89 protein-coding genes, 5 tRNA genes, 4 pseudogenes and 1 riboswitch (1 of these 99 cut by a window edge) are annotated in these 97,056 nt (G+C 41.5%); of the genes and pseudogenes, 4 read left to right on the top strand and 94 right to left on the bottom strand.

Annotation, left to right across the window (positions count from 1 at the left end; translation table 11 throughout):
* Positions 1 to 238: 238 nt before the first annotated feature.
* The 3 genes and pseudogenes from EO126_RS10925 to EO126_RS04885 all read right to left on the bottom strand — a co-directional run.
* Positions 239 to 391, bottom strand: a pseudogene (locus EO126_RS10925) (IS30 family transposase); the annotation flags it as partial.
* Positions 381 to 1,103 carry a zinc ribbon domain-containing protein gene (locus tag EO126_RS04890; RefSeq protein ID WP_225723653.1) on the bottom strand — a complete coding sequence of 241 codons (723 nt, stop codon included), beginning with the start codon at positions 1,101 to 1,103 and terminating at the stop codon, positions 381 to 383. The pseudogene EO126_RS10925 and the gene EO126_RS04890, both read right to left, overlap by 11 nt.
* 755 nt (positions 1,104 to 1,858) lie before the next feature.
* Positions 1,859 to 4,678: an FAD-binding and (Fe-S)-binding domain-containing protein gene (locus EO126_RS04885; RefSeq protein ID WP_127007786.1), complete on the bottom strand. Its 2,820-nt coding sequence runs from the start codon at positions 4,676 to 4,678 to the stop codon at positions 1,859 to 1,861.
* 543 nt (positions 4,679 to 5,221) lie between these two features.
* On the opposite strand from EO126_RS04885, the gene EO126_RS04880 reads away from it, so the two are divergent.
* Positions 5,222 to 5,737: an S-adenosylmethionine decarboxylase family protein gene (locus EO126_RS04880; RefSeq protein WP_127007784.1), complete on the top strand. Its 516-nt coding sequence runs from the start codon at positions 5,222 to 5,224 to the stop codon at positions 5,735 to 5,737.
* Between the two features lie 140 nt (positions 5,738 to 5,877).
* On the opposite strand, the gene EO126_RS04875 is transcribed toward EO126_RS04880, so the two are convergent.
* A complete protein-coding gene (locus tag EO126_RS04875) occupies positions 5,878 to 6,555 on the bottom strand; it encodes an HAD hydrolase-like protein (protein WP_127007782.1) in 678 nt (225 codons plus the stop codon).
* Between the two features lie 154 nt (positions 6,556 to 6,709).
* Between EO126_RS04875 and EO126_RS04870 the strand changes: the two genes are divergently transcribed.
* A complete protein-coding gene (locus EO126_RS04870; protein WP_006556772.1) occupies positions 6,710 to 6,961 on the top strand; it encodes a (2Fe-2S)-binding protein in 252 nt (83 codons plus the stop codon).
* Positions 6,962 to 7,138: 177 nt separating this feature from the next.
* On the opposite strand, the gene sufU is transcribed toward EO126_RS04870, so the two are convergent.
* From sufU to EO126_RS04675, 39 genes and pseudogenes are all read right to left on the bottom strand, one after another.
* Positions 7,139 to 7,573, bottom strand: a complete 435-nt coding sequence (sufU, locus tag EO126_RS04865) for a Fe-S cluster assembly sulfur transfer protein SufU (protein ID WP_127007780.1) — start codon at positions 7,571 to 7,573, stop codon at positions 7,139 to 7,141.
* Between the two features lie 37 nt (positions 7,574 to 7,610).
* Complete coding sequence (locus tag EO126_RS04860) at positions 7,611 to 8,840, bottom strand: SufS family cysteine desulfurase (RefSeq protein ID WP_127007778.1); 1,230 nt, start codon at positions 8,838 to 8,840, stop codon at positions 7,611 to 7,613.
* Positions 8,841 to 8,862: 22 nt separating this feature from the next.
* Entirely contained in the window at positions 8,863 to 9,912 is a 1,050-nt protein-coding gene (locus tag EO126_RS04855) for a SufD family Fe-S cluster assembly protein (RefSeq protein ID WP_127007776.1), read from the bottom strand.
* Between the two features lie 9 nt (positions 9,913 to 9,921).
* Positions 9,922 to 11,331 carry a Fe-S cluster assembly protein SufB gene (sufB, locus tag EO126_RS04850; RefSeq protein WP_127007774.1) on the bottom strand — a complete coding sequence of 470 codons (1,410 nt, stop codon included), beginning with the start codon at positions 11,329 to 11,331 and terminating at the stop codon, positions 9,922 to 9,924.
* A gap of 9 nt (positions 11,332 to 11,340) precedes the next feature.
* Entirely contained in the window at positions 11,341 to 12,084 is a 744-nt protein-coding gene (gene sufC / locus EO126_RS04845) for a Fe-S cluster assembly ATPase SufC (protein ID WP_127007772.1), read from the bottom strand.
* A 369-nt stretch (positions 12,085 to 12,453) separates the two neighbouring features.
* A complete protein-coding gene (locus EO126_RS04840) occupies positions 12,454 to 13,707 on the bottom strand; it encodes a diaminopimelate decarboxylase family protein (RefSeq protein WP_127007770.1) in 1,254 nt (417 codons plus the stop codon).
* 643 nt (positions 13,708 to 14,350) lie between these two features.
* A complete protein-coding gene (locus EO126_RS04835) occupies positions 14,351 to 15,211 on the bottom strand; it encodes a coiled-coil domain-containing protein (protein ID WP_127007768.1) in 861 nt (286 codons plus the stop codon).
* A gap of 354 nt (positions 15,212 to 15,565) precedes the next feature.
* Complete coding sequence (locus EO126_RS04830) at positions 15,566 to 16,159, bottom strand: single stranded DNA-binding domain-containing protein (RefSeq protein WP_127007766.1); 594 nt, start codon at positions 16,157 to 16,159, stop codon at positions 15,566 to 15,568.
* Between the two features lie 272 nt (positions 16,160 to 16,431).
* Positions 16,432 to 18,060 (bottom strand): chaperonin GroEL, encoded by a 1,629-nt coding sequence (groL, locus tag EO126_RS04825; RefSeq protein ID WP_006556783.1) that lies wholly within the window; start codon positions 18,058 to 18,060, stop codon positions 16,432 to 16,434.
* Between the two features lie 82 nt (positions 18,061 to 18,142).
* Positions 18,143 to 18,424, bottom strand: coding sequence for a co-chaperone GroES (groES, locus tag EO126_RS04820; protein ID WP_006556784.1), 282 nt, complete (start codon positions 18,422 to 18,424; stop codon positions 18,143 to 18,145).
* Positions 18,425 to 18,632: 208 nt separating this feature from the next.
* Positions 18,633 to 19,208 (bottom strand): ANTAR domain-containing response regulator, encoded by a 576-nt coding sequence (locus tag EO126_RS04815; protein ID WP_127007764.1) that lies wholly within the window; start codon positions 19,206 to 19,208, stop codon positions 18,633 to 18,635.
* A gap of 98 nt (positions 19,209 to 19,306) precedes the next feature.
* Entirely contained in the window at positions 19,307 to 20,755 is a 1,449-nt protein-coding gene (locus tag EO126_RS04810) for a sensor histidine kinase (protein WP_164726702.1), read from the bottom strand.
* Between the two features lie 125 nt (positions 20,756 to 20,880).
* A complete protein-coding gene (tsaD, locus tag EO126_RS04805; RefSeq protein ID WP_006556787.1) occupies positions 20,881 to 21,915 on the bottom strand; it encodes a tRNA (adenosine(37)-N6)-threonylcarbamoyltransferase complex transferase subunit TsaD in 1,035 nt (344 codons plus the stop codon).
* Positions 21,912 to 22,370 (bottom strand): ribosomal protein S18-alanine N-acetyltransferase, encoded by a 459-nt coding sequence (gene rimI, locus EO126_RS04800; RefSeq protein ID WP_006556788.1) that lies wholly within the window; start codon positions 22,368 to 22,370, stop codon positions 21,912 to 21,914. Before rimI ends, tsaD begins: the two co-directional genes overlap by 4 nt.
* A complete protein-coding gene (tsaB, locus tag EO126_RS04795; protein ID WP_006556789.1) occupies positions 22,363 to 23,148 on the bottom strand; it encodes a tRNA (adenosine(37)-N6)-threonylcarbamoyltransferase complex dimerization subunit type 1 TsaB in 786 nt (261 codons plus the stop codon). Before tsaB ends, rimI begins: the two co-directional genes overlap by 8 nt.
* Positions 23,132 to 23,653, bottom strand: coding sequence for a tRNA (adenosine(37)-N6)-threonylcarbamoyltransferase complex ATPase subunit type 1 TsaE (gene tsaE / locus EO126_RS04790; RefSeq protein ID WP_127007760.1), 522 nt, complete (start codon positions 23,651 to 23,653; stop codon positions 23,132 to 23,134). Before tsaE ends, tsaB begins: the two co-directional genes overlap by 17 nt.
* Before the next feature lie 16 nt (positions 23,654 to 23,669).
* A complete protein-coding gene (thiL, locus tag EO126_RS04785) occupies positions 23,670 to 24,653 on the bottom strand; it encodes a thiamine-phosphate kinase (protein ID WP_006556791.1) in 984 nt (327 codons plus the stop codon).
* 131 nt (positions 24,654 to 24,784) lie between these two features.
* Positions 24,785 to 25,351: a GerMN domain-containing protein gene (locus tag EO126_RS04780; RefSeq protein ID WP_006556792.1), complete on the bottom strand. Its 567-nt coding sequence runs from the start codon at positions 25,349 to 25,351 to the stop codon at positions 24,785 to 24,787.
* 5 nt (positions 25,352 to 25,356) lie between these two features.
* On the bottom strand, positions 25,357 to 26,607 hold the full coding sequence (locus tag EO126_RS04775; protein ID WP_436977302.1) for an N-acetylmuramoyl-L-alanine amidase family protein: 1,251 nt from the start codon (positions 26,605 to 26,607) through the stop codon (positions 25,357 to 25,359).
* A gap of 370 nt (positions 26,608 to 26,977) precedes the next feature.
* Complete coding sequence (locus tag EO126_RS04770) at positions 26,978 to 27,931, bottom strand: ComEC/Rec2 family competence protein (protein ID WP_127007758.1); 954 nt, start codon at positions 27,929 to 27,931, stop codon at positions 26,978 to 26,980.
* Positions 27,932 to 27,985: 54 nt separating this feature from the next.
* Positions 27,986 to 29,533, bottom strand: a complete 1,548-nt coding sequence (locus EO126_RS04765; protein ID WP_127007756.1) for an NAD(P)H-hydrate dehydratase — start codon at positions 29,531 to 29,533, stop codon at positions 27,986 to 27,988.
* A 121-nt stretch (positions 29,534 to 29,654) separates the two neighbouring features.
* Positions 29,655 to 30,017 (bottom strand): holo-ACP synthase, encoded by a 363-nt coding sequence (acpS, locus tag EO126_RS04760; RefSeq protein ID WP_006556796.1) that lies wholly within the window; start codon positions 30,015 to 30,017, stop codon positions 29,655 to 29,657.
* A 112-nt stretch (positions 30,018 to 30,129) separates the two neighbouring features.
* Positions 30,130 to 30,777 (bottom strand): ribulose-phosphate 3-epimerase, encoded by a 648-nt coding sequence (rpe, locus tag EO126_RS04755; protein WP_127007754.1) that lies wholly within the window; start codon positions 30,775 to 30,777, stop codon positions 30,130 to 30,132.
* 4 nt (positions 30,778 to 30,781) lie between these two features.
* Positions 30,782 to 31,642, bottom strand: coding sequence for a ribosome small subunit-dependent GTPase A (gene rsgA / locus EO126_RS04750; RefSeq protein ID WP_127007752.1), 861 nt, complete (start codon positions 31,640 to 31,642; stop codon positions 30,782 to 30,784).
* Between the two features lie 7 nt (positions 31,643 to 31,649).
* Positions 31,650 to 33,584 carry a Stk1 family PASTA domain-containing Ser/Thr kinase gene (pknB, locus tag EO126_RS04745; RefSeq protein ID WP_127007750.1) on the bottom strand — a complete coding sequence of 645 codons (1,935 nt, stop codon included), beginning with the start codon at positions 33,582 to 33,584 and terminating at the stop codon, positions 31,650 to 31,652.
* A 15-nt stretch (positions 33,585 to 33,599) separates the two neighbouring features.
* Entirely contained in the window at positions 33,600 to 34,301 is a 702-nt protein-coding gene (locus EO126_RS04740) for a Stp1/IreP family PP2C-type Ser/Thr phosphatase (RefSeq protein WP_006556800.1), read from the bottom strand.
* A 26-nt stretch (positions 34,302 to 34,327) separates the two neighbouring features.
* Positions 34,328 to 35,368, bottom strand: coding sequence for a dual-specificity RNA methyltransferase RlmN (gene rlmN / locus EO126_RS04735; protein ID WP_006556801.1), 1,041 nt, complete (start codon positions 35,366 to 35,368; stop codon positions 34,328 to 34,330).
* 165 nt (positions 35,369 to 35,533) lie between these two features.
* Positions 35,534 to 36,883, bottom strand: a complete 1,350-nt coding sequence (rsmB, locus tag EO126_RS04730) for a 16S rRNA (cytosine(967)-C(5))-methyltransferase RsmB (RefSeq protein ID WP_006556802.1) — start codon at positions 36,881 to 36,883, stop codon at positions 35,534 to 35,536.
* Complete coding sequence (locus EO126_RS04725; protein ID WP_006556803.1) at positions 36,876 to 37,658, bottom strand: DUF116 domain-containing protein; 783 nt, start codon at positions 37,656 to 37,658, stop codon at positions 36,876 to 36,878. The genes rsmB and EO126_RS04725 overlap by 8 nt, the downstream gene beginning before the upstream one ends.
* Positions 37,651 to 38,616 carry a methionyl-tRNA formyltransferase gene (gene fmt, locus EO126_RS04720; protein WP_127007748.1) on the bottom strand — a complete coding sequence of 322 codons (966 nt, stop codon included), beginning with the start codon at positions 38,614 to 38,616 and terminating at the stop codon, positions 37,651 to 37,653. The genes EO126_RS04725 and fmt overlap by 8 nt, the downstream gene beginning before the upstream one ends.
* Before the next feature lie 9 nt (positions 38,617 to 38,625).
* The gene (gene def, locus EO126_RS04715; protein ID WP_006556805.1) at positions 38,626 to 39,153 is read right to left on the bottom strand and encodes a peptide deformylase; all 528 of its coding nucleotides are present in this window, start codon (positions 39,151 to 39,153) and stop codon (positions 38,626 to 38,628) included.
* 12 nt (positions 39,154 to 39,165) lie between these two features.
* Positions 39,166 to 41,346 carry a replication restart helicase PriA gene (gene priA / locus EO126_RS04710; protein ID WP_006556806.1) on the bottom strand — a complete coding sequence of 727 codons (2,181 nt, stop codon included), beginning with the start codon at positions 41,344 to 41,346 and terminating at the stop codon, positions 39,166 to 39,168.
* A 193-nt stretch (positions 41,347 to 41,539) separates the two neighbouring features.
* Positions 41,540 to 43,021: pseudogene (gene maeA, locus EO126_RS04705) on the bottom strand (oxaloacetate-decarboxylating malate dehydrogenase).
* Between the two features lie 574 nt (positions 43,022 to 43,595).
* The gene (metK, locus tag EO126_RS04700) at positions 43,596 to 44,786 is read right to left on the bottom strand and encodes a methionine adenosyltransferase (protein ID WP_127007746.1); all 1,191 of its coding nucleotides are present in this window, start codon (positions 44,784 to 44,786) and stop codon (positions 43,596 to 43,598) included.
* Positions 44,787 to 44,840: 54 nt separating this feature from the next.
* Positions 44,841 to 44,939: riboswitch (SAM riboswitch) on the bottom strand.
* A 59-nt stretch (positions 44,940 to 44,998) separates the two neighbouring features.
* On the bottom strand, positions 44,999 to 46,180 hold the full coding sequence (gene coaBC / locus EO126_RS04695) for a bifunctional phosphopantothenoylcysteine decarboxylase/phosphopantothenate--cysteine ligase CoaBC (RefSeq protein ID WP_006556810.1): 1,182 nt from the start codon (positions 46,178 to 46,180) through the stop codon (positions 44,999 to 45,001).
* A 26-nt stretch (positions 46,181 to 46,206) separates the two neighbouring features.
* Positions 46,207 to 46,419: a DNA-directed RNA polymerase subunit omega gene (gene rpoZ, locus EO126_RS04690; protein ID WP_006556811.1), complete on the bottom strand. Its 213-nt coding sequence runs from the start codon at positions 46,417 to 46,419 to the stop codon at positions 46,207 to 46,209.
* Between the two features lie 6 nt (positions 46,420 to 46,425).
* Positions 46,426 to 47,052: a guanylate kinase gene (gene gmk / locus EO126_RS04685; protein WP_006556812.1), complete on the bottom strand. Its 627-nt coding sequence runs from the start codon at positions 47,050 to 47,052 to the stop codon at positions 46,426 to 46,428.
* Between the two features lie 8 nt (positions 47,053 to 47,060).
* Positions 47,061 to 47,327, bottom strand: coding sequence for an extracellular matrix/biofilm regulator RemA (gene remA / locus EO126_RS04680; RefSeq protein WP_006556813.1), 267 nt, complete (start codon positions 47,325 to 47,327; stop codon positions 47,061 to 47,063).
* 25 nt (positions 47,328 to 47,352) lie between these two features.
* Positions 47,353 to 48,234 (bottom strand): YicC/YloC family endoribonuclease, encoded by an 882-nt coding sequence (locus EO126_RS04675; RefSeq protein WP_006556814.1) that lies wholly within the window; start codon positions 48,232 to 48,234, stop codon positions 47,353 to 47,355.
* 163 nt (positions 48,235 to 48,397) lie between these two features.
* Here EO126_RS04675 and EO126_RS04670 point away from each other — a divergent pair, with 163 nt between their 5' ends.
* Positions 48,398 to 50,146 carry an Rqc2 family fibronectin-binding protein gene (locus tag EO126_RS04670; protein WP_006556815.1) on the top strand — a complete coding sequence of 583 codons (1,749 nt, stop codon included), beginning with the start codon at positions 48,398 to 48,400 and terminating at the stop codon, positions 50,144 to 50,146.
* Between the two features lie 160 nt (positions 50,147 to 50,306).
* On the opposite strand, the gene EO126_RS04665 is transcribed toward EO126_RS04670, so the two are convergent.
* From EO126_RS04665 to EO126_RS04605, 13 genes and pseudogenes are all read right to left on the bottom strand, one after another.
* Positions 50,307 to 50,759 carry a hypothetical protein gene (locus tag EO126_RS04665; protein ID WP_006556816.1) on the bottom strand — a complete coding sequence of 151 codons (453 nt, stop codon included), beginning with the start codon at positions 50,757 to 50,759 and terminating at the stop codon, positions 50,307 to 50,309.
* A gap of 20 nt (positions 50,760 to 50,779) precedes the next feature.
* The gene (gene coaD / locus EO126_RS04660) at positions 50,780 to 51,271 is read right to left on the bottom strand and encodes a pantetheine-phosphate adenylyltransferase (protein WP_006556817.1); all 492 of its coding nucleotides are present in this window, start codon (positions 51,269 to 51,271) and stop codon (positions 50,780 to 50,782) included.
* Positions 51,272 to 51,277: 6 nt separating this feature from the next.
* Positions 51,278 to 51,832 carry a 16S rRNA (guanine(966)-N(2))-methyltransferase RsmD gene (gene rsmD / locus EO126_RS04655; RefSeq protein WP_006556818.1) on the bottom strand — a complete coding sequence of 185 codons (555 nt, stop codon included), beginning with the start codon at positions 51,830 to 51,832 and terminating at the stop codon, positions 51,278 to 51,280.
* Between the two features lie 81 nt (positions 51,833 to 51,913).
* Positions 51,914 to 52,915, bottom strand: coding sequence for an NAD(P)H-dependent glycerol-3-phosphate dehydrogenase (locus EO126_RS04650; protein WP_006556819.1), 1,002 nt, complete (start codon positions 52,913 to 52,915; stop codon positions 51,914 to 51,916).
* The gene (gene plsY / locus EO126_RS04645; RefSeq protein WP_006556820.1) at positions 52,915 to 53,517 is read right to left on the bottom strand and encodes a glycerol-3-phosphate 1-O-acyltransferase PlsY; all 603 of its coding nucleotides are present in this window, start codon (positions 53,515 to 53,517) and stop codon (positions 52,915 to 52,917) included. The genes EO126_RS04650 and plsY overlap by 1 nt, the downstream gene beginning before the upstream one ends.
* Positions 53,517 to 54,851, bottom strand: coding sequence for a ribosome biogenesis GTPase Der (gene der, locus EO126_RS04640; RefSeq protein ID WP_006556821.1), 1,335 nt, complete (start codon positions 54,849 to 54,851; stop codon positions 53,517 to 53,519). Before der ends, plsY begins: the two co-directional genes overlap by 1 nt.
* Positions 54,852 to 54,999: 148 nt before the next feature.
* Positions 55,000 to 56,895, bottom strand: a complete 1,896-nt coding sequence (locus EO126_RS04635) for a bifunctional 4-hydroxy-3-methylbut-2-enyl diphosphate reductase/30S ribosomal protein S1 (RefSeq protein ID WP_006556822.1) — start codon at positions 56,893 to 56,895, stop codon at positions 55,000 to 55,002.
* A 10-nt stretch (positions 56,896 to 56,905) separates the two neighbouring features.
* Entirely contained in the window at positions 56,906 to 57,523 is a 618-nt protein-coding gene (locus EO126_RS04630) for a lysophospholipid acyltransferase family protein (RefSeq protein ID WP_006556823.1), read from the bottom strand.
* A 14-nt stretch (positions 57,524 to 57,537) separates the two neighbouring features.
* Positions 57,538 to 58,212 (bottom strand): (d)CMP kinase, encoded by a 675-nt coding sequence (gene cmk / locus EO126_RS04625; protein ID WP_006556824.1) that lies wholly within the window; start codon positions 58,210 to 58,212, stop codon positions 57,538 to 57,540.
* Positions 58,213 to 58,231: 19 nt separating this feature from the next.
* Positions 58,232 to 59,488: a BaiN/RdsA family NAD(P)/FAD-dependent oxidoreductase gene (locus EO126_RS04620; RefSeq protein WP_006556825.1), complete on the bottom strand. Its 1,257-nt coding sequence runs from the start codon at positions 59,486 to 59,488 to the stop codon at positions 58,232 to 58,234.
* Between the two features lie 134 nt (positions 59,489 to 59,622).
* Positions 59,623 to 60,339 (bottom strand): annotated as a pseudogene (locus tag EO126_RS04615) (pseudouridine synthase); the annotation flags it as partial.
* Between the two features lie 16 nt (positions 60,340 to 60,355).
* The gene (gene scpB, locus EO126_RS04610) at positions 60,356 to 60,970 is read right to left on the bottom strand and encodes an SMC-Scp complex subunit ScpB (RefSeq protein WP_127007744.1); all 615 of its coding nucleotides are present in this window, start codon (positions 60,968 to 60,970) and stop codon (positions 60,356 to 60,358) included.
* A 123-nt stretch (positions 60,971 to 61,093) separates the two neighbouring features.
* Positions 61,094 to 61,834 (bottom strand): segregation and condensation protein A, encoded by a 741-nt coding sequence (locus EO126_RS04605; protein ID WP_127007742.1) that lies wholly within the window; start codon positions 61,832 to 61,834, stop codon positions 61,094 to 61,096.
* Positions 61,835 to 62,044: 210 nt separating this feature from the next.
* Here EO126_RS04605 and EO126_RS04600 point away from each other — a divergent pair, with 210 nt between their 5' ends.
* Complete coding sequence (locus EO126_RS04600; protein WP_127007740.1) at positions 62,045 to 63,871, top strand: phosphoethanolamine transferase family protein; 1,827 nt, start codon at positions 62,045 to 62,047, stop codon at positions 63,869 to 63,871.
* 92 nt (positions 63,872 to 63,963) lie between these two features.
* Here the strand turns inward: EO126_RS04600 and EO126_RS04595 are convergent, their stop codons facing one another.
* The 38 genes and pseudogenes from EO126_RS04595 to EO126_RS04415 form a co-directional block, all read right to left on the bottom strand.
* Positions 63,964 to 64,416, bottom strand: coding sequence for a GNAT family N-acetyltransferase (locus tag EO126_RS04595; protein ID WP_006556830.1), 453 nt, complete (start codon positions 64,414 to 64,416; stop codon positions 63,964 to 63,966).
* Positions 64,417 to 64,560: 144 nt separating this feature from the next.
* Positions 64,561 to 64,649: transfer RNA gene (locus EO126_RS04590), tRNA-Leu, on the bottom strand.
* 15 nt (positions 64,650 to 64,664) lie between these two features.
* Positions 64,665 to 64,739, bottom strand: a tRNA-Cys gene (locus EO126_RS04585).
* A gap of 7 nt (positions 64,740 to 64,746) precedes the next feature.
* Positions 64,747 to 64,821 (bottom strand) — tRNA-Gly (locus EO126_RS04580).
* 5 nt (positions 64,822 to 64,826) lie between these two features.
* A tRNA-Phe gene (locus tag EO126_RS04575) sits at positions 64,827 to 64,902 on the bottom strand.
* A 5-nt stretch (positions 64,903 to 64,907) separates the two neighbouring features.
* Positions 64,908 to 64,983: transfer RNA gene (locus EO126_RS04570), tRNA-Asp, on the bottom strand.
* A gap of 182 nt (positions 64,984 to 65,165) precedes the next feature.
* Positions 65,166 to 65,768, bottom strand: coding sequence for an MBL fold metallo-hydrolase (locus EO126_RS04565; protein ID WP_006556831.1), 603 nt, complete (start codon positions 65,766 to 65,768; stop codon positions 65,166 to 65,168).
* 109 nt (positions 65,769 to 65,877) lie between these two features.
* Positions 65,878 to 67,386, bottom strand: a complete 1,509-nt coding sequence (locus EO126_RS04560; RefSeq protein WP_006556832.1) for a TrkH family potassium uptake protein — start codon at positions 67,384 to 67,386, stop codon at positions 65,878 to 65,880.
* A gap of 12 nt (positions 67,387 to 67,398) precedes the next feature.
* Positions 67,399 to 68,748 (bottom strand): Trk system potassium transporter TrkA, encoded by a 1,350-nt coding sequence (gene trkA / locus EO126_RS04555; protein WP_006556833.1) that lies wholly within the window; start codon positions 68,746 to 68,748, stop codon positions 67,399 to 67,401.
* Between the two features lie 79 nt (positions 68,749 to 68,827).
* Positions 68,828 to 69,808 (bottom strand): CvfB family protein, encoded by a 981-nt coding sequence (locus tag EO126_RS04550; RefSeq protein WP_006556834.1) that lies wholly within the window; start codon positions 69,806 to 69,808, stop codon positions 68,828 to 68,830.
* Position 69,809: 1 nt separating this feature from the next.
* The gene (gene rsfS / locus EO126_RS04545; RefSeq protein WP_006556835.1) at positions 69,810 to 70,172 is read right to left on the bottom strand and encodes a ribosome silencing factor; all 363 of its coding nucleotides are present in this window, start codon (positions 70,170 to 70,172) and stop codon (positions 69,810 to 69,812) included.
* Positions 70,173 to 70,296: 124 nt separating this feature from the next.
* Entirely contained in the window at positions 70,297 to 71,367 is a 1,071-nt protein-coding gene (locus EO126_RS04540; protein WP_006556836.1) for an LCP family protein, read from the bottom strand.
* A 12-nt stretch (positions 71,368 to 71,379) separates the two neighbouring features.
* Entirely contained in the window at positions 71,380 to 71,949 is a 570-nt protein-coding gene (gene yqeK, locus EO126_RS04535; protein ID WP_006556837.1) for a bis(5'-nucleosyl)-tetraphosphatase (symmetrical) YqeK, read from the bottom strand.
* 13 nt (positions 71,950 to 71,962) lie between these two features.
* Complete coding sequence (gene nadD / locus EO126_RS04530) at positions 71,963 to 72,574, bottom strand: nicotinate-nucleotide adenylyltransferase (RefSeq protein WP_006556838.1); 612 nt, start codon at positions 72,572 to 72,574, stop codon at positions 71,963 to 71,965.
* Between the two features lie 139 nt (positions 72,575 to 72,713).
* On the bottom strand, positions 72,714 to 73,973 hold the full coding sequence (locus EO126_RS04525) for a glutamate-5-semialdehyde dehydrogenase (RefSeq protein WP_006556840.1): 1,260 nt from the start codon (positions 73,971 to 73,973) through the stop codon (positions 72,714 to 72,716).
* Positions 73,974 to 73,983: 10 nt separating this feature from the next.
* Positions 73,984 to 75,150, bottom strand: coding sequence for a glutamate 5-kinase (proB, locus tag EO126_RS04520; RefSeq protein ID WP_006556841.1), 1,167 nt, complete (start codon positions 75,148 to 75,150; stop codon positions 73,984 to 73,986).
* Between the two features lie 85 nt (positions 75,151 to 75,235).
* Positions 75,236 to 75,523: a ribosome assembly RNA-binding protein YhbY gene (gene yhbY / locus EO126_RS04515; protein WP_006556842.1), complete on the bottom strand. Its 288-nt coding sequence runs from the start codon at positions 75,521 to 75,523 to the stop codon at positions 75,236 to 75,238.
* An 18-nt stretch (positions 75,524 to 75,541) separates the two neighbouring features.
* Entirely contained in the window at positions 75,542 to 76,816 is a 1,275-nt protein-coding gene (gene obgE, locus EO126_RS04510; RefSeq protein WP_006556843.1) for a GTPase ObgE, read from the bottom strand.
* Positions 76,817 to 76,877: 61 nt separating this feature from the next.
* Complete coding sequence (locus EO126_RS04505; protein ID WP_006556844.1) at positions 76,878 to 78,044, bottom strand: S41 family peptidase; 1,167 nt, start codon at positions 78,042 to 78,044, stop codon at positions 76,878 to 76,880.
* A gap of 1 nt (position 78,045) precedes the next feature.
* Complete coding sequence (locus EO126_RS04500; RefSeq protein ID WP_006556845.1) at positions 78,046 to 79,242, bottom strand: murein hydrolase activator EnvC family protein; 1,197 nt, start codon at positions 79,240 to 79,242, stop codon at positions 78,046 to 78,048.
* A 13-nt stretch (positions 79,243 to 79,255) separates the two neighbouring features.
* A complete protein-coding gene (ftsX, locus tag EO126_RS04495) occupies positions 79,256 to 80,143 on the bottom strand; it encodes a permease-like cell division protein FtsX (RefSeq protein WP_040771339.1) in 888 nt (295 codons plus the stop codon).
* Entirely contained in the window at positions 80,133 to 80,819 is a 687-nt protein-coding gene (gene ftsE, locus EO126_RS04490; RefSeq protein WP_006556847.1) for a cell division ATP-binding protein FtsE, read from the bottom strand. Before ftsE ends, ftsX begins: the two co-directional genes overlap by 11 nt.
* Before the next feature lie 16 nt (positions 80,820 to 80,835).
* The gene (locus tag EO126_RS04485) at positions 80,836 to 81,768 is read right to left on the bottom strand and encodes a transketolase family protein (protein WP_006556848.1); all 933 of its coding nucleotides are present in this window, start codon (positions 81,766 to 81,768) and stop codon (positions 80,836 to 80,838) included.
* Between the two features lies 1 nt (position 81,769).
* On the bottom strand, positions 81,770 to 82,603 hold the full coding sequence (locus EO126_RS04480; protein ID WP_006556849.1) for a transketolase: 834 nt from the start codon (positions 82,601 to 82,603) through the stop codon (positions 81,770 to 81,772).
* A gap of 155 nt (positions 82,604 to 82,758) precedes the next feature.
* Positions 82,759 to 83,853, bottom strand: a complete 1,095-nt coding sequence (csaB, locus tag EO126_RS04475; protein WP_006556850.1) for a polysaccharide pyruvyl transferase CsaB — start codon at positions 83,851 to 83,853, stop codon at positions 82,759 to 82,761.
* A complete protein-coding gene (locus EO126_RS04470; protein WP_006556851.1) occupies positions 83,846 to 85,888 on the bottom strand; it encodes a DUF5693 family protein in 2,043 nt (680 codons plus the stop codon). Before EO126_RS04470 ends, csaB begins: the two co-directional genes overlap by 8 nt.
* 13 nt (positions 85,889 to 85,901) lie before the next feature.
* A complete protein-coding gene (locus EO126_RS04465) occupies positions 85,902 to 86,591 on the bottom strand; it encodes an LmeA family phospholipid-binding protein (protein WP_006556852.1) in 690 nt (229 codons plus the stop codon).
* A gap of 15 nt (positions 86,592 to 86,606) precedes the next feature.
* A protein-coding gene (gene prfB, locus EO126_RS04460) for a peptide chain release factor 2 (protein ID WP_225723651.1) occupies positions 86,607 to 87,714 on the bottom strand; the annotation gives its coding sequence in 2 pieces (ribosomal slippage) (positions 86,607 to 87,656 and positions 87,658 to 87,714; 1,107 coding nt in all).
* An 87-nt stretch (positions 87,715 to 87,801) separates the two neighbouring features.
* Positions 87,802 to 90,246 (bottom strand): preprotein translocase subunit SecA, encoded by a 2,445-nt coding sequence (gene secA / locus EO126_RS04455; protein ID WP_006556854.1) that lies wholly within the window; start codon positions 90,244 to 90,246, stop codon positions 87,802 to 87,804.
* Between the two features lie 285 nt (positions 90,247 to 90,531).
* Complete coding sequence (locus EO126_RS04450) at positions 90,532 to 91,362, bottom strand: MetQ/NlpA family ABC transporter substrate-binding protein (RefSeq protein ID WP_006556855.1); 831 nt, start codon at positions 91,360 to 91,362, stop codon at positions 90,532 to 90,534.
* Positions 91,363 to 91,382: 20 nt separating this feature from the next.
* Positions 91,383 to 92,045: a methionine ABC transporter permease gene (locus EO126_RS04445; RefSeq protein WP_225723650.1), complete on the bottom strand. Its 663-nt coding sequence runs from the start codon at positions 92,043 to 92,045 to the stop codon at positions 91,383 to 91,385.
* Positions 92,042 to 92,242, bottom strand: a complete 201-nt coding sequence (locus EO126_RS10920) for an NIL domain-containing protein (protein WP_231160819.1) — start codon at positions 92,240 to 92,242, stop codon at positions 92,042 to 92,044. Before EO126_RS10920 ends, EO126_RS04445 begins: the two co-directional genes overlap by 4 nt.
* A 225-nt stretch (positions 92,243 to 92,467) precedes the next feature.
* Positions 92,468 to 93,064, bottom strand: a pseudogene (locus tag EO126_RS10915) (methionine ABC transporter ATP-binding protein); the annotation flags it as partial.
* A gap of 566 nt (positions 93,065 to 93,630) precedes the next feature.
* Positions 93,631 to 94,161 (bottom strand): ribosome hibernation-promoting factor, HPF/YfiA family, encoded by a 531-nt coding sequence (gene hpf, locus EO126_RS04435; RefSeq protein ID WP_006556859.1) that lies wholly within the window; start codon positions 94,159 to 94,161, stop codon positions 93,631 to 93,633.
* 282 nt (positions 94,162 to 94,443) lie between these two features.
* Positions 94,444 to 94,641, bottom strand: coding sequence for a cold-shock protein (locus EO126_RS04430; RefSeq protein ID WP_006556860.1), 198 nt, complete (start codon positions 94,639 to 94,641; stop codon positions 94,444 to 94,446).
* Positions 94,642 to 95,019: 378 nt separating this feature from the next.
* Positions 95,020 to 95,739: an amino acid ABC transporter ATP-binding protein gene (locus EO126_RS04425; RefSeq protein WP_006556861.1), complete on the bottom strand. Its 720-nt coding sequence runs from the start codon at positions 95,737 to 95,739 to the stop codon at positions 95,020 to 95,022.
* On the bottom strand, positions 95,736 to 96,392 hold the full coding sequence (locus EO126_RS04420) for an amino acid ABC transporter permease (RefSeq protein WP_006556862.1): 657 nt from the start codon (positions 96,390 to 96,392) through the stop codon (positions 95,736 to 95,738). The genes EO126_RS04425 and EO126_RS04420 overlap by 4 nt, the downstream gene beginning before the upstream one ends.
* A 132-nt stretch (positions 96,393 to 96,524) precedes the next feature.
* Positions 96,525 to 97,056, bottom strand: partial view of an aminotransferase-like domain-containing protein gene (locus EO126_RS04415; RefSeq protein WP_006556863.1) — the final stretch only. 659 nt of this gene lie beyond the right edge of the window; only the last 532 of its 1,191 coding nucleotides appear in the window; its start codon lies off the right edge, out of view; the stop codon is at positions 96,525 to 96,527.

Here is a 97,056-nt window from a genome sequence, read left to right as displayed (position 1 = left end):
TGGTGTAATGCACTGCCACGCAAAATTCTAAATTACCGGACACCACAAGAAGTATTCATTGAAGAAGTTAATAAGTTACTGGGTTTTTAAAAGTGTTCAATTTCATATTGCAATTTACTAAAAAAATATGATGTAAGTGAAAATAATATAAAAAAGGAAAAAAAGACAGAAAGAATACAGTTATTAATATCAAAGACGCTAGATAATAAATTAAAAGAAGCAGCAGCAAATTCTAAATAGTATTTAATTCTTCATCACGTAAATCAATGGATTTACCCAATTCCCTCTTATGTTTTCTAGAAGAGTACTTTCTTGTTGATCTGCGTAAAACTAACGGTAAATCCATAATTTTAAAGGCTAAGATATTTTGGTGAAGGTAGTTATAAAGCGTGCCATGACGTACCGTTAGTATAATGAATTTCAGCTAATTCGATGTGAAATTTTGTCCCATTTTCCAACCCATGAAGGGTCCAGTGATAAGTCCCATCCGATAGGCCTTGTGGCTCGATGGTATCCTGATTTATAAGCACGGTGAAAGGGTCACCATAGCCGAATTCAGTAACCTCTTGGCCAAAGTTATCTTTAGCCGATAAATGGACCTTAAAGCCATCGATAGTCTTATCACTGTCGTTTTGTATCTGAATATAAGCAACTGGTTCGCCTATCACATTTTTATCTACTTCAAAATTGGCAATAGAAGCTGGGGCCGGTAACTTGACTGGTTTTTGTTCTTTTACCGGAGCCGGTGCTTGTTTTTCCTCCTGTTTTGCCGGATCTGACAGCGCTTGTTCTTCTTTGCTGACATCGGAGCCGTCGTCATGAACAGAGTATAGAAATGCCCCCATCATACAAACCAAGACGGCGACAACAAAACGATTCCACATCCGTACCCGTTGTTTTCTATCCTTCGGCCACAGATTCCGTACCCGTGAGGGGAGGTTGTGCACCTGTTGCCGAGGTTCTTCGGTCGATCCTACGGGGACTTCAGGTTCTGCGGGTTCGACAGTTTCTTTTGGAGCTTCAGCATGGTGAATCGTCGCACCGCAATAGGGACAAAACTTAGCATCATCCTGAATCTTTTTACCACATTGAGTGCAAAACATCATATCGCTTCCTTTTTCTAAAAAGCCGTGAAAAATTTCATTCCCTTGGCAAATACAGCAGCGTATATAAATACCATCCTTCGATTTGTTATAAAGGCAGATGAAACAGTATTTGCCTATTTTGAGATGAGAGAAATACTGTTTATAATTTAACATACTATTCATGAAACATCAACAAATATTGGATAATAATGATACATGTAAAGAAATTAATGAAGAAAAAGCCGGCAAAGGGAAGCCGATATCGTGGACGATTAGGCCATGCACATCGTGCCGTCCGGATAGAGAAAAGAGAACCGCAGCAGCGCAGAGACTACCGAATCTCTATTTCCGTAAGCGATGATTTTATATTCTCAATATTATTATCAATAAAAGAAGAGAAAGAACGATACGATGATAATTAGCAGTTCAATACATGTTTTTTCAAGCTTGCCGATTTTTGCCGATATTTTGCCGAAAAAGAAATAAAAAACGAGGGAATTTGGCAGTTATTGAGAAAACGCGAGAGATACATTAATTCGCGGATAAATGGCTTAAATAAGCGGCTTATAAAGCGTTCTAAGATGTCCCTAGATTCTCAAATTACATTACTTACGATAATATATCGTTATCGGAAGTAATTATATCATATCACTCTATTTAGTTCAATAGCCGTCCGTCTAAGACGCTTTTAACAAGTTAATGATACATCTGTATGAGTTACTATATTCACCCATACACAAGCATCATTATTTACGTATAGTATTTACAGTAAATTATTTTCTTGTAGAACAACGGTCTAACAAGTATGCAATGCTTACAAACGGAATACCGCCGTTTTCACCAAGACCGGTTTCACAAGTTGAACTGGAACTTACACCTAATGTACAACCTAAGTTTTTAATTTCTTCGGCTAAGTATTTAGTTGAAGATTTATTGAGTTCCGGTGTGAAGAAACCTTTTTGACCGGCAAAACCGCAACATGCAAAGGATTTGATATTAAATACTTTATCGGTACATGCACGAGCCAAGTTTTCAATATAATCGCCTTTATTCAAAGTCTTAATCTTACACTGTTTATGAACGATTACCGATTCATCGCATTTCGTTACATGCAAATCAGGTAAAATTGTATACAAGAACTCGGAAATATCAAGAATCTTCAAGCCTTTAATATGTTTAAATGCATGATTGAAGCATGCGGAATGGTCGATAACAATCGGATAAACGCCGCCTTCACTGGCCTTAGTCAATGCTTCGGTTAAATCAGCCAAAGCTTGTTTGTCGATTTCTTCATAATTTTCAAAACTTAAGCCGCAACATAAGTTTTCAATATGAGGCGGATAAATCACATTGTACCCTGCTTTATCGCACAAACTTTCGAATACTTGTTGTAAACTGCGAGTATCGGCATAACCTTGATTCTGACGGAATGCACGGTTAGCACAAGTACTGAAGTATACTACATTTTTCTGATATGCCGGATTACGTTTATTCGTCAATTTATATGTATTGGCTTTCGGCATAGTTGTCGGTACATATGGTGTCAAACCGGTTAATTCATGAGCATCTTCGGAAATTTTAGCCAATAAGGTCTTCGTAGCTACTTTACCGGCTACACCACCCAAGGTGGCCCCTACCTTAGCTGCTTTCAAAGTAGTACTGAAGTTGTTATAAATAGCATGTGCCAAACCGCGACCCTTCGGATTAATTTTGCGCATAGAAATCGCAATTTGAGCTGTGTCAATACCTAAAGGACAAAGCATGGAACACATGGAGCAAGCGGCACAAGTGTCAACACCGTAATATTCGTAGCCTTTTTTGAGTTCTTCAGCCATTACTGTATTGCCTTCTTTGAGTAAACACTGTTCTTCACGAAGCAAGGAAATACGTTGGCGTGGAGTCAATGTTAAGTTACGGCTCGGACAGTTACGTTCACAGAAACCGCATTCCATACACATATTGTATAATGGATCGATATCGCTCATAGCTTTTAAATTCTTTTTGTAAATATCCGGATCATCCGTGATCATAACATCAGGATTTAATAAGCGTTGAGGGTCAAAGATTTCTTTAATACGACGGTTAACGGCATAAGCTTTTTTGCCCCATTCTAATTCAACAAACGGAGCAACCATACGACCTGTACCATGTTCTGCTTTAATGGAACCTTCTACCCCGGCTACACGTTCAGCCATTTCTTTAACGAGACCGGAGAAGTTATCCATTTCACGTTGTTCGTTAAAGTTAGGTGTAATAATAAAGTGAACGTTGCCGCTCAAAGCATGACCGAAAATAATACCGCTGTCTTCGAAATCATATTTTTTAAACAATTCCGTAATCATTTCGATACCGTCGGTGAAATCTTCAATTTTAAAGCAAACATCTTCGGTAATAACAGTAGTACCCGGACGACGTAAGCCGGCAGCAATCGGTAACAAACCTTTACGAATTATCCACCATGCATCATATTCTTTTGCGTCTTTAGAGTACAAGCTTGGAATAACCGTCGGAATATCTTTTAATTGATCCTTAATATATTCCAAATTAGCGTCTAAAGTAGCTTCGTCATTGCTTTCGGATTGGAATAAAATACAGCTGGTCCCTTCCGGTACACCATGTACAAAGGATGGAACTTCCGGTAATTGTTGTACACTCTTAAGACTTAAATAGTCCATCATTTCAGCAGCCACGACTTTATCGCGGGACATATTGGCCAAAGCAACTACGGCACGGGATGCATCGTTTAATTTAGCGAAGAATAAAAGACCGCAACCTTTGTATTTAGCGTCATCAACGCAGTTGTACACAACTTCACTTACGAAGCCGAGGGTCCCTTCACTGCCGATAAAGATATGGTTTAAAATATCTACGATATCTTCGAAATCAACCAAAGAGTTAATACCGTAACCGGTAGTATTTTTAATTTTATATTTACGACGAATTAAATCTACTAATTCGCTGTCGGTCATGATTTCACTGCGCAAATTTAGTACATCATCTACCAATTTGCTGTGACTGGCCATAAATTCTTTAACGCTTTGAGGATTGCCTGTATCAAGAATTGTACCGTCAGCCAATACTACACGCATGGAACGAACTGTTTTGTAAGAGTTTTCAACCGTACCGCAACACATACCGCTGGAGTTATTGTTAAAAATACCGCCTACCAAAGCAGTTGTAATGGTAGCAGGATCAGGACCGATTTTTTTACCGTAAGGTTTTAAAGCTTCATTCGCATCGGCACCGATTACACCGCAAGCCAAACGAATGGCATTGCCGTTTTCAAGCACCTGCACAAATTTAAACCCATCATTGGCAACAATCAATACATCTTCGGAAGATGCCTGACCGGATAAAGAACTGCCGGCAGCACGGAATGTTACCGGTGTACCGCAACGGTTAGCCAATAATACTAATTGAACTACTTCCGCTTCCGTATTTGCTTTTACTACTACTTTAGGCAAATAACTGTAGCAGGATGCGTCAATACCGTACGCATAGCAAAGTAAAAAATCTGTAAACACTCGATCCGGTGAAATCTTCTTTGCTTCTAATACAAACGTGTCATAATCTCTCTTCAACTGTAAGCTCATTTTAGGACCTCCCACATCGTATTGTGCCACTCGGCACTACTGTACGACTTCATATAGATTTAGAATAGCATACCGCTCATATCATGTAAATCAACCATATAGGTATAACCAATACTCATATTAAATTAAGTCTTTTAAAATCCTATGTACAACAGAAAAGTTAAAATGTTCAATGTAGAAACTATTCCACGAAATGAATAAATTTTATATTTTACGTGTCTATAATTCATTAAACTCATCATAAATATAAATAATAGTTTTTCTCAATATCACAAAGAATTTCCTCCCTGCTTACCTTGATTTTACTTTTATCATTTTACAAGCTACCCTGTTTCAAGGTATAATTAAAGGATATTAGAATACTTAAAACTCATAAAACAATTGAACTTATGGTCATAGTAAGAAATTATCTTCACTGCAGATGGTCTTTCCTCTTACAGTGACCCACTAAATCAGAAATTCCAGACCCTAATAGATTAATTAAAAAAATATATTATATGATACAATATATATAACGATAATCGTAGTAAGGAAGGTGTAAGTATGTCCAACGCAATAGGAACTCATTTATTAATAGATTTATATACTTGTTTGGAAGATGTCGTAAACTCCCCACTCATTATTCAGGAGAGTGTCACAAATGCACTCGAAGCAGCTCAACAACCGATTGACGAAATCAGTTGTCAAGTCTTGGATGATGAAGTGGTATTATTTGCCGTTTCGCCACATTGTCATATCGCAGTACATGCCTATCCTGATATGGGTTATGTAGCCGTAGATATTTATACTTTTGACTTACCGTTACAGGCTACACTGATCATGCGAGTGTTAAAACAATCTTTCGGTGCCGAACGTGTTAAAGCAACCAGCATCAATCGTGGCGACTTTGGTTCTATCCGTGATATGAAACCTCGTAAAAAATCATCCTTATCGGCTATGGGACGTGTGACACGTACTCGTATGAGTTTAAAGAAAACCGGTTCTAAATTATTAAAAAGTACCGGTAAAAAAGTATTCAATGTCATTGCCAAAAAGCGAGATCCTCAACCTCGTGAATAAGAAATTCTTAAATTCGCATATTTCAACTAAAAAGGCTATCCCCTATATTAGGTGTTTATTTAACACGTAATACGCGGGATAGCCTCTATTATTATATTCGATTAATTGAATACTATGGCCATAGTATTATAGTAGTATTATTATAACAATGTATCTACAGCGATATTTAAGATAACATCGGCTGGTGTATCACAAAGGTAATCGGCGCCGGAATTTTCCAATTCCTCACGAGAACCATATCCGTAAGTAACGGCTACAGCACGACAACCGAACTTCTTAGCCGCTTCCATATCATACTTGCGGTCGCCTACCATGTACCAACCGGTGATGTCTTTTTTAGTGCGATTAGAGGAAATCTCAGCCATAGCAGCCAATGCTTCTTTTAAGACATCGTCTTTATGGGTAATGCCACGAGAGGAGTCGGACCCTTTAATAACTTCAAAGTACTTGGTAAGACCAAAATGGGCTATAACTTCGTCAGCTAAATGTTGAGGTTTAGCCGTTGCAACAGCCACATAGGTATTCGTTTGACGTAAAGTAACCAACATGCGTTCTACATCTTCGTACACACGGTTTTCAAATTTACCGATGGTTTCATAACGTTCCTTGAAATAACCGTATGTTTCTTCAGCTTCTGCATCAGTCATACCGCAGTGTTCACGCAAAGAGTCAACAATCGGTGGTCCGATAAAGAGTGTTAAAATCTCATCCCCCGGTACGGGTACGCCTTTCTTTTCCAATGCATACACAACAGACTTTTTAATGCCTTCTGCAGAATCGGTAAGTGTGCCGTCTAAGTCGAATAAAACACAAATCATAGGATCTTCCTTTCTTTATTAACTCTTTCTTAACATAGAAACCATAATCTATGTTACAATAGAATTATAGATAGATTAAACTAATAAGTATTAAAGTTTTTTATGTAAAAGTTTATGTACAAAGCTATACTAAGCAGTATAGGAGGTAAGGCATATGGATTTCGAAGAACAAAAAGTTCCCGACAGTATTTTAGACAAGTATACCAAAGTTTGTACCTGTCGCAGCATTTCCCGTAAAACTATTAAAGAAGCCATCAATGACGGCTGTGATACAATCCCTAAAATCAGAGAACGCACCGGTGCGGGCACAGGCTCTTGCGGCGGTAAAAACTGTGGTGTGCGCATTGTCAAACTCTTACAGGACATGGGAAAACTACCAAAACCGGGTGCAAAAAAAGAAGATTAACAATCAACTACATAATCTGACAGGAATCGTTTAGCATTTTCCTGTTAAAAAGGAGTTAACACATAGCAACAAAGTTGTTATAGGTTAACTCCTTTTATTGTATATAATCAATTATAACATATCATACCGGAGAACCTGAAAATAGCAGATCTTAATCCCCTGTACTCTTATAAATGATTATTTAGCTTCTTTTTTTAATGCTTCTTTAAGCGTATGCCATGCCAATACGGCACATTTAACACGAGCCGGCATATTGGAAATATTTTGAAGTGCAATGGCATCTTCAAGTTCTTCCAATTCAGCTTCATCGGTTACTTCTTTTTTGATCATACCAAGGAAAATATCGACTAAGCGGAATGCTTCGTCAACGCTTTTACCTTTAATGATATCAATCATCATTGAAGCCGATGCTTGGCTGATGGCACAACCAGAACCGGTATAAGCAGCGTCTTTCACAATACCGTCTTCTACATTAACTTGTAACGTTAAATCATCGCCGCAGCTTGGATTATGACCATGCTCAGATACGGTAAACGTATCCAACAAGCGCTTATTACGTTTATCCTGATTATGCTCTAAAATTAACTCAGTATATAACTGATCCATTTCCATACTAAGGAACTCCTTCTAGTCTACTGTAATCTATGTCTTAATCTTCAAAACCCATGGTAGGTCTTACTTTTTTCACGGCGTCCAAGAAAATATCGATATCCTCTTTACGCGTGTAGATATACATACTCATGCGGTTGGATGCCGGTACTTTGTAGTAAGCTCCAAGCGGCTGGGCACAATGATGGCCGGAACGAATGCAAACGCCGTAGCTATCTAAAATCGTGGCCACATCATGCGGATGTACATCATCAATAGTAAACGCAATTACACCATGTTTTTCTTTAGGATCCTCGGAACCCAATACATGGACATGCGGAATGGCCAATAACTTAGGCAATGCATAAGCTACCAATTCTTTTTCATACGCATTGATTTCGTCCATACCGAATTGTTCCAAGTATTCAATGGCTGCCTTCAAAGTTACAGCACCATGCGCATTCGGAGTACCGGCTTCAAATTTATACGGTACTTCGTTATACGTAGTGGATTGTTCCTGTACATATTCAATCATGTCACCACCCAATAAGAATGGCGGCATTTCTTCCAATAAATGGCGTTTCCCGTACATAACACCGATGCCCTGGGACGCACACATTTTATGACCGGAAAACACGAAGAAATCGCAATCCAGAGCCTGAACATCAATTTTCTTGTGCGGAGCTGATTGAGCGCCGTCAAGAACAACTACAGCCCCTACATCATGGGCACGTTTAATCAATTCAGCTACCGGAAACTCCATGCCAAGCACATTACTTACATGAGCAAACGCTACAATCTTGGTATGGCTGTCGATTTTATCCATTTCGCCGTCTTTAAGATGACCGGTTTCATCGAGATACATATATTCCAAGGTAGCGCCGGTAGTTTGCGCTACTCGTTGCCAAGTTACCAAATTTGCATGATGTTCGGCAATGGTAATAACGATTTTATCGCCTTTTTTTAGATTATGCATACCATAGCTGAAGGCTATTAAATTGAGACTTTCCGTAGTATTACGCGTCAATACGATTTCTTCACGGGATTTGGCATTAATGAAACGCTGCACTGTGTCACGTGCCGTTTCATATGCTTCAGACGCTTCTACCGCCAAGATATGAGCGCCACGATGCGGATTCCCGTTATGATTCTTTAAATGATTTTCCAAAGCATTAATTACATTTTCCGGAACCTGAGTTGTAGCACCGCTGTCTAAATACACCAAACTATGACCCTTATGTTCTCTTTGCAATATAGGAAAATCTTTATAAGCTTCTGCAATCGACTTCATAATACACCCTCTTATTCTTCAATTAAATTTTTGCACGTACGGCTTGCAATACAATCTCTTCTAATTCTTCATCATTAAGTCGATCAATAACAGGTCGCAACATAGATTCTACGATAATATGTTTAGCTTCGTCTTCGCTGAAACCGCGACTCATCAAGTAGAACAATTTAGTCTTATCGAGCTGACCGGCACTGGCCGCATGGTTACCTACTACATTATCTTCTTTACAGAGCAATAACGGTAAGGATACGGATTTAACAGTCGGATCAAGCAATACACAAGTATCTTCTTCAGCACCTTCAGAGGCAATACTGCCGCGAATGAAGTCCAAAGTACCGCGGAACGATTTCTTCGCATTATCACCTAAAGCACCAAGCACATGGATATCGCTGACAGATTTAGGTGCTACATGGGACATAAGCATGGAAATATCAAATTTCTGATTATTATCTCCTAAGTACGCTAAATCATGAACGATATGAGCTTCTTCGCCAACGAGGTCCTGAGTGTAATGCAAGAAGCTTTCGCCACTGCCCAATTCCACGTTTAAATATTCTACTTTGCTGTTAGCTGCCAATTGACTGTAACGATGTTCAATCTGCTGTACCCCTTCACTGAGAAGCTGTACTTTTTTGAAAATAACGTTCGCGTTTTCAGCTGCTTTAACTTCTGTTAAAAGGTTCAAACCGCCTGTTTGGGCATCGCCCTTAACTACATATAAGACTTCCAAAAATGCGTCTTTAGCTACATCAATAGCCACGCGGGTTCTGTCACCTACGCTTTTACCTTCGGCATCAACGGTAATAATTACTTTTTCGTTACCGCCGGCAGGCACAGTAATAGCCAAACCTTTGGTATATTCATTGGTTACTGCTGCTAAAGAAGTCGCTTCTGCTCCTTCAAAATCAGCTTTTAATAAAGCCTTAGCGAAAAGTTCGGTAACAACACCTTCATTGGCGCTAACCGTAACTGCTGCGGCTGTATCACCACCGGCAACCGTACCTTCAGTATGATTTACTTGTAACCACCGGAAAGTAGGTCTTGGGAGTTCATTAAATAATACGTTACTCATCTGTACCTCCTAACCGATAGAGCCTTCAAGCTCTAAGGAAATCAAATTGTTCATTTCTACGGCATATTCCAACGGCAATTCTTTGGAAATCGGTTCTACGAAACCGCGAACCAACATGGCACGCGCTTCTTCCTCGCTGATACCGCGTGTCATCAAGTAGAAAATAGCTTCATCGGAGATACGACCGATTTTAGCTTCATGACCCAAGTCCACATTATCATTTTCAATAGAAATGGATGGAATTGTATCGGATTGAGAAATTTCATCCAACATCAAAGATTCACAAGAAACGGTTGCTTTCGCATGTTCCGCATTTTTACCGATGTTCAATACACCACGGTAAATAGCGGCACCGCCGCTCTTAGAAATGGATTTGGAATTAATATTAGAGGTAGTATGAGGTGCTACGTGAACTACTTTAGCACCGGTATCCAAGTACTGACCTTCACCGGCAAATGTTACACCGGTAAATTCACAATGAGCGCCTTCACCGGCCAAAATACTCATTGGATATAAGCAGGATACTTTAGAACCGAAGGAACCGCTGACCCATTCAATGGTACCGTTCTTACCGACTGTACAACGTTTAGTATTAAGGTTGTACATGTTTTTGGACCAGTTTTCAATCGTGGAGTAACGAAGGGTTGCATTGTCTTTAACGAACAATTCAACACAACCGGCATGCAAGTTGGCCACATTGTATTTAGGTGCAGAACAACCTTCGATGAAGTGAGCTTTAGCACCTTCTTCAATGATAATCAAAGTATGTTCGAACTGACCGGCCCCCGGAGCGTTCAAACGGAAGTAGGATTGAAGCGGAATATCCACTTGAACTCCCTTTGGAACGTATACGAAGGAACCACCGGACCAAACAGCACCGTGCAAAGCGGCAAATTTATGATCGGTTGGCGGAACCAAGGTCATGAAATATTTTTTAACAATGTCTTCGTATTCGTGAAGAGCTGTTTCAATATCAGTATATACAACGCCTTGTTTTACAAGGTCTTCCTGAATACTGTGGTATACAACTTCAGAGTCATACTGAGCGCCTACACCGGCCAAGGATGTTTTTTCCGCTTCCGGAATACCCAAGCGGTCGAATGTGCTCTTAATATCTTCAGGAACTTCGTTCCAGTCACCTTTCATGTCAACTTTCGGTTTAACATAGGTAACGATATTGCCCATATCAAGGCCGCTGATGTCAGGAATCCAGTTTGGTACATCCAATTCATTATAGATGCGCAAAGATTTCAAACGGAAATCAAGCATCCATTCCGGTTCATTTTTATTTTCCCAAATTTCGCGGATAATATCTTCCGTTAAGCCCGCATCCGATTTAAAGGAGTATTCAAACTCATTCTTTATATCGTAGACGCCACGGTCCATATCCTCCACATACGTTTTCTTTCCAGTTTCCATGAGTGCCTCCTAAACTAACGCTTTGTAAGCATCATAGCCTTTGCTTTCGATTTCAGCCACTAAGGATGCGTCGCCTGTTTTAACAATACGGCCATCGATTAATACGTGTACGAAATCAGGTTTTAATTTCTGTAAGATGGAGTTATGGTGCGTAATGATAAGTACAGCATTGTCTTTCGTATGGAAACGATCTACGCCGTCAGATACGATACGAACGGCATCAACGTCAAGGCCGGAGTCTGTTTCGTCGAGCATAGCCAATTTAGGGTTTAATACGGACATTTGCAAAATTTCGTTCTTTTTGCGTTCGCCGCCACTGAAACCTTCGTTTACATAACGCTGTGCATAGGAAGCGTCAAAGGACAATTCATCCATTTTAGTTTTCAATTCTTTTTTGAAAGCCAAGGCACGTACGTTTTCACCGGTTACAGTTGCTTTTGCGGTACGAATGAAGTTTTCTACCGTAATCCCCGGAATGGCGATCGGGTTCTGGAAGGACATAAAAATACCGGCTTTAGCACGATCGTTTACGGCTTCGTCGGTAATATCTTCACCGTCAAAAGTAATAGTCCCTTCGGTTACTTTATATACAGGGTTACCCATGATAGCATTGGCCAACGTGGATTTACCGGCACCGTTGGTCCCCATTACTACATGAATTTCACCTTTATTAATTGTTAAGTCAATCCCCTTAAGGATTTCTTTGCCCTCTACGGACACGTGTAGATTTTCTACGCGAAGTAATTCTGACACTGTACAGTCACTCCTTTTATAATTAATTATGTTGTTAAGTCATAAATAGCTTAAATGCTAAATGTTATAAAAAAAGCGGTATCCCACCAAAGTGAAACACCGCTTTATCAGCAAAATTATTCTACCACTTCGGTAAACAGCAATTCTTACAACATCTATTCCTAATAAACATTATACAGTCTAACTGTTTACTGTGCAAGTTAATTTCTACTAAAATACTATGAATTCGTTTATATTTATTGAAAAAAATGAATATTATGAAAAAAATATGACTCTTATTAGATTTTTTTGCCTTTGAAAAATCTGCCGCATACTCTTTCAATATTAATTAATTATATCACAAATTATAGTAAAAAGATAGAAATTTTACTATAAATCGCTGAAATCCAATGTTGCAAATAAGTCATCCAATGTTTCGGCACGGCGGATTTGGATTACACTGCCATCTTCATTAAGCAGCAGTTCAGCAGAACGCAATTTGCCGTTGTAATTAAAGCCCATGGAATGACCGTGTGCCCCGGCATCATGAATGACAATACGATCACCGATATCAATTTTCGGTAATTTACGGTCGATAGCAAATTTATCATTGTTTTCACAAAGCGAACCGGTTACGTCATATACATAATCAAGCGGTGCCTTCTCCTTACCCACTACCGTAATATGATGATACGAACCATATAAAGCAGGACGCATTAAATTAGCCATACAAGCATCAAGACCGATATAGTGCTTATAAATATCTTTACGATGAATGGCGGTAGCTACCAAATAACCGTAAGGCCCGGTTACCATACGACCACATTCAAAGGCTAAGGAAATCGGACTGTGCCCATTGTCGATAATCATGCGTTCATAGGCTGCTTTAATGCCCGTACTTAAGGCTTCATAATCAACCGGCGTTTCTTCCGGACGATAAGCTACACCGATACCGCCGCCAAAATCGATGAAATCAACTTCGATACCTGTTTCCTCTTTCACTCGTAAGGCCAAATCAAACATCAATTCAGCCGTACCGATAAGGCCGTTAATATCAAGTTCATTGGATACAACCATAGTATGTAAACCGAAACGATTAATGCCGCGTGTTTTGCAATAATTAATAGCTTCAATAATCTGATCGCCGGTCATGCCGTATTTAGCCTCTTCCGGTAAACCGATAATCGTGTTGCCGCCATGTTTTAACGGGCCCGGATTATAACGGAATGCCAAACGGCTCGGTAACTCACCGTGTTTTTTCAAATAAGCTACATGAGTAATGTCATCAAGATTGATAATGGCACCCATTTCCATAGCTTTGGCGTATTCTTCATACGGAGTATCATTTGATGAAAAAATGATATCGTCCCCCGTGATACCTACTTTTTCACACAGAATAAGTTCTGCTAACGAAGAGCAGTCCGCACCTACCCCTTCCTTCTGCAATAAACGCATAATATATGGATTCGGTGTCGCTTTTACGGCAAAGTATTCTTTAAAATCTTTAGCCCAGCTGAAAGCTTTAATAAAACGACGAATATTATCCACAATTCCTTTTGCATCGTATATATGAAACGGCGTCGGATACTCCGCTATAATCTCTTCTAAACGCGCTGCCGAAACAGGCAATGTTTTTTCATTCATCAGTCTTTCTCCTCAATTATTACTTCCTATCAGATAACTCTAAATTAGATTATACTTAATTTCATGGCCTGTAGTCAATTCTATAGAAAAAAGGATGTAAAGTAACAATAGACATCTTGTTATTTACATCCTTTTTTACTGTTAAAAATGTATTTTCTTTTTACACCATATTAATAATCATCAGAATTTAAAGAATAACTCTTTATATTTCTTAATTTTCTCAGAATTATATATTTTCTCCACTAATTCCTCCCGATTATCAATTTCATCTTCTTTTACTTCCCTATCGCTATAATTAAAAGAAAGCAAATTCATATTACCAAGCAGATACCATTCATTATCCACTATAAATAATTTTGCATGAGTATCACATTTTTTATACTTAAACAATTCTATTCGATTTGCATTTCTAAAAAAATATGTAATCTTATTAACACCATTTTGTGATTTAGAAAGACTTTTTTATTTTTCCTTTCATGCTTTTTATTTTTCCTTTCATGCTTTTTATTTTTCCTTTCACGCTTTTTATTTTTACTATTAAAACCTATTCCAAAAATTAATTTTACTTTTACCCTTTTTTCTGCCAATAATTTAAATTCATTTGCATATTCATCTATAGTATCACTTGAAACCCACGGTACTATTATACAAACTTCATGTTTAGCACTTGTAACCCCTGTCTAAATGCATCTGATATTTCTTTACTTCTAAGGATTTGTGAATCTTCAACCTTTTGAGCTTCTATACGTTGCACTTCAGCTTCAAAAGATTGTTTCATGATTTCCATTTCCTTCCGAAGTCCATGAATAATTTCATCTTTTTCAGCTAACTGTTTTGACATGGCAGCCTTCTCACGCATTGCTTCTTCATTTTTAGACGTTAAGTCTTGTGTTTTTTGTTTTAATATTTCATTTTCATCTATTAATTTATTTTGTTCAGATAAGGTTTCTTGATATTTTTTATCCAGTAAACCGTATCTATTTTCAGCTGCAGATAATTTATTTTCTAACTCACTAATCAATGCTTTATCACCGGAAGCATTGGCAATCTGAGAATTTAATTGCTCTATTTCAGCTTTCGATTGACTAAGATTAGATTTTTGTTGTGCTAACAGCTGATTTATTTCAGCAATAGCTCTATTATTATCACTGATTTGCGACTGTAAATCTTTAATTTCTTGATTACGCTCTTCTATAATTAATTCTAGGTTTTTAATTTTTTCTTGTAGTTCAAAATTATTGGCTCTTAATTTTGAATTGTCCGCTTCTAATCGTGCTATATGCCGGCATAATATCCTAACAGTATCTTCAGCGGTTTCTTCTTTTTCTTCGTTTAATGCATCCAAACCATCCTTATATCTTTTCTTATCATTCCCTTTACTTTGATTATATTTATTCTGAACTTCAGTTAATGCTGGTTCATAATTATTCTCGATATTTACCAACATTTCTTCTTTTACACTACTAAAATTTGTATTACTGTTTAATCTACTAACCTTATTCAAGCTTGCTTGTATTATATTATCATTTTTTAGAGCTCTTTTTTTTGCGTTTTGACTCTATATCATAAACGTAATATGCATTGGTTAATAGCCAAATAATAAATACAGCAGCTGGTATTACTCCTACCCCTGTGTACAGCCAAAAACCTATACTGAATAAGAGTAACACACACAACTCTTTATCAAATTTTTCTAGTATATATTTACGGTTAAATGTATAGATAAATGCAAATATCGAACCTAATACAATCAATAATAATCCCGGAATTTTTTCTTGGTTAAATACTTCAATGTGTATAAAACCAAATAAAAAAAACAGTAATGCTATCGTATGCTTATTGAAGAGTATGCTCATATTCAGTTACCCACATTTTTAACTATAATTTCTAATTCACCTTTATAAACATCAATTTTCCCACTAATTATAATAGGATTTCCGTTTTTGTAAGCTGAATCAAGTGCTGATGCCGGATTTGAATTTTTACCGGTATCAAATAAAACAGCTTTCATCGTTACAGACCGTTTATTAGGATCTGCAATCGTCATGAATTTATTAGTTTTACCGTTCTTATTACTGTCATATTTCTTAATAACAACAGCAGATATAGTAACATTATTCCCTTTCCACGACTGATCTATTAAACTAATCGATTTAGCGTTGCTATTTGATGTCGAAGTCCCGGATGGCGCACTATTACTAGTGGCAGAAGAAGAATTGTTACTATCAGTTCCCGTATTACTATTTGATGATTCTTGAGATGCCGTACCAGAACTTGAATTAGTAGCAACAGATTTATTGGAATCATTAGATTTTACATCACCGGTAGTACTAGTAGTTGTTGTAATATTGGATGTATTATCTGATTTAGGAGAATAAAAATAGCCTGCCAATACTACGATAATGATAATAGCTGCCGCTATTAAAGATTTTGTTAAAGATTCACGCTCCACAGTTTATTTCCTCCCTAAATAGACCTTACCGTAAAATCCCAAGACTAATATTTTAGTTCATCTTTACCCCAAACAATCGCCAGACTCAATAGCGCATTTCTTGAATCTAAACATTAGTCATCATATTATATTATTTTAATTATACCATTGATTTTTTATGAATAATAGATTTTTGTCCATTAATAATAGACGATTAATAACATAAAAAAGGCAACTAAGTTAAACTTAGTTGCCTTTTATACTAGCTTATATCAGCTTCTGATTGGTTGATATTACATCATACCGCCCATGCCGCCCATTGGAGGCATAGCAGGTGCTGCAGGAGCGTTTTCTTCTACTTTGTCAGCTACGATGCTTTCAGTAGTCAATACTAAGGAAGCAATGGAAGCTGCATTCTGAAGAGCAGAACGAGTTACTTTAGCAGGGTCTACGATACCGGCTTTAACCATATCTACATATTCTTCAGTCAAAGCGTTGAAACCAACACCGGCATCGGTGTTTTTAACGCGTTCAACAACTACGGAACCTTCTAAACCTGCATTGTAAGCGATTTGACGGAGAGGTTCTTCAACAGCACGTTTTACAAGATTGATACCGGTCTGAACATCGCCTTCTTCTTTCAATGTTTCAAGAGCAGGTAAGATGTCGATAAGAGTTGTACCACCACCGGCTACGATACCTTCTTCAACAGCTGCACGAGTAGCGTTCAAAGCATCTTCGATGCGAAGTTTTTTGTCTTTCAATTCAACTTCAGTAGCGGCACCAACTTCGATAACTGCTACACCGCCTGACAATTTAGCCAAACGTTCCTGAAGTTTTTCTTTATCGAATTCGGAAGTAGTTTCTTCCACTTGGTTTTTAATCTGAGCAACACGCTGTTTAATAGCGTCATTGTCGCCGGCACCATCGATAATAACAGTTTCGTCTTTGCTTACACGAACCTGACGAGCAGTACCAAGGTCTTCCAATTCAACGCTGTCCAATTTACGGCCCATATCCTCAGTGATAACAGTACCACCGGTTAAGATAGCGATATCTTCGAGCATTGCTTTACGACGGTCACCGAAACCAGGTGCTTTAACAGCAACGGCTTTGAAAGTACCACGTAATTTGTTAACTACCAATGTAGCCAATGCTTCACCGTCAAGATCTTCAGCGATGATGAGCAATTCTTTACCTTGTTTTACAACTTTTTCAAGAGTTGGTAACATATCGGCAATAGCGCTGATTTTGCGGTCAGTGATTAAAATGTAAGGGTCGTTCATAACGGCTTCCATTTTATCAGGGTCAGTTACCATGTAAGGAGAAATGTAACCGCGGTCGAACTGCATACCTTCTACAACGGAAAGGTCAGTCTGTAAACCTTTGGATTCTTCTACAGTGATAACGCCGTCGTTGCCTACTTTTTCCATAGCTTCAGCAATGAGACCGCCGATTTCAGCGTCGCCGGCAGAGACGGAAGCTACTTGAGCAATATCTGCTTTACCGTTTACTTTGATGGATTTCTTTTTGATTTCTTCAACCAAAGTTTTAACAGCTAATTCAATACCTTTTTTCAAAATCATTGGGTTGGCACCGGCTGCTACGTTACGCATACCTTCTTGAATCATAGCCTGAGCCAATACAGTAGCGGTTGTAGTACCGTCACCGGCTACATCATTAGTTTTAGTAGCTACTTCTTTAACGAGCTGTGCGCCCATGTTTTCAAATGGATCAGCTAATTCGATGTCACGTGCAATAGTTACACCATCGTTAGTGATGGTAGGCGCACCGAATTTTTTATCCAATACTACGTTGCGGCCTTTAGGTCCCAACGTTACTTTTACTGCATTTGCCAGTGCGTCAACACCACGGCCTAAAGCGCGGCGTGCATCTTCATTAAAAAGAATTTCTTTTGCCATATCTATTACCTCCCGATACTGCCTTACGACAGATCTGATTGAATATATAAATTAGAGAATCGTGTATATATCACGCTATGGATTATAAAATAGCTAAGATGTCGCGTTCGCTAATTACGAGATGGTCGATACCATCAATTTTAACTTCTGTACCCGCATATTTGGAGAACATTACTTTATCACCAACTGCTACTTCAGGAGCAACACGCTGACCGTTGTCATATACTTTACCGGCGCCTACAGCAATTACTTCACCTTCGGAAGGTTTTTCTTTAGCTGTGTCAGGTAAAAAGATACCACTTTTTGTTTTTTCTTCTTTTTCAAGGACACGAATTATAACACGGTCGCCTAAAGGTTTCATCATTGTTAATCTCTCCTTTGAACTAATGGATGTTAATTAGTAGTTTAATTATCTATTTGTTAGCACTCACTAACATCGAGTGCTAACTACAAGTATTATTATAGCTGAATTGAAAATAATTGCAAGCATTATTTTTGATTTTTTGACTTTTTACCAAAATTTTATATTTCAGAACATATTTATTTTTACTTTTTTACAAAAAAAGGCCGTGTTATACACGACGTTTCTTCGCAGCTGCAACCACCTTTTCACAAGTGGCACCGATTGTCAGTTGTTTAGCCATACTATATGAGCGCAATCGCCCATAAGCAGCCTCTTCCGATATTTTATATAAATCCTGTAATATACCGGTGGCCCGAGCAATTAACTTGCGTTCCGCTAAGGTTTGCTCCAGCCCTTCGATATCAGATTTTAGTTTTAAATCTTCTTGATAGCGATGAAAAGCCATTTCCAAAGCCGGCCCCAACTGATCTTCCCGGACAGGTTTAATTAAATAGCCGTAAACTCCGGATTCCCCTGCCTTTTTAACTAAATCCTGCTGACTGTAAGCCGTTAATAAAACCACAGGCCCCCAATTATTATGTCTGATTTGTCGCGCCGCTTGAATACCGTCGAGTTCCGGCATTTTTACATCCATTAAAATTACATCAGGCTGTAACGATTTGGCTTTGGCTAACGCCTCAACGCCATTCTTGCCCGCACCGACCACTTCATAGCCGGCAGCTTCCAGTTGATCCTGTAAATCCATTCGAATTAAAGATTCATCGTCGACTATTAAAACCTTCATAGACTGAACCTCTCTTTTACTCAAAATCGTAATTTATATTTTAAAAATACAATATTACTTTTAAACCCATGATATTGCCTGTCAGATTATCCGGATTACTATTCGTTAAATGTTATCTTTACGACTGTACCTTTATCAGGCTCGCCTGTAATCTCAAGCGTGCCGGCTAATTCATTGGTCACCAAATTACGAATAATCTGTAAACCCAAGCGCTTCGACGCATTTAAGTCAAAATCATCGGGTAAACCACTACCATTATCAGAAACAGTTAATGTAATCGAACTTCCCTTTAAGTTGCCTTCGATTATGATATGTCCCTCTTTTACCGGTTCTTGATTGGTCATACAGCTAAAACCGTGTTCAAAACTATTTGAAATCAATTCATTGAGAATTAAAGAGACATAACCGGCCCTTTGTGAAGATAAAAGTATACTGTCACCTACATATTCACATTGCACCATGTCATCACTGCGTAGTAAAGCTCGCTTCAAAAGACGAATTAATTCTTCGGCGATGGTACGTAATTCGATATAATCTTCTTCGTAGTGCGATATGACTTCATGAACGAGTGCCATGCTTTCGATACGGCTCACCCCTTCTTGAAGTGCCTTTTTTACCTGCTCCGAATCGGAACGCCGCGCCTCCATGCGAAGTAAACCGGCCACTGTCTGCAAGTTATTTTTTACTCGATGGTGAATCTCCTTAATAACGGAGTTTTTAACCATTAACTCTTGTTCCTTACGCCGAAAAGCTGTTTTATCTTTTAAAAACAGAAAACTGCGCTTGGCTCGAGTCCCTGCATTAATTGGCAATATCGTTTGTTCCACGATAATATCGCCGTATATTTCTTCAGACACAGCCCCTCGATGATCACGAATAGCCTGTTTAACCCAGCTCATTTTCAATGAGCCGCCATAAATTGAAGTGCCTACCAAACGGCGATCAAATCCCAATAAATCAACCAAATGTGAAGCCGCTTCATTCGCATAGAGAATAATACCCGCTTCGTCAAAAATAATAATACCGTCTTGATAGGATAGTGGTGTGTATAAATCTGCTTGATTTTGTTGCGGTACAATCATCGCCATGTAGGTCGTTTCTGCCAATACATCCGATGCCGTTAACAATGGAGCCTCGGTATGCGGCTCCAAACCATTATGAAGCATGGCAATACCACCGATACATTTGCCCCCGTTATCTACGATGGGAAAGGCCAACAAACGAGCCAATTGACCATGTTTGTGCTCCATAAACCCCTTCACGGCATGACCGCTTTGCAATAGATCTTGCCACAAGCCGACTTCATAAGATTTCAACAAACAAATATCCGGCTTAATGACCGCTGCCGGCCAATCTTTAATATGACCGAAAACGAGAATTTCATCATCCCTTGCCCCCGTAAAGACACATACATCTTGTTGCGGTAAGGAGGCAGCAAATGGCAACAAACGAACTACACTGCGCATTAATCGCTGCTGCGGTTCAGATAAATCCGTATGAAGTTTTAAGGCATTACGTACTTCACTGTTCTGCAATTTCGTAGCCATAATGACCGCTCCTCCATAATACATTTCCGCAGAGCCTAAATGTATTTACATTATTAAACGTATTTACACTGTTTTCATAATATTTATATAACTTTCAAGGATATTTTCTTGATTATTAAAAGCATTCAGATAGTTTTCAAAGGCGGAGTTTGTCCAAGTGGAATGGAAGGTTTTGCATTCAAGTGCAAGTCTGCAAATTTACCGGCCAATGACATATAATACGCCCGACAACCTATCATGGCCGCATTGTCGGTCGCCAAAATAGAACTTGGACGATAGAAGGTTAATCCTTCTTTTTCACAGGCAACCGCCAATGCATCTTGTAAATGACGGTTGGCGGAAACACCGCCGGCTAACGTTACTTTTGTTTGACTTGTGGTATGAGCCGCTTCGATAGTCTTTTCAACTAATACATCGATAATAGCCTGCTGAAATGAGGCGGCTACATCCGCTTCATTAACAGCCTCACCTTTTTGTTTGGCACTATTAAGATAATTCAACACAGCTGACTTTAAACCACTGAAACTGAATTCAAAATTGCCTTTTTCCTGTAAGGCTTTAGGGAATTCAATAGCTTGTGGATTGCCGTCGGCCCCCACGCGTTCAATCTGCGGACCGCCCGGATACGGATAGCCCATGACACGCGCGATTTTATCAAAAGCTTCACCGGCTGCATCATCACGAGTTTCTCCCAACACTTCAAAAGTTTCATAATCCTTTACTACTACAAGCATGGTATGACCGCCCGATACAACAAGGCTCAAAAATGGCGGCTCCAAGTCAGGATGGGCCAAAAAATTAGCAAAAATATGTCCTTCCATATGATGGACACCAATTAACGGAATATCTGTAGCAAACGATAAGCCTTTGGCCGCTGCCACGCCGACCAATAAAGAACCGACCAATCCCGGACCATACGTTACACCGATATGATTAATATCGGTTAAGGCTACACCCGCATCAGCTAAAGCCTGATCAACTACGGGAATTACCTGTTCAATATGATGACGGGACGCAATTTCAGGTACCACCCCGCCGAATTTTTGATGAATCGGCACTTGACTGGATATAACATTGGATAAGACTTGGCGGCCGTTTACCAGCACAGCCGCCGATGTTTCATCACAACTGCTTTCAATGGCTAAGGTATATACTTTCATACCGTGGCCTCCTCTTCTTTAATTAACGACATGATATACGCATCTTCCACCGGATCGGTATAATAATTCTTACGCAAGCCTTTGACGGTAAAACCGAGCCGACGATACATGGTAAGAGCTGCCACGTTGGAAATGCGCACTTCTAAAAATATTTCATTCATACCCTTATTAAACAATTCCTTGATTAATTTACGGGTCATCATAGCTCCATAACCGTCGCGACGATATTCGGGCGCTATGGCAATATTGGTAATTTGCCCTTCGTCGAGCACCAGCCAAGCGCCCGCATAACCTACAATCTTATCGTCCACTTCTATAACCATATAAATACGTTGTTCCGTTTCAGCTAATTCCGTTTCAATTGCTTCCATGGACCATGGCACGGAAAAACAGGCTTTTTCAATTTCAAAAATGGCGGCTGCATCACTTGCCTCGGCACGTCTGAGATTAAACATACCCTTTTACCTCATCCTGTAAGGCTCCGGCCGCTTCGGTAACAACAACGGACGGATTTGGTACTTTGCCTTGCGCCACCAATTCAGGATGTTTTGCATCCCACACAACTTCCGCTTCCGAACGTCGAATATAATACGGTACAACTTCAGACGCTTCATCCGGTGCATTCGCCATAAAGCGCGGTAAAGCTGCCAATAACACGCCGGATGCTTTAGGAATTCTTAAAGGCATAGGTGCCAACTTCAGATTAGTACCGTAATCCGCTAATATATGACCGAATTTAATAATACCGTCTCCGGCCAAAATAACCGGTTCATTTAATTCAGCTAAAGCTTTTAGTGCTTCATCACGTGTTTTTACGGTCGGTGCCTGTTCGCAAACCAATTGACCGGCTGCCCAGCGATAACGGCCTTCATAGACATTTTTCTTTTGCGCATCTACCATGACAGCCAAAACGCCGCTGAATTGCCAAAAATTATGGGCTAAACCGTCCATGGTCATTACACCCATTAAAGGGATATTGAGGGCATAGGCCAACGCTTTAGCCGTGCCCATGCCGATGCGCAGACCCGTAAAAGAGCCCGGTCCGATGCTCACCGTAATCCCTTTTAAAGCAGTTTTAGCTACACCGCTTTGCTTAAGTAATAAATCTATATGTGGAACCAACTGTTCCGAGTGTGTAAGTCCCGCTTGTACGGTCAATTCGCCGATAAAGCGCTGTTCATCCATAACAGCCACGCTTGATACGGCACTGCTCGTTTCAATTCCCAGATACATAGGTTCCTCCAATCTCTATAAGTTCCGCCTCAGACAGTTCCGACGTACGCCACAAACTTTGACGACCGCCGTCTGCCAACGCGGTTAAGGTAATTTCTAATACTTCCAACGGTAAGGCATCAGGAAATTTATCGGCCCATTCCACTATGCTCAGTGTATCTTCCGTAAACTCGCCGAACCCGATATTTTCAAGTTCCAATTCATCATCCAAGCGATATACATCAAAATGATATAAGGTGCCATTGATTGTTTCATAGGTATTCATTAAGGCAAACGTAGGGCTCGTCACTTCTTCGGTAACGCCGAAGCCTTCCGCTACACCCTGTGAAAAATGTGTTTTTCCTGTACCTAAATCACCGATTAATGCCACACATAAAGGCCGTGACTCTTGTGCCATTTGTATCATAAAACGACCTAATTGACGGCCTAAGGCTATCGTATCATCCACTGTAAGGGTTTTACATTCCATTACAGCTATTTTGTTATCCGTAACAATATTCGTCATTGCCATAGCTCCTTATTTATGATTTATGTTTAAAATGATCATACCCCTTTGATTCTATCAAACGTGTTTCACCGTCAGCCTTGTGCATCAGTACTTTCGAAGGTCCCGTTACAACCCGGCCGATAACATGGATATGAGGCTGCATTTCAATAGTATCTGCTAAAACGGCAGGAACTGTACCGGTCAATTGAAAATCTTCACCGCCGAATAACGCCCAATCAAGAGAGTTAGCACTTAATATTTTTGCCGCTTCTTGTAACTCTTCGTGAAGCGGTAGCTTCGTTTCATCAATTTCGATTGTTACACCTGATGCTTTGGCGATCTCATTCAGTTCGTTACCTAAACCGTCACTGATATCATTAAGAGATGTTGCTTTATGTTCACGAAGCCAACGGCCTAAAGGCACCTGAGGCTCCGGCCGTTGATGACACTCTTTAATGAAATCAAAACTTTTTTGCTTGGCCAACAGAACCGCTAAACCGGCTGCCGCATTGCCGATGGTATTTGTAACAATAACCAAGTCACCAACTTGCGCACCACTGCGAAGTACCGCCTTACCTTTAGGCACTTCGCCTACTAATGTTACGTTAAGTACCAACGGACCTGTAGTTGTTACCGTATCACCACCTACAATATTCACGTTGTATTTTTGACAAATGGATTTAAATCCGTCATAAACAGCTTCCATGTAAGCAACTTCCGTATCAACCGGCATGGCTGCCGCAATTACCGCTTGTCTCGGTTCACCGCCCATAGCTGCAATATCACTGATATTGGCTGCCCCAAGACGATAGCCCACATCAAAAGGAATCGTCGTAACCTCGGAAAAGTGAATACCGTTAACCATCATATCGGTCGTTATTAATTGGTCATACCCTTCCGTAACACGATAAACGGCTGTATCATCGCCGATTCCTTGCACAATTGTTGCCGGATTAAAAATAGTATTCGATTTTATGTCATCTATAAAGCCGAACTCGCCACGTTCCGATACTTTCATAACTCTTCCTCCCGGACATTCAGGTTTGAATCGTTATTATTATAGCATACTTTGCAAAATCCTACCGAAAGCAATAAAAAACAACGGCTGTAGCGCAATCGCCATAGAGCCGTTGTTCATTATATTTTGTCTTATTTTACGATTTGCTGTTCCATGCGCCCCATAGGCTCACTCAAATCATAACCGCCATAGGTATTAACGGTTTTACCTTCTACCAATATTTGTACTTTTTTTACACTGTCAAAAGAGGTAGCCGTATTAATAATTGATACCAAGCGAAGTTGAGCACTGAGGCCGTCTACTTGACCGCCTTCAAGGAACTCTTTGGATAAATTGATTTTAGCTAAACCATCTTTAATATTTACGTCTTTAACAGTGACATTCTTCGGAAATACCGGATAGCTTTGACGGCTGTCTTCATCAAATAAGAAGGAAATAGCGTATTTCAAAGTCTTTTTATCACTATCCACCGTTATTGTTTGCGGACGAACACCTTTGCCGTCATCTCGCGGAACATAAATAACCATTTTGGCCATTTTATCACCGGTGTCGCTATTGGCCGATTTAGCAGCGCTCGAAGCTGCTACGGCCTGATTTTCCCCTCCGGTCGAACCGGTCGCTGCAGGACTGCAGCCGGCTACGACTAATAACATGACAGCTAAGAGGGTGGTAATAAATAATTTTACATTACGTATCATATGACTTACCCCCTAAAATAACTTTCAATACCTGCTGCCACTTCATCAGCAAATTGTTGTTGTACATCAGCTTGTTTCAAAAGAGCCTCTTCCTTAGGATTGGAAATAAAGCCTAATTCCAAAAGAATGGCCGGCATGAGGGAACGACGCAATACATATATATTCCCCGGCTGAATACCGCGATCCCCGGCAAACCCGGATTCATCGGCAATTTTAGCCTGTACACGTGATGCCAAGCGTGTATCATACTGATTTTTATCATAATAGTAAGTAGTAATACCGCCTACATTCGGATTGCTGAAAGAGTTAATGTGAACGCTGACAAAAATATCAGACTTATTGGCCGTACCAACATCGACACGAGCCTGTAATTCATCAGGACCGGATGCATTCGGTCCGTATACGTCAACATCTGTAGTACGTGTCATATTAACGATGGCCCCTTTATCTTCCAAAGCTTTCTTCAACTTTTTGGAAATAGCTAAGGTTACATCTTTTTCCATTGTACCGTTAGGTCCGATTGCTCCCGGATCACTGCCACCGTGGCCCGGATCAATAGTAATTACTTTACCGGCAATACCGCCGCTGGTACGATAATTAACGGTTACAGCTTTTGGTTGACTGGCTGTAGCAATTACGGTCGGTTGTTTAGGTGTTACTGCCGGCGTTGTTTTAGCCGGTGCAGTGTTCTTGGTTGAAGTTGTATTTTTACTGTTTGAAGTTTTGTTTGTAGTCGCTTTTTTATCTGTATTTACAGTGCCGCTGTTAGCCGTTGTATTTTTGACGGCCTTATCTGAACCGTAATATACAGAACGAGGTGCGACTCCTTTTTGTTGAATATCGATAACGATTCGATTCGGACGATTATTCACTGTGTCTTTTTTCAAAGAAAAGACATTGATATCGCCTACATCTATTGATTTAGGTGTATTTAAAACAACATTTACATTTTTACCGTCCTGAGACAATTTTGTCGTAGTAACAATATTCTTATCCATCGTAATAGATGTATCATCCGTTTTTAACTTAGCATTTTTCAGTTGTACGGTTGTTGTAGTACCTGCTTTATTAATCGAAGCACTGGCATCTACAGGAGCCGATAAACTCAACACGACGCGCACGAACGGAATCGGTGCATCAATACGAGTTACCCATTTTACGTCTGTCACATCCGCCGCTCTAACGCTCATAGCCCATAAAGGCAAAATCATTACTGCCATTACTACGGCAAACCATATTTTTCGCAACAATCTCACTCCTATCACTGACCACACACTGCAATGGCCAGTCAAACTATTTCTTACTATCTTTAATATTCGTTATTTTAAAATGCCCATAATCTGTACAAATAGCTTAACTATCAGCTTAATCTCTGGGTATGTTTATTTAATTATACCACAGAATTTCAGATACCCCTTGATTTGACTGCATTTTCATATATCGTTCACAAAACAAACATACGCTCCCCTTATCCTCATTGCCTATATAGAAGGCTTTTGAAGAGGTAAGAAGAGCGTATGTTCTTGTTAATATTTTTTTAAATTTTACTTGACAAGATTTCTAAATGTGATAATTCGTCTACATTAAACTAACCCGGTCAATCCTGAACGTACTTATCAACGAGTATTAACGTTCTGTAGTTATATTCCAAGTGTTTCCATCCGTATGAATGCGTATTGTTCCCTGAGTATCGGTTCGATATACCATAATATTTTCAGCCGCTAACCGTTGCAAAGCTTGTGACGTAGGATGACCGTAATCATTGTGCAAACCTACCGAAATAACGGCGGATTCAGGACGGACAGAGCGGAGGAAATCTTTTTGTGACGAGCCGGCACTGCCATGATGGCCTACTTTTAACACACGACTGGAAAGTTTGGTATTTTCTTCCATAATTAGCTTATTTTCTTCGGCTCGTGAAGCATCGCCGGTAAATAACATAGAGAACTTACCAAAAACCAATTTTCCTACAATGCTGTTATCATTAGGATCCAGTTGACCTTTATTATCCTTAATATATTTTCCTTGTTCCGGAGCATATACAATAAACTGAGCGCCTTGACCTAAATCAACTGTCATGCCTTTATACAAAGCCGAGTGCGGTATCTTCTTGGTCGTTATATTTTTCAAATAGGTCTTATACACCGAAGTACCGGCCTCCATGCCATTATCATAAACATGACCGATTGGAATTCCCGCTTTAATAAGAGCATAAAACCCGCCCATATGATCGGCGTGAGGATGCGTAATGATAATATTTTTTAAGGATTTAACATTGTATTTTTTCAATAAAGCAATCAGACTGTCTCGATGATCTACATCACCGGTATCAATCAATGTGTATTCATCTCCCACCTTAATGAGATGAGCGTCCCCTTGACCGATATCCAAAGTATACACATCCAGGATTCCGGAATGGGCGTAATTATTATCAAGGGAACCGGATTGCAAGAAATTACTAAGATTGTTACCTATTGATGATGCATTATTTACACTACAACCGGTAAGAACGAAAAAACTGAATAAAAAGGTAAATACTAACGAAATATATTTTACCCAAGATCTAAAATTTGACTGCATACTTCACCTGACAAACTGATATTAAAAATTCAAAACAAACTTACTGACAGATTTTTATTCAACATCCATGTCCAATAATTCCGTCATCGTATACGGTAATTGGCGGCTTACTTCAGACGGCGTATAACCAAAGTTTCGCTCTTCATAAAGTTCATCAGCGGCAGCGCCGTGTAAGTAAACACCCACCATGGCTGCTTCCAGTTCTTCCAAGCCTTGACCTAAAAGACTTGCAATAATACCGGTTAAGGTGTCACCCATACCACCCGTCCCCATACCTTCATTGCCACTGTAATTAACCGCAGCAAGGCCTTCAGGAGACGCAACCACCGTAGGTGCACCTTTAAGAACTAAGACCACTTTATATTTAATGGCAAATTGACGGGCAATTTCCACGCGATCGGCTTCAATTTCTTCCACGCTAAGACCGGTTAAACGTGCAAATTCACCCGGATGTGGAGTTAAAATTGCCGGAAAATCGCGTTTTGCAAATTCATCACCGACTGTATCCATATGACCAAGTGCCCAAAGACCATCTGCGTCAATGACCAACGGTGCCTCAGTCGTGGTGATAAATGTTTTGGCCAAGGTCATACTTTCTTCACTGCGCCCGAACCCCGGTCCGATAGCTACCGCTTCTTTATCAGCTGCATGCATGCGTAAATGCAATAAACTGCTGAAAGAACCGGTCAACACTTCCGGCATAACTTTGGTTTGTAACATTTTTAGGCAATCAGAAGGTACAACAGCCGTAACTTTGCCGGCACCCGCATGTACGGCTGCCTCAGCCGCCAATAACGGTGCCCCTATCATGCCATCGGAACCGCCAATAATTAGGGTATGCCCGTTTGTTCCCTTATGTGCCGTTTCTTCACGTTCCGGCAATAAGGCGGTGACAAGATCCGGTGTAATCAATTCAGTCGGATACTGTTTATTGTCATCATCTAATAAAGCCATTTCCCATGAAAAACCAAGACCTTTTACAGCAATTTTCCCACAATAAGCGCAAGCCGGGTATAATAACATGCCGATTTTCGGAGCCCCAAAAGTTACCGTAATATCCATAGCCACAGTCCCGTTGGCTACCTCACCGGTATTGCTGTTCATACCGGAAGGTACATCAATGGCTACCATTAACGTATCAGGATACGTTTCCACATGAGCATCTATACGATCCAAAATTTCCATAACGGAATCACATAATTCGCCGGTTAAACCGGTACCTACCAAGCCGTCGACAATAACGTCAGCCGTTTCAAAAACATCACCGTCATCAATTGTCAAAACAGGGATTTCCAAAGCTTCAATAGCAGCCATTTGCTCTTCAAAGAGTTCAGAACCTTCACCCTCATCAGGGATGACAATACGAACTTCATGGCCCCATTCTTCTAAATGACGAGCGGCCACCAATCCGTCGGCGCCATTATTGCCTTTGCCGGCAACAATGACAATCTCCAAAGGCTCATCCAATTCTTCAAAGGCTTCCACGATGGCTTCTGCCACACCGCGTCCGGCATTTTCCATCAAAACCGCTAATGGCAAACCGCCTTTTTCAACTGCCCATTGATCGATGAATTTAGCTTCATCCTTCGCTAAGATACGCATAGTAGCTCCTTTCTACATAAAATAAAAGTTTGCCGGTCTGTTATATAACCGACAGTCTATAACACCGCTTACTATAAACGGGTTAAAACACTATCTGCCACCACAATTAAGTGATACTATACTATGCTAAAATTACGGTAGCAACCGCATAAAGGCGGCAATGACTGATTGATACTTCAATCGTTGTAAAGCCTCCCTTACGAAATATATCGTTGAAAACACCGCTTAAACGTATAAAGGGAGCTCCCAAATCATCGCGACAAACCTCAATATCCTGGAATGTTCCTTGGCGAAAGCCGATTCCCAAAGCCTTTACAAAGGCCTCTTTAGCCGCATATATACCGGCCAGCGAAGCCGCTCTTTGTTTTCCCCGACTTATCGCATAGGAAAGCTCGTGAGTTGTAAAGACACGTTTGGCAAATGCCTTTTTTGCTACAGCTGTCTCGATTCGTTCTATTTCAATAATATCTGTTCCCAATTTCATGCTTTGTTATATCCTCGCTCAAACAAGACTATAAATGAGTTTTATTTCTATAGCAATGTTTTCTCTTCACTAATTTCAAAGAAAAAGCTCCTGACAAGCAGGAGCTTTACAATTAACCTCGCAAAGAGCGAATCATTTCGCTGCGATCATTCGCACCAAATACAGCTGAACCGGCCACTAAAATATCAGCGCCCGCTTCACGCACGAGTGGAGCCGTTTCTAAGTTTACACCGCCGTCAACTTCCACGACAGCCTTTGTATTTTCATAATAAGCAAGTAAAGCTTTCGCTTTTTTTACCTTGCGAATGGAATGAGGAATGAAAGATTGACCGCCAAAGCCCGGATTAACACTCATAATTAGAATCATATCCAAATCAGCAGCAATATCCTCAAGCATAGCTACCGGTGTAGACGGATTCAACGAAATACCGGCCTTCATGCCATTGGCTTTGATTTCTTGCACCAAGCGATGCATGTGCGGTGTCGCTTCTGCATGAAACGTAAAATATTCTGTACCGATATCGGCGAATGTTTTTACATAATCTTCCGGATTCGTTACCATTAAATGCACATCAAACGGCAAAACGGTATGTTTGCGCAACGCTTTAATTACCGGCGCACCAAAAGTAAGATTAGGCACAAAATGACCGTCCATAATATCGATATGTAATAAATCGCCACCATTTAATTCAATACTTTTAATTTCTTCCTGCAAGCGCGCAAAATCTGCGGACAACATAGAAGGGGCAATCTTTACCATAATTTCACCATTTCCTTTGACTGCGAATTTCTTCGCGAATGACTAAATACGATTCATAGCGCCCCGTCCTTATCCGACCATCTGCTACGGCATCCTTAACGCCGCATACAGGTTCATGCTCATGATAGCAGGGACTGAACTTACAACCTGATTCAGCCGCTAAAAATTCCGGATAAAGCGATGGCAATCGTTCCTCGGAAATCTCACTGAAATCAATGGCACTAAATCCGGGTGTATCCATAATAAAGGAGTCATCATCCAAACTGTACAGCGATGCATGTCGTGTGGTATGACGTCCTCTTTTTATTTTATCACTTACCTCACCGGTTTGAAAAGCGAAGGACGGTTCAATCGCATTTAAAAGACTGCTTTTACCTACACCGGACGGACCGGCAAAGGCACTGACCTTATGATGCAGTTGTTCTCGCAGTATGTCGAGCCCCTCACCGGTTCGAGTCGATGTTTCAATGACCGTATAGCCGATTTGGCGATATATCTCTGCCAATGAAGCGATGTTCTCATCACGAAGGTCACATTTATTAATACAAAGTACTAAAGGAATATCGGCATGTTCAATCATAATGATTAATTTATTAAGCAATAATTCGTTAATATCCGGCTCATGAGCCGCTACTACCAAAATAACCTGATCAAGATTCGCCACATGAGGTCGTTTCAGCTGATTATGGCGCGTCATAATGGCTTCAATTGTTCCGGCCGGGTCAAAACTTACGCGATCGCCCACCAGCAAAGAATAGCGCCCCTGTTTTAAACGACCGCGCACCTTACATTCGTGAATCTCACCATGTTCATCTTGTACGTAAAAATAACCATTCATATTTTTTATTACAATGCCTGTTTTCATATTCCTCCTATAATGTTTGATCTTGTACTAATGCACCGTTTAAATATACTTGAATCTGTACTCGGCCCGTACCTGATACATCTTTAACAATACGTTCACCCGGCTGTGCAGTACCGTCAAATACCGTACGGGATCCGCTGTCATCACTGACAACAATTCGAACCGCCTGGTTAGCTTTACCTGACGGCACCGTAATATCAACTGTACCTTTAGTTACATTGTTACCGGAGTTATTGGAAGCCGGTGTTGTTTTCTTAGCTTCCGCCGTCAACGCAACCGATGTATTGGCATCAAGAGAACTGCCTGCTTCAGGACTTTGTTGAGTAATAACAGCCGTATCGTCACCGGCACCGCTGATAGCCCCTACATTAAGACCGAGCGAAGTCAATGCGTCTTTCGCGTCTTTAACGGTCATACCTACCAAATTAGGTAATTCCACTTTCTTACTCTTCACACGGTTTACCGTTACATCAACGGTGGCACCCTTAGTTACTTTGGAATCGCCCGGAGGTGATTGCATCAAAATAACACCATCTTCTTTACTGTCATCGGATGCTGTTGTTATCTTACCGATAACCAAGCCTAAACTCTTAAGTCTTGTACGAGCCTGATCGAGCGTCATACCTGTAATGTCCGGCATGGTAATGTCGCCCACACCTTTACTTACCACCAAATGAACGGTTCGTTGTTCCTTAACCTGTTCATTGGCTTCGGGACTCTGTGAAATAACTTGGCCTGCTGGCACGTCCGGATTGGATACTTCACTTACAGAAACACGGAGATGATTATCTTCCAAAATATGCTTAGCCACGATTACCTGTTTGCCCACGACATTCGGTACATCTACGGTTGCATTACTCCAGAAATTACCGAAGCTCAAGAAGGCCCACACGAAAGCCAATAAGAAAACGATAAAAGCACCTAACAAAATATATTTTTGCGGTAAACGGCTGAGTTTAGCCATCCAACCTTCCGGCTGGGTTTCCCCACCGTAATATACTTCGTCCTCTTCATCAGGTTCACCATATGATGTTTCCGGTACCGGTGTCATTACCTGGGTACCGAAATCATGCGGAGCCCGACGACCGCTGTTGCTGTTGACAAAACCTTGCGACATACGCAGCGCCGCAATCATTTCCGTAATATTGCTGAAGCGGTCTTCCGGTCGTTTCGCGAGTGCTTTAATTACAGCCGCTTCCAATAAAGTCGGAATACTCGGATTATAACGCGTCGGCGGAATCAAACGTTCACGAACATGTTTCAATGCTACACTGATTGGTGTTTCCCCTTCATACGGTACACGACCGGTGAGCATTTCATAGAGAACCGCTCCTAACGAATAAATATCGGTACTGCCGTTAACCGGTTTACCGCTGGCCTGTTCCGGCGATAAATAGTGAGCGGAGCCCATAATCGAATTCGTATACATCATGGTGGTACCCGCATTCATAGCACGAGCGATACCAAAGTCGGTCACTTTAATGCGTCCTTGTTTGGTAATGAGCACATTATGCGGTTTAATATCACAATGCACGATTCCCATGGCATGGGCGTGTTCAAGACCTTCGGCAATAGCGATAGTAAATTTTACCGCATTATCAATAGATAAGCGTTCATGACGCGTAATATATTCTTTTAAGGTTTCCCCTTCGATGTACTCCATCACAATATAGTGATAGCCTTGGTCAAAACCTACATCGTACATACTGACAATGTTTGGATGACTCAATTTACCGGCCGCTTGTGCCTCACGTTTAAAACGTGCCACAAAATCGTCATCTCCGGCAAAATTGGAATGTAATATTTTTACCGCCACCGGTCGGCCTAATAGAGTGTCTTCACCTTTGAAAACATCAGCCATACCGCCGACACCGATTTTGGATATAATTTTATAGCGATTATCAAGAATTAATCCTTGTAACTTAGTTGCCGTTTCTTTCATGATCTCACCTCTTTCCTAGTCAATGGTACCAATAACTATGGTTACATTATCGCGAGCTCCTTGATCGTAAACCAAGGTCATCAAATCTTCAATCAAGCGTTCGTCTTTCGCTTCCTTACGAAAGGCCTCTTCGATGACAGCTTGCTCAATATAACCGGTGAGACCGTCAGAACACAGTAGTATTCTGTCACCCGGCATTACTTTATATACACCGGCATCAATATCGACAACGGGACCCACACCGACGGCACGGGTCAATACATTGCGTTGCGGATGCTGTAACATATCATCCGCTTTTAATTCACCGGCTTCATATAAAGCTTGAACCATGGAATGGTCTGTACTGATTTGAGTCAGTCGATCCTCGTGAAAAACATATAGACGGCTATCCCCTACATTGGCCCAATATAAATCGGAACCTGTCACATATGCGACAACAGCGGTCGTCCCCATGCCTTCCAGAGCGGGTGTTGTTTTCACCCAATCATAGACAGCCATATTTGCTTTTGCTACAGCTTGGCGCAATGCATCAGCCGATACATCTTGCCAACGCTGCATATCGGCAGCCAGCGTATCAACTACCATGGTACTGGCAATTTCGCCGCCTTTGTAGCCACCCATACCGTCAGTGACAATACAAAAGGAATCTCCAATATAAAACCGATCTTCGTTGCGTTGTCGCACCAAACCGATTTTACTCATGCCTATACTCTTCATAGGGCCTCCTTTGCATGTGATGCCTATTACTCCGCTTCTTTTTTAGCCTGTTGGATTTTCAACTGGCCGCAAGCGGCTTGAATAGCATCGCCCATCTCTTTGCGCACCGTTACGGATACTCCGTACGATGCGACGATGTTTCTAAACGCTTCCGTCTGACGACGGGAAGGTTTAAATAACTTAATATGTTCATTACCGTTAACAGGAATTAAATTGACATTACAATTCGGGAACGATTTAACCAAAGCTCCCAATTCATGAGCATTATCAATCGATGAATTAACACCGTCAATCAAAATATATTCAAATGTTACACGACGATCTGTTTTTTCATAATAGGTTTTGACCGCCGCCAATACATCAGCCAAAGCATAATGTGCGCCAATCGGCATAATTTCACGTCGAATCGTATCATTCGGTGCATGTAAACTCAAGGCCAAGGTAATCGGAATTCCTTCATCAGCCAAGAGATAAATATTTTCAACTACACCGCAAGTAGATAACGTCATACGGCGATAACCGATATCAAACGCTTCTTTTTCATGTAACAAACGTAATGCATTAATTGTGTTCGTATAATTCTGAAGCGGTTCGCCGGCACCCATAACCACAATTGAATGGATACGTTCTTTTAAAAGAGCACCGAATAATAACACTTGAGCCACAATTTCATGAGTTTCCAAATTGCGATATAAACCATCGGTCGTAGAAGCACAGAAAATACAGCCCATGGCACAGCCTACTTGCGAGGACACGCATACGGAATTGCCGTACTGCTGCTTCATAAGTACTGTTTCTACACGATTGCCGTCAGCCATTTCCAATAACAGTTTCTTAGTTAAGCCGTCCGGTGCCGTTTTCTCTGTAATTACTTTAGGAACGGAGATAACGCAATTGGCTTTTAACCACTCGCGCAAATCACCGGGCAATTGTTGCATGGCATCAAAGTCAAATATGTAGCGCTTATATATATAATCCATTATTTGCTTGGCTCTAAAACGAGGAAATTTTGCCTCCGTAATAACAGCCTGCAGTTCGGTCAGGTTCTTACCTAATAATTCTATCATAGTTTTATCCTTATTCGATGAAATCAATAATTTTGAAGTTTCAACAAAATGAGTCGAAGTCTATAGAGTTACCAATATAAAATACGAAATAAACCCGTATCATATATATATTAGCTATATTCCCTATAAAGTCCTTTTAAAATCTATAAATTTCAAGTAAATTTTTTATAAAGCTTTGCGCAAACGGGCAATGAAAAACCCGTCCATCTCATCACGATGGGGCCATAAAGTAACCATAGGGCCTTCCGTTTCAAACGGCAAAAAGGAAGAAGCATCCTCCAATTCAAAGTTGTCATTCGCTTTCAAAAATGCTTCAACAACACCTTCATTTTCAGCCCGATTAATAGTGCAGGTAGAATATACCAATACACCGCCGGGTTTAACCGTCTTAGCGGCAGTTTCAATAATCTGTTGCTGCAACTTTGGCAATTCGGTCAAAGACTCCGGCGTTTTATGCCAACGCATATCAAGCTTGCGTTGTAAAATGCCGAGTCCCGAACAAGGGGCATCAACTAATACCTTGTCAAATTGATTGTACCACGTTTGCGGCAATTTGGTAGCATCCTGCAGATTAAAATCCGCAATCGTCACCCCTAAGCGTTTTGCATTAGCTTCCATAAGGCCCAATTTATGCTCATGAATATCATCAGCCACTATCTGGCCTTCATTATTCATGCGAGCCGCTAAATGCATAGTTTTACCGCCAGGTGCGGCACAGCAGTCGAGCACTTTCTCGCCCGGTTTGGGATCCACCACATAAGCCACCGCCATAGATGCTTCATCGGTAAAGGTAATCAAACCAGCTTTAACGATTGGTGCACTTTCGAGCGAACCCGTATGATGGGTAATGTGTACGGCTTCCGGCAATTTACCGGTAGCTTCCGCTAGCCAGCCGGCTTTTTCAAGAGCCGACATACCGTCGGCAACCGAAGTTTTTAATGTATTGATACGAGCCGTCAAACGAGGCCGTTCATTAAACCACGTACAAAGTCCGATTGTCTCGGTCTCGCCGTATGTTTTAAGCCAAAGATCCAACAACCAAACCGGCTGATTATAAATATAGGCCAGTCGTTCCACTTCATTCTTAGCCAGTTCATCAATGCTGTAGCTGTCACGATTCCGCAAAAAGTTGCGAAGCACACCATTTACAAAACCATCCAAGCCGCGAGCCATTTTTTTAGCCAATTTTACACTTTCATTAACCGCCGCACTGTCCGGCACCTTATCCATATAAATAAGCTGATACAGCCCTAAACGTAATATTTCTACAACAATAGACGATAACTTACGAAGCGGCCGTTTTGCCAAAGCCGCAATGATAGCATCCAAATAATTGCGGCGTCGTACAACACCGTATACAAGTTCCGTGAAAAAACGGCGATCAATATCGCTTAACTTATGCTCAGTCAGCATCTGTTGCAACACGATATTGGCATAAGCGCCGTCACGATTAATCTGCAATAAAGCTTGCACCGCCAGACGGCGAATATTAACTTGTGCTGTTCCTTTATCCATTGATTAATTTCTCCATAACTTCTTTAATCCGATCCGTATCAACCCGTGTATTGCAACATGGACCGCAAGGGCGTTCATTGAGCACGCCGACTACGGGAATCGGAAATACATCATTCATACCGCTCACCAAATCTCGTTCACACGCAATGGCGACAATGGCTTTCGGTCGAATATTTTTTATCATCAAACGAGCCAGTGTACCGCCCGTTACTACCACAAATTTACAACCGTAGGTATCTGCAATATCCAATAAAGTACCTACCTGACAACGACCGCAACGCTTGCAGTTGTGTACATCGGTAGTCACTTTATGAACACAGTCGCTCTTTTGCAAACAATGCGGTGTGAGCAAAAGCAAACGATCGGCCGGTACTTTATAGAGATTTAATTCTACCAAATGATTGATTAAATCAATCAAAGATTGACTGACCTTATCCTTGGAGGCCCCTACTGTTTTGCCCGCCAATATTACCAACGGAAAAAAAGCATATAACCAACGATTACTGATGCGGAGCCAAATAGGATGAATCCGCCAGTGATTGGTTGATGCCAAGAGCATACTGCCCCACATAATCCAGCAAAGTAACGGGAAAATACCGAGAAGTACTTCCACACCATATGCAATGGGCAATCCCAAGCGGTGTAAGCCGGGCCATAATAAATAGGCCAGAGCAGCCCAAATGAGCGTAATAGCGGCAAACACAGCAAAGGTCAATTTAAAATATAAAGGGTAACGTCCCAATACGGGATGTTCATTTTGTTCTTGATTACGCATTGAAAATGAGTCCTGCCTTTACTTGGTGACCACGACAAAAATCGCCAGCCGTCATGCGTTTCTTATTATCCGGCTGAACTTCAAAAACTCGTAATGCTCCCTCACCGGTAGCAACCGTAAAATCTTGTTCGCCTACCGCTAAAATTGTACCTGCCGCCGTATTTAACGACAAGTTTTCCCCCTTCATGTCAGCTTCGTTCAAAGCCTTTGCCTGCCAAATTTTAAGACGCTTGCCGTCTAAAAACGTAAAGCAACCGGGTGCCGGATTGAGACCTCGAATCTGATTGACCAAATTAACAGCGCTGTTTTGCCAATCAATAGCGCCCATTTCTTTAGTGATTTTCGTAGTATGCGAAGCTTTGTCATCATCTTGCGCTACCGGCTGTAATTCACCGGCTTCTGCTTTAGCCAAAATTTCATTGATCACTTCACCGCCCATGACAGCTAAACGATCAAATAATTCACCTGTCGTTTCGCCGTCTTTAATGTCGGTTTTTACTACATCCAAAATATCACCCGTATCAAGACCGTCATCCATTTGCATGATAGTCACCCCCGTATGGGTATCACCGTTTAATATGGCCCAATGAATCGGCGCCGCCCCGCGATATTTAGGCAACAATGAGGCATGTACATTAATACAGCCGTATTTCGGCAAACGAATGAGCCAAGGCGGTAAAATCTTACCGTAAGCCACTACAATAATTACATCCGGAGCCAACGAACGAAGAAGCGTTTCCGTCGCCTCATCACGTAACGTTTCCGGCTGATATACAGTAAGTTCTGCTGCTAAAGCACACTCCTTAACCGGTGGCATTTGTACCTTCTTACCGCGTCCTTTTTGTTTATCAGGCTGACAAAAGACATCCACTACTTCATGAGGGCCCTTAATCAAAGCCTCTAACGTAGGTACGGCAAAATCAGGTGTCCCCATAAATACAACTCGTAATGAATTCATGAAAACCTCCTACGCTTGTGCTGCTTCACCGACAGTTTTATTCACATCGGCTGCCGCTTCCTCCATAGCCTCGGCATTTTCATCTTTTACACGATATGCTGCCTCAACTTTTTCAATAAATAAAATACCGTCCAAATGATCGATTTCATGTTGAATAATACGTGCCAAGAAACCTTCGGCTTTCAATTTTTTCTTCTTATTGTGACGATCAATATAATGAACTTCGATGTCCTGATAACGTTTTACATCGCCATAATAACCCGGTACGCTCAAACAACCTTCCAAACCGATTTGTTCACCATCTGCTTTAACAATTACCGGATTGATGAATTCCTGTAAACCCGTACCGTCATCTACTACGATAATACGCTGCGATACGTTAACCTGTGGTGCCGCCAAACCGACACCGTCGGATACGCGCATAGTTTCCGCCATATCGTCCAACAATTGACGCATCTTTTTATTAACAAATTCTACAGGTTGAGCAACCTGTTTCAACACAGGATGACCTGCCTTAACGATTTCCAATACTGCCATATTGCCTCCTATTTATACGGGATCCACATCAATCTGCAGTCCCTCTTGTGTAAAGATCCACGATGTATATATAAACTGTTTAATTGCCTCTAAATTATCCCCCCGTACCATAATCGCTACTCGATATAAATCGCGAACCTTCTTAATCCCTTCTTGATAAGGTCCCATTACATCAAGTTCCCCCGGTACAGCATACGGTTCAAGTGCTTCAACAATGCGCTCGGCAATGGCCATGGCCTTTGCCTCATCCTTATGTTGAATGCGAAAATGCATCATTGAGCCAAGGGGTGGATACCTCAACAGCTCACGAGCTTTTATTTCTTCTTCGTAAAAGCCCACATAATCATGAGCCTTACTCTTTATTATAGCATAATGTAACGGATTATAGGTCTGAATTACTACCTGACCTTTACCGGTGCTGCGACCGGCTCGCCCCGCCACCTGCGTCAATAAATCGAAAGTGCGTTCCGACGCACTGTATAAAGGAATATTAAGTACCGAATCAGCGGTTAAAACACCGACAGCCGTAACCCCTTTAAAATCATGACCCTTAGCCACCATTTGAGTACCCAGTAAGATATCATAACGGCCGGCACCGAAATCATTAAGAATCTGTTCACCATTGCCTTTTTTGGCCGTCATATCTTGATCAAGCCGGGCAATACGTGCCTTCGGAAAGTTACGTTGTAATTCTTCTTCTACCTTCTGCGTGCCAGAACCGAAAAATTTAATCTTAAGACTGCCGCATTTAGGACACACCTTAGGCACCGGTTCATGATGCTCACAATAATGACAACGAAGTGCTTCACCTTCCCGATGATACACCATGGCAATATCACAATGCGGGCATTTAACAGGCTCGCCACAATCACGACACATAACAAAGGTACTGAAACCGCGCCGATTGAGGAGCATAATCATTTGCTCTTTATTAGCCAAAGTCTGCCGAATCAAATGGATCATAGCGCCTGAAAACACCGAGTAATTGCCGTATATCATCTCTTCTTTCATGTCGATGATCTGTACCTTGGGCAAAGGTTGATGAAAAATTCGATGTTTTAACTCCAACAAGGTATATTGCCCTTGTTTTGCCAGGTAGTACGATTCAATCGATGGCGTTGCCGAACCTAAAATCAGCGGACAATGATTGGCATGAGAGCGCCACTGCGCCACCTTACGGGCATGGTAACGCACCATATCTTCCTGTTTATAGGAAGTATCATGTTCTTCGTCGACAATGATTAACCCGATGTCATCGGTCGGTGCAAATACAGCAGAACGGGCACCGATTATAATATGGCTGTCCTTACGTCGCAAGCGTTCCCAATTATTATACCGTTCACTGATGGTAAGTTTACTGTGAAATACCACCACTTCATCACCGAATGCTTCCACGAAACGCATAACAATCTGATTGGTCAGCATAATTTCAGGAACCAACACAATGGTTATACGATCTTTGGCCAAACAATCTTTGGCTACCTTCATATAGACTTGTGTCTTACCGCTACCCGTAACCCCATGAAGCAAAAATGTTTGCGCCACGTTATTATTAACAGCTTCCCGAATTGGTTCATAACAGATTGTCTGTTCTTCGGTCAAAGGCAAATCTTTAACCTGATAAGCATCAAACTTTGTCTTGGTCTTGCTGTAGCGTTCTTCCACCGTTATACCTTCATAGGTCATAACCTGTTTGATTACCGGTAAGGCAAAACCGTCTTTTTGCAAACTGTGAACTGAAGCGGTTCCCAATTCTTGTAAATAAAATCCCAATTCACGCTGGCGTTTGCGTTTTGGCGGAATATGTTCCGGATTAAACCACGGTTCCGCCGACAGCCATTGTTCTTTAGGTCGTTCATAACTCTTTAACTGTTTTTTATCAATAGTAAATAAACTGAGTGCTTCCGACAAAGAGCACAAATAATATTCACTGAGGCGCTTAGCCGTCGCCAGCATTTCCGGTGTAAACCACGGTTTCTTATCGAGAACCGCCTGTATCGGTTTAAGTTGATATGTCGGTACTTCTTCAAGTTCACGATAGCCTACCAAAATGCCTTCTTCACGAGTACGCCCCAAAGGGACAGCCACACGTGTGCCCGGTTCAATTGTTCCCAAATGTTCCGGTACGGCATAGCTGAACGGACTATTCATTTTTTTAGTCGGACGATTAATAATAACCTCTGCTACACGCATACTATCCCTCCTTTGCAGTGTTTTTTATTATACCATTTTTTTCGATATTTTTAAATAAAGGACTCCTTCATTAACTCATAAATAATGTGTATTTTTAGCATAGACCGCGAAAAAATATTCCCTCCTCGAACTATGACATACGCTAAAAGCTCGCGGAGGGAATTTAATCATCATTCCTTACTGCAAAATCAACTTATTTAGTTAAATCTTTATACTCAGGAACCCATTTAATGGATTTCACTGCACTAGGTACTTCTTCTTTAGAAATTTTCGCCAACTTCTGATCCACAGCTTCATTAGCCACGGCAATAGCAATTGTTTCAGAAAATTCGGTTAATTTGGAAACCGGTGGAATTGTGGCCGCACCCGGTTTTGCAACATCAATAATCCCACCTAACGAATGAGCCGCTTTCGAAATCATTTGGTCGGTCAATAGCTTAGCACCGGCTGCAATGTCACCAAGTCCAAGCCCCGGATAAATCAAAGCGTTATTAGCCTGACCGATGTCATAGGTAACTCCCTTATAAGTAACCGGTTGAGCCGGAATTCCCGTCGCTACCAAAGCTTTCCCATCAGTCCAAGTAATAAGCTGTTCTGCCGTTGCTTCCGCAAGTTCTGTCGGATTACTTAATGGGAATATAATAGGACGAGCCGTATGTGCTGCCATTTCTTTGACAACAACTTCACTAAATGCACCGCTCTTAGTAGACGTACCCACTAAAATAGTCGGATGAATCGCTTTAACACATTCTTCAAGAGTAGTTAACTTCTTCGTATCACCACCTAAGGAAGCTTTAACATACTCATTAGTTTCCAATTCGCTGCGTTTACGGGCAAACGGTTTTTGTTCCGGTGTTAAATCATCCATATCATCGAATAAAAGGCCCTGCTTATCCACCAAGTAGAATTTTTTGATAGCTTCTTCACGAGGTACACCTTGATCCACATATTCTTGCAATACGCGATTAGCAATACCGCAACCGGCTGTACCGGCACCAAAGCACATATACACTTGGTCTTTTAATTTTTCCCCGGAAATTTTTAAACCACCCAAGATACCGGCTAAGGAAATAATACCGGTACCTTCAATATCGTCATTGAAAACAGGGTATTTGTCTTTATACGCATTTAAAATATTGGCGGCATTATCACGACCGAAGTCTTCAAAATGAAGGTATAAATTAGGGAATAATTTTTCAACCGTTTGTACAAACTGATCTACAAATTTATAGTATTCTTCACCGGCAACACGTTTATGTTTATTGCCTAAATATAAAGGATCGTCCAATAATTCCTGACGATTGGTGCCCACATCGAGCACTACCGGCAATACACGCTGAGGATCCAGCCCGGCCGCGGCTGTATACACCATCAATTTACCGATGGAAATGGCAACGCCGTTAAGGCCCTAGTCACCGATACCCAAAATAGCTTCCGCATCGGTAACAACGATTAAATTAATATCACGACCATAGGCGGCATTCTTCAAAGCATCTTCTATGTTTTCAGGATTATCAATAGATAAGAAGGCAGAGTTTTGTGGTGTCGTATAGTATTCGCTGTAATTGCGAATCGTATCGGCAATACATGGGTCATACACAATTGGCATAAACTCTTCAATATGTTGGCTGAACAAATAGTAGAACAAGGTACGATTATGGCTGAATAATTTCATAAGGAAGTGACGCTTATCTACATCTGTCGTTTTAACGGACATAGCTTTATAGGCTTGCTGTGCTTGTTCTTCAATGGTTTGAATCTTATCGGGAATCATACCTTTCAATTTAAAAAGTTCTCGTTCTTCAGCACTGAATGCCGTCCCTTTATTCAAAAAAGGGTCATTGATAATATCATATGCATTTTTCATAGAAATCCTCCTTTAGAATTACCAAAATTCACATATAAAAAATTACATACGCTATCAGTGTGTTATGACTGCCGATAAATGATAAACAAATTTTATATTCAAATATATTTATATTGATATATTTGAAATTCTCTCATTTAATTATACTACAAATATTGCTATAACGGTCAATCATCCATCTGTCAAATACGTAATATTTAACAAATTGAATAAGAATGACAGCTACGCCCCTATAAAATTCTTTACTCAATAAAAAAACAGAGACTATATCAAAGATATAGTCTCTGCTCTATACGTTCTGAAATTAAATTTAAAACATTTAATTTCAGTTGTTTAAACTCAAGCTATTTAATTACAGTCTGTTAAACTTCAAATTATTTAATTATAAACCGGCTTCTTTGCGAAGAACATCAGCTTTGTCAGTTTGTTCCCAAGGCAAATCAACATCGGTACGACCGAAATGACCGTAAGCCGCTGTCTGATGATAGATTGGGCGGAGAAGGTCAAGCATTTCGATAATGCCGGCCGGACGAAGGTCGAAATGTTTCTTAACGAGTTCGCCGATTTGCTGTTCGGAGATTTTACCGGTACCGAAAGTTTCTACCATGATGGAAACAGGTTTAGCTACGCCGATAGCATAAGCAATCTGAATTTCACATTTATCGGCAAGACCGGCTGCTACAATATTTTTAGCTACATAACGAGCTGCATAAGCCGCACTGCGGTCAACTTTTGTAGGATCCTTACCGGAGAATGCACCGCCCCCATGACGAGCCATACCGCCATAAGTATCAACGATGATCTTACGACCTGTTAAACCTGCGTCACCTTGAGGACCGCCGATTACGAAACGACCGGTCGGGTTGATGAAGAATTTAGTGTTTTCATCAACAAAACCTTCAGGCAATACCGGTTTAATAACCAATTCTTTAAGGTCTGCTTCGATTTGTTTACGGGATACTTCAGGACCGTGTTGTGTGGAGATAACGATTGTTTCAATACGTTTAGGCACGCCGTCAACATATTCAACAGTAACCTGAGTTTTACCGTCCGGACGAAGGTAAGGTAAAGTGCCGTCTTTACGAACTTTAGTTAATTGGCGAGACAAACGATGAGCCAAAGCAATTGGCATAGGCATGAATTCTTCAGTTTCGTTAGTTGCGTAACCGAACATCATACCTTGGTCACCGGCACCGATTTTATCGAATTTATCAGCGCCACCTTCACGAGTTTCCAATGCGTCGTCAACGCCCATAGCAATATCGGCGGATTGTTCGTCGATAGCTACATTAACACCGCAAGTATCGCAGTCAAAACCGTATTTGGCACGAGTGTACCCGATTTCACGAATAGTTTCACGAACAATATGATTAATATCTACATAACAGTTAGTGGAAATTTCACCCACTACATGAACTTGACCTGTGGTTACAAGTGTTTCACACGCAACATGCGCCGTAGGATCTTGTGCAATAATCGCATCAAGCACGGCGTCTGAAATTTGGTCAGCAATTTTATCAGGATGACCTTCCGTTACGGATTCAGATGTGAAAAATACATGTTTTTCAGCCATTTACCCTTTACCTCCATAAAAAAATTCCTCATCAGCCAAGCGACGAGGAATCAAACCCCATCTTTCGGCATATACCGTCGGACTTAGCACCTTTTCAAACGAATGGTTGCTGTAGCTTCACAGGGCCTTTCCCTCCACTACTCTTGATGAGACAAAAATTACTATTAATTTAATTGTGATAGTTTATATCACTAATTTATTATACTATGGAATTACAATTCTGCCAAGGCTAAAATAATTCGCTTAGCGACATCACTTTTTGTCATAAGTGGCAATTGCACAATTTGACCGCCCGGATAAATGAAGGTAACTTCATTCGTATCCACATTAAAGCCTGCGTTCTGTTTGCTTACATCATTAGCTACAAGCATATCAAGATTTTTGTTAAGTACCTTAGACTTGCCGTATTCAATGACATTTTGTGTTTCCGCCGCAAAGCCGATAAGCTTTTGATGAGTTTTATTCGCACCCAGGCCTTTCAAGATATCCGGATTTTTAACGAGTGTAAGCTCCAATTTATCCATTTTCTTGATTTTAGTGTCCGCCATATTTTCAACACGGAAATCTGCTACGGCCGCAGCCATAATCACGGCATCACAGTTTTCATAGCGACTGTTAACCGCCTCTTCCATATCACGAGCCGAGTCAACAGGCACAAATTCCACGCCGTACGGTACCGGCAAAGAGCTTGGTGCCGATATTAGAATTGTACGTGCCCCTGCCAAAGCCACCTGTTCGGCAATGGCATAGCCCATTTTACCGCTGGACCGATTACCGATATAACGAACCGGATCGATGGCTTCCTGCGTACCGCCGGCTGTTACGATAACAGTCTTATCGGCCAATACATCATTTTTCATCATATGGAAAGACAACCATTCCACAATTTTAGCCGGTTCCGGCAAACGACCTTTACCGACTACGCCGCAAGCAAGATGGCCGCTGTCGGCTTCTAAAATATTCATTCCCAATTCGCGCAAAGTGTTCATATTCCGTTGCGTTATCGGGTTTTCATACATATTCGTATTCATAGCCGGACATAAAAAGATAGGCGCTTTAGTCGCCATTAACTGCGTAGTTAACATATCATCAGCAATGCCGGACGCCAATTTACCGATTACATTCGCTGTAACCGGCGCTACTACATAAGCATCAGCCCAAGTAGCCAAGGCAATATGTTCTACATTCCAATCATGCACATCTTCAAACATTTTAACGGCCACCGGATGACCGCTGATTTCGCCAAATGTCATAGGCGATACAAATTTAGTGGCGTTTTCCGTCATGACAACTTTAACTTCCGCCCCTAATTTGCGTAATCGGCTAACGACTTCCACAGCCTTATAAGCTGCGATACCGCCCGACACGCCTACAATTATGTGTTTATTTTTCATCCTCTGCCCCTGTTGGAATTAAAGATTTATTTAATACCGTCTTTAGTGCGAGTAAAGCCGATTTTATCTTCCGCAATTTCATGAAGTGCCACTGATACCGGTTTATCAGTATCAAGACCGGTCACTAAAGCTTGGTCACCGTCAGTAAGTTCACGAGCACGTTTAGCGGCCAATGTAACCAACGTATATTTACTGTCTACATGTTTTTCCAAATCCTTAAGTAAAGGTTTTACCATCATAATGAATTACTCCTTCTTCCCACCATATTGTTTGTAAATGTACTGAATTTTTTCTTTATTACGTTTAATTTTACAAGCTTCCGCCCGTAAAATAGAAGCGACTTTTTCTACAGCATCAGGCAATACATCATTCACTACAATATAGTCATAGCGATGAGCCAAAGCCAATTCCGAGCTGGCCTTTGAGAGGCGTTTATCGATTACATCGGCCGCATCGGTACCGCGGTCGCGCAAACGATTGGATAATATATCAAGTGAAGGCGGTACGATATAAATGAACACAGCTTCGCTGAAACGCTCTTTAACTTGCATGGCACCTTGAATATCAATTTCCAAAATAACACTTTTACCTTCTGCCAACAGGTCCATTACATGTTGTTTCGGTGTACCGTAAAAGTTATCATATACCTGTGCATATTCTAAAAACGCATCTTCTTTAATAAGACGTTGGAACTCTTCTTTATCCCTAAAAAAGTAGCTGACCCCTTCTTCTTCACCAACGCGGGGCGCACGTGTTGTCATCGATACAGAGTATACAAGATTAGGCATCTGCTGACGAAGCGCCGCACAAATGGTGCCTTTACCCGCACCCGAAGGGCCGGATAAGACTATTAGGATTCCTCTATCCGACATAATAACACCTACGCTTCCGTTGTTTCAGACGGTGTAGCCTGTACGATACGATGTGCCACAGTTTCCGGTTGGATAGCGGATAAAACGATTTGACCGCTGTCCATTACAAGAACGGCACGAGTCTTACGACCATAGGTAGCATCAACGAGTACGCTCTTTTCACGAGCATCTTGAATCATTCGCTTAATAGGAGCCGATTCAGGACTGATAATCGCAATAAGACGATTCGCTGAAACCATATTACCAAACCCGATGTTTAAAAGTTTTGTATTCATACTTAGTGACTCCTTACTCTACAACCTACTCTATATTTTGAATTTGCTCTCTGATTTTCTCTAATTCACATTTCAATATTACAACGCGGTCAGTGATTTCTAAATCAGATCCTTTTGATCCCATCGTGTTAACTTCACGATTCATTTCCTGTAGCAAGAAATCTAATTTACGACCAATCGGTTGATTCTCTTTGAGTGTGTCTTTTAATTGTACCACATGTGAGCCAAAACGTACAATTTCTTCTGTAATATCTGTTTTGTCACTCATAATGGCTACTTCCTGCAAAAATCGATCCATGTTGATATCCAAATCAGTTTTTGCCAAGGTATTTTCGATTCGCTGCTGCAATCGTGTTTCGTATTTTTTAACGGCAGCCGTCTTATTGGCGTCTACCTCGCTGAGTACATCCGTCAAAATATCAATACGCCCTTCAATTTCCCGGCGTAAATGCTCACCTTCCGCTGCCCGCATCGCCGCAACTCCGGCTAAGGCATCCTGTAATGCTTTTGTAGCCGTTGCCTGCAAATTAGCCTCTTCAAACGGTACATCTTCCAAAAGCAGCCAGTCAGACGAAACGGTCATCATATCACGTAAAGGCACTTTTTTTATATCCTGAGCAAAACCGTTAGACACTAAAAACTCTCTGATCTGCAATGCCAATGAATCATTTACGGTAAATACTTTCTCCCGATCACGTGTATTTCGCAATGAAATATTGACTTCTACTTTACCTCGTTGCAACACGGCTTTAATCTGACGGCGCAATTCGTTTTCAAAAAAATTTAATGTTGATGGCAGATTGATGTGCAAATCCAAAAATCTTGAATTCACACTTTTTATTTCTACCATAATCTGTAACGACTCATCAGCGGCAATGCCGCGACCAAAGCCCGTCATGCTGTTCATAATAAAATAGGTCCTTTCCTTTAATTTTCGTCAATTTTCCTTATTTTTAGATTATTTTCTATTTGTTTACATTTTAACATGTTAGCCCTATAGGGTAAAGCACTCAAATAGGACATAAATGTGATATACTAAAATAATAAGTATGTTAGTAAAGGAGTACTTTATGAATTTAGATGGTTTAACGATGGCCGTTTTGACACGAGAACTTTCCGATCAGTTGGTAACCGGTCAAATTCAACGGCTCTTACAAATAGATAAAACAACGATTGTATTAAAAGTTAATACTCATACAGGTAACAAAGATTTAGTTATTACGGCCGGCAATTTACCGGCTTGCTATCTCAGTCACGGCATTACGGATTTACCGAAAGAACCGACTGCACTCTGCATGTTTTTACGTAAACATTTGGAAGGTGCTCGTATTACAGCTGTAAAACAGCTTAACGGGGACCGCATCTTGCGCATCAACGCGGATAAGCTGGCCTTGGACGGATCGCTCATTTCCAATCGCATTTACATTGAACTGATGGGTAAATATTCCAACTGCATTTTTGTGCAAGACGGACAAATCTTGGAGGCACTCATTCATGTAACACCGCTTATGAACCGAGAGCGCTCCATTGCCCCGAAGTTAACCTATGAATTACCGCCTAACAGTGAACGAGGCAGCCTTTTCGAATTTAACGGTACTGAAATTAAGGAGCTTCTCAGGAATTTCGGTCAAGGCACGGTAGCCGAAACAATCCGCCGCATTTTTAACGGCTTCGGTCCCGCCCTTTTAAAAGAAGTTTGCTTTAAAGCTGAAGTAACCGAAAAAACAGACTTCGAAACGCTTTCGCCGGAACAAATCAAAAAACTGGCGGCTGCTTTAAATGATTTGAAACAAGCAATCAACGAAAGCACCAAACTCTTTGAATACGAAAATTCAAATCATAAAAAGTTTTACAGTCCCGTCCCGCTCACCTATTTATTGGTGCAGGGCGGTGAACTTACGGCTGCCTATGATTCCGTTTCAAACCCCCTTGAAGTAGCTGTTGTCAAACAGGGCTGTATTAATACAACTACCCATGAACTGGAACGTGCCTTACAGCAAGCTATCAAAAAAGAAGAACTGCGCCACAGTAAAATCGAAGAAGAGCTGAATGACAGTTCTAAAGCCGATGAATACAAGGCCTATGGCGATTTATTGATGATTAATGCCTATCGCGACACCCAATACGAACCGAACATTACCTTGGATAATATTCTGGTCAATCCGGTGGAACCGATTACGATTCCTCTCGTGCCTGAATTAACTGTTGTAGAAAACGCCCAAAATTATTACAAACTCTATACCAAATTAAAAAATCGCAAACAAAGCGGTTTATATCAATTGGAACAAAGTGGACGCCGTATTGATTATCTTCAGTCCGTTCTATACAGCCTTACAATTGCCGATAATAAAGAAACGGTTCAGGAAATCTATAATGAATGCGAACAAGCCGGACTGCTCAAGAAATCTAAAAAGCCCGTCAGCTATAAAGCGCCAAAACATAATTTCATGCGCTTTCCTATCGATGGCGGCGAAATTTTTATCGGCCGCAACAATCAGCAAAATGAATATTTAACCCACCGCTTTGCCAAACCGGATGACATGTGGTTCCATACCTTACAGGTTCAAGGCAGCCATGTTATTCTCCGGCCTGAAAACGGGACGCCGACTGACGAAATGCTCACCCTGGCCGCCCGCTACGCCGCTTATTTCAGTCGTGCACGTGAATCATCCAAAGTGGCCGTCGACTATACGCCGGTTAAATTTATTAAAAAACCGCCGGCCTCACCGTTAGGTTTCGTTATTTATACTAATCAGAAAACGGCTGTCATCGACCCAAAAGAACCGGTACTGAACGAAGCTACTAAATTGTATGAATAAGCTTTGAATTGTAATTTTAATTTTTAGTCAATTTTTATTGTCTTAATAATACTCATATCATAAAATTAAAAAAGCTCTCAGGAAATCCCCTATACCAAGTATAGCAAGGATGCTTCCTGAGAGCTTCTTTATTTGTCATACGGTTATGCGAACCTTAAAATTATTCTCGATTGGATTGTTTCAAACTTTCACGATTCTGACGTAAGCTTTCCAAAGTTTTTTCCAAATTGTTTTCAATATAGCGCATTACATCGCTGGCATATTGAATAGAACTGTTTTTTAATTCTTCGGAAGACTGGTTAGCCAAAGTAATAATCTGGTTAGCCTGAGTCTGAGCTTGTTTAACAAGTTCACTTTCTTCCGTTAATTTTGCAATATAATCTTTAGCTTGCGCAATCAAAGTATCAGCCTGACGCTGTGCATCTGCCAAAATTTTATCTTTTTCAGCCATAATTCGGCGGGATTCTTCCAATTCCAACGGCAAAGATTCGTTAATGGCGTCCAACACACGCATTACTTCTTCTTCTTCAATGACACGTTTGGTGGTCATAGGAATGCGACCACTGGTTTCAATCAAATTTTCCAAATCTTCTAAAAGTTTTTCTGTTTTCATTCTCGCCACTCCTATTAGAACTATTCACTACGATCCGCAAATTTTGCTTCTAACGCTTTTTTAACTGTTTCAGGAACCAAGCCGTCAAGACGACCTTGGAATCGCGCCAATTCGCGAATTCCCGTGGAACTGACAAATGAATACTTATTATTCGTCATTATAAAAACGGTCTCAATATCATCATCCAAATACTTTGAGAACAAAGCACGTTGGAATTCATATTCAAAATCACTGAGTGCTCGTAAACCGCGAATAATCATAAAGCTATTCTTAGATTTCGCATAATCAATCAATAAACCGGAGGCACCATCATCAACCTCAACATTCGGTATATGAGCCACAGAGGCTTTTATCAATTCAACACGCTCTTCCTGCGTGAATAAATTATGTTTATTCGGATTTGTTAAAACCGCTACAATCAATTTGTCTACAAGCTTACTCGCTCGTTCAAAAATATCCACATGACCGTTTGTCACGGGGTCAAAACTCCCCGGGCAAATGCCTATACGCACTATACACTAGCTCCTTTCAAGCTCATAGGGTACACAATACGATACCTTTGTATAACCGAAACGTTGTTCCCTCACAAGGCTCCAACCATCCGGCAACACAAGCGGTTCGTTCTCATGATGCTCCACAATAAGCATTCCATTTTCTTTTAGTAATTGCTGATTGACGACAACCGTCATTGTGGCAGCTACCAAATCCACTTCATATGGCGGATCCGCAAAAATATAATCAAACTGACGACCTGCTAATTGCTTAGCCGCCGTTTCTATTGATGTTGGTATTACTTCAACCGCGTCTTCCATATGACAATGCTCGGTATTTGCTTTAATAATTCGAGCTGTCCTCTTATCAACGCAAACAGCCAGTGAGGCACCGCGGCTGACGGCTTCCAATCCGAAAGCGCCTGTACCGGAAAACAAATCAAGTACCGTCGTTTCAATCAGACCGTAATTAGACAATACATTAAAAATACTTTCTCTCACACGATCCTGTGTGGGTCTCGTACTCATCCCTTTCGGAGCCTTTAATGTATGGCCCTTAGCTCGTCCTGCAATAATTCTCATACATTCCTCTTTAGCCTACACTTGTCTCTTAATTATAGTATATTATGTTCCAAAATAAAAGTACATTCCTTTTGAAAATTATTATAAGAACATTTCATCTTTCAAGTTACGTCCCATCAGTTCCATAAGCGCTGTTTGCGGTGCTTTCTGATGGTACAACACTTCATATAAAGCACTGGTAATCGGCAGATCCAAGGTCTTGGCTTTCGCAATCTCATAGACTGTCTTTACGGCAAAAAAACCTTCTACCACCATGTTGGAATGATTGATAATATAATCCATCGTTTCACCGGCTGCCAGTTTTTGACCGGCCGCCCGATTGCGACTGTGGCGACTCATACATGTGGCAATCAAATCGCCCATACCGGCGAGCCCCGCATAAGTTTCACGACGTGCTCCCATGGCTACGCCGAATTTAGTCATCTCATGGAGACCGCGTGTCAAAAGAGCTGATTTACAATTATCACCTAATGCCATACCATCCGCAATACCGGCAGCTAAAGCGATAATATTTTTTGTAGTAGCCGCCAGCTCAACGCCCGTCATATCTTCATTCACATACACGCGGAAATTACCGGTGCTCAATGCTTTTTGCACCTCTTCCGCAGTAGCCAACGATTTAGCGGCTACAACTGTCGTTGCCGGCAAATCTCGACCGATTTCTTCCGCATGATTAGGTCCCGACAAAATGGCCAATTTCTGTGTAATCCCACCGATTTCTTCATTGGCCACCTCCGACAACCGCTTACCGGTTTGGCGCTCAATCCCTTTTGAACAAATAACTACGGTTGTATCAGCTGTTACATAAGGTTTTAAGTTTACCAAAGTATCACGCACATAAATTGAAGGCGTCACAATTAAAATAATATTACTCTTACCGGCTGCCTTAGCCAATTCATGGCTGATATTTAAATTGTCCGGCAAGCTTACACCGGATAAGTATTCTTTATTCTCACGATCCGCTTTCAATCGCTCAGCCTGTTCCTCGCGACGGCAATAAAGCCAAGCTTCATTGCCTGCCTGTGCACTCTTACAAGCTAAAGCGGTGCCCCAACTGCCGGATCCAATAATTCCGATTTTCATTACGAATCATCACGCTCCGTCCGCTCTACTTTTAACTCTTTGCCGCGCAAAAGACGCATAATATTTTCACGATGGCGTAATATTACAAACAACGCAGCCACCGTACCGAATACGATATACCACAACGGTTCACCGAATACAATCATCAAAATCGGTACCAATGCGGCGCCCACGATAGAACCTAAGGATACATATTTAGTAAAGTACACGATAACGGCCCAAGTTGCAAAGCAAATAGCCGAAATTAAAGGTACCAAAAATATCAATACACCAAGACCGGTAGCTACGCCGCGCCCCCCTTTAAAGCCAAGGAAAACAGACCAGTTATGACCGACCATAGCCAGAATACCGCCCAATAGCATCAAATTCGGCTCCGGAGCGAAAACTGCCACACCGGCCATGCCTTTACCGGCATCACATAGAAAAACCGGTAATGCCGCTTTCCAGCCCAATACACGATACGTGTTGGTGGCACCGATATTTTTACTGCCATATAAGCGTACATCGGTATTAAAAAATAACTTACCGATAATTAAACCGCTGGGAATGGACCCCAATAAATAAGCAACAATTGCTAATCCTATTATAGTCATCGTATCCATTATTCGTCATCATTTCCCTTCTTGCCACGGAGAATCAAACGAATCGGCGTACCTTCAAAACCGAAGGATTCACGGAGACGATTTTCCAAGAAACGCATATAGGAGAAATGGATTAATTCAGGTTCATTAACGAATAAAATGAATGTAGGCGGTTTTACCGATGCCTGCGTCATATAATAAATCTTCGGTAAACGCCCGCTGCGTGAAGGTACCGGATTGACATTCTGCGCATCGGACAATACTTGATTCAATACACTTGTAGAAATGCGCATATGTTGCTGTTCCGAAACAAATTTAATTAAATCCGCCAAACGATGAATACGCTGTTTAGTCAATGCAGAGGCAAAAAGAATCGGTGCATAACGCAAGAAACCCATTTCATCGTAAATATCTTCCGTATAACGAATGGTCGTTTTATCATCTTTTTCAACAAGGTCCCATTTGTTAACTACGATGATAATCCCTTTACCGGCTTCATGAGCATAACCGGCAATTTTTTTATCCTGCTCCGTAACGCCGTCTACACCGTCCAATACAAGTACAACAATATCGGCTCTATCTACGGAACGCAAAGAACGAACAATACTGTAACGTTCTACCGGTGCATCAATTTTCGCCTTACGACGCATACCGGCCGTATCGATAAGCACAAATTTCTGACCGTCATGATTCCAATGCGTATCGATGGAGTCACGGGTCGTACCGGCTACATCACTGACGATAACACGATCCTGACCCAATAAGGCATTCGTTAATGATGATTTGCCTACATTAGGACGACCGATTAAAGCCACGTGAATGGTATCTTCTTCATCTTCCGCTTGAGCCGAATCAGGGAAATGTTTAACCACATCATCCAATAAGTCGCCCAAATTCATTAAGTTTTTAGCTGAAATCCCAATCGGATCACCGATACCTAAATTATAAAATTCATAAATATTGGCTTCCTGGTTTACGCTATCAATTTTATTAACTACCAATAATACAGGTTTGCCGCTGGCACGTAAAATATTGGCCACTTCTTCGTCGGCCGGTACAATACCCTGTTTACCGTCTACAACGAATAAAATAACATCCGCTTCTTCAATGGCAAGCTGTGCCTGTAAACGCATCATTTTAGGTATCACATGGCTGTCGGCGGTAATAAATTCAATCCCGCCCGTATCAATCATGGTAAATTCACGGTTAAGCCATTCGGCATCAAAATAAATTCTATCGCGCGTTACGCCCGGAATATCTTCAACAATGGAAATTCGTTTATTAACTATGGCGTTAAACAATGTAGATTTTCCCACATTAGGACGCCCTACCACTGCTACTAATGGTTTTGCCATATTGTCACCTCAATTTTTTACATAAATTATCACACTATATTGTAACACATATATAGCAATCCATAAAGAAGAGATAATTCAAAAGGAGCTATAAAGGGCCGGGCCCTCTATAGCTCCTTATATAAGCGCTACGCGCTATTGGTTACAATTATTCAGCTGTTGCAACAGGTTCCATTAACTCAGTCAAAGCAAGGCCAAGTTTCTTTTCATCTTTGTTAAGAGAAATAACTTTAACTTCTACTTCTTTACCACGAGTTAAGTAGTCTTCTACTTTAGCATTACGCTGTTTAGTGATCTGAGAAATGTGAAGTAAACCCTGGATGTCATCGTTAACAGCTACGAATGCACCGTAAGCTACCAAACGAACAACTTTACCGGTAAGAACGTCGCCAACTTTAATAGTTTCTTCGGCAACATCCCATGGGCTCTTAGTTAATGCTTTCAAGGACAAGGAAAGTTTATTGCTTTCCGCATCGAAGGATTGCAATTTAACTTCGATTTCCTGGCCTACGGACAATACGTCTTCAACGCGTTTGATTTTGTGCCAAGAAATGTCGGAAATGTGAAGTAAACCTTCAATACCGCCGATATCAACGAAAGCACCATAAGGCATGATTTTGCGAACAATACCTTTATAGTTATCGCCAACATTAATGTTTTTCAAGGCTTCTTCCAATTTAGCCTGGCGAGCTACTTCCAATACAGCACGACGGGAAAGAACCAAACGGTTTTTCTTTTCGTCGATTTCCAATACCTTAGCTTCAAATTCAGTACCCACTAAGCTATCGAGAGATTTAACGAAGTGTACATCCCCTTGGGAAAGTGGAATAAAACCACGAAGGGATTTAACAGTTACAACAAGACCTGCAGGAATAGCGTCAACACCTTTACAGATGATTGGTTCGTCTTTTTCCTGAGCTTCCTGTACATACTGCCAATCTTCGTCTTTAGCCAAACGAGTGATGGACAAGTAGATAGGATTGTCTTCCTTGATGTGGTTCATAATAACGGCTTTAATCTGATCGCCTTCTTTGAGCACGTCTTTAGCAGAGGCAGGTGCCGGATAAGCGATTTCAGTACGATTCAAGGTTGCTTCTGTTTTGTAACCGAAAGAAACGTATGCTTTGTCGTCTTCTACGGATACAACAGTACCTTCTACTACAGTGCCTTTCTTAAAGTCTTCTGCCCAGTCAGCTTCGTTAGCTAACAATTGTTCAAATTCATTCATTGTGTCAATGACCTCCTTAATTATCCAGTCGGGTGTCGATGCACCGGCTGTAACCCCTACCGTTTGGACATTGGTAAACCAAGCCATTTCTAATTCAGTAGCGGTCTCTATATGGTAAGTTGTACATCCAACGTCACGACAGACCTCTGCTAATCTGTTTGTGTTGCCGCTGTTTTTACCGCCTACCACAATCATAAGGTCCACCGTTTTTGCGAGTTCTACCGCCGAATTTTGACGTTCTTGAGTAGCTGTGCAAATCGTTTTGAAAACCTTTAGATTTCGAGTTTTTTCCTCTAATATATCTATTATACTTTGAAATTTAAATTGTGAAAAGGTAGTTTGTACAACTACGCCCCTATTTTCCACGAAAGGCAGAATTTTAGCTTCTTCTTCAGATTCTATAACTATGCCTTTATTTTGAGCCCATAAATTAATGCTAATTACCTCAGGATGCTTTTTTTCGCCCAAAATAACAAGCGACATTCCCGAGTCAATAACCGATTTTGCATCTTGTTGGGCTTTTTTTACATGGGGACATGTTGCGTCCACCACTTTGAGTCCTTTATCGGTCGCTTCATCATACACAGCCGGTCCCACACCATGGGAACGAATAATGACCGTGCCACTTGGAATTTCTTCCAGCGAATCCACTGCATACACGCCGTGTTCTTCCAAATTGGAAACCACTTGCGGATTGTGAATGATAGGACCTAAAGTGTAACTCCGTTCCAATTGATCTGATGTTTTCTGAGCCATATTAACAGCCCTTTTTACACCATAACAAAAACCGCAATTTTCTGCAATACGTATTTCCACGCTTGACTCCTTATCGTTTAAAATCCGGATGGGCTGCCCGATAATCATCCATAAGACCTTGTAATGCCACTCTGACTTTTTCATTCAATTCGGCAATTGCTTCGGTCGTAGGTTTTGCTTTTGCTACGGGAATCGGCTTACCGATAACGGCCGCGACTTGTCCGCGCTTCATCTGATAAGAGCCCATGATAGCGACCGGTACCACCGGCACCCCGGTTCTTAACGCCATAGAAGCTACACCGTCATGAAAACGGCCCAAAGTATTATCTTTCTTTTGACGTGTTCCTTCCGGAAAAATTCCGAGTACCAAGTTATTCTTCAATAAGCCCATAGCATGACGAATAGCAATTTTATCAACGCCGCCACGCTTTAGCGGAAACGCACCCAACCAACGGCAAAAGAAGTTGGAAATCGGATTTTTAAATAATTCCTCTTTGGCCATAAAACTTACATGTCTCGGTAAAGCACGTCCCACAATACAGGGATCATTATTGCTCTTATGATTAGGAGCTACAATGACCGGTCCTTCTTTCGGGAAATTCTCGCGACCCACCACATCTGCTTTATAGATCCAACCGTATACGACTTCAAAAGCCGAGCGCCATAAGCATTCTGAAAATTTATCCATGAATACGCTCTCCTTTACTTTTCTGTTGCCGTAATCAATTGTACCATACGAGCAGCGGTTTCATCAAAAGATAAATTATCAGAATTGATAACAATCGCTTCAGGTACACATACAAGAGGTGATTCTTTACGATTCGTATCCATTTCATCGCGAGCCATAACGCTTTTTTTAATGTCTTCCAATGACACAGATTCTTTATCCGGCGTTTCCAACCAACGACGTTTGGCACGAGCTTCTACAGATGCGGTCAAATAAATTTTTAATTCCGCATTCGGCAAAACCACCGACCCGATATCACGGCCGTCTAAAATAACACCCCCTGCACCGGCCATAGCCCGTTGTTGAGCTACTAAAAATTCACGCACCGCTTTAATGGCCGCAATCTGTGATACGGCCCCATTTACAGCCTGACTGCGAATAAGTCCCGTCACATCCTGACCATTAACAAATATATTAAATGCATCAGCAGTCGGTTCCATTCGTAATGTTAATTTAGATAATAATTCCGTAACGGCCTTTTCATCGGCAGGATTTATACCCGCCTCCAAAACAGCCCAGGTAACTGCCCGATACATTGCACCCGTATCAATATATAAATAGCCCAATTGTTTGGCTACCGTCTTAGAAATACTACTTTTACCGGCCCCGGCAGGACCGTCAACAGCTACCGCAATACGCTGTTTACTCATCAAAAAACTCCTCTCCATATTACTGCTCAGCTTCATCACCGAGTACGGCATGACGTGCCGCTACATAACCGGTTGCAAAAGCTGCTTGCAGATTATACCCTCCGGTAAATGCATCGATATCCAATACTTCACCGGCTCCATAAAGTCCTTTAATAACCTTTGACTCCATTGTTTTTGGTACAAACTCTTTAACCGAAATCCCCCCGGCCGTTACAATCGCCTCCGCAATGGGACGCATTTGTTTAAATGTAAGCGGCATATGCTGTAACACATGTACTAACCGCTGACGTTCTTCACGACTGACTTGATTAATAAATTTATCCGGTTCAAGTTTCGCCAACTCTATAATAACAGGAATCAGACGTTGTGGTAAGAGGTCTTTTAACCCATTTGCCAATTGTTTTTTAGAATATGTAACAAAATCCCTTTGAATCCGCTGATCCAGTTGTTCCATCGTCAATGCCTGTTTTAAGTTAATCTCCAATTGTATGGCACCCATATTCTTTTTCTTCATCAGTTTGCCTACCGTATGGCTCAAAGAGAGTACAATCGGACCGGTAATACCAAAATGAGTAAACATCATTTCGCCGAATTGCTTAGCCTGTACTTTGTCCTTAGCAACGACGGATAATTCTACATTGCGCAGACTGAGGCCCATTAAATCTTTAACCCATGCTTCTTTCGTCTCCAAAGGTACCAATGACGGACGTAAATCCGTCACCGTATGGCCCACCTCTTCGGCCATGGCATAGCCGTCACCGGTAGAGCCGGTCAGCGGATACGATAAACCGCCGGTAGCTAAAATAACGGCATCGCCATAATAGGTTTCTTTATCGGTAACAACGCCTTGTACGCAGTTATCCTTAACTAAAATCCGTTTTACTGCTTCATTTAAATGGAGTGTCCCGCCGTACCCTTTAAAAACTCGCATAAACATATCTCGCACTTCAAGAGCCGAATCAGATACGGGAAATACACGGCCGCCCCGTTCCACTTTGGTTGCCAGCTTCCAATCATGCAATAAATCGAGCAAGTCTCGATTATCAAACTGTTGATAAGCACTCATGAGGAATTTACCGTTGCCCGGTGTCTTGGCAATAAAATCATTGATAGGTGCATCATTGGTAATATTGCAACGACCTTTACCGGTAATGCCCATTTTTTTGCCGATCATATTCATTTTTTCAAGCAATGTTACTTTTGCCCCTTCACGAGCTGCAATCGTGGCCGCCATAAGGCCGGCTGCGCCGGCACCTACTACGATAATGTGTTTCATGGTCTACCTCCGCCGCTGCGACGTTTAGCACCGCGTACCACACCATTGCGACCAAATTGTTTTTTATTATCTTTGGCCGGCATTCGTCGACCACCGGTACCATCCGATGAAGTTTTACCGAACGGCAATTTACAAAGGGCCTTTAACTGGCGAAGCTCTTCGCCCGTAAGTTTACGGTAGGCACCGCGTTTTAAACCTGTTAAAGTAAGTCCGCCGTAGGCAATGCGTTTCAAGTTATAAACACTGTATTTAAAATGCTCAAACATACGGCGTACCTGACGATTACGACCTTCATGAATCGTAACTTCCACAAGGGTTGTATTTGTCTTGACATCAAAACCGTAATCTACGATTTCAGCCGGCGAAGTAGGACCATCTTCCAAGGTTACACCTGTGCTGAGTGCTTCTAAATGTTCATCAAGAACACGACCTTTTAATTTAACTTCATATGTCTTAGTCACGCCTTGGGACGGATGCATTAATGCCTGAGCCAAAGCACCGTCATTAGTAAATAACAAGAGCCCTTCCGTATTATAGTCCAAACGCCCTACCGGATACACACGATTCTTAATATCTTTCAAGTAATCCATAACCGTGGCCCGTCCCTGCGGGTCGCCTACCGAAGTAATGCTCCCTTTCGGTTTATTAAAAATATAATATTCCAATTCTTGAGGTTCAATGCGTTGACCGTCAATTTTAACACGGTCTACGGCAGGATTGATTTTAATCCCCAATTCGGTGACCTGACGACCGTTAACCTGCACTTTACCGGCTACAATCAGTTCTTCCGCTTTACGTCGTGATGCATAACCGCAACGACTAATATATTTTTGCAAACGTTCGAGTTCCATAGTCTGCTCCTTTCCCTTACTCCACGCTCTCATCGGTTTCCACGTTCTCTTGAGCTTCAATACGCTCAACAGTCTCATTCTTTTCAACAGCAACTGTCATACTGTTATCAGTCGCTACTTCCTGTTTCAAAGTTTCCACCGATTCTATACCGACACTACGCAAAAACGTATCGGTTGTACCATATAATACAGGACGACCTATGCTTTCTTTGCGCCCCAATTCCATAACTAAATCCCGGCTGATCAAATGTTTTAATACTTTTTCACAATTGACGCCACGCACTTCTTCAATTTCACTCTTGGTAACCGGCTGTTTAAACGCAATAACTGCCAATGTTTCCATAGCGGCCTGCGACAAACGGTCTTCTCGTTGCCGGATTTTACTCACATACTCACTGCTCTCCGATGCACTGACAAGCTCCGCGCCGACGCCGCTTACCTTCAAACGTAAACCGCGTTTAGCTTCTATTAATTGAGCCCCGTATTCTTCCAGTAAGGACTCAACCGTTTCTGTTGTGCAATCAAACAATTCACCAAGTAAGGCAATGGGAACCGGTTTGGCAGCTGAAAAAAGAATTGCTTCCAAATGGGCGAGCAGCGAAGTATCGCTTGGCTGATTCACATCTGTCATATGTACTTACTCACCTTTCTAAACACTTTCTCATACTAAGTATCGATATAATATGCTTAGGCATAGATTTATGTGCCTGACTTTAGCAACAAAATAAACCGTGCCGAACAATCTTATATCCTGCTAAATAATTTCACTGACCAATGTAACGTCTTTAAGCGATCCGTCATTTGGTCCTTCTGTCACTGTAAAAATAGTAAAAATTTGCCGTTTAAGAAGTTCCAAAACTGCGATAAACATAGTTACCTTGGCTGCTCTTACTGTCACCTCGTTTAACAAGGAAACAAAACTGAAACGGCGTTGTTGTTTGGCTCTTAAAAGCAAAGAGTCAATCATATCTTCCAAGCTGTAGGCTTCTTTTTCCACCTTTACTTTAGGCGGTTCCGGAACCGTTTCCTCCGCTCGTTCACAACAGGTTTTAAATAAATTGTATAATTCTGCAATATCAAAACGGAATACCGTTTCCTGCCCCCATTGGCTGAGCGAATCAGGACGGCTGAAACTTTGACTGCTCGCCTCTGACATCTCTGTCAAAGCTTCCGTCAACTCTTTAATTTGCTTATACTCAAGCAAATTAGCCACTAATTCGTCACGCGGATCTTCTTCCTCTTCCGGATTAAGAGGCGCATTACGTGGCAACAACATACGCGATTTAATCTGTAATAATGTGGCCGCCATAACCAGAAATTCACTGCTGTAATGAATATCAAAAGTTTGCCATTCTTCCAGCTGAGCCATATATTGCGACGTAATTTCCACAATGGGAATATCGTAAATATCTATTTTATGTTTTTCTATTAAATGGAGTAATAAATCCAAAGGCCCTTCAAAAACAGCCAACTTATACTCATAGGGTTTCATCATATCTCCTCACCGGTTCGGCCAAACAAATAAGAGGGGTTATACGCCCCTCTTATTTGTCGTCACGAAGTCTCGATAACCTTTTTTTAATTGTATCATAGAAAATTAATATTTAACAACCGTAAAAGTAGGTAAAAAGACATATTACATCTTGTATTTTTACGGCAATTCTGCTATCGTATTGATGATATTATATTACGAAGGAAATGTGCTATGAAATCTCTTATATCATGGTGGCGCAATGCCATCGTTCAAGCAATCTTGTGGTGTGTCCTCATTTTTGCCGCTTTTTATTTTATCTACGAACCCATTACCCTGGGTTTCGCCTGGGATGATGTACTCTTATTGAGTCTCCCTTTGCTGTTTGGGCTCGCACTCTTCCAGCAGTTAATGCGCAGTACTTTATGGCATCACGCCTTTTTGGGCCACGGCCTCGTAGGCGTTGCTTGGGCATTGACCTACCCGTTACTCTATCATTGGTCATATACTAAGCCTTTTTATTTTTACGAATTTTTCCCGGATTTTCTATTCGGTACCTTACTATTTTTCGGACTCAGCTTGCTCCATTATTTCATGGTATACCATTTGCCGTACCGACGATCTTTAAGTGTTCTCTTTGCCTTGTTGCAATGGTTACTTTCACTGATACCATTGATTCAAATCGGATATTACATTAACACTTGGCATTGTTTGACGCCGGCAACCTTAATGGCTCTCTATCAAACTAATCCCGAAGAAGCCTTCGGCTTTTTAAAAAGTTCGGCCGGAGTAGCCGGCTTAATCGGTATCGGTCTCGGCAATATACTTCTTTTTGTCTTTTACTATTGGGCCAATCAGGGAATGAGCCTCTTGGCGCGCCGTCAGGTTATATCAAAATTCCGCTTAGGCGCCCTCAGTGTAGTTTGTCTTGCATGTGTCGGCTACCTGCCGTTTGGCTTTATGCATACCGACATTGTTAAAAATTGGAACGATGTAGCTACGTATATGAAGGAGCTACAACAATACAGTGATAAACATCACGAAATCTACAAAGATTTAAAACTTGAAACTGATCAAACCGCCGCTCAAAAAGCACCGGGGACCATCATTCTTGTTATCGGCGAATCGGCATCGCGTAATTATATGAAAGTATATAATCCGAACTTCCCATATGATGACACCCCTTGGCAAAGCGATATGGCCGCCAATAATCCCGACTTTATTTTCTTCCGCAATGCGTATTCCTCCTATGTACAAACGGTACCTACCCTGGAACGTGCTTTAACGGAACGAAATCAATACGATGATAAGCCGTTCTTGGACTCAGCCAATATCTTGGACGTAGCCAAAAAGGCCGGCTATTATACCAGCTGGTTTAGTAATCAAGGCGTCTACGGTGAATATGATACCGCCATCTCCTTAATTGCCAAGACGGCTGACAGACCGTTATGGGCTCACGAAGCCTATATGTTCTCCGATAAATATGACGGCGTTATTTTACCGCTCCTGCAACAAGTAGAGCCTTATAAAAATAACTTTATCGTCATTCATATCATGGGCAGTCATATTTACTATAACGACCGCTATCCGCATGAATTCAGTAAATGGAAAGTCGGCGATGTACCAAAAGGCAAAGAAGCTTATGCCAACAGCCAACTCTATACGGACTGGGTATTGCAACAGATTTATACCTACGCCAAAGATCATCTGAATTTACAAGCTATGATCTATTTCTCCGATCACGGTGAAAGTCTTAATTACTCCCATAATCCGGATATATTCGACTTCGATATGGCTCGCATTCCTTTATGGGTGTATCTGTCGCCTTCATATGAGTCAGCCTACCCCGAAACAACATCTATTCTCCGTGACCACGAGAAAAAATATTTCACTAATGATTTACTCTACGACTTAATATCCGGTATCTTACAGGCACCTACCAACCGATATGATAGGACAAGAGATTTCTCAAATCCTAACTATCGTTTCAACAAGTACAACCTGACGACCCTCTTAGGTCAGGAACCATTGACCAATGACCCTGAAGCAGCAGCACCGTAACGATAAAAAAATCAAAAATACATGCAAAAAGCGAGTCCGCCAAAAGGTGGACTCGCTTTTAATATGCGTTAATATTTTTAGTCGGTATATGATTAAACTAATGGTAAAGAAAGATGTACGACTGTGCGAACCGTTTTTTTCACATTGCGGTCAGTGCTCTTAAAGCCTAAAGCTTTATATAATTCTTTAGCGCTTTCCATGCTTGGCAAAGAATCCAATAAAAGCGTTTTATAGCCTTTTTCTTTTGCTTCTTCGACAAGAATGTGGGCAATATTCATACCAAGGCCTGTACGGCGAAATTCAGGGCGTACATAAAGACGTTTCATTTCGGCCGTTTCATAATTAACATGACGTAAGGCTACACAACCTGCCGGTACATCATCTACGAAGGCGATATATAAAGCTTCACGATCGCCTTTATATTTTTCTTCCAAGCCTTCAAATTCTTTCACATTGGCAGCAACACCTAAGGAACGTACATAATCGACAAATAGTTTTTTTACCTCATCAATATACTCATGACCATCACGAAGTTCAAAGTTCATACGAAATCCTCCTTTAGCTATAGCATAGTATTATCTGTACCAAAATATACATGATTAATTACTCTACGTATATAGTTCGCTATAGGAGGAAAAAAGTCCTTCTTTATTTCAAAAAAAATAGACTGAATTTTCATTCAGTCTAAATGGTGCCGAGGACCGGAATCGAACCGGTACGGTTGTCTCCAACCGACGGATTTTAAGTCCGTTGCGTCTGCCTGTTCCGCCACCCCGGCATGGGTGGAAAAATATGGAGGCGGCACCCAGAATCGAACTGGGGAATAAAGGTTTTGCAGACCTCTGCCTTACCGCTTGGCTATGCCGCCAAATAAATGGAGCGGAAAACGAGATTCGAACTCGCGACCCCCGCCTTGGCAAGGCGGTGCTCTACCACTGAGCTATTTCCGCATACATGGTGCCCCAGGACAGAATCGAACTGTCGACACAAGGATTTTCAGTCCTTTGCTCTACCGACTGAGCTACCGGGGCGAACGTGGCGACCCCGATCAGATTTGAACTGACGATCTTCGCCGTGACAGGGCGACATGTTAACCGCTACACCACGGGGCCGTATACGTTACTTTGTTATTATAGGGGTTTCAGTAACAATTGTCAAGCAACTTTTTGAAAAGTTTTTACATACTTTTGACTGTATCATTACTTTCGCCGCCCTTAGCAACGAAAATTATTCTACCATTTTTAAGAGTACTTTGTCTAGTATAAATTTAATATTTTATTTCAATTTAATTAAATTATTTAAGCGGCTGTAAAAACGGATTATGTTCCAATTCATCTTTCAAGGTAGTATCGTCGGCATGACCGGGATGTATAATCAAATTTTGATCCCAAGTCATGATGCGACGCAATGACTTTTGCAATACTTCTTCATCTCCGTTATAGTTGTTGGTTGCCCCAATGTAGTTTTTAAACAAAGTGTCACCGGTAAACAAATGGTTCCCCCATTGTACAATAACGCTTCCTTTGCTGTGTCCGGGCGTTTCATGAATATAAAGGTCAAATATCCCCAGCTGCAATTTCCCCTCCTTTAAAGGCAAATAAGGCGATTGGAAGAGACCTTTATACGCTGAGGGCATCCTTCGTTTGGCATGAAGCAGTTCATCATCGCCGGGATGCATATATAGCGGCACCGGCCGTTCCTTCAGAATACCATCGACAGCGCACACATGATCGCAATGGCCATGTGTGAGTACTACGGCTTGGAGATCCGCATTCCCTACCATGTCGAGGACTTTATGAGCATGAAAGCCGGGATCAATGACAAGTGCCTGACCGGCCTCTTTTAAAACATAGCAATTTGCCTTATATAAACCTAAAGGCTGTTTCAAAATTTCCATAAAGTCCTCCTGCTCATTCCCAGCTTCCGAAGTAATTAAATACTCTGCCCGATTATTCCGAATATCTTACACTCGACGTAACCAAAAACTTAAACAACCGATACACAGCCTATAAGCGACGATGCGTACCTACAGGCTGCCATACCTTATACGAACGTTTACGACGTTTAAGGAAGTAACCCTGCCAAAAATCAGGATGCAGCAATACCAATAATGTAAACAATTCTAAACGGCCCAATAACATATCGAGCACGCAGATGAATTTAGCTACCGGATGAAGTACGCCAAAAGACCCTTCAGGTCCCAAAGAACCGAAGGCCAGGCCTACGTTTCCCAAAATTCCCGCTACACACTGCAATGACTCACCGAAACTGAGGCCTGTGGCTGAAATCCCCAATGCAGAAATGGCAAACACCGTCATATATAAGAAAAAGAATTGCTGTGTCATTTGGACCCATTTCTGAGGCATTGATTTACCATTAATCGTAATGTTTTGAACCATATCGGGATGAATAGCCTTGCGCAAATAAATAATACTGCTTTTTATTAAAATAATGATGCGGATAACCTTGATACCGCCGGTCGTGGAACCACTGCAACCGCCGAAGAAAGTTGACATAAACAACATCATCTGAGCGAGCGGTGACCACACATCATAATTACCGAGCACCAAACCGGAGCCCGTTTGCATGGATACGATCATAAATACAGCCCGATTAAAAGATGCACTTAAGGTAAAATTATCGGACATGTACAACGCATACATAACAATAAGAGCGCCGGTTAACAATATAAGCAAATACATGCGGTACTCAAAATCCTGCCAAACTGCTTTAAGACCGCGTTGGAATACAGCATAATATACAGTAAAATTACCGCCCGCCAAAACCATGAAAAAGATTAAAATCCAACGGATCGGCCAGTTTTCGGTATAAATATCGACAACACCGGTATTTGGTGTATAACCGCCCGTAGCGATAGTGGTAAACGTCATGTTGATGGCATCAAAATACGACATACCTGCCAAGCATAAAGCCACAAAGCAAACGGCCGTAAATAATAAATAAATAGTCCATAATTTAAATGCCATGGAACGAATACGCGGCATTACTATACCCGGTCTCGGAACGGAAGCCTCCGCATTGAACAAATGCGCCGAATCGGCACCTAAGTTTTTAAGAAAGGCCAATACCAAGACAACAATCCCCATGCCACCAAGCCAATGGGTTAAACTGCGCCAAAGCACAAAACTTTGCGACAAACTGTCCACATCTTCAACAACGGAAGCACCGGTAGCGGTTATACCCGAAACAGATTCAAATAAAGCATCTATAAAATTAGGTAAAACACCACCAAAATAAAACGGCAAGGAAGCGAAAAATGATACAAAAATCCAGATGGAACTGACTGTCAAGAAACCATCTCTTAAACTATAAGTTGTACTCGGCTGCCCGTAATAATACAGTAAACCGCCGGTTACAGCTGCCATAAGTGAAGCTGCCACAAATGAAAAATATGACTCACCCACAGTTAGCCCGTAAACAAACGGAACCAACATAATTCCTGCAACAATGAGGATCAATTGCCCCACTAATCGCATAACAATCTGTATACGCATATGACACCTCGATTAATCCGGCTTCAAATACGTTAATAATTTATTAACATGATAAGGCAAGGTAAAGAAGACAATATGATCACTGGCATACAATACCGTATTACCGGTTGGCACGATGGTTGAGCCATCGCGTACAACAGCACCGACCAGGGCTTTGCCCGGCAATTTTAAATCTTTTAAAGCACAACCTACTAATGGCGATACCGGACTGAGCACCACTTCAACGGCTTCCGCTTTGGAACCTTCAAAAGTAGAAATGCTGACAACATTTTCACCGCGACGAACCATACGCAAAATTTCCCCGGATGTCAAAAGACGAGGTGAAAATACGATATCAATACCCACCTGTTCCATGAGCACGATATATTCGGGACGACCGACACGTACGATGGTTTTAGGTACGCCCAAATGCTTGCCTAATAAGGCAACCAATAAATTCAGTTTATCATCATCGGTGAGGCAAATAATGGCGTCACAATCGGAAATTTCTTCCGCCTCCAACAAATCCATGTCAGTACCGTCACCATTGATAACCATGGCATTTTCTACCAAAGTCGCCAAATATTCACAGCGCTCAATGTCCTTTTCAATGATTTTAACCATATAACCGGCACGATCAAGCAACACGGCTAAATTTCGGCCAATCAGACCGGCTCCGACAAGCAAAATTCGCTTGGTCTGCTCCATCATATCTACTTCGTGGAATTCTTCAGCTACTTTTAAGATAGCATCGCGAGCCCCTAAGAAGAACACCTTATCCATCATTAACAAACGGCTTTCACCATGTGGAATAATCATTTCGCCGTTACGTAAAATGCCTACGATAATAACACCTTCCGGAAATGTGATATCACGCAAACGCTGCCCCAGATACGGAACATCTTCATGCATTTTAAATTCCATAAGACGAACCGCACCACTGGCAAAATCTTCTACATCAAGGGCTGCCGGGGTCTGCAGAACCTGCACGATTTCTTGAGCCGATACCATTTCGGGATTAATAAATAAATCAACCCCCAATTGTTCCTGCAGCTCACGGTTTTCTTCTTTTAAATAGTCATTGTCGCGAACACGAGCAATCGTACGCGGAATACCGCCGATTTTTGCTACCGAACAGGCCAGCATATTAACTTCATCGGAGTCGGTTACCGCAATGAGCATGCCCACATCTTCCATGCCGATTTCTTTAAGCAATTGCAGACTGCTGCCGTTCCCCTGTACTAAACTTACATCCAAGCTGTTTTCCAAATTACGGATTCGCTCGGCGGATTTTTCAATTATATACACATCATGTTCATCTTGCACGAGGCGCTGAGCTACCGAATAGCCTACCTTACCGGCGCCTACCACAATAATTTTCATAAGTAATCAACCCTCAAATTCAATAAGTCGGTAAATGCAAAGAAAGGCGTAATCTGATTACGCCTTCTATTTTGCCGTACTAAACCTCACGAGTTTCCGGCTTGGTTTCATTACTTGTCTCGGCATCATCGGTTGCCAACACATCCGTGGTTGTTTCACCGTTCGCCTTACGTTCTACAAGTTCCGTCGCCGCTGTTTTACCCGTTTCAGTCAATAGAGTCCAGCCATCTTCCTGAATAACTTTGCCTTCTTTCATTAAATGGCCTACAGCACGTTTAAAGGCTGCTTTACTAAACCCGAATTTAGCTTTAATAATATCAGACGATGATTTATCACTATAAGGCATTCGACCGTTACGTTGCAATAAATACGCCAATAAAGCCTCACCGTCAACCGTCAAAGCCGTTTCTTTTACCGGACGCATAGATACATTGATACGTCCGTCATCACGCTTAAAAGTCACACGGGCTTTGATTAATTCGCCCACTTTTAAATGGTGCGTCATTTCACTGTTATGAATGAATGCAATCCATCGTTCAGGCGTTATAAAAAACGCTCCGTCGGACGTGAAGTTATAGATCGCGCCTCTTACAATTTGCCCCACCTTAGCCTCTGTAGCCGGTTTGGCTGCACGGCGCATGGCATCATCCACATCCATGGAAACGGCCAAACGACCGGATTTATCCGTATAGAGATGAACCCAGACTTTTTCACCCAATTGTGGGCGACCGCGCATTTCCGCATGCGGCATGAATATACCGCGTTCGGTACCCACTTCGACGAAAACACCGAATTGGGTTTTATTAATAACTTCCACATAGCCGATTTGACCTTCTTTAATTGCCGGTAAACGCATACTGGCCGTCAAACGACCTTTCGGATCCTTGTACAAAAATACAGGTACTTCGTCACCGATGGCAACCGGTGACGTTTGCTGATCCTTGTGGAGTAAAATATCATCATTCGTATTGCCCGTACCGCCGTCCAAAAAAGAACCCTGGTCACTTTGGCGCAATACCTTAAGCGTGGCTAACGTATTTTCAGATAATTGTGTTGCCATATTAAGCCCCTGTAAATTCTACGCGAGCCGCATCATTCCACAACTGTTCCAAACCATAGAAAGAACGTGTTTTCTGACCGCCGAAGACATGACAGATAATATCGCCGAAATCAAGCAAAATCCATTCGCCTTCGTGATAGCCTTCACGATGCAACACGGTAGCACCTACTTCAGCTCCCTTATCTTCAATTTCATCGGCAATACTCTGTGCCTGTTTTACGTTGGAAGCACTTACCAATAAAAAATAATCCGCTAAACTGGATAAACCTTCCAAATCCAAAATGGCAATGTCTGTGCCTTTTTTGTCAAAACCTGCTTGTGCCAATGCTAATGCCACGTCTTTAATTTCTTGTTTCTCTTTCATGAAATCTCCTTTTTATAATCATCGCCAACAATAAACTATAAAAAATTAAATACAATATATTTCACAACCAACTGTAACGGGCTCAATCTTTAATAGTTGTCGGTAATCATAAATTACTTAATAATTAACCCTCTTTGCCCTTACCGTTTGTCGTATTTTTAGAATCATCGGTAGTCCCGTCACTGTTTCCTTCAATCGGTGCATTACCTAAGGTAATACCCAACAATTGTTGAGCTTCAACCGGATCATAGTTCCAAAAAATTTCACCGTTAATCGTTTCTTTGGTTCCCGGTAAAATATAATACTGAATATGAGTATTATTGAGTCTGCCCAGATCCATAACCAATTTAATCGCATCACCGGTGCTGATGTTGGTGTCATAATGACTCCAGAGTCGCCAAATATGCCACATACGGGAAATCGTAAACGTATCTTCCTGTGAGCCCAGTAATTGCTTCAAAAAACGTTCCTGTCGTTGCGTACGACTGAAAGCATTTTTATCGGCATCTACGAAGCGTACATATTGATAAGCTTTATCCGCATCCAGTGTTTGATAGCCACGGGCCAAATTGACGTCCGCTCTATCGGTCGTACCATCAATATGAACCATTTCTTTCTCTACATACATATCCTGCGAGCCAAGCATATCAAGCGTGTTTTTGAACGCCGCTTCATCTACGACCACATAATACGGAATAGGAATATGGAATAAATCTTCTACAACCGCTTTGGTAAGTTCGATATTACCGGAACTGTACATGGTATTAATCATAGCTACTGATTTTTTATCACGACTGTCTATTTTCGTATTAGACGGAATACCGATTACATCAATATTTTTCTGTTGCTCATTAACCGACAGTAAAAAGAGAGCATCCCCCTGTGCCGGATTATTGCTGTCTTTACCTACGAGTAAAATATAAATCGGCTTATCCAATGATTTTTGTTCCAGCGGTACCGTCGTTACCTGATTAGGCTGCGAAGGCGGTGCCACATCAGCCGTTGTTGTAGTTGCCGCTGAGTCGGCAGAACCGCTGAAATAGCCTACGGCCGCCTGATAGCCGCGCCATATACCAAATCCGATGCCGCCCAGTAAGACAACGAGTACTACTAAAGCAATTATGACCCGACCCCAGCGAACCTTCTGTTTTTTTCTTACACGCCGTTTCGGTCTTTTACGCACTTCTTCTTCCATACTGCACGCATCCTATCGATTATGAATACGCCGCACCATATCGTTACGGCCCAGAATTGTTTTAAAATAAATACTTAATCCCTGATCCAATAAATGACGAATTGTCGTATCATAACCGGCTAAAACAGCTTTATCTAAATCTTCCAAAGCAACTTTACGCAGATAATCTACCCCCGGAAAATTACGCGTCTCTTCCACATAGTCAGCGAGAAAAATAATTTTATCCAGCGTTGTCATACCTACCCGGCCTGTTGTGTGATAACGGATAGCATCCAAGATATAACCGTCAATAACGCCATAACGTTGATGAGCCATTACGGCACCGCTTACGCCATGCAATAAAGCACCGTTAACGTACATATCCATATCTACTTTGATGTCCGCCTCATCTACCAACCGTTGCATCTCAGACAAAGGAACCTCTTTAGCACAGTCATGTAAAAGCCCTGCAATATAAGCCTCTTCCGGCTCAGCCCCATAACGTTGAGCTAAGCCGACTGCAGCTCGAGCAACACCCAAGGTATGTGCAAATCGTTTAGGACTGAGTCGTTGCTGTAAATCATTAATAATTTCTTCAAACATACTATTTTTTGCCTCACTTTTTATAAATATCATGCTGTGCAATATATTGAACTACGGCTTTAGGAATCATGTACCGAACACTGCGTTTAGTACGCAAACGCTGACGTAAATCAGTGGCTGACAGTTGCATGAGCGGCACTTCCAACAAATGGATTCGCTCACGGCCCAAATCGCCAAAGTATTCGATAATTTTTTCGATTGCCGCCGAACCGTCAGGTCGAACGGCTCCGATAAAATGACACAAGCTGAGCAGCTCATGAATGTATTTCCAATTCGGCAGGTCTTGAATCGTATCGGTACCGGCTATGAAATAGTATTCCTTATCTTCACCGTATTGTGAGCGGAAATATTTTATGGTATCCACCGTATAGGATGGGCCTTCCCTTTTAAATTCAACATCCGAAATTGTAAATTTAGGATTATCCATGACAGCCGCCGCCGTCATTTCATATCGGTATTGCGCATCGATAACGTCGTCATGCTTATGAGGCGGATGATACGCCGGTACAAAAATTACGCGATCCAATTCATAGGTTTCCTGTGCCATTTCGGCAATCATCAGGTGTCCCAGATGAATAGGATTAAAAGTACCTCCGATGATGCCGATTCTTCCTGTAAGTTTCATAAGCAGTACAATATCCCCATAACCAATAATGATAATACAAGCCACAATATTAAAGCTTTAATATAGGATTGCCATTCATAGCGTCCTTTCGGTGTTTTTATATACGAACCATAGGCTCGTATAATGCGTAACCACTGTTTCATGAACGAATTTGGCCATCTCCCTGCACATAATATTTATACGAAGTCAGTGCCAAAAGCCCCATAGGTCCGCGGGCGTGTAATTTCTGAGTACTGATTCCGATTTCGGCACCCAACCCGAACTCGAATCCATCCGTAAATCGAGTCGAGACATTTACATACACCGTAGAAGCATCCACCTGCTGTAAAAAGGCTTGAGCAGTCTCTTTATTTTCAGTAATAATACATTCCGAATGTTTAGTTCCAAAATGATTAATATGTGCAATAGCGGCTTCAGCCGAAGGCACAACTTTTACATTCATAATTAAATCATTATATTCCGTAGCCCATGCAGTGTCGTCTGCTGCGTTGATATTTTCAACAATAGTACGAGAGGCATCATCGCCACGTATTTCCACATGATTATCCGTCAACGCCTTAGCAATAACCGGTAATAATTTAGGTGCTACCGCTTCGTGAATAAGCAAAGTTTCCGCCGAATTGCAAACCGATGGCCGTTGTACTTTTGCATTAATGACAATCGGAACAATCTTTGATTCATCACAATCCTTATCCACATACACATGAACTACACCGCTGCCTGTTTCAATAACAGGAATACGGCTTTCTTCTACAATGCGTTTAATAAGTCCGGCACCGCCGCGAGGTATTACCACATCGATATATTCTCTTTGCCGCAACAAATCCGACACAGCTGCCCGATCGGTTATAGTCACTAACTGTACCGCATCAGCCGGCAAGTTAACTGCCGATAAAGCATCACGCAGTAAATTAACCAAACATTCATTAGTGTGAAATGCCTCTTTACCGCCTCTCAGAATAACGGCATTGCCCGTTTTCATGCATAAGGCAGCCGCATCTACCGTTACATTTGGTCTTGCCTCGTAAAACATGGCAATAACACCCATCGGTACCCGTACTTTTGAAATTTTCATGCCGTTCGGGCGCGTAGAAGATTCCATAACTTCTCCGATAGGATCTGGCAAGTCAACAAGTTGGCGAACACCGAGAGCCATCTGTTCGATACGCTCTTTCGTAAGGCGTAAACGGTCATACATAATTTTCGGCAAATTATATTGGCCGGCTTGGCTCATATCAAAATCATTGGCCTCTAAAATGGCCGGAATATGTGATTCCAATACATCGGCTACGGTAAGTAATAATGTATTTTTTGCAGCCGTATCGGCTAATTGCATAGCGGTCGAAGCCACACGAGCTTTACGGCCCATAGTTTCGAAATATGTTGCATACTCTGTCATACTAAGACTCCTATCTGAGGATTACTAAATTGTCACGGTGTATTACTTCCGTGTGAGCATTCTCTACCTGAAGGCGTTTGATGATTTCGTGAGAATTACAACCTTTAATCTGTTCAATATCCTGTGACGAGAAGTTCACCATACCACGGGCGATTTCTTCACCGTTAAATAGGATACTGATTGTTTCACCTTCTTGGAAATTACCGCTCACACCGATGATACCAACCGGTAACAGGCTGGACCCTTTTTTCAACAAAGCATTGGCACAACCCGCATCAACTGAAACAGACCCTTTAAGTCTGGTACCGAAGGCCATCCAGCGTTTTTTCATATGCGGCTTCGTATCACGTGCCACAAAATGGGTACCGCGTAATCCGCCGGCCGCGATAACTTCAATGGAGTCATTATGAGCACCGGATGCTACCACCATATGAACCCCGGAATTAACGGCAATATTGGCTGCTTCAATTTTAGTATACATGCCGCCTGTACCGCGCGCAGTACCGGCACCGCCGGATATTTCATAAATATGAGGCGTAATGGCCTCCACTTCACTGATTAATTCCGCATCAGGATTCGTTTGCGGATTAGCCGTATATAATCCTTCAATATCTGATAAGATAATCAATAAATCAGCTTCCACCGTACTGGCAATAATAGCCGATAAAGTATCGTTGTCACCGATTTTAAATTCATCAATGGATACTACATCATTTTCATTAAGGATAGGTATAACGCCTAAAGAAATCAGCGCATATAATGTATTGCGCAAGTTGATATAACGCGAGCGATTCGTGCTGTCTTCACGAGTTAACAAAATTTGACCTACCGTATGACCGTATTCTCTGAAAAGCTTTTCATACATGTGAAGCAAAACCCCTTGCCCTACGGAGGCAGCGGCCTGTTTCATAACAAGATCTTTCGGTTTTTCTTTGAATCCCAAGGGGGCCAAACCGGCACCTACCGCACCGGAGCTGACCAAAATAATTTCCTTGCCCTGATTCGCCAGATCAGCCAATTGTTTAACAATGGCTTCAATACGTCGCAAATTTAATCGACCCGTATCATACGTTAACGTACTGGTTCCCACTTTGACCACAATACGTTTAGCCTTAGTCAATAATTCACGGGAATTCCGATTCACTGTATTATTATCAATAGACTCTCTTTCGCTCATAGTTATATCTCCTCATCATCAAATTACCGGATTAACATTCCTATAAGTCAGCAAAACTAATGCATTATGCGATTAATTCAGCTGACTAACGCGGCAATATGATTTTGGGGTCTTTTTTAGCTTTATATAAAACACCATTGTGTCCGATAACCTGTACCAACTCGGCACCAAGCATATCGGCCAATTCTTCAAACGTTTCTTCAGGATCAACAGGCGCATTATTCAATACTTTTACCTTAATCAACTCACGTGCCGTAATGGCCGCACGTGCACTGTCGATAACAGCATCTTCCAAACCGCCTTTACCAATCATAACTACAGCCGGCATAGTACTGGCTAATGCACGCAAAAATCGTTTTTGTTTACCAGTCATAGTCTACCCAATCCTTCCTTATAAATCGTGGAATGTAAAACGTTGTTCACCGATTACCACTTCATCGCCGTCCTTACAGCCACGTTCTTTTAAACGACGGTCCAAATCCATATAGGACCAAATTTTCTGAAAACGTCGTAACCCTTGTTCGTCTTCCAAATTAGTCATAGCTACTAATTTTTCAATACGGGCACCACTGATAATAAACGATGCATCGTCGCCACGCGTAATCGTAAAGTCCGTATCCGGTTTTGCTTCGTAAATTACGGTATCATCCACCGCTTCCGGTTCCGGTACATAGTTTTCAACATAATACCAAGCACGATTTACCAAATCCGGTAAACCTTCACCGGTCAAAGCATTAACAGGAAATACTTCATAACCTTGATCTTTAAAATACTTGGTAACGCGTGGCAATGTTTCTTCATCTTGTAACATATCAATCTTATTCAAAGCAATTAATTGAGGCTTTTTGCTTAATTTTTCGCTGTATTTGGCAAGTTCTTTGTTAATGGTATGGAAATCCTCAATCGGATCACGTCCTTCCATGCCCGACACATCAAGAACATGTATTAAGATATTGCTTCGTTCCACATGGCGTAAGAAGGAATGACCAAGGCCTACCCCTTCACTGGCCCCTTCAATAAGTCCCGGAATATCGGCCATAACAAAGCTTTGACCTTCCGCTACCGACACAACGCCGAGTACCGGAGTCAATGTGGTAAAGTGATAGGCCGCCACTTCCGGTTTGGCAGAAGATACTTTACGAATAATACTGGATTTACCCACGCTCGGATATCCCAATAAACCTACATCGGCCAATACTTTAAGTTCCAATTGCAACCAACGTTCTTCACCCGGTTCGCCTTTTTCGGCAAATGTAGGCGCACGATTGGCACTGGTATGGAAATGAGCATTGCCGCGACCGCCGCGACCGCCTTTGGCCACCACATAGGTCTGACCGTCTTCGACAAGGTCAGCCATTAATTTACCGCTTTCTTCGTCTTTTACAGTCGTACCCAACGGTACGGGAATAATCATATTATCGGCACCACGGCCGTATTTATTACTGCTCTGACCGCCTTCACCGGCCGGTCCTTTAAACTGTCTCTTATATCTGAAATCAACGAGAGTATTGATATTTCTGTCCGCTTTTAAAATGATGTCCGCTCCTTTACCGCCATCGCCGCCGTTAGGGCCGCCGTTAGGAACATACTTTTCGCGTCGGAAACTACTCATCCCGTTGCCGCCGTCACCGGCTTTCACAAAAATTCGTGCACGATCGATAAACATAGTTTTCATCCTTTACTGATAGTAATATGGGCGGTAACTCAAATCAGCTACCGCCTCACTATTATTTTGTCTTTAAAATTTCCAATGCTTTCTGCAATTGTGTATCATCACTTTCACTCTTGGCATTGTCAGGTAATTCCACTTCCACATCAGGTTTGATGCCGATGCCGTCAATTACCCTGTCATTCGGTGTATGGTATTTGGCAATGGTAATCTTAATACCTTCATTGCCCGGTACGCCCAAAATAGTCTGAACTGTCCCTTTACCATAGCTATTGATACCTACGATGGTACCAACCTTTTCATCCTGCACCGCACCGGCAATAATTTCCGATGCACTGGCAGATCCTTGGTTAATAAGCACAACCATCGGAATGGCAGGCTCTAATCCTTCAGAGTCATACGACTCTACCTGTCCGGAACGATCCTGAATCGTAACAATAGGACCGGCCGGTAAAATATAATTGGCCACTTCCTGAGCCGTTGTCAATAAACCGCCCGGGTTATCGCGCAAATCAAGCACAAGTTTCGTCATGCCTTGATCTTTTAATTCCTTATATGTTTTGGCAAAATCAGGACCTGTAGGCTCTGCAAATTGGCTGATTCGGATATAGCCGATATGATCTTCCAACATTTTGCCCTTAACTGTAGGTAACGTAATTTGTTTACGTGTGATAGTATAATCCTTTATTTCATTATCACGCATCACTGTAAGAACGACTGTGGTTCCTTCTTCACCGCGAATCATCTTCGACGCTTCTTCCATCGATAAAGTGGATGTATTCACACCATCAATCTCTACAATAATGTCGCCGGATTTAATCCCCGCCTCGGCAGCCGGTTGCCCTTCAATGGCAGTAGCTACTTTCATGATACCTTCTTTATCCTGACCGAGTACTATGCCGACACCGCTGTAACTGCCCGATGTTTGCATGTAAATATCGTTGTATTCTTTTTCATTAAGATACTGACTATGTGGTTCTCCCAATGAATCAATCATGCCGTCCAAAGAACCTTCAAATAAAGAAGCTTTTGACACCGGATCCATATAAAAATGGCTGGCTACAAAATAAGTAAAGAAAAATTTTACGGCTCCTACCGGAGACCCTGAAATATACCAAAATACGAGCCACATAAAAACGATGCCCGCCAGTGTAAATTTAACGGCAAATCGGATGCCGGACCACAGGGAATCCGGCAACCACCGTTTGAAAAAGTCTCTGCTCATCTTATAAATACCCTAACGGATTTACAGGATCACCGTTTACACGGACTTCAAAGTGAACGTGAGGTCCCGTAGCGTTACCCGTACTGCCTGCATAAGCAATAACAGTACCTTTACTTACGGATTGACCTTCCGAAACAGCGAGGTCGGAGTTATGAGCACATAAAGTAGAAATACCATTACCATGGTCGATAACAACGGCATAACCGTAACCGTCCATCCAACCGGAATATACAACCGTACCGGAGTCGGCCGCATGTACCGGCGTACCTTCATCAACCCCGATATCAATACCGGAGTGAAAAATTTGACGACCGAAAATAGGATGTTCACGCCAACCGAAACCAGACGTAATAACACCGGATACCGGCCAAGCCAATTGGCCTGTGCCCTGTACATACGTGTAATCACTGCCGCCACCGCTTGATTGAGCGGCTTGTGCAGCTGCTGCCGCAGCGGCTGCTCTTTCAGCGGCACGTTGTTGCAACATAGCACGAATTGCATCGGATGATGCCTGTAAATCAGCCTGCATCTGTTCCGCTACGGCTTTATCATTTTGAGCCTGTGCTAAGATTGCTGACTGTTCGTCTTTCTTCTTCTGAATAACCGCTTGTGCTTCACGTGCTTTATTTTCAAGCTCTACAACTTTAGCACGATCCGCTTCCAAGGTAGCCTTACGTTGTGAAATTTCTTCACGTTCCGTCTTAATACTGCTGATTAGTTTAATATCGGCATCAATAATACGTTTCAACATTTCTACTCGATTGGCAAAATCGCTGAAATCTTTTGCTCCGATAATAACTTCCAAATAGCTGAGACGGCCGTTAATATAAATATCACGAACACGTTTATTGAAAACACCTTCCCGTTTAGACAAGCGGGCCTGTGCCTCTGCTAATAATTTTTCATTTTTAACAATTTCATTTTCTACAGCCATACGCTGCTGTTCGTAGTTTTTCAGATTAGCCGTGGCCTGATCCAATTCCACCTGAATCTGATGTAATTGTTCAGACACATTCGTAATCGTAACTTCCGCATTGGCTTTTTTATTGCCTGCTTCTTCCATCTGCTGTTGAATGCCGCTGAGCTGATTATTTAAATCCTCGTCTTCGGCATAAATGGTCGTAAGCGGTACGGATGCTAACATGGTGGTACTTAAAAGAACGGCCGCAATGCGCATGGATAATTTATTATTTGCCATACCAACCCTTCTCTTATACCTTCATATACTGTTTCAACGAAATAGTGGAACCGATTGCCCCTACCAATACACCGACGCCTAATAAAATAGCGCTTAAGTCATAGAAGAACGGGAACATAGGAACCAACGGTAAAAAGGCTAAGGAGTTTTCCACTTCAAGTGTAATGAAATGATAAAATTCCCAAACACAGGCCGTCGCAATCGCCCCGCCGATAAAACCGAGTAACATACCTTCAATGAGGAACGGCCAACGAATAAACCAGTTAGTGGCCCCTACATATTTCATGATACCGATTTCTTTACGACGCGCGAATACGGTAAGTCGAATCGTATTGGAGATAATAAACAAGGTTGCCCCTGCCAAGAACGCAATTAAAGCAATACCACCGATACGAATAACTTGCGTCATTTTGAAGATTTGTTCAATTACATCCTGCCCATAATGAGCACTTTCCACTTCAGGGAACGTAGCTACTAATTTAGCCGTATTTTTAACTTCTTCCGGGTTTTCAAATGTAATCACATAAGCAGACGGCAACGGATTATTACCATCCAAAGCGGCTACCAAACCTTGTTGATCGCCAAGACGTTCTTTAAAACGCTTCATGGCTTCGTCCTTATTGACGAACTCGATTTTCTTGATATCAGGCAAGGCTTTTAACTTCTTACCTACTTCCATAACCTGATTGGTAGTCAAACCATCTTTCATGTAAATACTGATTTCTACCTGACTTTCCAAATTGGAAGCCAAGTTGTTAAGATTAACAACGCCGGTAGTAAATACACCCAGAATAAATAAAGATAATGCTACTGTGGAAATTGACGCTAACGTCATGAGACCGTTGCGGCTCATAGACTTGAGCGCCTCTTTCACAAAGTATCTGAACGTTCTAAGCTTCATTGAATTCAGCACCTCGCATTCTATCACTGATTACGCGGCCATCTTCCAATGCAATAACCCGCTTATTTAAATATTTAACCATTTCCATGTCATGCGTTACCATAACAATGGTTGTGCCCGAATTATTAATCGTTTTGAACAACTCAACAATACCCTTACTGGTATTAGGGTCCAAGTTACCAGTCGGTTCGTCGGCAATAAGCACTAACGGTTTGTTAACGATGGCACGGGCAATGGCGACACGCTGTTGTTCACCGCCACTCAAATCCTGCGGTAAATCATTAGCCTTATGGCCTAGCCCGACCATATCGAGTACGGAGGCAACCCGTTCTTTAATAACACTCGGTTTTTCTTCAATTACTTCAAGAGCAAAGGCGATATTTTCCGCTACCGTTTTATTCGGTAAAAGGCGGAAATCCTGGAATACGATGCCTAAACGGCGACGTAAATACGGAATTTTCCGTTTCTTCAAATGAGATACTTCCATGTCATTTACGATAACGGTTCCCGAATCAGGTACTACTTCATGTGATAATAGTTTGATAAACGTGGATTTCCCAGCCCCACTAGGACCACAGATAAGTACAAACTCACCCTTCTCAATATGTATAGTTACGTCATCCAAAGCCAGCGAGCCATTGTCGTACACTTTGTTGACATGGTTAAATTGAATCATTGATTAACTTCCTTTACTATTTTCGTTCAATTGCTGTTTTTGCAGCACTCACGATATCTTCAGCAGTAAGGCCGTATTTGGCCATCAACTCTTTAGGTGTACCGGATTCACCGAATGTATCTTTAGTGCCTATACGAATAACAGGTACAGGTGCGAATTCTGTTACTACTTCGGCTACGGCAGCACCTAAACCGCCATAAATATTATGTTCTTCAGCCGTTACAATAGCACCGGTTTCTTTGGCCGCTTTAACGATAGCATCTGCATCAATCGGTTTGATGGAGGCCATGTTTAATACGCGAGCTTTAACATTTTGTTCAGCCAATAATTTAGCAGCCTGCACAGCAGGACCTACCAAAGCCCCGCAAGCAATGATGGTAACATCAGTACCTTCAACCAATTGTGCAGCTTTACCCGGTGTAAATTCATAACCTTCCGGTGTCACATCATCAACACCGGCACGGCCTAAACGTACATATACAGGGCCTTCATAATCAGCTGCCCATTTGATAACGGCTGTTGTTTCAGCTTCATCGGCAGGAACTACAACCTTCAAATTAGGAATGGCACGCATGCAGGCAATATCTTCAAGACTTTGGTGAGTCGCACCGTCTTCGCCAACGGTAATACCGGCATGAGTGGCACAAATTTTTACATTTAATTTAGGATAACATACAGCATTACGCACTTGTTCAAAAGCACGGCCTGTAGCAAACATAGAGAATGAAGATACGAACGGAATTTTACCGGCCGCTGCCAAACCGGCTCCGACGCTGATTAAATTCTGTTCCGCAATCCCAACGTTAAAGAAACGATCCGGATAGGCTTTTTTAAAGTTATCCGTTTTAGTGGATTTAGATAAATCCGCATCCAATACGACTATATTTTTATTAGCGGCACCAACAGCCACCAAGGCATTACCATATGCTTCACGTGTTGCTTTACCCATCTTACACCTCCAACAATTCGGCTACGAATTTTTCATATTCTTCAGCGGACGGTGCTTTACCGTGCCAACCGGCCTGGCCTTCCATTTCCTTAATGCCCTTACCTTTAACGGTGTTCATAACAACAGCCGTCGGTTTATCGGTACAAGCTTTAGCTGCTTCAATGGCATTATGTAATTCATCAAGGTCATGGCCGTTAACTTCAATTACATTCCAGTTGAATGCTTCAAATTTAGGTGCGATCGGTAATGGAGACATTACTTCACGAATGTCGCCGTCAATTTGAAGACCGTTGAAATCGATAAAAGCAGTAAGATTGTTAAGTTTATAGAAACCGGCAAACATAGCGGCTTCCCAAACCTGACCTTCTTCCAATTCACCGTCACCGAGAACGGCAAATACGCGATAGTCTTTTTTATCAATACGACCGGCCAACGCCATGCCGCAAGCCGCACTGATGCCTTGACCCAAAGAGCCGGTGGACATATCAACGCCCGGTGTATGTTTCATATCGGGATGGCCTTGTAACATGCAATCAATTTTACGCAAATTTTCCAATTCAGCTTTGTCAAAAAATCCTTTTTCAGCTAAAGTAGCGTATAAGGCCGGTGCCGCATGACCTTTTGATAATACAAAGCGGTCACGATTACCGTCTTTAGGATTCTTCGGATCCACATTCATTTCTACGTAATACAATAACGCCATGAGGTCCGCAATGGATAAAGAACCACCCGGATGACCCGATTTAGCGGCGGTTACGGCTTTGAGAATGCTTACGCGAATTGCAGTCGCCTTTTCTTGAACCAACGACTTCTGCTCAGCTGTTAATGTTGTCATAAAGACCCTCCATTCCTTTTAGGAAAATAAGTAACGCAGATTTTATATTCTAAACGAAATAATCGATATAAAACAATTATTATTGTAAACCTTTAACACAGTAATTGCCAGTATTGCCCGAAGCATAGCACAGCTACGGCTTCTATATTAGACTTTTATTTAGGCGTATCCAGCAAGGATAAAGCAATATGAGCGTTTTTAAGAGATTCCTCACGAAGCTTAACAATGCGTTGTACCACCTGTTGCTGTAACGCGGAGTTTTCAAGGAAACTTGCCGTTGATTCATAGATGGTATCACTGCTTACTTCGTCTAAAGTTCCTACCGGCTCTTGACCGATCATATGTAAGAAATTAGTAATCTTAGGATCATACGAAATTCCTACAACCGGCTTCTCCATTAAGGACGCAAACACCAAAGCATGTAAACGAACGCCAATTAAAACATCCATACAGCCTTCCAACGAAAGAAGCTCTGTTGTGTTGTACATGCGCTCCAGTACCACCGGCTCGCTTTTCATTAAACTCTTAATAGCCAAAGCCTCTTGCGTATCCGCCGGATGCTGCATCGGAATAAAGACTACTTGGGCTCCCAACTCCTCGTGTAAGCGATCTAATGCTTTAGCCAGTTCATTGCGATATGCTACAGAATGCTTCCAATTGCGAACCGACACCCCTACCCGATAACGTACACCGGATAACTGATACGGTTTGAGCAATCGTTTGCCGATAGTTTTATCAACAGGATGCATGGCAAGAACTGCGTCGGCAGTCACCTGAATCGGCACTTTGGTTACACCCATGTCGAGTAATTCTGCTTTAGAACGCTCGTCCCGAACCGTAATCATAGTCACCTTATTCAAAACCTGACCGACAATCTGGCGGGCGCGCTTACGACGCAACGGACCGATGCCCTGTGCATAGAGCATAACCCGCTTGCCGAAGCTGGTTGCCAACGTAATAATACTTAAATAATAATATAAGCTACGTTTACTCGTTACATCCTGCAATAAACTGCCACCACCGCTGATCAGTAAATCACAACGACCAATGGCATTTAAAATACCGAACATATCAAAACGTCCGATGGCCTTTACGCCGTGATTCGCTGCGGTATGTGCCGGATTTCCGGAAATAACGGTAATATCCGCATCCGGTACTACTTCCAGAATAGCCTCCAAAATGGCGGCCAACATGGCTTCATCACCTGCATTCCCGAACCCGTAATAACCGGAGATAACAAGTCTAGTCATTGGCTACCTCCCGTTTTTGTGCCCAAGAAATAATGTAGGCTAAAAAGCGGAATACTAAAATTGCCAGAACGCCGAAAATCAAGCCCAACCAAAGGCCGTCATAACCGCGGGCAATCGACATCATAACAGGTGTTCGTAAATGACAGAAAGTTTCTACCAAAGAACCAATACCGATAACGCCGGCAATAGTAAACACAAAATGTAAGACCATCGGCCAGCGACGTAAGAGTGCAAAGGAAGCCAACATCAAAGCCGGATGACCGATTAAAAATTCTTTTTCACGCGGACGTGCATACAATGTGTTCTCTAAGAAACGACGCAAAGCAATTTCAAAGCCGGGCACCGGAACTCCCGCCGTATGACCGCTGCGTCCTACGAAGACCCAAGCAACCATACCTAAGAGACCAAACACAATAATCATATAAATCTTAACATCCAAGATTAAGAAAGATTTCATGAAGTCACGACATTCAGGCCAAGAATCAACAGTTCGTCCCTGCCAAAGCGGAAATCGTTGCATATAGGCGATAACTGTTAATATGATTGGTGCCACGAATACCAACTTAACGCCTCGGAATAAGGCAAATTCCATAAAGAAACGTGTATTGCCAAGCATAGCGGCGATTAAGATACCGCCGATAGCGGCGATCAGAGCCGCACCGACAAGATAAATGCCTGCATCCAAAGTGGCACGCCATGGTCCCACTTTAGGACCTGCAGCCCGACGAAGCCAGCAATCCATAATAAGTATGATTGCCACTACCGGAGCCGCTATGGCTGTACTTAATGCCCAAATCTGCGTAATTAAGGTACCGCCGGTTACCGTATACAATACAACCGTAATCAAAAGCAAGGTAAAGTTTAATACCAGCTGACGATGCGTACGCATAGGCAAGAATAAATTAACCATAAACGTAAAGAGCGCTACTGCTCCGGCCATAGTCAACACAACAGCTATAGGACTTGGCGAGTATGGCGGATACACAGAAGCTCTGCCAAAGGTAAAGCCGCGATCTTCAAGTTTTTCTTTGAGCGACTTCATATAAGTAATGCTTGATTCCAAGGCCGTTTGATTGTCAACGCCTTCTTCGTAAATCGGCAATAAATTGAAACGAATATTACGTTCAATATCACTGATATAAAAACGCTGCGATACTTCTTCAGGCGGTAATTTTTTGAATTCATCCTTAGCAATCGTATACAAGCGTCCTACACTGTATTCATCGGCTACAGCCAAGTCATTATTAAACCCGACCTGATTTTCATACTGTAACTGGTTTACGGCTTCAATCCCTACAATCGGAATACGCAAATTATGCAAATATTCATTAGTAAGGCCGATATAATTAGGATAGCCAAGGGCCTCTTTACCAACAAAAACCATGCCTGTTATATTGGGAATACCGTCTAAGCGACTAAACACAAGATCTACATTTTCTTTCGTCACCTGCTTAAAATTAGTAGGTCGTACAATAACATCAAAACCCTGGCGACTTACTTCTTCAGCTTGTAAACGTGAGATGCTTAAATTCATATCCATCAGCGCCTCGTATGGCTGTGCCAATGCCAATACAGGGCCGCGATTCGAATACATAACGCCTACTTTGTCCTTACCTAAACGTTGTACCAAATCTTCGTGAATTTCTTTGAAGTAACCTTCTTTACCCGGATCCGCTACTATATATGTGTAACCCGGCTGAGGTTGAGGACCGTAGAATTGAAGAATAAATGCTTCTTCACCGGGATACACCAAAACTTCACCGGCATCACGTGCTTTGGCAAGGGTTCTGTCATAAATGGCCATCCCTGTAACACCCGCTTCTTTCAAAGCTTTAAGGGCATCCTCAGTACTTCTTTTTTCAAACGAAGAAGCTCTCAATACAGCATCATAGTCGACTATATTTTCAATCTGATTCTGTGCTTGCTCCACAGCATGACGCTGTTGTACCAGAAATAATCCGGCCAACAAACCGATAATAATAATCGCAATAAGGACTAAAGAATGTTTTCTCTCTTTTCTATTAGTTTCCTTCACAGTAACACCTTTCTTACTTACTTATCGGATTGACAAACAAATGAAGTTCTCCATTTTCTGTTTCAATGCGATCGGCTTTCACAGGAATTGGGAATTCCGCAAAGTCATAAACAGTAATTTGTTTTAATACAGAGGCATTCAAGCCACCGATGCCGGCACCGTTAATTTCAAAGCGCTGCGGTGAAAATACGAGTGCATTGTTTTTAATTTCCAATTTGCCTTTAATATTCGCAGTGCCTCTGACAAAGCCCATATCTACGGAACCGATAACTTCAATACCGTCGGAATTAATCACAACATCTTTAATAGATAAACCTTTGACAGCTTGTTCCATAAAGGTTTTTAAATCGGCAGACGTTACCGTACCTTCGATTTCACCCTTACCCATCTGCTGAATTTCCATGGTTTGATTCATAAATAAAGCAACCGGGCTGAATTCTAAATTATTTACGTCCATATGAACATCGGCAAAATTCAAGTTGCCCAATTTAACATTTTCTAAGACACCGCGCATAAGATCAACACGACCGCCAACCATGGCAATAGCCGGTGAAGATTCAATGCGTAACGAAATAGTTTCCGGATGTAATTTATTACTGATTTCTCGTTCCAGTTTGTTTGCCACAAAGCCCGGCAAAAAGAATTGTGCCGCTACTACCACAGCTACTATGACAATAACCAAAAAGGCGATAAACTTTTTCATCTGTGTAATCGTCTCCTATATTTTCAAATTAGCTTCTTTTTTCAAATAACCTTCCATAAAGGCATCTAAATTACCGTCCATAACGGACTGAATATTCCCCGTTTCCACACCGGTACGATGATCTTTGACCAAATTATACGGATGGAATACATAGGAACGAATTTGACTGCCCCATTCAATAGCTTGATAGGTACCGCCGATTTTTTCTTTTAACTCAGCTTGCTTTTCCAATTCCAACTCAAACAATTTGGCTCGTAATAATTTCAAAGCCTGTTCACGGTTCTGAATTTGAGAACGTTCGCTCTGACATTGTACTACGACACCGGTTGGAATATGCGTCATACGGATAGCCGAATCGGTTTTATTAATATGCTGACCGCCGGCACCGCTGGCACGATACGTATCGACACGTACATCCTTCATATCAAGATGAATATCTACCGTATCGTCAATTTCCGGCATAACATCAACCGCCGCAAAGGATGTATGACGTCTTGCATTCGCATCAAACGGAGAAATACGGACCAGACGATGTACCCCTTTTTCAGACTTCAAATACCCGAAGGCATTTTCACCCTTAATAAGGAATGTAGCGCTTTTAATACCGGCTTCATCGCCCGGTTGTTCATCCATCATAGTAATGGCAAAACCGTGCTGTTCCGCCCAACGCAAATACATACGAATCAACATGGATACCCAGTCTTGAGCTTCTGTACCGCCCGCACCGGCGTGGAATGTTAAAATCGCGTTATTTGTATCATACTCACCGCTTAAGAGGAGTAATACTTCACGCCGTTCCACTTCTTCCGTAATATGCTCTACCGAAGTCTTGAGTTCCGATTCCATAGAAACATCCTGCTCATCAATAGCCATTTCCAGCATAAGCTTTAAGTCTTCAATTTCGCTGACCAACGCTTTATAGCCTTCTACCGCATCTTTAAGCTGAGTTGCTTCTTGAGATATTTCTTTTGCCGAATCGGGATCATTCCAAAACTCGGGGTCACTCATTTTAACATCTAACGTAAATATACGATCTTCCTTCTGAGCGATGTTAAAGTGAATCCCTCATTCCATAAATTCGCTCCTCTAAATTGTCAATAGGGCCTTTTAAATCCTCTAACAATCTATTCACCTCTTTCTAATATTTCTTACCAAAAGCAGAAAATGGCCGTGCCGAAATATCTCCCGGCGACGAACCATTCTGCGTTTTCTAATCTACATTTTGTGGTTCCAACACATCATCATGATGGGTTTGCGCATTGGCCAGGGGATCGGCAGCTGATTCTTCTTCAATCACATTGTCATTCAATTCAATACGAATGCGATAGAGATACATAATCGTATCTTCCTGAATGGCTTCAATCATAGCTTCAAACATATCATAAGCTTCAAATTTGTATTCAACAAGCGGATTTTTCTGACCGTATGCACGAAGGCCGATACCTTCACGCAACATATCCATCGAATCAAGATGTTCCATCCATTTGCTATCCACAACTTTAAGCATTACTGCTTTTTCGAGTTCACGCATATTGGCTTCACCAATAAGCTGTTCTCGTTTATTATATTCTTCATGCGCAATATCAAGTAATCGTTCTTGCAATTCACCGCGGCCCAAATCTTCCATTTCAGCCACTGTAAGCTGTCCCGGTTCTAAGAAGAAAAGCTCTAAATGTTTCAATAGACCTTCATAATCCCATTCTTCCGGATATAATTTTTCATCGGCATATTGATTCATAGCTTTAATTGCTAATGAATCAACCATTTCCATAATGGTATCACGCAAAGAATCATTGCCCAAAATTTTGCGGCGTTGGTCATATAATACTTCACGCTGCTGGTTCATAACATCGTCATATTCCAAGATATATTTACGAATATTGAAGTTATGATTTTCTACCTTCTTCTGAGCTCGTTCAATGGATTTGGTAATCAAGGAATGTTCAATCGGTTCATCCTCTTCCATGCCGAGTTTGTCCATCATGCCGGAAATATTATCGGCACCGAAAATACGCATCAAGTCGTCTTCCAAGGATAAGAAAAACTGACTGGAGCCCGGATCGCCTTGACGACCGGAACGACCGCGCAACTGATTGTCGATACGGCGGCTTTCATGACGTTCTGTACCCAAGATATGGAGACCACCAAGTTCTGCCACGCCTTCACCTAAGGAAATATCCGTACCGCGACCGGCCATATTGGTAGCGATAGTTACCATACCGCGTTGACCGGCATTGGCTACAATTTCCGCTTCTTTTTCATGATGTTTGGCATTCAATACATTGTGTGGCACTCCGCTCTTAAGAAGCATGTCACTCAATTGTTCGGATTGTGTAATCGAAGTAGTACCTACCAATACAGGTTGTCCTTTCTTATGGCGTTCTACTACATCTTTAACAACCGCCTTATATTTAGCCTTCTTAGTTTTGAAAATTAAATCAGGCAAATCTTTACGTAACAACGGACGATTTGGCGGAATTTCATATACTTCCAAACCGTAAATGTTGTTAAATTCCTGTTCTTCCGTCTTAGCTGTACCTGTCATACCGGCTAATTTATCATACATACGGAAATAGTTCTGGAAGGTAATGGATGCCAAAGTCTGACTTTCGCGTTCAACTTTGAGACCTTCCTTAGCTTCGATAGCTTGATGCAAGCCATCAGAATAACGACGGCCGAACATCAAACGGCCGGTAAATTCATCGACAATAACAACCTGACCGTCTTTTACTACATAATCTTTGTCACGATGCATCATAGCATACGCACGCAACGAAGCATTTAACAAGTGATTCAATTCCAAGTTAGCCGAATCATATAAGTTTTCGATTTTAAGCATTTTTTCGACCTTTGCAATCCCCGATTCCGTAGGTGCAATAGTTTTTTGCTTTTCATCAATCGTATAATCTTCGCCGGCTACCAATTGCGGTACTACCTTGGCTAACGTATAATAGCTGTCCGTGGAGCGTTCCCCCGGACCGGAAATGATGAGCGGTGTACGTGCTTCATCGATGAGGATGGAGTCAACTTCATCGACAATTGCATAATTCAATGGCCGCTGTACCATCTGCTCTGCATGGATAACCATGTTATCACGCAAATAGTCAAAACCGAATTCATTGTTAGTACCATACGTAATATCAGAAGCATAGGCCAATTTACGTTGGTTATAATCGAGATTGGCTACAATAAGACCAACGCTTAAGCCAAGAGCCCGATATAATTTACCCATCCACTCGCTGTCACGCTTAGCCAAATAATCATTGACCGTAACAACATGTACGCCTTTACCGGTTAATGCGTTCAAATAAACCGGCAATGTAGCCACCAAAGTTTTACCTTCACCGGTACGCATTTCTGCAATATTACCGCGATGCAAAGTAATACCGCCGATAAGTTGCACATCAAAATGGCGCATGCCGAGCACGCGCTTCGAAGCTTCACGAACAACCGCAAAAGCTTCCGGTAAAATATCATCCAATGTTTCACCGTCAGCTAAGCGTTTCTTAAACTCCTGTGTTTTTGCAGCCAACGAACTGTCGCTCAAACTGCTAAAACTTGGCTCCAAGCCATTAATTTCGTCCACGATGGTACGCATTTTTTTAATCTCGCGTGCACTGTTATTACCAATTAATCGTTGTATAAAATCAAACAAATATCTCAACTCCTTAGGTCTGTATATTCTCTTATATACATATTCAATTAATTATATCACAAAGTTTCTAAAAAAACCAAAATATACAATTGAAGTCATAAGCTTTTTACATATTATATACCTAAGTATGACTAAATATATACATATTTTCAAAACATCTGTTTCAACTGAAAATACCCGGTACAGGATCCAAGGTAATTAAGCTTTAAAAATAATAATAACCCTCTCAACTGAAAGGGTCATTATTATTCTATTCGACAATTTTCATTGTGTAATTATGACTTTTTATTTGTTTTCGGGCACGTACCATAAACCGTTATTATGTGTCTTCATGTATTCTTTGAATTCAGGAGAATTGTACGCATCTTTCAAATCTTTAGCCCACTGGGTATCTTTGTTTTTGTCCAATACAACAAGCTGTAAGAGCAAGTATGGTAAAATATCTTCTTTCATCAAAGCAGTGGAAGGATCAATCTTGGCATTATATACGATAGCGCCAGTAATTACAATGTACGCAAAGTCGGTACGAACGGACGGAATCGTTAAGGATTTCATTTCTACAAAATTAAGATGATGCGGATTTTCGATAATATCGGCTTTGGTTACCGTAGCTAAATCTTTATTAGGATCAAGCTTGATAAGACCTGCTTTTTGGAGCAAAGCATACGCACGAGCCGTATTGGAAGCATCATTCGGAACAGCAATGCTATCGCCGTCGGCCACTTGGCTCAACTGAGTTTTGGAGCCAGGATAAATACCGGCCGGTACAGTCGGAATCGGAGTCAAAGCTACCAAATGACCGTTTTGTTTTTTATTGAAGTTGTCCATGTACGCCGTATGCTGTTCAACGTTGAAGTCAACTTCCCCGTCATTTAAGGCTACGTCGGCCTGAAACAAGTCGGACATGTCACGAGCTGTAATTTTATACCCTTTCTTTTCCATAATTGGTTTAACAGCTTGTTCAAAAAGCTCCGAATAAGGGCCCTGCGATTTACTGAATACCAAATCTTTTTTGTCTGCCGATGAGGAATCATTACCGCAACCGGCTAATAATACGGCGCCTAATACAGTGGCCGCCAACAACACACCAATTTTCTTAAAACGTTTTAAATTCATAATACCCCTGCTTTCTTTTCTCAACGATTACGCATCTTAAATGCGAAATGATTACCCACAGTTTGAATAATCTGAACAAAAATAACAAGCACAACTACAGGAAACAACATGAGTGGGAAATTTAAGCGTTCATACCCGTAAGTAAGCGCCAAATCACCAACCCCGCCGGCACCGATAGCCCCGGCCATCGCCGTAGCTCCGATAAGACCGATTGTCCCGGTCGTAACCGATAAAATTAAGGATGCTTTTGCTTCCGGCAAAATAAAATACCAAACAAGCTCAAAGTTTGAAGCACCCATGGCTTGTGCGGCTTCGATAATCCCCTTGTCTACATTGAGTAACGAATTTTCAAATAAACGCGTTAAATACGGTGCAATAAAAATAACGAGCGGAACTAACGCGGCCGTCGTACCGATACGGGTGCCGATTAACAATTTCGTTAACGGCAAGATAAATACCATCAAAATGATAAAAGGCACACTGCGAATAACGTTCACTATCGTATTAACAACAGCAAACACATAATTATTTCTTAGAATACCGTCCTTATTTATCAAAACTAAGATGACGGCTAAGATAAGACCGATAATGGATCCGATTATGAGCGACACAAATACCATATACAAGGTTTCTTGAGCCGCCAAGATAATCTGTTCATTAGGTACTCCCAAATCAGGCATCATAATGTAATCACCTCACATTCAAGTCCTGCGTCACACATATATTTTTTAGTTGCCCCAATTTCTTCGGGAGCCCCGGTTATCTGTAAAATAAAAATCCCCAATGCAGAATCCTGTAACTGATTAACCGATGCAAAAACGATATTGGTTTCAACATTAAATTTATGATTCACTTCGTAAATAACATTTTTAGTCACCATGTCACCTAAAAAGCGTAACTTCACCAACTCATATGGTCTTGTTTCGGCTTTTAGCTGAGCTACGATATTATCCGGAATACGTTCCGGAATAACCGTCTGCACAAAACGTTTGGTCATACTTTGGGTCTGATGACTGAATACATCGAGCACCGTGCCCGTTTCAACAACACAACCATGTTCCATGACGGCTACCCGATTACAAATTTTCTGAATTACGTTTATTTCGTGCGTTACCAATAAAATGGTAATGTTAAATTCTTTGTTGATTCGTTTTAACAACTTCAAGATGGCTTCCATTGTTTCCGGATCCAACGCACTGGTTGCTTCATCGCAAAGTAAGATTGACGGATTGGTAGCCAGCGCACGGGCAATCCCGACACGTTGCTTCTGACCGCCCGATAATTGTGTCGGATACGCATTGGCTCGGTCCGGTAAGTTTACAAACTCCAATAACTCTTTAACGCGTTTTTCGATCTCATCTTCCGACACTTTATTCAAACGTAACGGAATGGCAATATTGTCATACACTGTCTTAGAGTTCAACAAATTAAAGGACTAGAAAATCATACCGATGCCTTTACGAACTTTGCGTAACTCATTATGCGACAATTCATTAATGTTAACACCGTCAATGAGAACTTCACCGGCGGTCGGTTCTTCCAATGCATTTACCATACGCAATAATGTTGACTTCCCGGCTCCGCTAAAGCCGACAATCCCGAAGATATCACCGTCTTGAACTGTTAATGATACATCTTGTAAGGCTCGGACATGTTGCTTTTTTATCACAAACTCTTTATCAATATGTCTGAGTTCAATCATAAAATCCCCCCTATTGTATAAAAAAAGGCCTACCGCCTCCATGACAGAGGCGGTGGCCCGCGGTTACACTCTGTTTACAACCGTATAATTATAAAATGCATTATCGATTGCACTCAAATACCATAACGACGGTTCAACGTGAACACCTACAATTATTTCAGCATTCCCACTCACAAAGGCATTTCGTGCCAACTACACCGTAATCAACTCTCAACCAAGGTTTATCTCTCTGTTCGGTTCATTGAACGTACTTGTTTTGATCATCGTGTTTATATATGCATTTAACTCATAATCTAAAGAATACTGTTATAATAGGTATTAAGTGAACTGTTGTCAAGTCCAATTTTATTAAAAACTCATATAAAAATAACTGACGATTAGTAAAAATCATAATAAAGATAGCTCTATACCGAATCCTATAAATCAGAACCTTCTGACATTCAGTCTTAAACAAAATCTCCAGATAAACAAAAAGCTGTAGCAGATCATGAACTCACAATCTGCTACAGCTCATTATATATTCAGTTATCTAAACGTCCTATGGTGTTCTCCCTAAGGAGTGACCATTAAACCTCCGGCTCAATTAAACCATAGGAACCGTTTTTACGGCGATATACTACATTCATAACTTCAGTTTCTGCATTGTAGAACATAAAGAAGTCATGACCAACCAAATTCATTTGCATAATAGCTTCTTCCACACTCATAGGTCGAATAGCAAAATGTTTGCGGCGAACAACGCTGATTTCTTCTTCTTGAACAGGTACTTCCGGTACATAAGCATCCGGTTTGAAGCCTGCTTCTTTCTTGAATCGACGTGCCAAACGAGTTTTATATTTATGAATCTGACGAACAATCTTATCGACTACTAAATCGATAGATGCATACATATCTGTATTCGATGCTACACCGCGAAGTACAATACCTTCAACGAAACAAGTTAATTCAACTACACGATTTTCTTTTTCTACTGAGAGCACAGCTTGTACATCAAATGGTGCATCGAAATAACGAGCAAGCTTATCTACACGTTTTTCCAAATACTCACGAAGAGCCGCAGTTACTTCTAAATTCTTACCTCTTACTGTTACTTTCATATGAAACACCCTTTCTTCCCAAGTTCTAAACTTCGAACTTGTTTCTATGTTTATATAATTCTCCGTAGGTGTACAAAAGTCCTCTTTATTTTTTGAAAAATTTTTAAATTTTTTATTAAATTTTTACAAACTTCGATAGCATCGATAAATACTGCATTTCTCTATCTTTTCAATATCAGGCAAATCGAATAAAGGTACAGATCAAAACATTCTCGTAAAATATCTGTCATAATGCAGGCAAATAAAAAAGACCGGCCGAAGCCGATCTCTCAGTGTAGTTATTTATGCTTTAGTGACATTCGTAGCCTGTGGGCCGCGAGGTCCGTCAACGATTTCAAAGTTTACTTCTTGACCTTCGTTCAAGGATTTGAAACCATCTTCCTGAATCGCGGAGAAATGTACGAATACATCGCCACCGTCTTCTCTTTCAATAAATCCATAACCTTTTTCTGCACTGAACCACTTAACTTTACCGAGCATAAAAAATTCCTCCTAAAAAATCCCTGCATTAGAGTACTTATGATACCCTTCAATAAGGTTAGCACAGAGAGTATTAAAAAACAAGTTTATTATGCTGTATATGCATTATAAGTATACATACAATTATTTATGGCTCCATTATGCAAAAGTAAACATCTTGTTAATTATTTAGTAAAGATTTTTAACTAATAATGAGTGAGAAATACCCATACAGACTAGATTTATCACGATTTTAAATTTTAAAAATCAAATACTCATAGATTATATTTCTGATTTGATAAATTTTAAAACTCACTGCTATTTAGTCATAAATTATTAAAATTTATTCATCGCAGAACTCATTAAATAACGCCCTTAATTAAGGGCGTTATAATATAGTTATAAAATTTTCGACAAGAATAACTGAGTTCGTTCATTTTTCGGATGCTCAAACACTTCTGCCGGCGTACCTGCTTCAAGAATCTTGCCTTCATCTACAAATAACACGCGAGTCCCCACTTCTTTGGCAAAACCCATTTCATGAGTTACCACAACCATGGTCATGCCCTCTTTAGCAAGACTTTTCATAACATCAAGTACTTCGCTTACCATTTCCGGATCAAGTGCCGAGGTTGGTTCGTCAAAGAGCATCACTTTAGGTTTCATCGCCAAAGCACGAGCAATAGCTACACGTTGCTGTTGACCGCCGGATAATTGTTGCGGATATGAATCGGCTTTATCTCGCAAACCGACTTTGGCCAATAACTCAAGGGCAATTTCTTCCGCTTCGGCCTTAGAAATTTTACGAATTTTCTGCGGTGCCAAGGTAATATTATCAAGCACCGTCATATGCGGAAATAAATTAAAACGTTGGAACACCATGCCTACTTCGGCACGCACATTATTAATGTTCTCTTTTACATTTAAATTCATACCGTCTACGATAACATCACCGGAGGTCGGTTCTTCCAAATAATTCATGCAACGCAAAACGGTACTTTTACCGGAACCGGACGGTCCGATAATAACAACCACTTCTCCACGTTCCACATGAAGATTAATCCCTTTAAGGACATCGTTTTTCCCAAAACTTTTATAAACATCAATCATCTTAATCATTTGATATTATATCTCCTTTCAAGGAATGCAACTAATTGCGAAATACTTAATGTCATAATTAAATAAATAATCGCAACGGCTGTCCAAATTTCAAAGGAGCCGTAAGTTCTGGCAATAATCAACTGACCGCGACGAGTCAATTCTTCAAAACCGATAACCGATACCAAGGAAGTATCTTTCATCATGGCAATGAATTCGTTACCGAGCGGCGGAATAATCGCTTTAAATGCTTGCGGCATTACGATATAACGCATCGTTTGCCCCCAAGTGAGGCCTAAGGAACGGCCCGCTTCCATCTGCCCTTTATCAATCGATTGAATCCCGGCACGGAAGATTTCGGAAACATAAGCACCGGAGTTAATACTACAAGCCGTAACAGCTGCTACATACGGATTGATGGACTGACCGATAACCATTGGCAATGCAAAATAAATCATAAAAATCTGAACCAACAGCGGTGTACCGCGGAATAATTCTACATAACATTTAACCAATAAGCGAACAATTCTAAAACGTGACAAATTGGCCAACGCGGCAATCATACCAATGAAGAAACCGCAACCTACTGCCATTACCGTAATTTGAATCGTAATGACCGCCCCTTGTAAGAGAATCGGTATATTATCCCAAATTAAACTCCAATCGAAACTCATAACTAACCCTTTCCTTATTACTAATACTTACCAATCACTGTATACTCTAAAGCACCATATATTACCGAGTAATATTTATACTGTTTTATATGCTTACGCTATTATAGATGTATTTTTATACAATGTCAATAGTTATTTAATCATATTTTGGTAAGCATCGGCCAATCGTGAAACGGCCTCCGTTAATTCGTCCGGCTTAAGCCCCGTAAAGTTGAGTCGCACGAAACCTTGTTTCTGCGGTTTTACAAAAAACGGTGTTCCCGGAATCGCTAAAACACCTGCTTTAATAGCATATTGGAAAAATTCATACTCATTCAAACCGGCCGGCAAAGCAAGCCATAAGAAAAAGCCCCCTTCCGGTACAGTAAATGTAAAATCCGGCAATTTATTTTGCAATCCCTTTACCAAAGTATCACGACGTTCTTTATAAACCTTATTCATTGACGACACATGGTCATCGTAAGAATATATATTCATAAAACCGGCTGCTATTGCATGATCCGGTAAAGAACTGTGAATATCGGCGCACTCCTTAACGAGTGACAATTGCGTAATAATGGTTTGCTGAGTTGCTACCCAGCCGATACGAAGGCCCGGGCTTAACGTTTTGGAAAGGCTCCCCATGAAAAGAACTTGCCCCTTCGTATCATAAGAGGCCAATGCT

The organism is Veillonella seminalis, from assembly GCF_003992065.1.
Classification (GTDB): Bacteria; Bacillota; Negativicutes; order Veillonellales; family Veillonellaceae; genus Veillonella_A; species Veillonella_A seminalis.
This window is presented reverse-complemented; position numbering and strand designations above follow the sequence as displayed.

Coding starts and splice junctions, on each gene's coding strand:
- EO126_RS04890 (WP_225723653.1), bottom strand. CDS start 1,103: ATGTTTTGCACTCAATGTGGTAAAAAGATTCAGGATGATGCTAAGTTT.
- EO126_RS04885 (WP_127007786.1), bottom strand. CDS start 4,678: ATGAGCTTACAGTTGAAGAGAGATTATGACACGTTTGTATTAGAAGCA.
- EO126_RS04880 (WP_127007784.1), top strand. CDS start 5,222: ATGTCCAACGCAATAGGAACTCATTTATTAATAGATTTATATACTTGT.
- EO126_RS04875 (WP_127007782.1), bottom strand. CDS start 6,555: ATGATTTGTGTTTTATTCGACTTAGACGGCACACTTACCGATTCTGCA.
- EO126_RS04870 (WP_006556772.1), top strand. CDS start 6,710: ATGGATTTCGAAGAACAAAAAGTTCCCGACAGTATTTTAGACAAGTAT.
- sufU (WP_127007780.1), bottom strand. CDS start 7,573: ATGGAAATGGATCAGTTATATACTGAGTTAATTTTAGAGCATAATCAG.
- EO126_RS04860 (WP_127007778.1), bottom strand. CDS start 8,840: ATGAAGTCGATTGCAGAAGCTTATAAAGATTTTCCTATATTGCAAAGA.
- EO126_RS04855 (WP_127007776.1), bottom strand. CDS start 9,912: ATGAGTAACGTATTATTTAATGAACTCCCAAGACCTACTTTCCGGTGG.
- sufB (WP_127007774.1), bottom strand. CDS start 11,331: ATGGAAACTGGAAAGAAAACGTATGTGGAGGATATGGACCGTGGCGTC.
- EO126_RS04840 (WP_127007770.1), bottom strand. CDS start 13,707: ATGAATGAAAAAACATTGCCTGTTTCGGCAGCGCGTTTAGAAGAGATT.
- groL (WP_006556783.1), bottom strand. CDS start 18,060: ATGGCAAAAGAAATTCTTTTTAATGAAGATGCACGCCGCGCTTTAGGC.
- groES (WP_006556784.1), bottom strand. CDS start 18,424: ATGATGAAACCTTTAGGCGACCGTGTTATAATTCGTGTCCTTGAAAAA.
- EO126_RS04815 (WP_127007764.1), bottom strand. CDS start 19,208: ATGAAGGTTTTAATAGTCGACGATGAATCTTTAATTCGAATGGATTTA.
- EO126_RS04810 (WP_164726702.1), bottom strand. CDS start 20,755: ATGGCTACGAAATTGCAGAACAGTGAAGTACGTAATGCCTTAAAACTT.
- tsaD (WP_006556787.1), bottom strand. CDS start 21,915: ATGAAAGTATATACCTTAGCCATTGAAAGCAGTTGTGATGAAACATCG.
- rimI (WP_006556788.1), bottom strand. CDS start 22,370: ATGTTTAATCTCAGACGTGCCGAGGCAAGTGATGCAGCCGCCATTTTT.
- tsaB (WP_006556789.1), bottom strand. CDS start 23,148: ATGTATCTGGGAATTGAAACGAGCAGTGCCGTATCAAGCGTGGCTGTT.
- tsaE (WP_127007760.1), bottom strand. CDS start 23,653: ATGACGAATATTGTTACGGATAACAAAATAGCTGTAATGGAATGTAAA.
- thiL (WP_006556791.1), bottom strand. CDS start 24,653: ATGAAAGTATCGGAACGTGGCGAGTTCGGCTTTATAGATGACATAAAA.
- EO126_RS04780 (WP_006556792.1), bottom strand. CDS start 25,351: ATGATACGTAATGTAAAATTATTTATTACCACCCTCTTAGCTGTCATG.
- EO126_RS04770 (WP_127007758.1), bottom strand. CDS start 27,931: ATGCAGTCAAATTTTAGATCTTGGGTAAAATATATTTCGTTAGTATTT.
- EO126_RS04765 (WP_127007756.1), bottom strand. CDS start 29,533: ATGCGTATCTTAGCGAAGGATGAAGCTAAATTCATCGATCAATGGGCA.
- acpS (WP_006556796.1), bottom strand. CDS start 30,017: ATGAAATTGGGAACAGATATTATTGAAATAGAACGAATCGAGACAGCT.
- rpe (WP_127007754.1), bottom strand. CDS start 30,777: ATGGTAAAGATTGCCCCTTCTATGTTGTCCGCAGATTTTGCGCGCTTG.
- rsgA (WP_127007752.1), bottom strand. CDS start 31,642: ATGAAAACAGGCATTGTAATAAAAAATATGAATGGTTATTTTTACGTA.
- pknB (WP_127007750.1), bottom strand. CDS start 33,584: ATGAAAGAAACGGCAACTAAGTTACAAGGATTAATTCTTGATAATCGC.
- EO126_RS04740 (WP_006556800.1), bottom strand. CDS start 34,301: ATGAAGAGTATAGGCATGAGTAAAATCGGTTTGGTGCGACAACGCAAC.
- rlmN (WP_006556801.1), bottom strand. CDS start 35,368: ATGATAGAATTATTAGGTAAGAACCTGACCGAACTGCAGGCTGTTATT.
- rsmB (WP_006556802.1), bottom strand. CDS start 36,883: ATGGATAAAGGAACAGCACAAGTTAATATTCGCCGTCTGGCGGTGCAA.
- EO126_RS04725 (WP_006556803.1), bottom strand. CDS start 37,658: ATGCGTAATCAAGAACAAAATGAACATCCCGTATTGGGACGTTACCCT.
- fmt (WP_127007748.1), bottom strand. CDS start 38,616: ATGAATTCATTACGAGTTGTATTTATGGGGACACCTGATTTTGCCGTA.
- def (WP_006556805.1), bottom strand. CDS start 39,153: ATGGCAGTATTGGAAATCGTTAAGGCAGGTCATCCTGTGTTGAAACAG.
- priA (WP_006556806.1), bottom strand. CDS start 41,346: ATGCGTGTAGCAGAGGTTATTATTAATCGTCCGACTAAAAAAATGAAT.
- metK (WP_127007746.1), bottom strand. CDS start 44,786: ATGGCTGAAAAACATGTATTTTTCACATCTGAATCCGTAACGGAAGGT.
- coaBC (WP_006556810.1), bottom strand. CDS start 46,180: ATGAAAAATAAACACATAATTGTAGGCGTGTCGGGCGGTATCGCAGCT.
- rpoZ (WP_006556811.1), bottom strand. CDS start 46,419: ATGATGGTAAAACCTTTACTTAAGGATTTGGAAAAACATGTAGACAGT.
- gmk (WP_006556812.1), bottom strand. CDS start 47,052: ATGTCGGATAGAGGAATCCTAATAGTCTTATCCGGCCCTTCGGGTGCG.
- remA (WP_006556813.1), bottom strand. CDS start 47,327: ATGAATACAAAACTTTTAAACATCGGGTTTGGTAATATGGTTTCAGCG.
- EO126_RS04675 (WP_006556814.1), bottom strand. CDS start 48,234: ATGAACAGCATGACGGGCTTTGGTCGCGGCATTGCCGCTGATGAGTCG.
- EO126_RS04670 (WP_006556815.1), top strand. CDS start 48,398: ATGAATTTAGATGGTTTAACGATGGCCGTTTTGACACGAGAACTTTCC.
- EO126_RS04665 (WP_006556816.1), bottom strand. CDS start 50,759: ATGAAAACAGAAAAACTTTTAGAAGATTTGGAAAATTTGATTGAAACC.
- rsmD (WP_006556818.1), bottom strand. CDS start 51,832: ATGAGAATTATTGCAGGACGAGCTAAGGGCCATACATTAAAGGCTCCG.
- EO126_RS04650 (WP_006556819.1), bottom strand. CDS start 52,915: ATGAAAATCGGAATTATTGGATCCGGCAGTTGGGGCACCGCTTTAGCT.
- plsY (WP_006556820.1), bottom strand. CDS start 53,517: ATGGATACGATGACTATAATAGGATTAGCAATTGTTGCTTATTTATTG.
- der (WP_006556821.1), bottom strand. CDS start 54,851: ATGGCAAAACCATTAGTAGCAGTGGTAGGGCGTCCTAATGTGGGAAAA.
- EO126_RS04630 (WP_006556823.1), bottom strand. CDS start 57,523: ATGGATAAATTTTCAGAATGCTTATGGCGCTCGGCTTTTGAAGTCGTA.
- cmk (WP_006556824.1), bottom strand. CDS start 58,212: ATGAGTAAACAGCGTATTGCGGTAGCTGTTGACGGTCCTGCCGGGGCC.
- EO126_RS04620 (WP_006556825.1), bottom strand. CDS start 59,488: ATGAAACACATTATCGTAGTAGGTGCCGGCGCAGCCGGCCTTATGGCG.
- scpB (WP_127007744.1), bottom strand. CDS start 60,970: ATGACAGATGTGAATCAGCCAAGCGATACTTCGCTGCTCGCCCATTTG.
- EO126_RS04605 (WP_127007742.1), bottom strand. CDS start 61,834: ATGATGAAACCCTATGAGTATAAGTTGGCTGTTTTTGAAGGGCCTTTG.
- EO126_RS04600 (WP_127007740.1), top strand. CDS start 62,045: ATGAAATCTCTTATATCATGGTGGCGCAATGCCATCGTTCAAGCAATC.
- EO126_RS04595 (WP_006556830.1), bottom strand. CDS start 64,416: ATGAACTTTGAACTTCGTGATGGTCATGAGTATATTGATGAGGTAAAA.
- EO126_RS04565 (WP_006556831.1), bottom strand. CDS start 65,768: ATGGAAATTTTGAAACAGCCTTTAGGTTTATATAAGGCAAATTGCTAT.
- EO126_RS04560 (WP_006556832.1), bottom strand. CDS start 67,386: ATGCGTATACAGATTGTTATGCGATTAGTGGGGCAATTGATCCTCATT.
- trkA (WP_006556833.1), bottom strand. CDS start 68,748: ATGAAAATTATTGTGGTAGGCGCCGGTAAGGTAGGCTATTCGGTAGCT.
- EO126_RS04550 (WP_006556834.1), bottom strand. CDS start 69,808: ATGGCAACACAATTATCTGAAAATACGTTAGCCACGCTTAAGGTATTG.
- rsfS (WP_006556835.1), bottom strand. CDS start 70,172: ATGAAAGAGAAACAAGAAATTAAAGACGTGGCATTAGCATTGGCACAA.
- EO126_RS04540 (WP_006556836.1), bottom strand. CDS start 71,367: ATGGAAGAAGAAGTGCGTAAAAGACCGAAACGGCGTGTAAGAAAAAAA.
- yqeK (WP_006556837.1), bottom strand. CDS start 71,949: ATGTTTGAAGAAATTATTAATGATTTACAGCAACGACTCAGTCCTAAA.
- nadD (WP_006556838.1), bottom strand. CDS start 72,574: ATGAAACTTACAGGAAGAATCGGCATCATCGGAGGTACTTTTAATCCT.
- EO126_RS04525 (WP_006556840.1), bottom strand. CDS start 73,973: ATGACAGAGTATGCAACATATTTCGAAACTATGGGCCGTAAAGCTCGT.
- proB (WP_006556841.1), bottom strand. CDS start 75,150: ATGAGCGAAAGAGAGTCTATTGATAATAATACAGTGAATCGGAATTCC.
- yhbY (WP_006556842.1), bottom strand. CDS start 75,523: ATGACTGGTAAACAAAAACGATTTTTGCGTGCATTAGCCAGTACTATG.
- obgE (WP_006556843.1), bottom strand. CDS start 76,816: ATGTTTATCGATCGTGCACGAATTTTTGTGAAAGCCGGTGACGGCGGC.
- EO126_RS04505 (WP_006556844.1), bottom strand. CDS start 78,044: ATGAGCAGAGACTTTTTCAAACGGTGGTTGCCGGATTCCCTGTGGTCC.
- EO126_RS04500 (WP_006556845.1), bottom strand. CDS start 79,242: ATGGCAAATAATAAATTATCCATGCGCATTGCGGCCGTTCTTTTAAGT.
- ftsX (WP_040771339.1), bottom strand. CDS start 80,143: ATGAAGCTTAGAACGTTCAGATACTTTGTGAAAGAGGCGCTCAAGTCT.
- ftsE (WP_006556847.1), bottom strand. CDS start 80,819: ATGATTCAATTTAACCATGTCAACAAAGTGTACGACAATGGCTCGCTG.
- EO126_RS04485 (WP_006556848.1), bottom strand. CDS start 81,768: ATGGGTAAAGCAACACGTGAAGCATATGGTAATGCCTTGGTGGCTGTT.
- EO126_RS04480 (WP_006556849.1), bottom strand. CDS start 82,603: ATGACAACATTAACAGCTGAGCAGAAGTCGTTGGTTCAAGAAAAGGCG.
- csaB (WP_006556850.1), bottom strand. CDS start 83,853: ATGACTAGACTTGTTATCTCCGGTTATTACGGGTTCGGGAATGCAGGT.
- EO126_RS04465 (WP_006556852.1), bottom strand. CDS start 86,591: ATGAAAAAGTTTATCGCCTTTTTGGTTATTGTCATAGTAGCTGTGGTA.
- EO126_RS04450 (WP_006556855.1), bottom strand. CDS start 91,362: ATGAATTTAAAACGTTTTAAGAAAATTGGTGTGTTGTTGGCGGCCACT.
- EO126_RS04445 (WP_225723650.1), bottom strand. CDS start 92,045: ATGATGCCTGATTTGGGAGTACCTAATGAACAGATTATCTTGGCGGCT.
- EO126_RS10920 (WP_231160819.1), bottom strand. CDS start 92,242: ATGGTGACTAAAAATGTTATTTACGAAGTGAATCATAAATTTAATGTT.
- hpf (WP_006556859.1), bottom strand. CDS start 94,161: ATGAAAGTAACAGTAAGAGGTAAGAATTTAGAAGTAACTGCGGCTCTT.
- EO126_RS04430 (WP_006556860.1), bottom strand. CDS start 94,641: ATGCTCGGTAAAGTTAAGTGGTTCAGTGCAGAAAAAGGTTATGGATTT.
- EO126_RS04425 (WP_006556861.1), bottom strand. CDS start 95,739: ATGATTAAGATGATTGATGTTTATAAAAGTTTTGGGAAAAACGATGTC.
- EO126_RS04420 (WP_006556862.1), bottom strand. CDS start 96,392: ATGAGTTTCGATTGGAGTTTAATTTGGGATAATATACCGATTCTCTTA.